We start from the raw sequence: 115,343 nt of genomic DNA on the forward strand, positions 1-115,343 counted from the left end.
TTGCACTATTATGGCTATTAGCTAACCATCGTTAACTAATTATCCTAAGTGTGCTGTGCTAAGCTGGTTGGGTTCTGATTTTGATAGTATCAATAGTGAACAGCACCTATTTAACCAGCTATTTCTCACAGCTGTACTTTAGCAATGATTGATTTAAAAAATCTTTGGGTAGATTGACTTATTCAAGATAATCGTCATCTTTATACCTCTCGTTATTTTATATAACTCTTATTTATTGCGCATGACGCAATCCATCTTTTAAGGACAACGACACCATGACCAACCAACTTAGTTTCGATGAACTACTCGATTATTTAGACAACGAAGAAAGCGCATTTGTACTTGATAGTGTGGCGACTCATGGTTTTTTGACTGCGACGGTTATTGGGCGTCCACTGCCTAATTGGTTAGAAGCACTGTTTGAAGATAATGTGGGCGAGATTCCAGCAAACGTGATTGATGGTATTCAGCGCTGGCGCGAGTCGATCATCGCTGAGCTAAAAAACGAGACGCCTATTGAGCTACCGTTTGGTGAAGATGCGGGCAATGAAGAAGTGGCGGTCGATTTTTCTGATGATTCAGATATTGTTGCTTGGTCGATTGGCTTTGTGGATGCAATGTATGGTGATGAAGCCAGTGATTGGATGGAAAACGAAGAGACCGCAGAAGATGTGGCCGTTTTGACCTTGCCGATGATTGTGCTGAGTGGTATCGATGATGAAGACCCTGAGCTTGCTGAGATGCGTAAAGACCAAGATAAAATGGTACAAATGGTAAACAGCATCGAAGGCAACTTAACTGAGCTGTTTTTGTTGTTCCATACTAACGACTAAAGAGTTTGCTCAATATAAATTATTTGAGCAATGTGCTTTTTAATACGTTTTAAAGTATCGTGCTTTTATCTTGAACGGGCGATACGTTTTTATCACTCTGTAAGTCACTAATTCTGTAGGTTACCAATAAGGCTGTACTATGACTGTCCAACTCTCCAATCTTGAGCACTTGCCCAACTATCAGATTACTGAGCGCTTGGATGTGGTATACGGCAGTACCGTGCGCTCAAAGCATGTTGGTAAAGATTTATTTGCGGGTCTAAAAAACATCGTAGGTGGTGAGCTCACTGCCTATACGGAGCTGTTAGAAGAATCGCGTCAAGAGGCGATTGATCGTATGATCGTCAAAGCTGAGGCGTTGGGCGCTGATGCAGTGGTTGGACTGCGTTTCTCGACCTCTAGTATTGCGCAAGGTGCCTCTGAGCTATTTGTTTACGGTACAGCGGTCAAAGCCGTACGGATGTCACAACAGCCTGTCTATCAATCAACGAATCAACTGCCGAATCAGTCATCAAATCATCATTCTCAATATGAAGAGCCTGTGGCGTCAGTTGCTCAGCCTTCAACAGTAAAGTCACCTGATGATTTACCGCGCTTTAATCCTTTTGGTGAATAAGACTACGCTCAAATACTGACAGGTAGCCTTTTTGATGATAAGAGACGTTCCATGAATCAATCGTTCAGCCAAATGTTGATGAACTATGCGCCGCTGTTGGTCTTATTTATAGTTGGCTGGTTTTTTGGTGCGCGTCATGAGCGTCAGCATTTGGCAAGATTGACGATTGCCGAAGCTGAGTTGAGCCATATTATTGTCTCAAGTGAGCGTTTTTATGTACCAAAACTGGTCTCACAGTCTGAGGGTGAGTTGGTGCTTGGTAGCGTCGTTATTGCGCAAGATTATTTTAAAATGGTCATTGCCAAAGTGCTGAGTTTCTTTGGTAAAAATCTTACTACCTATGAGACCTTGCTTGACCGCGCCCGCCGTGAAGCTCTAGTACGTATGCGCACCCAAGCGCAGGCGAAAGGCTACAATCATATTTATGGTTTGCGTCTTGAAGTCAGTAACATCAATCAATTGGGTAGTATGGTTGAAGCGATCGCTTACGGTACGGCGGTTATGAGTACTGAAAATTCTACTAAAGCGCCCAATAACGCTTTCAGCAATACTCCTGCCAAAACCTCAATCAATATTTCCAAAAAATAAGCGTTTATACCGTCATAGCTATTTAACTAAAAGTATTTAACGCCAATTATCAAAATCCAAATTATCCAAAAGTTCACATTAAACACTCTCATTTAATCTCGTTACAATCCCTTTTACTCCTACTCAATCTCTATATTCTGCATTTGACTGGCGAGTTGTTGAATAAAACAGCTAAACCTAGCTTTTGCCCTATATAATCCCCTTATTAATTCTTAATTATTGTTGATATTTAGCAATAGCATGCTATGAGATATGCTATAAAAGAATTGTTTAAAACGGGTGATGTCCGTTATCTATAAGCATTAGCAGGTAGTGACAAGCGTATTAGCAAGGATTGCTAATCAGGCATCATTTAATCATTATAAATTGACCTAGCAATAGGTCTTATCTACAGGGATGTAGTTATGGAAAGTCTGGCTCTAGTCACCTTAGTAAATAGCGTTGTTATTCCTATTTGCTTGTTTTTAATCATGATGGGTATGGGTTTGACCCTTATTACCAATGATTTTAAACGGGTATTAAAATACCCAAAAGCCGTCGGTATTGGCTTGACCAATCAGCTGATACTGTTGCCAATTATTGGCTTTGCCCTAGCTAATATCATGCCATTACGCCCAGAATACGCCGTCGGAGTTATGCTCCTTGTGCTGTGTCCGGGCGGCACTACCTCAAATCTATTTACCTATTTGGCTAAAGGCGATGTGGCGCTGTCGGTGACGATGACTGCGATTGCCAGCGTTATTACGGTATTTACCATTCCCATTGTACTGAGCTTTTCATTGATTTATTTTATGGGCAGCGGTAGTGAGTTTGAATTACCGGTAGTAAAAACCGTGCTTACCTTAGTGGTGCTGACCATTGTACCTATTAGTATCGGGATGCTGATTAAACGCTACGCCCCAAAAGTCGCCGATCGCTCACAAGTCTATGTGTCTCGATTTGGGGTGATATTTTTAACGTTTTTAGTGTTGTTTTTAAGTTATGTGCAACGCGATATCATTGTCGATGCCTTTATCGCTACTGGCCCTGTATCGGTATTGTTGAACCTCTCGACCATGGCGCTCGGTTATTATAGTAGCAAATGGTTCGGTCTTAACTTAGCGCAAAGGACTTCGGTGACACTAGAAGTCGGTCTACAAAACAGTACCTTGTCGATATTTATGGCATTAACGCTATTATCTAACTACGATATGTCGATGATGCCAGCTATTTATACCTTGGTAATGTTCCTAACGGCAGGCATTTTGGTGCGTATATTTAGCGCTCGGCACAATAAGCTGAGAAAGTCTGAGATAGAAAGTAGTGTGTTGGCAGCGCGTATGCTGTAAATAGGGATGAGTTATTTGTATAATTGTTCGATTATAATTTTTTAGTTATAAAGCTGCATAACCGCTTTCTATATAGTCAGTGCTAAATAAAATAAGTACAAATGTTATAACGGGCTACTGTGGTAAATTTTCCTTACTTGCTGTGTACTTTGCACGCCAGAGGCTGCGTCAAATTTATCCCAGCAGCCCACTACTATTTTTAAATGGAATTATTATAGTTAACGTTGGTTATGGAGTTTTAGCGTTAGATTTAAAAATGCCGTGCTGATTGTCTCTAGTAAGGTCCACGGATATTGTTTTTTGCTTCTAACTTATCCTTAGCTGTTTCTTCTTTTACTTTGGCTAATTCAAATAGGAAGGTACGGTTTTTAAGTATCGCGACAAATACCACGCCGCCGATGGTATTGCCGACCAACACCACAGCCAAAAATAGCAAATAACGCCCCAAGCTAACTGTATTGCCATACAACAATGCCGAAAATATCTCGATATTGCCAACGATACTATGATGCAACCCTAAAAAGCCGATACTACCAGTAATAAGGGTTACTAAGACGATGCGGCTAAGGGTATCGCGCGCTGAAGTCACAAGCCAAGCAGTAACGCCCATCATCCAGCCTGCCAATATCGCACTGCCAAATATCACCCACCATCTAAACCCTAAGATATGCTCGGCGTAAATATCAATGTCGCTGACGCTAAATAGCTGCATATTTAAACCTAAACCTATCATTAACGCCGCAAATAAACAGCCACCAACGACGTTACCCGCAATGACGATGCCCCAAAGGCGTAGCAGCTTATTGAGCGGTTCGATTTTATTGAGAACAGGTAGGCTTAGAAGGGAGGTCTGCTCAGTAAATAATAATGACTGACCAATGACGACGATGATAAAGCCAATCGGGTAAAGTAGAGAGGCGAGCACAACGGCATAATGGCTCGGCAGCACACCACTTAAAAGCGCAAAAGCCGATAAAATCATAAAGAAACTAATACCAATCTCAATCCCTGCCGTAAAGGCACTGGTAAATAGTGACCCAAGCGAGCGTTCAAAAGTCTCTTTGGCATCCATCACTTGCTCAACCAAAATGCTGGCGTAGCTTTTTGCTTGACTTACATTGTCATCATTGGCGACCTTCTTGATGGTTTCTCGGTCTTGCTGGCTGATCTCTTCAGAAAAATCTTCGTCTTTTAAAGTCTCATTAGCATCAATGTTGCTGTCTGATATGTTTTGTCGATCGTTCTCGTTATCTGGAAGTCCATCTTTAGCGTTATACGCACGATTGGCAGCATCATTCATGAGCCGTTTGTCCACTATATTATCAGCCTGAGGGTTACTTTTATGCTCGGTATCTTTGGACACGGTCGGCTCGCTGTTTATCAGATAATGATTTTAGGATAAAGACGCCATTTATATGCTAGTGATGTTATAAAATATATCTCATAGCATGACCCATATTTTATAACATCACTAGCACTTATTTTGTTGGAATCTCATTCGATTGGAGACGTTTATGGGCTTTTGCGCTTATTAATGGGGCAATGCCACTCTGCAAGTCTGATAAATTACCTTAGCATCTAACAAAATCTGCCTATCTGCGTTAAAATCACTCTATTCATTATTTTCATAATTTTTATATTCGCTTTAATCACATTCAATCAATAAAAGATAATGCCATTATGAGTAACCACAACCTCACCACATCTATTCAAGCGGCCTTAAGCCAGTTAGAGAATGCGTATAATCCTGCGGAAGTCGAAGCAGGCATGTATCAAGGTTGGGAAGAAAGCGGCTATTTTCAGCCGACTTTTGACAAAGACGAGTCATTTTCTATCGCACTACCACCGCCGAACGTCACTGGCTCGCTGCATATGGGTCATGGTTTCAACAATGCGATTATGGATGCGCTCACCCGTTATCACCGCATGGATGGTGACAATACGCTATGGCAACCGGGTACGGATCATGCGGGTATTGCTACCCAAATGGTTGTTGAGCGTCGCCTAGAAGCACAAGGCATCAAACGTCGTGACATGACGCGCGAAGACTTTATCGATAAAGTGTGGGAATGGAAAGAAGAGTCGGGCGGCAATATCACCAGCCAAATTCGCCGTTTGGGCAGCTCGGTTGATTGGTCACGTGAGCGCTTTACCATGGATGATGGTCTATCTAATGCGGTAAAAGAAGTGTTCGTTCGCCTGTTTGACGATGGTCTTATCTATCGTGGTAAGCGTTTGGTCAACTGGGATCCAAAGTTCCAAACCGCATTATCTGATTTAGAAGTAGAAAACCATGACGAAAAAGGCAGTTTGTGGCATTTCCGCTACCATTTCACGGATGCGGAGTTGCTGACTCAAGAGGGTAAAAACTATCTTGTCGTCGCAACCACACGTCCTGAGACTTTACTAGGTGATACCGCTGTCGCAGTCAATCCTAGCGATGAGCGTTATGCACATTTAGTCGGCAAAACCATTACTTTGCCAATTACGGGTCGTATTGTACCTATCGTCGCTGATGATTATGTCGAAAAAGACTTCGGTACGGGCTGTGTAAAAATCACCCCAGCGCATGATTTCAATGACTATGAATTGGGTCGTCGTCACAGCTTGCCATTGATTAACATCCTTGATGAGCGCGCCAATATTTTGCCAGCGATGGAAGTTTATCCTGACTTGCAGACACGTGAGCCAGAATTAGAGACCACGCCTAGCGAGTATGCAGGGCTTGAGCGTTTTGCCGCTCGTAAGTTCCTTGTTGAGCAAGCAGGTGATCAAGGCTGGCTAGAAGACATCGAGGACTACGCACTCAAAGCTCCGCGTGCTGAGCGTGGTGGTACAATCGTTGAGCCGTGGTTGACCGATCAGTGGTATGTCGCGGTCAAAGAGCTGGCCAAGCCTGCGATTGATGCAGTAGAGGATGGCAGCATCGAGTTCGTCCCTGCGCAGTACAAAAACATGTATATGTCGTGGATGACCGATCTGCAAGATTGGTGCATCAGCCGTCAGTTATGGTGGGGACATCGTATCCCTGCATGGTATGACGATGCAACTGGTGAAGTTTATGTCGCCCGTGACGAAGCCGAAGTTCGTAGTAAATACAGCCTTGGCGATGACGTAATCTTGCGCCAAGATGATGACGTACTCGATACATGGTTCAGCTCTGGTCTATGGACGTTCAGTACGCTTGACTGGGCAGACGTCAACGCCGATCCACGCGTGATGGACACCTTCCACCCGACCAGCGTGCTCGTGACAGGTTTTGACATTATCTTCTTTTGGGTGGCCCGCATGATCATGATGACCATGCATTTCGTGAAAAACGAAGATGGCACGCCGCAAGTACCGTTTAAGACCGTCTATGTGCATGGTCTGGTCCGTGATGGTAATGGTCAAAAAATGTCAAAATCTAAAGGCAATGTCTTAGATCCGATTGACCTCATCGACGGTATTGATCTGGAAGCACTGGTAGAAAAACGCACCAGCAACATGATGAATCCAAAAGACGCAGCCAACATCGAAAAGCAAACGCGTAAAGAGTTCCCAGAAGGCATCCCAGCCTTTGGTACGGATGCACTGCGCTTTACTTTTACCTCGCTTGCCAGTACCGGTCGCGATATCAACTTTGATCTAAAACGTGTCGAGGGCTATCGTAACTTCTGTAATAAAATCTGGAATGCCAGCCGTTTTGTACTTATGAACTGTGTCGATAGCGAAGGCAGTGCCAAGCCTATCGACCAAGCGGCAAACCCTGACGTTTGGGAATTACCAGAAAAATGGATCATGAGTCGTCTGAACTCTACCATTGCCGATATCCATCAGCATTTCGCCCAGTATCGTCTCGATATGGTCAGCCAAGATATCTATGAGTTCATCTGGAACGAGTACTGTGATTGGTATGTTGAGCTTGCCAAAGCCAGTCTAAATGATGACTCGGTATCAGACGATCGTAAAGCGCAAATCCGCTATGTGCTACTGCACGTGCTAGAGACGGCGCTACGCTTTAGCCATCCAATCATGCCGTATCTGACCGAGCAAATCTGGCAGACGGTCGCACCGCTACTGGGCCGTAAAAACACAGACAGCATCGTGGTCGCTGACTATCCAAAAACGGATGAGGCACAAATCAGTGAGCAGGTAGAGGCGGATATGGCGTGGCTACAGGAGCTAATCGCTAGCGTCCGTAACATCCGTGGTGAGATGAAACTGGGCAACGCGGTACGTCTGCCAGTGCTACTACAAAACGTCTCTAGCGATGAAGATGCGCGTCTATCACGTATCAAAAACCAGTTCAAAGCGCTTGCCAAAGTCGAGAGTTTAGAGATCGTAAAAGAGGGCGATGATGTGCCACTATCGTCATCAAGTATGGTCGGTCAGCTACGGGTACTCGTACCGATGAAAGGTCTGATTGATCCAACGGCTGAGCTGGCACGTTTAGGTAAGTCATACGATAAGTTGAAAGGTCAGTCCGAAGGTATCGCTCGTAAGCTAGGCAATGAAGGCTTTGTCAGTAAAGCACCTGCGGAAGTGGTCGATGCTGAGAAAGCGAAACTGGCTGAGCTAGAAGGGCAGTTGACAGCGATGACAGCGCAGATGGAGCAGTTGAAAGCGTTGTAATTAACACGGTAAACATCTGAATTAATAAAGAACGCTGTCACGATTGTGATGGCGTTTTTTCTCTCGATTAGTGTCTAATTTTTCTGTTTTTATGATATAACTACCTACTAGAAAATTAGCTTATAACTCATTGTACTATGCGATCTTATATTAATTAAAAAATATTGATACACGTCTGATTTTTATAAATAATTGAAATTTTTTGGAGATGTCTGCATGGAAAATATCAAAATTAGACCTAATACCAAAATAGGTCAGCTTGATGCAGAAAACGATGCCTCATTCTTAACAGAGTGTTTTATTGATAATGGGCTAGTTGATACTCTTTGTGACAGTATGCAAAGTGAAGCTATAATTTTGGGTCGTACTGGCGCAGGGAAAACTGCTACCTTGATGCATATCAATGAAATTGTCGATAAAGACAATTCAAAGTTGATTGACTTAGAAGATATTTTTCTAAATTATCTTGATAACTCTAATGTAATAAAATTTTTGCGTGAAAGTGAAGTTAATTTGGAGATATTTTACAAGTATTTATGGAGACATATAATTACTGTAGAATTCATCAAGCTAAAATATCCACAGTGGAACAGTAATAATAAACTATCTAATTTCATAAATGAGTTAGCAAATATAATCAAAAAGCCTCAAGAGAGAGTAGCCTTTGATTACCTAAAAAAGTGGTCAGATAAGTATTGGATAGAAACAGATGAAAATATCAAAGAAATAGTTAGAACTTTAACTACAGATATTAAAGCAGGGTTTGAGAGCGAGAATCCAATAGTCAACATTACATTAGAAGGCGCGAAGGAGCTGAGTGAGGAAAAGAAAATTGAAGTTCAAAATAGGGCACAGAAAATAATTAATAGTATTCAGATATCTGACTTGTCTAATGTTATTAAGCTGATGAATGATTATATCTTTAGTGATAATAAAAATACTTATTTTCTTCTTATCGATAAAATGGATGAAAATTGGGCATCTATAGATATTAAGTATGATTTAATTAAAGCATTAATCGAAGAGATAAGACATTTTAGAAATATCAATAATGTAAAGATAATTGTTTCACTAAGAGTAGATCTATATCAGTTAACTTTAGAAAAGACTAGATCTAACGGCTTTCAAGAAGATAAATTACAATCTTTAATCTATAAACTTCGATGGGAAGAAGATGATTTGAAAGAGATTGTAGATAAGAGAATACAGTTTCTGTACCAAAAAAAATATACTAAGGACAGTGTTGTATTTGAAGATATATTTCCAGCAAAGAATAAGAAGGGAGATGCATGGTCATACTTAATACAACGAACTTTCTTGCGTCCAAGAGACATTCTTCAGTTGGTGAACTATTGTTTATCTAACTCAGTAAACAAGGTTTCAGTAGATTGGGGTGCTATTGTTAATGCAGAAAAGGAATACTCGCGTGATAGGCTAAAAGCTTTATATGAAGAATGGTACGATATTTTCCCTTCACTTGAATACCTAGTGCCTATACTTTTGGATATACCAAATGAGCAGATGTCAGCTGATGAGTTAAGAGAACGTATTAATGATGAAGTGATCATAAAAATATACCAAGACTTAGAAAAAAACAACATCAAAGATTCTATATCTTCTTCTTTACAACAGTATTGGGAACAAGATAGTAGCGATATAACTGATTTTAGAAATGAGATTATTAGTTGTTTTTATAGAACTGGACTGATAGGGCTATCTGAGGATTATCCTGATAGTTTTGATTGGTCATTTAAAGATGTCTCATACAAATCAAATATGGATTGTAGAAAAGCAAAGTGGGCTAAAGTACATAAGATGTTTCATCACGCTTTACATATAAAAGAATAGAGAATCACGCTTAGTGTACTAACACAATGTTTTGTACAAATAATTTTCTATAATTGAGTATTCCATGAACCATCTCACCGTCGGACAACGCGCGCCTTTAAGCAACCTTGCTATTGATGATACCGCACTAATCACGCTCAAATTCACACGCCAAAGCCCAATAGAGATGCACATGATCTAGTTTAAACAAGGACGTTCACCATGAAAACAACATCAACTACAAAAGCCCTCACTTTAAGTGCTTTGTTTTTAAGTCTAAGCGCTTGCGTCTCTTTACCTACCAATGAAAACACCTTAACAGATGCTGATCTTATTCGAGCTGCCCAGCAAAAAGAATCAGCGCCAACCGAAGGCGCACAGCAGTGGGTCATTGGCTATCATCATGGTATTGCAGTGATCAAATCATTCCAGTGCTCAGACCTTTGTCCGCAAAATACCTTGCGCGTGATTTATTATGACGTACCTACCGATGCCACTTGTGACAGTATCGGCGGTGTGACCAAATCCATATTAGTACCTATTGCCATTACAGTGATGCCAAAAGAATACTGTTTTCCAAAGGCAATCGCAGACTACTGGGAAAGCTATCCTGCCAAACCATAGTGAATAGTGGCCGATATTTACCTAACTGCTAAACAAGCTACGTATCGGTAGCAAAACCGTGCAAAATCAGTCTTGAACCTAGGTTTCAATTTCTTTATCTTTGATAACTTATATAGGTAGTCCATACCTGATGACCTAATGTCTCACACTGACTGATAAAACTATCATGACTCAATTAAAAAAATCTTTTTATTACCGACCCAAGACCAATCAACATAACAATCCAACGGTGCGTTGGATGTTTTTGATATTTGGTTGGTTGTTTTTTGCCTTGGGTATCATTGGCGTATTATTACCTGTCATGCCGACCGCACCTTTTATCTTACTAGCGGCAGGGTGCTGGGCGCGTAGCTCACGACGCTTTCATTTTTGGCTGATTAATCATAAATATTTTGGTAAATTCGTCCGAGATTGGGAGGATCGCCATGCTGTACCTTTATATGGCAAGTGGCTAGCGACGATAATGATGGCAATTTCAACAACAATGTTATTTTTTAACATTCCTGCTGATATGATGTGGGTAGCTTGGCTGGTAGCCACGGTCTGTACTGGGGTGGCGGTCTATTTGTTCCGTTTGCCAAATGCCTAAAATGCGTTGATTTTAGGACGAAAAACAGTCAAAAAGTGGCTTTGGTTACATGAAATCTAAGATAAGACTTGCGAAAATGGGATCTTGCCCTTATAATACTTCCAAGCTTAAGAGCAGTTCTGCACCAAATCATTACCTCGTAGTATTAGTTATAATCCTTCGTTTTAATATTTATCGTTCAGTAGCTATTTGCAAGCGTTACCGGTCACTAGACCATTAATAAATTTAAAAGTAGGATTATCAATATGTCAGATACTCAAAAAGGTACAGTTAAGTGGTTCAACGAAGCTAAAGGCTTTGGTTTTATCGCTCCAGAAACTGGCGCAGACGTTTTTGCTCATTACAGCGAAATCACTGGTTCAGGCTTCAAAACTTTAGCTGAAGGCCAAGAAGTTGAGTTCACTGTAACTCAAGGTCAAAAAGGCCCACAAGCCCATAACATCGTTGCTATCTAATCTGTCTTTATAGACGCTTAGAGCAAGATGAAAAAAAAGCGAACCTTCGGGTTCGTTTTTTTTCGTCCACGATTTAGTATAAGCTATTTGCAATTAATAGCTTAATATCTATAACGTGCGCTTTATGTTGATTGGCTTTTAAATCAGACAATGAACCAAAAATGCCGATGACTATGCTGGTTGTCGGCATTTTTGATCTATATAACTCATAGCAAGGATGATAACGAACGGATAGGATGTTTGGTAGTTTACTTTAGCCAATCAAGCTAATACCAATATTAATAAATCCACCTCCAACGATCAGCCAAGCAAACATAATTGCCCCTAAGATAAGAGGTTTAACGCCAGCTTGTTTAATAGCGCTCAGATGCGTAGTTAAGCCCAGTGCAAACATTGCCATCGTGAGCAGCACATCATCTAGCATGACCATACTACGCTCAAAGCTTGCGGTCATCGGTACCCAAGTGTGCAGTAAGACGATGGCAATGAATATAAAGGCAAACCAAGGGACTTTGACTTCTTTAATACGGCTCATAAATGAAGCACTTTCACCATTTTCGCTACAGCCTTTGGTCAGAGCAAAAGACAATACCAGTAAGAAAGGGGCGAGCATCATGACCCGAATCATCTTGGTGACAACAGCTGTATCACCCACTCCGGGACTGACTGCGTTACCAGCGACGACGACTTGCGCCACTTCATGAATGGTTGAACCCGTATAAACTCCGTACTGCTGAGCACTTAACCACGGTTGCAACCAACCGAGATGATAAAGAAAGGGGTAGAGCAGCATCGCAATGGTGCCAAATACTACGACCGTTGCAACTGCAATAGTGACTTTATGCGCTTCTGCTTTGACGATTGGGTCGGCGGCGATGACGGCGGCAGCACCGCAAATACTGGCACCTGAGCCTATCAATAGCACGGTTTGTTTATCGACTTTTAATAATTTGGTACCTATCCAATAGGTCAATAAAAAAGTCGATGTTAGCACCAGTGCATCCGTCATAACTGCTGGCATACCTACGCTAGCAACTTGTGTCACTGTTAGTTTAAAACCATAAAACATAATGGCGAGTCGTAAAATCTGCCCTTTAGCAAAACAAACCCCTTCATTTAAACGCTTAGCAAAATTGGTATAGACCGTATTGCCAAGTATCATCCCGATTAAAATCGCCAGCGTCAGTGATGACAGTCCTACGATGCGCCCATTTGTCCATGTGTTTACACTAGTATTGAGCCATAAACAAAATAGACTGCCCATCAGCACGACGATGAGCCCTGCTAGATGGCCGCTGCGTGGAAAATAGTTGTTCACTGATTGGGTCAAGGCGTACATAACTGACTGTCCTATTATCTATAATCGAAATAAGCATAAGCTTATGAATAGACATTATAAGATAGACCAATCTATAATAAAAACAGATTAATTAGATACAAACTATCGATTTAATAGGTTAATGGAAAGTCTTAGAGTTGAAAAAATAGTTTTTTAGATAATAGAGGGTTTTTAAAATAACAGATGGTTTTTAGGTTATATCAATAAGATAGGATGTCCGAGAAATTATGAAAAAAGCCATGCAGGGATTACCAAAGATTACTCTCAAACAATTATCAGTGTTTGTCAGTATTTATCAAACAGGTAGTACCAGTCGTGCCAGTGAAGCGCTGCATTTATCGCAGTCGGCGGTCAGTAGTGCGTTGACAGAATTAGAAGCAAGGCTGCAAATGCCATTGTTTGAGCGCGTTGGGCGTAGGCTCAATCAGCACCCCAATGCCCATCCTATTTATATACAAGCTCAAGCTATCTTAGGGCAGTCGTTGACACTAGAGCATTATCATAAGCACCAAGCAGGGCAGATCCATATTGGTGCTAGTACGACTATTGGCAATTACGTACTGCCGCCGCTGCTTGCTAAGCTCTATGAGGCGCTGCCAGATGCAGATGTTGATATGTATATTGCCAATACTCAAGAGGTAGTAGCAGAAGTTGAGCAACTAAATATTGATATTGCTTTAGTCGAAGGTATGCCGCGCCCAGTAGATATGAAGGTGATTGAGCAGCGCGTGTGGCGCACTGATACATTGATGATTTTTGCTAAGCACAACAGCAAATGGTTGACCGATGTAGGTTATTACAACGATGCAAATGATTGCTATGAGCTGAGTATTGAGCAACTATCAACGCTACCACTATTGGTACGAGAAGCGGGGTCTGGTACGCGGCAGATCATTGATGAGCAATTATTGCAGCATTTGCCCAATGCTGAGGTGATTATGGCAATACAGCAGTCGGAGGCGATTAAGCATATGGTCAGCGCTGATATTGGACTTGGGTGCCTGTCACAGCACGTCATTGAAGCAGAGCTTGCAACAGGGAAGCTGGTACAAGTACAGGTTGCAGGAATTGATTTGTCACGTACATGGTGGCTGGTATGGCATAAAGCGCGCCATCAAAGCCCGATTTGGCAAAGCTTTATTGATATTATTCAAGAGGATCGTGTTTAAAGGTAGCTATAGTCAATTCCGTATTAAAAAATATAGCGAAACTGGAATAAATTTTTTGTAGCCTCTGTCGGCGCAGCCACAGCAAGCAAGAAAAATTTGTACCAGTTTCGCCCTATAATAAAGTGCATTCACCTTATTTAGTATCGACTGTATTAATTCTATGCTTACACTTATTTATTGACCGGCTTATCAAGTCTCACAACTAAGCTGTCACAAGGTACATTTGGCAAGATATTATCTGCCGTTGCGCCGCTAAGCCAAGCTGCGATGCCATGACGTTCATGACGACCAATAACCAATAAATCAACATCATTCTTATGGCAATAGTTGACGATACCTTCACTATTTGAGATGGCAGTTGTCACTTCAGAGTTGACCACATGTAAGTCATTACGATCCAAAAACTGCGCCAGTTTTGCACGCGCTTCTTGGCAACGCTCATCATCAATCTCATCATATAAGCTTGAGGCAGGCACCAGCTCGTAGCCAAAGCCAACCATGGTATCTTTTACGATATGTAATACCGATAATTTGGAGTCAGGACGATTATCAACGATACGCTTGGCTTTTTGAGCAACCAAGTCAGCGTCGGATAGTAAGTCGGTGACCAATAAAATATGTTGGTAACTCATGAGCGGCTCCTTCCTTGTGGCAGATGATTTTAACTATAGCACTACTAATGACTGCTGTTAAGTAGGCTTTGTTAAATCGGGCGCTATCTTTATCCATTATTCTTGATGACTTAGTGTTTTTCTCCACCCACTGTCTTGACTTACTAGCGTATTAGCCCCATCTACTGTCGTTAGGCAAATTCTTTTTAGCTGATAAATGCCATTCAATTCGAAGATGACCTATGAGGCTTTGATAACTTTAATTGTTTATTCAAAGCGATCTTTTTATAAATATAAATTTTACTATTTTAATTGCTGATATCGATTTCATGCCTTGGTTATTGGCTAAGATGATACTGAAGTAATTAATGCATAAGGATAACCATGACTGACACGCTATTTACTGCTGATTTAACCCTGCATCCTGCCTTTGAGCTGATTGAGCACCGCCATATCGATGCATTATCGATGGATGTGCTTATCAGTCAGCATATCAAAACCGGAGCGATGCATTATCACTTGGCGCATCCGAGTGATGAAAATGCCTTTTTGGTTGGCTTTCGTACCCAGCCGATGGATTCAAAAGGTGAGGCGCATATTTTAGAGCACGTCGCATTATGTGGCTCTGAAAAGTTCCCCGTTCGTGATCCGTTCTTTTCGATGATTAAGCGCTCATTAAATACCTTTATGAATGCGATGACCGCTGCCGATTGGACAGCGTATCCGTATGCCACGCAAAATAAAAACGACTACTTTAATTTGCTTGCCGTTTATCTTGATGCGTCATTTTTCCCCAATATTCACCCGCTTGATTTTGCCCAAGAAGGCATCCGTGTTGAGTTAGACGAAAATGACAAGCCGCAATTTAAGGGTATCGTTTTTAATGAAATGAAAGGCGCAATGAGTGGCGAGATTGACCAGTTGTATCATACGGTCGCCCATCATCTGTTCCCAACAACGACCTATCACTATAATTCGGGCGGTGATCCTGCTGATATCCCAGACTTGACTCATAATGAGCTGGTTGAATTCCATCAGAGCCATTATCATCCGTCAAACAGTGTGATTATGAGCTTTGGTAATATTCCAGTCGCTGAAACGCAAGCAAAAATCCATGACGATGCTTTGATTCAGTTTGAAGCAGGTAAAAAACATGTTTCGCGTCCAGAGCAGCGTCTGTCTGCACCGATTAGTGCGGTCGATACTTATACTGCTGACGAAGCCGGTCCTGACCAAACCCATCATGTGGTTGCGTGGTTATTACCATCGATTACTGATCCGAAGCAGCGTTTAGCACTGCGTCTCTTAGAAGGCGTATTGATTGAACATGCTGGCTCGCCGTTACGTGCCTATTTAGATAGCCACCCACTAGGCAAAGCGCCAAGTCCGCTACTAGGTCTGGATGACAGTCATTATGAGATGGTCTTTTATACCGGTCTGCGCGGTTCAAACCCTGAACATGCTGAAGCAGTAGAGCAGGGTATTATTGATTTGCTTAAGGAGGTTGCTAGCAAACCGATTGATGATGAAACCATTGAAACTATCTTGCATCAAATCGAGATTGATCAGCGTCATATCGGCGGCGATAGCATGCCTTATGGTCTAAATCTGATGCTAGAAGGATTTAGTACCGCGATTCATGATGGTAATCCTATCGATGTCTGGGAAGTTGATGAGCATTTGCAGTGGCTACGTGAGCAAGTAAAAGATGCGCAGTGGCTGCCAAATTTAATCAAAATCCATTTGCTTGATAATCAGCATCGTGTGCGCGTGACCATGACGCCTGATAGTGAAAAAACAGCCCGTTTGGCAGCAGCCGAGCAAACCCGTCTTGATACGATTGCGATGGATTTGACCGCTGATGATAAAGCTATCTTAAAGCAACAGGCTTTAGATTTGGCAGCGCGCCAAGCAGCACCTGATGATTTAAGTTTATTGCCAAAAGTTGGCTTAGAAGATGTCCCGACCGATATCAGCTTTAAGCAAGGCACGCAAAAACAAGTGAATTTAAGCGGCAAAGAAAGTACGTTATTTGAATATGAAGCGGGCACTAACGGCTTGTATTATTATCAAATCATCGTACCGTTAACCGATGAGATTGGTAATCAGGATACAAGCGAGCTACCGGTTAATGAAGTGATTAATCATCCATTATTGCCTATTTATTTAAGCTTGTTATCAGAGCTAGGTACAGATTCTCTTAGTGCCCATGAAATGCAGGCCAAACAAGCGGCGCATTCATCAGGTGTGACGGCTCGTATCAGCCAACGTACCAATGTCGATGACAGCCAAGCGATTAGCAGCTACTTTGTGGTGGCAACGCGCGCGCTGAATCGTAAACCTGAAGCGATTGATTTGCTGAAAGAAGTCATGGAACATAGCGTATTCACTGAACATGACCGTATCAAAGAAATCTTGCAGCAGCGTCAAGCAGGTTGGCAATCAAACCTTGCTGGTTCAGGGCATTCTTATGCCATGCAAACGGCTAGTCGCGGCATGAGTCGTCAAGCGCAGTTAGAATATGTACGCAGTGGTCTACCAGCATTGAATGCGCTAAAAGACTTCTTAACCCATGCCAGTAGCGATGATGCACAGTGGGATAAGCTTGCGACGAGTTTGATGGACTTACATCAGCGTTTGATTAGTTTGCCTAAGCACGCGGTTATTATTTGCGAAGCCGAACAAACTGAACGCTTGAGTAATTTAATCGTTGAGAGTTGGAAAGACAGCCAAGCGCCAAAAATTGCAGCGCAGTTAAAAAATGTTGATGCGAGTATCGAAGCCAATATTCCAAGTGAGTTTGCCGAATTGCAACTTGATACAGCGTTAAATGGGGAGAAAGACGCGGTCAAAGCTCTAGAAAGTGATGTGGCGCTCGATGTTGAAGACTTGGCATGGCTGGTTCCAACCAATGTCTATCATAATGCCAGTGCTTATACCGTTCCTACGGCTGATCATCCTGATACGGTAGCCCTGATGGTATTAGCGCCTTACCTGCGCAATGGCTATCTGCATAGCGCCATTCGTGAGCGCGGCGGTGCTTATGGCGGTGGTGCGGGCTACGATGCCAATGCTTGTGCCTTTAAGTTCTTTAGCTATCGCGATCCACAGTGTGCTGAAACTTTTGCCCATTTCGATGCCAGTATCGAATGGCTGTTGAATGAACCGCAAACCGATGAGCAGTTAGAAGAAGCTATCTTAGGTATTATCTCAGGAATGGATAAGCCAGGCTCTCCAGCAGGTGAGGCAATTAAAGCCTGCTTCGCTGATTTGCATCATCGCGGTGTTGACTGGCAACGTAAAATGCGTGCAGCAATTTTGGCTGTAACAGTAGCTGACTTGCAACGTGTTGCTAAGCAATACCTGCAAGGGCAAAAGCATGTCCGCGCGGTATTAGCGCCTTATGATAAAGAAGCAGCAGTACAAGAGCTTGGCTTTAAAGTCTGTAAAATTAAAAGCTAGCTTTTAACTTGTAAAAAATCAGTATCTATATAAAAAACCGCCGCTTTCACTAAAATGAAAGCGGCGGTTTTTATCTTTAGGCATTATTTTTAAAAGGCTTACTTTTTAATTAAGTAATTAGCGACTGCTTTATAGGCAGGTAGCGAAGTTGGGTCGATTTTACCATTACTGGCTTCAGGGTATGAGGAAAAGCGAACGATGACCATATCGGCTGCTGGATCAACATAGACCGTTTGACCGTGGACGCCACGTGCTGCATAAATAGGCGTGGGATTATTAAACAGCCACCACATACTTTTATAGCTGCCATTATTGAGCTGTTTATAGCCCGCTTTTGCAAATGCGCCTTTATCACCGCCAGCTTCGATATTATCGACTACCGCTGTTGGGAATAAGCGCTCACCATTCATCTCGCCTTTATTGAGCATCAAGCTGCCAATACGTGCCATATCATGCAAACCTGCACTGATGCCGCCGCCAGCAAACGGCGTACCCTTAGCATCGACCGTCATATACGCGCTTTGTTCGGCACCGATTTTTTGCCAGATACGTTCAGAGAGCAGGTCATCGATTGCCTTGCCAGTGGTGCGTGAAATAATCCAGCCGAGTGCATCACTATTGATGGTTCGATAGTTAAACTCTACACCGTGCTCGCCCTTTTTAGGTACCGTTTGCAGATATTCAAAATAGCCATTGGGTCCGCTATAGCCTTTGGGTTTTGGTAACGGGCTTGCCGCTTCTGAATACTTCCAGATGTCTGCGTCAGGATCGGCATAGTCTTCACTATAATCGAGCGCCGTGGTCATATCCATCACTTGGCGTACGGTGGCATCGCCAAAGCCACTTTTTGCCAGCTCAGGAATAATAGAGGCAACCAATGCCTTATCATCAAGCTTACCTTCGGTGACGAGGATTTCTGCTAATAATCCTGTCATTGACTTGGTCATCGACATTGCGGCGTGATTACCCAGCTCATTGAGGCAACCATTTTGACGCTCATAGACGACCTTGCCATGATGCATGATCATAATGCCGTCTGTATAGTTGGCATCAAGTGACTGCCGCCATGTCATAGGGCGTTTGCTATTGGTTGGGGTAAAGGTAATGGCATCAATATTTTTATCGAGTGCATAGTCAAGTTTGGATGGTGCACCGATACCGCGACTGACTTCGGTAGTGGGCATTAGCTCTCGAATATGACAGACTGTCCAACGCAGTTTGGGAAAGCTAAAAAAGTCCGACTGTGGTTGAGTGATTAGCTTGTCTTTTGGAGGCGGGAAACCTTGCATCCAGCCGAGCGTTTGCGGGTCTGATTCCTTAGCGGTTAAAGGGGTGCTTTCAGCATGACCGCTTACACTCGTCAGCCCTAGGGCTAAAGTTAGCGGTAATAGGGCAAAAGAGTGTTGTAGTGTCAGCATGGTATCCTCGCGACTTAGCTTAAGCGGTTAACATTAGGCAATAAAAAACCATTGATAAGATTTGAGCTTAATTCTTATCAACGGTCTTTACTACTTGCTTTTGTAAGTCAGCTTTTTAGCGAGCTTCGTTATTAATAGCGCTTAATGGCTTGGTCTTTACCAATGATCTCTTGATGAATTGGGAATTGATCATAACTGTCGTAATGTTGACGGTCTGCAAAATAGCTTTTTAGGGTACGGCGTACCGCTTCAAACGCAAGCTTATCCCAAGGAATGTCTTCTTCTGTGAATAACGCACAATCAAGACTTTCAGAGCCGATACCATAAGCACCGTCTTTTAGTTCGGTGATATAGATGCTATAGATTTGACCAATATCTGGAATGTCATACAAGCAATATAAATGTGGATTGATCACGACCGCGTCAGCCTCTTCAAAGCTCTCACGCGCGGCACCTTCGGCCATGGTTTCGCCGTTTTCCATAAAGCCTGCAGGTAACGTCCATAAGCCATACTGCGGCTCGATTGCGCGTCGACAGAGCAGCACCCGATGTTTATGGACGACCAGTGAACCACAGATTATCTTTGGGTTTTCATAATGAATATAATGACAGTTTGGGCATACCAAACGCGGTATATTATCCGTAGCTGGTATTTTGCGTTCTGCTTCACAACCGCATTGTAGACAATAGCGCATATTGACTGCCTTATATAATGAAATGAGAGAGATAAGGTTACTTTAAGACGTATAACTTTAAGATTTATAATTATTGTTGTATCAGATACTAGGGCTATCGAATATCAGATTATTATCTGACAATCGCCCTTTATATTAAGATAGCACAAATCTTCCTCATACTGGCAATGATAATAATAACAGCGTATTTTGTGAGTTGAATCACCGTTGGAATTCCTTGTGTGCTAACAGAATAGACCAAGCCTATCAGTCACACAAAAGGTATGCAGTTATTATCAGATTGCGCTAGGCTATAAGGGACTCTACTTTAAATTGACTATGTTACCAATAGCGCGGGTAGTGTCTGCCACGACCAATGTTGTTGTAAATGAGCGCTACCACTACTAAGGCAAGGGCACCTACTAGCGTCGGAGTGAGCAAAAAATGCCACTTTACGCCGCCGAGCATCACAATCAATGGATTGGAGCCTGCAGGTGGATGCGGTACGCGCAGCAGTAACATGAGAGCAATTGCCGTACCAACGGCAAGGGACAAGCTCCACCACTCAACCCCAAATAAAGACATAAAAGCTAAGCCAGTAAAGGTAGTAATAAGATGACCACCGACAATGTTTCTTGGCTGAGCAAAAGGGCTTTCTGGATAAGCAAAAATAAGCAGGCAGCTGGCGCCAAATGAGCCCAAAATCATCGCGATATTTTGCCAATTTCCCAGTAATGCCAATACAGCAGTGGCAAATGTTCCGCCAGCCCAAGCAATGGCAATGATGACTAATGGCAATCTTTGCGGGCAATCATCAGTTTTGCCCTGCATTTTATGTAATGAAAAAATCTTATCCACGAGCATTTCCTAAATAATATATGAATGACACCCTTGATCCATGAGGACCAATTGCAGTCGTACAATGATAAAAGATCATGTCTATCTGACGGTTGTCGCAATCTGCTTGCTGCAACCATTCAACGTTTTGATGGCTAATACTGATAAAAATACAGGGCAATTATAATGCTAAATCCCTCACAGTCCGTACGTTTTGATGAAATGACAGTCGCTGTACCAGATTTTATACGTTATCCCACGATCAGGAAGTTGGCTGAACGGGTGCAGCACGAGACCTTAAAGGCTATTGCTAGTCCCGCACTTTATGACTCTCACGACCATTCGCGCAGTGCCCGTATTTTAAATAGTCTTTATCAAACCCCAATCGCCGATGCCTCTATCTTGGTCGCTATCACTCATGAGCGCCATCCTAAGCTGCTGCTGACTCGCCGCGCTGCTCATATGAATAGTCATGCTGGCGAGGTATCCTGTGCTGGTGGCAAACATGAAGTAGGTGATGGTAACAATGTCGTTACCGCCCTACGTGAGGCTTGCGAGGAAACTGCGCTACCGCCTAATAAAGTTCAGCTGCTTGGTCAACTGCCTATCCAAACCTCTAAAAGTGGTATGAGTGTACGTCCTATTGTGGCGCTGATTGCGCCAGATCTGCTTTTGGTGCCAGAGCTTGGGGAGATATCACGCATTTTTTGGGCAGATTTTGAGACTTTATTAACTCAGCCGACAGTCGAATATTCTATAGAATATACATTGCAAGATCAGGCAGCAACGCTACTGACACCGAGCTGGCAAGTAGATGGCGAAACAGTGTGGGGTCTGACGGGACGAGTCATTGCCAGTTTATTAGAAACAGGCTTTGATCGGCAGCTAGAGTGGTATTACCGCATACAAGACACTCGATCATAGAAATGTTAGACACTCGCTAATAATCATGTTTTTGGCGAAGGAAGATAGTTATTATAAACGTTAGTGATAATGAATGAATGCATTCTATTTATAATACTCATCATTTTTCTTTAACCACCAGTTCATATTGTCTTGGCGTTTAGCACGAAATGCTTCTAGCTTGTTGGCGACTCTACTATTGTGTTGACGGGCAGTATCGAGGGCAAATAGAATCGGCACGGAAGACAATACGCCAAAGCGTATTTTTGATTTTGGTAGGTTTAGCCCATCGCCAATATCATCACCAACCAAGGTACGGGTCACGCTGGCATTGACCATCTCAACAAAACGCCCACGGCGATTGTCCTCACCCATCAGCTGACGTGGCAAATCATGCAGGGCTTTTGCCAGTGGTCGTCCCATTTTAAAATCAAGCTGCTGAATCGACAAATAGGTATAGAGCCATTCCCAATAGGCGGCTTCATCCTTTGGCAGTCGCTGCAAATCAACTCCCATCCAATAACTGGCAAGATTCCATAAATGCAAAATGCCTTCTGCTTCCTCAGTGCTAATACGGGCGCCAAGTAATCTTAATCCGCGCATAATCAACAGTGAAAACTGCAAATGAGTAGCAATCATATCGGTTTGATTGATAGGAATACCCCAATATGCAGTATTCCAGCTGCCATCTGGGTTGTGATGTTGGTTGGCATCTGGTATGACGCCTTTAGCAGCATTGCCTTTACCTTTGAGCAAGTTCTGTCGTACTGAGGTATGTATTTGACGTACTTTAATGGATTGCTGCCAACCTTCAGAGCCGATAGCCAATACTCGTTCAATATTAGGTTTTCTATGCTCTGAATCTAAATGCAATTGAGGGTGCTCAGAGACCGCCAAGATATAGGCGTAGGTACGCATCAATCTTGGTAAAGCGTCATGCATCAGTGCGCCAGTCTGAATCAGCGGTAGCGATAAGGCAGGGATACTATAGCCTGCCATGAGGGCCACATTACGCAACAACCAAATCAGCATCAGTGGATAACGGCGATAGGCAACCGCGCCGATTTGGGCAAGCTTAGGATCAAACCAATCGGGATGGCGACTAAATTGTTCAGTTAATGCGTTGAATGAGGAATTATTCTTGAGGTTAGAGTCCGCTTTCTTATCAAGAATAAACTGCTGTAATGGCTTGGCAAAACGAATGCCATCAGAGGCTAGATCATCTGCTATTGGATCGCCAATATCGTAGCCTGCAACTATTTCCTCTAACAAATTTTGCGATATGACAAAGTCTTTTGGCAGTAGATAGCGCTTAATGCGTTTTAATACTTGCAGATCACTATGGTCATCAATGGCAGTGGTGCGTCCATGACGCTGATAAGAAACAGGCGCTTGATGACAGCCTGCACCTCGCCGAGCACTGGCGGTACTTGTTTTAGCGATTTTTTTAGAGATGTCGATGGAATCCATATTTATAAGCAACTCTGTATCAACTGCTTTTTATTAAGTTGATTGAGCTATTTTGGAATAAAGTAGCTCAATCTTTTATTAAGAATGGCGCGTCAAGTCTACAGAGGTTACATTAACCTCATCTTTTAAAGTGGCTTTGAGCATCATATAACCTGCGATACCAGAGACGATTGAACCCATAATGATACCCAAACGCTCATCAAATAATGGTGTCTCACCGGCAAATGCAAGCCCACCGATAAACAAACTCATGGTAAAGCCCACACCACATAACAATGCTGCGCCGTAGATTTGCTTAAAGTTCATGCCTTTTGGCATAGTAGAAATGCCCAGTTTAAAGATTAACCAGCACATCAGCATGACGCCTACTTGTTTACCGATGAACAGTCCGGCGGCAATACCAAGCGGCACAGAATGAAACAGCTCACCAAACCCTGCGCCCTTAAGCGAAATGCCCGCATTGGCAAAAGCAAACAATGGCAGGATACCGTAAGAAACGGTGTTTTGTAGGTCGTGCTCAAGCTCTTCAAGCGGGGAATGCTCAGGGTCAGTGCGATCAAATAAAGGAATAAATAGCGCCAATACAACCCCAGCTAATGTTGCATGGATACCGGATTTGAGTACGGCAACCCACATGATAACGCCAATTAGCAAATAAGGAGTTATGCTAGTAACGTTACGGCGATTAAGCAGATATAAAAACGGCAGACATAAGCCCGCGATAGCCAGTGAACCAAGCGATAAATCATTGGTATAAAATAAAGCAATGATAATAATCGCGCCGATATCATCAAAGATAGCAATTGAGACTAAGAATACTTTTAATGAGTTAGGTACGCGATTACCAAGTAAGCTCAAAATACCAAGAGCAAAGGCGATATCGGTTGCGGCAGGAATCGCCCAACCTCGCCAAAACTCAGGTTCATTATAGTTAAAAAACAGATAGACGATGGCTGGCATGATCATGCCGCCAAGAGCCGCCCCTGCTGGCAAGATAATTTGCTTTACATTGGACAGCTCGCCGATTAACACTTCACGCTTAAGCTCAAGTCCCACTAAAAAGAAGAACACTGCCATCAAGCCATCATTAATCCAATGATGCGCATCTTTGGCGATTGAGAAGCTGCCAATTTGAATAGCGACAGGTGCGTGAATAAAGGATTCGTACCACGTATTTAGAGAAGTATTAGCAATAATCATTGCTGCGATAGCTGCCAGCGCTAGGACGATACCGCCCGAAGCCTCGAGATTAAAAAACGCTCTGATTTTATGTATTGCCATATTGTCCTCATTAACCAAATAAAACGTGCGAAAGTATTCAAAAGCTCAAGTATTCTTGTATGTCTGTAATGGCTCCGCCTTAAGTACGCGACCACATATGGGGACGAGTCTTTGTTAGCACTGATGTTTATAATACCAGTGTAATAGATGTATATCCCTAGTTTCTCATATTCTTATTCATATAAACAAATGAAATAGGTTACCGGTTTTACCTTTTAACTTGAAAGCTTCATGACGAAAAAAGCTGTTTTTAAAGTACCTTGTGCGATAAATCTAGCAGACTTTGCTAGGGTTATGGCTTTTTTCGCAGTTTTATCTTTATAATAAGCCGCTTTACGTAACGGTTAGCATCGGATTTGACTCTTATAGCATTAGCCGTTATCAAAATAATATACACATTATCTATCCATATTTTTTGCCTGATATTCATCCAACTACTTTTAAATGAGCGTTTTTAAACAAATACTATCAAAAAGTATTGCTAAAAAAATGCTGCTAAGAAGTAGCATTGGTTGAATGTTTTAAGGCTTGTGTCTCTTATATCATAAATTTTGCAGGTCAGTGTCATGGACGTATCCCTTTCTATTGAAGTTATTTTAATGTTGACCGCTGTAGCCGCGTTGGCAGGTTTTATCGATGCTATTGCTGGTGGCGGTGGTTTGTTGACTATTCCTGCCATGCTACTTGCCAATATTCCGCCTGTATTGACATTGGGTACCAATAAGCTACAAGCAGCATCAGGGGCACTAGCGGCGTCTATTACGATGATTAGAAAGGGTGTGGTCAAACCCAAGAATATTAAAACAGCGATTATTGCGGCTTTTATTGGCTCTATCTTTGGCTCAATCGCGGTGCAGTTATCGCCACCTGACTTGTTAGAAAAGCTGATTCCATTTTTGATTGCAGCCATTGGTATCTATACTTTGTTTGCCCCCAAACTTGGTGAAGTGGAAGCTGCCCCTCGTATCTCAGAAGGTACTTGGCAAAAAATTGCCGCCCCTTTAATTGGTTTTTATGACGGCTATATGGGACCTGGGACGGGTATGTTTTTTGCGCTTGGCAATGTGGCATTACGTGGTCGAAAAATTATCGAAGCAACTGGTGCGGCAAAGGTACTGAATTTATCGACCAATATTGGCTCATTAATCTTCTTTATATTGGGCGGTAATGTATTGTGGACAGTAGGGCTGGCGATGATGGTAGGGCAAACTATAGGGGCGTATTTTGGCTCGCATATGGTAGTAAAAGGCGGCAGTAGACTCATTCGTCCCATGATTGTATTGGTTTGTCTTGTGATGGTGACTAAATATGTACTCGGTTAGTGGAGGGTAGATTGATCAAGAAGAATGCAACTCTTGGTCTAAAAACGCACTTGCTGCATAAAAAAACCTCAGACCAATCGGCTGAGGTTTTTTTATGACTTATTTATAGGCAATCACTGATCACGATTAGCCGCGCTTAACATCGTCATACTCGCTGCCCATAATGCCATCGCTAAAGACTTCAGAGAATTCGCGTTCGCTGTTCTCATCGATATGACCGTCAAAGACATCTTTTGAGCCAGCATCAGGATCGTTATAAATCGCTAAATCCATTTTACCTTCTGATTTTGCGACGATAGCGGTCACCGCAGCATCTCCGCCGACATTGACTGCTGTACGTAACATATCAAGGATACGGTCGACCCCTAAAATAAGACCAATACCTTCAATCGGTAGACCGACTTGGGCAAATACCATTGACAGCATGATTAGACCAACACCCGGAACACCTGCCGTACCGACAGAGGCGAGCACTGACATCAAAATAACGGTCAAATACTCAGTTATACCCAAGTCAATACCATAAATATTGGCAATAAAAATGGTCGCTGTGCCTTGCATGATGGCTGTACCATCCATGTTGATCGTCGCGCCAAAAGGGATAGTGAATGAAGCAACTGAGTTATTAACACCCATGCGCTTGGTGACCGTACGCAAGGTAATTGGAATCGTTGCATTCGAGCTTGAAGTACTAAAAGCAAAAATCTGTACTTCGCGCATTTTTGCCAAAAACGTTCTGACTGACAAGCCTGAAGACAGCTTGAGGACAATCATCATGGTCACAAAGAAATGGAATGCCAGTGAGCCAACCAGTACCGCAACATAACCAAGTAATGACCAAATCAGGTCTAAGCCAAGCTCTGCCATGGCTTTGGTCAATAGCGCAAAGACACCATATGGTGCAAGATTCATAATGATAGTCACCATTTTTAAGATGACTTCATTGATTAGCTCTAAACTTTGAACCAAGCCTTTAGCGGGTTTTCCTACCATCAAAATACTAATACCAATCAAAACGGCAAAGAAGATAATCGATAGCATGTCGCCGTTTGCCATCGCACTGATGGGGTTAGAGGGAATAATATTGGAAAATACATCGAGTAGTGGTGGCGCTTTCTCAGCTTCAAACGCCGCCTCTGTTGCTATATTCATGCCTTTTCCGATACCAAACAGCACGCCAAGCCCAATAGCAGTTGCAATCGCCAGGGCGGTCGTCACCATATAGATGAAAAAGGTTTTGGTACCAATACGTCCTAATAGACGAATATCACCGATACCGCATACGCCGCAGATCAGTGAAATCAAGACCAGTGGTACGACGAGCATTTTTAGCGAGTTAACAAACAGCTTACCGACAATGGCAAGAAAACCGTTGGTGACATAATTATTAACAAAGCTGCCTTCCGTGTTCAAGCCAGAGTAGTTTATAAATAGACCCAGTATAATACCGAGCACCATGGCAACAATAATTTTGCCGGTCAAACCCATATTTTTCCACATAAACGCTATCCTTGGTGTCCGTTACGCACAGCAATAGACACAATAGCGCGCTCAATATGAGGGCAAGATTGCTGTCATGACTGTTGCTGTGACGTCTATAAATATATGAACTGACCTTTAAGTCAGATTTTGGGGGACAATATAAAAGAATAGTTAGGGAGACTGCAAGATTTTTTTATGACTTAAATAACGTGACATTACAATATTAGTATGTTCGGATTTTTCATCTGTCAAAAATTCATATGAATTTGACTGAATGAAGCGTTGTTGAAGGAGCATAAAAAAATAATATGAGCGGTAAAATAAAAAAGCGAGATGACTCTGATGAGACCATCTCACTTGCTTCAATCAATATAGATAAATGGCGATAGGTAGATCAATCCTAGTTAGACATTGTCGTTTTCGTCACGGCGCAAACCATCTTTCCATGTAGGGTCACTGGTTTCTGTTTGCTGCTCGTGATTGTCTTGCTCGCTACTTGTGCTAGCAAATTTATCTTTGTTTAATCTATGGTTATAACTCATACGTTCATTTAGATGCGATGCTGCATCACGGTGACGCGAGCCAAGGGCTTCTATTTCAGGATGTGAATCCTGAAAATCAGTCTGTGCATTAATTTCCTTGGCGGTATCTTGTTCATTGACCATTTTTACATCGCCATCACTCTCATAGCCATGATCAGGGTTAGCATCTCCTGTTGGTTGGTTATTGTCTGGCATTGAATCAATTGATGCGATATTTTCAGAGGTCTGCTGCAGATTATCAGGGTTCAATACCTGATTTAACTGAGCATTGTTTTTTAACTGAGCATCGCTTTTTAGTTCAGCATAGTCAGTTAGCCTATGTACAGCGTTCTCTAAACTGTGTGGGTTAGCACGTTCTTGCACTTTTGATAAATGCTTATCAAATGTATCGGTCAATAAGGAATCATAGCGTATAGAATTATAGGTTATTAACTGTTCAGCTTCTTCTTCAGTAATGTCGCCATTTTGACTGGCATAGACCACATGATCTTCAAAAGTTAAACCTTCAAAACTGTCTTTATGTTCTGCTTTTTTAAATTTCTGCCATAAGGGTTCGACTTCGAGCAGTATTTGATAAGCATGCTCCATACGCCCTGTGACATCATCCGGCTCAGTATTATAATAAACCATGGTTTTAAGATAGTCGCGGAAGGGATTTGCTTCAAAATCATCCATAAACGTATCACCCAGTTGGCGTTTTAATTCATCACTCACTGGGGCAAAGATACGACCACTGGGAAAAGTCACAAAGCTCACTAATTTGGCTGCAAACTGATTTGGAAAATTGGCAAATAAAGATAGGAATGCTTCTTGGATAGTATAAAGGCTATTTTTTAACGCCACTTCAGCATGCAAGCGCTCAGCGACTGATTTGCTGCCATATTCATAAAACTGCAAAATAGCTGTACAGATAAATAGATGAGAGTGGATGTCTGCTAAGCGCCCAGATAGCATCTCTTTGCGTTTTAAATCACCAGCCAATAACCCTAAAGACATGTCAGCAGTTAAAGCAAAGCCTGCGCTTAAGCGGTTAATGTCTTTGTAATAGGGACGGGTAAAATTATCCGCAAAATTTGGCGCATCATTGCTGCCACCAACATAGCCTGCGACGAACGCCTTCGCACCGCGATTAAAGGTATAGCCCAAATGCTTAAAGAATAAATTGTCGAACTGCTTGAGCGCGCCTTCTTTATCTTCGCTTTGTAGTAGTTGCAACTCATCGAATAGATAAGGGTGACAGCGCATCGCCCCTTGACCAAAAATCATCAACGAGCGCGTCAATATGTTGGCGCCCTCAACGGTGATTGATACTGGGATCGCTTGATAAGGAATGGCTAAAAAGTTACGCGGTCCCATTTGTACTGCGCGACCACCAACGACATCCATACCATCATTAATTACTGAACGCATGGTCTCAGTGGCATAGTATTTTGCCATTGCTGTCATCACTGATGGCGTACCACCTTGGTTTAGACCACAAGTCACCAGATGCCTAAAAGCTTCTAACATATAAGTATTACTGGCAATGCGGCTGGTGGCATCTTGCACGCCTTCAAATTTTCCGACGGAGATTTTAAATTGCTCACGAACCTTTGCAAAGGCACCAACCGACAAATAGCTCATTTCACTGGCTGAGGTTGAGAGGGCAGGTAATGAGATCCCGCGACCGACGCCCAAGCATTCCATCAGCATACGCCAGCCACGTCCTGCATTTTCCACTCCACCAATAATATAATCTAGCGGTATAAAGACATCTTGACCATCGACTGTCCCATTCATAAATGGCGAACCGATTGGATTGTGGCGTGGACCGATAATGACCCCTTGGTGGCTGGCAGGCACCAGCGCACAAGTAATACCATAATCGGTTTTTTCAAGATCACCAAGTAAGCCTTCGGGGTCATGCATTTTAAATGCCAAACCTACTACTGTGGCGATAGGGGCTAAAGTAATCCAACGCTTAGAGAAATTCATGCGCAGGCCCAGCACTTGCTCGCCTTCATGCATGCCATAACAAACCACACCAGTATCCGGAATCGCACCTGCATCAGAGCCCGCTTCTGGACCTGTTAAGCCAAAGCACGGAACCTCTTCACCTTTCGCTAGACCCGGTAGCCAGCGCTGCTTTTGCTCATCGGTACCGTAATGCATCAATAGCTCACCAGGACCAAGCGAGTTCGGTACCATACAAGTCACTGCGGCAGTCGGCGAGCGTGAGGCAATCTTACTCATCACGCGACTTTGGGCATATGAGCTAAAGTCTAATCCACCATATTCTTTGGGAATAATTAAACCCAAAAAGCCATTGGCTTTGATAAATCGCCACGCCTCTGGTGACAGCTCTTTATCTTCATGATGAATTTGCCACTCATCAAGCATTGCACAGAGCACTTCTACTTCATTATCTATAAAGCTTTGCTCTTCTTCTGACAATTCTGGATAGGGGTATTTTGCAAACGTATCCCAATCAGGCGCGCCCATAAACAGCTCTTTTTCCCACCAGCTAGTACCAGCATCAAGTGCTTCACGCTCGGTGTCACTCATGCTTGGCATGGCACCGCCCAAGGCTTTATAAACAGGCTTGGTGATCATGCTTTGACGAATAGGGGTGATCAGCAACATCAGGCAAAGTAGCGCAATGGGTAGACCTAGGATAAGCGACCATGGACTGATGAAAGCAGTAACGAGGACAGTGATTAAAGCAACGATGCTGCCTGTGATACGCGATAATGACAACAAAAAGATGGCCAAGACCATGGCTAATTGAATGATGACTGCCAAAATAAATAAGCCAATGGCCATAACTGCCTCCTTTGCAACGCTTGATAAAAAAGCGTCAAAATATAAGTGAATAAGAAAGTTTGAAATAACTATGATTGTTGTTTTATATTCCAAGCTTCCTTTTTTATAGTGAAAAATAGTTTTAGTTTTTTGACATTAATGATTTCAAATAGAGCTGATATAAAATAAAAACTTCGCATCGGGAATAAAGGCTCTCCCAAAAATGAAGTTAACTACCAATATGAAACAGTTGTTTATAACTATCAAGAGCGAAAACGCTACGCTGTGTCGATAATATGTATCAAGATTTGTGTATATAACCAAATTCGAGTCATTAAACGTTAGTTAAAAGGCGCTAAACCGTTTTCAGCATAAGATAAAGTCTCATTGCGCCCAACGATGACATGGTCAATCAAAGACAAATCTATTAGGTCACAAGCTTTTTTGAGCTCATAGGTTAACAAGTTATCCGCCGTTGATGGCTTAGCATCGGTATGCGGATGGTTGTGAGCAATAATGAGCTGGCTTGCAGCATGGCTTAACGCATGACGTAGCACATGCTTTATACAGACGGAGCAAGAAGAGATGCCGCCTGTAAACAATATCTCAAAATTGATTAGATTCAAGGCATTGTCCAAACATAGCACGGCGAACACTTCTCGCGGCTCACCGCGCAACTGAGTGCTGATATAGTCTTTGACCATTTGCGAGCGTCCAAGTCCTTGACCCGTTTTAAGCTGACTGTCCAAATAGCGTCTGCCCATCTCAAGTGAGGCGAGTATCTGCGCGTATTTGGCAGGACCGATGCCGTGACAAGCAAGGACAGTTTCTTGTGGCGCGGCTAACAGCTCTGCTAGGCTACCAAATTGCTCGATCAGATGGCGAGCCAGCTCAATGGCTGACTGCGACTGTGTGCCCGTGCGCAGAAATATCGCCAATATCTCAGCGTCGGATAAGTGCGCGGCGCCAAATTTTAATAGCTTCTCACGCGGTCTATCATCCTCATGCCAGTCTTTGATTGCCATGCTTATTCCTTAAGATGCACTTGCGACGAGATAAATTTAGAAAACTTTCCCTAACTTATCGCATAATTGCTACTATAAGCGCAATTTTATCTTTCAATTTTTTGCTGATGCCACGCTTATGTCAAATATCTTGCTTGCTATCACTGGCGGTATTGCCGCTTATAAATCTGCTGTATTCGCCCGTCTATTAATCAAGGCAGGCTTTGAGGTGCGCGTCGTTATGACGTCAGGTGCACAGGCTTTTATCACTCCACTAACCCTACAAGCTTTGACGGGTAATGAGGTGCATATCTCGTTACTCGATGAAAAAGCGGAAGCGGGCATGGGTCATATCGAGCTTGCAAAATGGGCAGACCTTATGGTCATCGCGCCGGCATCTGCCAATACGTTAGCGCGGCTGGCAATGGGTATGGCAGATGATTTACTGACCACGGTCTGTCTTGCAACGACAGCGCCAGTCATTATCGCGCCTGCGATGAATCAACAGATGTGGGCGCATCCTGCCGTTAACTTAAACGTGCAAACCTTGCGTGATATGAATTATCAAATCATTGCGCCTGCTAGTGGTGAGCAAGCTTGTGGTGATGTGGGTGCAGGACGCTTACCTGAGCCTGAACAGTTATTAGAAGAAATTTTACTGTTTCAAGCAATGCAGACGACGCCTCAGTTATTGGCAGGTAAAAGAGTCGTGATTACCGCAGGACCGACCGTTGAAGCCATTGACCCGGTGCGTTATTTGTCTAATCATTCTACGGGGAAAATGGGTTTTGCTTTGGCGCGTGCCTGTGTTGCTGCTGGTGCAGACGTTATCTTGATTGCTGGTGGCAAAGTTGCTTTGCCAACACCGCTCAATGTCACACGCATTGATGTATTGTCAGCTAAAGAGATGTTGACGGTCGCGCAGCAGTGTGTGACAGGCACGCATAGTGCACTACAGTATATGGTTGAAGATGAACATGATCATTCTCACGATCATATGCACGAGCACAGCCATGACCATGGCGATTGTGATTGCGATGATGAGCATACTGATGCTATCGATGACGGTAGCATGAAAATGGCTGATATCTTTATCGCCACCGCTGCGGTGGCTGACTATCGAACGGAAGAGGCGGCACCACAAAAAATTAAAAAAACCCAAGATTCGATGACGCTGAGCTTGGTCAAAAACCCTGATATCTTAGCGACGATTTCGCTTGCTCATCCTGAGTTGTTTGTCGTTGGCTTTGCAGCAGAAACTCAAGATGTTGAACGTTATGCTCGTGGTAAGCTGCTTTCTAAAGATTTAGATTTGATTGCTTGCAATGACGTCTCACGTGCTGATATTGGCTTTGCCAGTGATGACAATGCAATGGAGGTTTTTTTCTCCACACATTATGAGCACGATAGCATCATACTTGATAAAGCGAGTAAGGATAAAATTGCTGAGCAGCTAACGACGATTATTGGTGAGGCGATTTGGCAACGTCACAGTATTTAGTAATGTTTATTAGTGCTCAGTGCTGCTCATTACAGTACGCATTGTAGTGACGATTAGTATGATTACTTGTTGCATAAGCATAATACATATCGAAAAAGATATGAAGTTTTGACTATTGACTAGTAGGGCTAACATGATAGATGGCGATAGTACTCAAACGTTATTGCTCATTGCGATTTTTGCTCTGGCATCCTTACTACACGGTATTAGTGGCCTAGGTATCACCTTGGTGACTACTACCGCGCTTGCCAGTATGTATCCATTACCACATGCTATTGTATTAGTCATTTTTCCATCGTTATTACTCAATGCGATGACTTGGCTGGCAGGTGGTGGTCGCACGATTTGGCAAAATTTCATCTATTACGGCAGGCGCTATTGGTTACTGGCATTGACCAGCTTACTCGGTAGTATTCTAGGCGCGAAGCTCTTACTATGGGTCGATAGCGCATATATTTTATTGTTATTGGCAGCAGTTATTGGTTTTTACGTCGTAAGCAGCTTGCTTGGTAAGCAACTTCGTCTACCTGCTACCAAGCCTGTGTTAATCATCGTTGGCTTTAGTGCAGGCGTGATTGGCGGCGCGACCAATGCTATGTCGACCATATTGATGATGTATTTATTGTCTGCAAGCAACGATAAGCATACTATCGCTAAAGTCGGCAATATGTGCTATTTCTTGGGTAAAATTGCCCAAATCATTGTATTACGTGAGCCTATCATGGCACTAAGCAGTGGTGAATGGCAACTGATTGCTTTACTTAGTGTCATGTCAATCACCGCGCTCTTAGTCGGCATCCGCTTGCGACGTTATCTACCACAAGCACGCTTTCGTCAGCTTATCTTAGTGATCCTCACAGTACTTGGTATACGTATCGGCTGGCAGGGGATTATGTGGTTTATGGCTTAGCAGAAGCGAGAATAGAATTATGCTAAATTTTAGTCAGTCGCCTTATCAAAGAATATCTGCTGCGCCAGTCGAAAGGTATTGCAATGCGCTTCAACTACATCATTAATATCCTCTGAATAACCGCCGCCCATGACGATAGCGATTGGAATATTGGTAGTTTTGGCTTGGCGTAGGACAAACTCATCACGCGCCTTGCAGCCTTCTATGGTTAAACCTAGCTTGCCTAATTTATCCGTCGCTAGTACATCAACCGCCGACTGATAAAAAATCATATCAGGTGCAAAATCCGTTATCAGTTCTGGCAAGGTCTGCGCTAAAATCTGTAAATATTGCTCATCACTAGTATCGTTATCTAGCTCAATATCTAAGTCTGATACTTGTTTACGAAACGGATAGTTCTTTGCGCCATGCATACTAAAGATAAAAACGCGTGGCTCATCTGCCATGATACTGGCATTGCCATTGCCTTGATGGACGTCTAAATCAACGACCAATATCCTTTGTGCTTGTCCGCGATTTAATAGCAAATTGCTCGCGACACAGACATCATTAAAGACGCAAAATCCCTCACCATGATCGGCAAAGGCATGATGGGTACCACCCGCGACATTCATCGCGACGCCGTATTGCTGTGCAAAAAGTGCGCATTCATAAGTCGCGTGAGCAATATAGCGCCCACGCTCTACTAACTCAGGCGTCATCTCAAAGCCGATCGCTCGTGCTTCTTTTCTTGGTAGCGTTTGGGTCTTAAGTTGATACCAATAGTCAGCAGTATGCGTCGTTAAGATTTCATCTTCGCTTAAGCGTGTGGGCGCAAAAAAGTTATTTGCACTAATAGTCTTTTCCGCTAATAAGCGCTCAGGAATCATGCTGTATTTTTGCATCGGAAAGCGATGTTTTTCGGGTACTGAATAACGAAAAATATCGGAGTAGGCAATTTTTAACATAGTATTTTTAATATCGTATTAAAGCTTTTCTGAGTAGAGGATTGTCTAACATAGTAAGTTTGAGCTGATGGTTTCACTGGAAAAACAATCCAGCCTCACTGTACAAATTGAGTAGGCAAAAAGAAGGTTCTTGAATCGGATTGTTGGCGTAGCTGCAAGAGTAGATCGGGTAATTCTTCAGCAGGGTATTGGTTATTGACCAAATCACTGAATATCTCATGAGCAACCGTCGTCATGGCAATGATACTTTGCAATAAATGCTCAAGGATATCGTCGTCAAGTCCGACCGCTTCAACATCAATGGCATTTTTATAGCGTATTTCACCATCATTGATATCCATCTCTAAATTGCCAATCATCATGTCATAGTTGATTTGAGTAATGAGTAGCATAGCGGCACTTTGATGACTCTCCGGTATCAAAAATGGCAAAATACCATAGATTGCCAGCAGTTTATTTCTTTCTTGTACTCGAAACAGATAACCACAATCAAGCTGCTTATTGCGCATTCTTAAAGACAAATAATGGGATTTTTGGCTGTCTCTTGCTTTAGGCTGATAATGATTATAATGCCACCCTTTATCGTCGAAGTATTGCTTTAGATAATCGACAATGGATAAATCGCTCTCACTTTTTTGCTCTGCACTATTTTCGAAATCTTTGCCAATAGCTGTATCAATATCGGTTTCAACATCGATAGGTTTATTCATAGTATCGATGTTATCGGTGACATTTGCGTCTGTGCTAGGGGCATTTTTGTCGCTGACAGTGCTGTCAATATTGTTAGAGTCAGTTTCTTCATGATTAGTATCAACATTATCTGTACTAACATTACCCGTACTAATATTGTCAGTAGCTACTTGTGAAGCCCTCACCTGACTATCAATCTCATCATCAAAGTCAGCGCTTGTCAAATCCTTCGACGATTTAATATGATCAATAACAGAGCGCACAGTGGATGTGGTTAGCAACTGCTTCATTTTTTGCCATAAGCTGAGTTTATTACGTTTACTCATAAATAGTGTGCTAACCAACAAATGAAATATAAAGATTAAGAACAAGTACAGATAAAGAAGCAGGCAAAAATAGATTACTGGTTGCTGAAACTCAAACTGTCTTTGATATTGGGCTGGCTATAAAACGCTTGTAGCATTTCACGCAGATGCGCGGTCAACCATTCGCTTTCAAACGCATCATTGATGATAGGCATTAGGGTAGTGGACAGCTGCATCATTGCTGCCTCATTAATATGTAAGCTTTCTGCCACCTGTGCTATGGTATCGGATTGATGGTTGCGATACCAAGTATCGATGCTCGCTGCTACAAGGCCATGTAAATAAGGGGAGATGCGTAAGCGGTTGTAACTCTGCTGAATACTGGCTTCAATATGATCGATACTGCTATTATCAGGCTCATCACGTAAATAGGTTTGGAGATGGCTAATCGGCTGCGCTTTAATGCGCGCCCAACCAGTGACCAATAATCGCGCCACCTCTTCATTGGATAAATGTTCTTGGGCATTGGCTTCTGCGCGATGCGCCAAATCTTTAATATTACGATGCAGGTAAGTCTGCAATTTTTCATCAAGATTTCTGTTAGTTGCCTTTTCAAATGAGCTGCGCCCAAGCTTCATCAGTTTGCCAACACCGCCCGCTTTTTCTAGCGTATTTTCCATAAAGTCGTTGATGGCGTGGTATAGCGTTTGGGTCAACAAATCTGCAAATGTATCGTTGCCAACCAAGGTATGAATCAAGATATTACGCTGCTGCTCATGGCTGCCGACATAGCTCGCTAGTGTTTCAACTTGTGTATCATCGATAAGCTCTGATAACGGCACATTTTCATTGGCTGGATGATAAATAATGCTATGCAAGATATCACGGATATCGGCACGCATCACCTCGCTTAAAGGATGGTCTAGTAGCCAATCATTAAGTAGGCGCTGTAAATCATCGCTACTGATATATTTGTCCAATGGCTGCGAACCAAACCACTGCCAAGCTTCCATGCTCAGCGGTTCAGCTTGCTTACGTAACCATTGCTGCATAAACGTGACTTGTGCATCAATTAAGCTGTTTATCGTTAGCATAGGCGTATTTGGGGTTTGAATATCTTTTGAAGTCTGCATAGGTTTTGAGGTCATAGTAATCGACAATTTGTTATACTGTATGGTTATGGGGCATAAAGTATTATGCCACGAACATCGTCTTGGTTTGTGATGAATATTGACTGTGGGTCAATAAATAATGAGAGGTTGTAATGACGGCTCTGAATACCGCCTTACTTGCGCTTGATGAGCTGACCGTTCAGCGTGGTGAAATCCCTCTATGTGAAGGGGTGTCACTCAATTTGTCTGCAGGCAGCATTTGCCATCTAATTGGTGCCAATGGTACCGGCAAGACCACGTTACTTATGCAACTGGCTGGATTATTGCCGGTGCTAACAGGTGAGATTTATTATCAAGGGGCAGTTCGTTTACCGATTCAGCCTTTGTATGTATCGCACCAATTGGGCATTCATCCCAATCTCACCGTTGCTCAAAACCTCACCTTTTTGCTGAATTTATATGGTATCACACCAAGCGCTGCTGATATTGATGACGCCCTCACTTGGGTAGGATTACAAGGGTTTGAAACCATAAGCTCAAGTCATTTATCCGCGGGTCAAACTCGAAGAATTACCCTTGCGCGGTTATATTTACTGACGCCTGAAGTGACGCCATTATGGTTACTTGATGAGCCATTCACCGCACTCGATGTTGATATGGTAGTCCGCATGGAAGATCGATTGCGCGATTTTGCTCATGAAGGCGGGGCGATATTAATGACCAGTCACCAAGCAGTCGGCGTTGCCAATCAAGTGCTCGATTTGTCCGATTACATGGTATAACGCTATCAGTATCATTGTCAGTATAAATGCGATAGGCATCAGTGGAAGAGCAAATAAATGATAGAGTCAGATACTCGAAAACAAACCGTAAATTCCAGTTTAAATGCTCATATGGCTGATGTGCGTAGTATCAGTTTTATGCAGCTGTGGCGCCGCGAATGGCAGGTCAAGCAGCAAGGGGCAGTGCAGTGGTTATATCCTTTGGTGCTATTTTTAGTAATCATTACCTTGTTTCCGCTAGCGGTTGGAAGCGAGCCTGCACTATTACAGCGCCTTGGGGTGTCGGCGGTGTGGATTGCTGCTTTATTGTCATTAGTGATGGGCGTTGATGGTTTGTTTAAGCCGGCGCTTGATAATGGTACATTGGCGCAATTGGTTGTCGCCAAAGCCTCGCTGCCGTTATGGGTGCTTATCCGTTTAGTGATTCACTGGATTTTTAGCAGTGGTATTGTGGCCGCATTAAGTTTGCTTGCTGTGCCTTTATTTCAGCTGAGTTGGTTTGAGGCATGGATATTGATGGCATCAATTGTTACGGGTAGTCCGATGCTGTTAATGCTGTCAGCGGTTGCTAGTAGTTTAACGTTATCATTGAAGAATGGCGCTGTGCTAGTGCCTTTAATCGCTTTGCCGATGCAGTTGCCGGTATTGATTTTTGCCACTGGTGCGGTTGATTTATTTGCTACGGGTCTTAACGGTCTGCCTATTTTGGCGTTGTTGCTGGCAGGTAGTATTATCTCAGTGCTAGTGATGCCATGGGTGATTGCTATGACGTTAAAAATGTCGTGGTTGAACTAAAGTTTACACTGGCATGGTGTTCCTTCTCTTATTAAAGCCTTTTATATTAACAACATGATGAAAACTGGCAACTTTGCTATAATAGTCTATTAAACACACACTCACGTGTAGATTCTATCCAGCGTTTAACGCCAGCAGGTTAGCGGATAACTGTATGAATCATGCGTTTAACTTGATAATCACTAGCTGCGTAATAGGTTTATTTCCATGGCCAACCTAAATAATGTCTCATCTCCTAGCCTGTGGCAACGCATTTGGCAAGTTTTCCTGACCACGGTGGGTACCAAGGAATTCTTTCGCATCTTTTCGCCTTGGGTCAAGTGGCTGGCGATACTAGCAAGTCTTTGCCTGCTCATCGGCAGTATCTGGGGGCTGGCTTTTGCGCCGCCTGATTACTTACAAGGCAATAGCTATCGTATTATCTTTATTCACGTACCGGCAGCAAGCCTTGCTATTTCAATTTATTTTTCCTTAGCGGTACTTGGGGTAATTTACTTAGTTTGGAAAATTAAGACCGCTAGCCTTGTGGCGCAGGCACTTGCTCCTCTGGGGTTTTTATTGTGTGTGATTAGTTTGCTGACGGGTTCTATTTGGGCAAAACCTACGTGGGGAACCTACTGGGTTTGGGATGCGCGCTTGACATCGATGCTGATTTTGGCATTTCTATATGCAGGTGTCATGGCATTGTTTGCCGCCTTTGAACATACGGCGAATCGCGGTAAAGCTGCCGCTATTTTGTCTATCGTTGGCGCAGTGAATCTGCCGATTATCAAGTATTCAGTAGAGTGGTGGAATACTTTACATCAAGGCTCGACCTTTACCTTGACTGCGGCACCTAAGATGTCAGCAGATATGTGGCTGCCGTTATTATTGATGATTATTGGTAGTTACCTGTTGGTCGCAACCTTAGCGATTTACCGTACCAACACTTTAATCTTGCATCGTGACCAAGGTAAAGCATGGGTCAAAGAATACATCCGTGGACACGCCAAATGATTGTAATGACTGTCGACCAACTAAATAACGGCTAGGAAAATATGATGCAGCCTTACTTTTATAGTTTTTCTGAGTTTATTGCAATGGGTAAGCATGGCGTTTTTGTCTGGTCATGCTGGGCGATTACCGTTGGCATGATGCTGGCTTTTGTATTTTATAGCCGTCGTCAAAGACAAGCCCTTATCAAGCAGCTGGCGATTCAACAAGCCCGTCAGGCACAGCGCACGACCAAAACGCCAACACCGGTGACTAAAAATACTCACTAGAAATCATTTTATCTCATACCCTTAATATCTGGATTTGATACATTGCGCTGATACATAAATGAGCAGATAAAGGATTTCTATAAAGGTGGGTAACCTTATTGAGTTATTCATAAAATGCTACCATATAGTTATTAGAAGAGTACGATTAGAAAGACATTTTTAGGACGTTTTTCTAATGGTAGTTTCTTTAATATTTTCTGTTTTATAGATGGATAATGTCTAAAACAGCGACTCATCAATGAGGTAGTAGTATGAACGCAGTTCGTCGTAAAAAACTGATGTGGGTTATGTTTACGCTTGCAGGGGCAGCCATAGCCGTAGTGTTGGTGATTTATGCTATAGGGCAACAGACCGACTACTACTTTGACGCGACCGCCATTGCGCAAGGTGAAGCGCCACAAGACAAACGTATTCGTGCTGGTGGTATGGTGGTTGCTGGTAGTGTACAGCGTGCGCCAAACGACCCATTGAGCGTTGAATTTGCCATCACAGACTTTCAATCGACCGTCCCCGTTACTTATCAAGGTATTTTGCCAGATTTGTTTGCTGAGAACTCAGGTGTTGTCGCGACGGGTAAAATGCAAGGTGATACCTTTGTCGCAGGTGAAGTCCTGGCAAAACACGATGAGAACTATATGCCGCCAGAAGTTGCTAAATCGATGAAAGAAAATAATCGTAATGGTGCAGTTCCTTCTTCTGAGCAATACAATCCTGCTGAAAAAATTCATGAGACCAAGACTTTACAGCAGTAATTGCGCTGGTAACAACAAACGATAGTTATCGTAAAAAGCGTTAAACATAAAAATCCAGTGACCTTTATCACTGGATTTTTTTTGGCGAACCTAATACTTAAATAAGTATGAGTTATTTATTAATCATCCCATTCTGGCGAATAATCTGGATGCTTAATTTTACGCCCGTCGCTACGCGCTAAGCTGCCGATTTTCTCAAGTTCATCCGCACTCAACTCTACTTTGATGGCATCTAAGTTGCCTTGTAAGTGCTCAGGATTAGACGTTTTTGGAATCGCAATACGGTGCTTATCGGCTAGAATCCAAGCCAGCGACACTTGTGCGGCGGTGATACCGCGTTTATCAGCGATGTCTTTAATGATTTTATTATCAAAAACATCTCCGCGGGCAAGCGGCGAATACGCTTCCAATAAAATATGGTGATTGTTTAAAAAGGTCTGCAACGTTTTTTGCTTAATAAAAGGATGAAACTCGACTTGGTTCACTACAATCGGCACGTCAGCATATCGCTTGGCTTCAATGATATTGGCAATATTAAAGTTAGACACACCAATATTGCGAGTCAAACCTTGTTTTTGGAGCTCACAAAGCGCAGAAATGGTTTCAGATAAGGGCACGCGATCATCAGGCCAATGTAGCAGCAGTAAATCAACGTAATCGGTATCTAGATTTTCCAATGAGCGCTTAGCAGCGGCAACGAGTTTCTCTGGCTCAAACTTCATGTCATCAGGGAATATTTTGGTCGTTAAAAAGAACTTATCGCGAGCGACACCTGATTGCTTAATACCTTTACCAACCTCGACTTCATTGCCATATGCTTGGGCCGTATCAATGTGTTCATAGCCCATTTTTAGACCTTGGCTGACGACATCGATACAGTCTTGACCGGTTGATTGCCAAGTACCCAGTCCTAGTACCGGAATGTTTGCTTGTCCAGCGGTGCGAATATTATAAGTTTTAGCACGCATATTATTGTCCTTGTTATTCATGTATTTATTAATAGCCCGTGTATATATTAATAGAGGGTTTAATCAGAAATATAGTGTTCTCAATCTCTATTAAGCCTCAATCTCTATCAAGCTTAACCACTATAGAAAGAAATGGCGGTAAGTGAAAGGGCAGGTGACGCTTTCCTACAAACGACAAACAGGCTGTAACGTCATTTAAATGATTTTTTGCTTATCATTACTAAAATACAGATCAAAAAAAGCCCATTATTTATCAATAATGGACTTTTTGTTATTACTTAAAACGGAATCATTTGAATAGATGAGTCGTATTAAATCTATTAACTATTCATGACTGTTTTCACTATTTAGCAGCTTCTACAGGTGCGGTACTTGTAGTGTCAGTACCCCAAATCTTTGGATATTTATAGCCAGGGAAGCTATCGTGAGCATATTTTTTAAAGGCATCTGAGTTATAAGCGTTAGTAACGTCTTTTACCCATTTCTTATCTTTATCCGCAGTTTTGATAGCAGACCAGTTTACATAAGCAAAGCTTGGCTCTTGGAATAGCGCTTCAGTCAGCTTGATACCTGAATCGGTCGCGTAGTTACCGTTAATAATGGCAAAGTCTACTTCGTCACGCGCACGAGGCAACTGCGCCGCTTCTAGCTCAACGATTTTTATGTCGTATTTGCTATTATCAGCGATATCAGTTTTTGAGGCAGTCAATGGATCGATATTGTCTTTTAGCGTAATCCAGCCAAGCTCATTCATCATGACTAATGCGCGAGCAAAGTTACTTGGGTCATTAGGCGCAGAAACGCTCATACCTTTATAAACGTCTTCGATTTTGGTTTTTTTACCAGCGTAAATACCTAATGGAGCAGTAGGAACTTGGAAGACTTCTACCAAATCAAGGTTGTTTTCTTTTTTGAAGGTATCTAGATAAGGCTTATGTTGAAAAATGTTGATGTCTAAGTCGCCATCTGCTAACGCAACGTTTGGACGGACATAATCAGTAAAGGTTACCAGTTCAACTTCATAGCCTTGTGCTTCTAATGAACCTTTTACTTGATTACGAACCATATCTGCAAAGTCACCTTCGGTCGTACCGATGACGATTTTGCTGTGTTCAGGATCAATATCACTGGTAGCAGTGGTTTCTGTATTGGTAGTTTCGGTTGCGCCTTCAGTAACTGGCTCTTTGGTGGCTTCTGGTGCTGATGAATTATTGCAACCGACCAACACTAGGCCTGATACGCCAACAGCAGCAAATGCAGTCGCTACTTGACGGCTGATATCTGTTAATTTCATGGAACTTCCTTAATAAGGGTAGGAGTCAAGGGATAAAATACTGAGATTAAAAATAGAATTAAAAAACCGCATTAAAAAAGCAACATTATGAATAGTAATGCTGCTAAGTTAACGAGTGTTAAGATAGTATCAAAATTAAAGGGAATCAGTTACAAAGTCAAGCATTTGCTTAGGATGAATCAGCATTAGACCCTGCAAACTATTCATATCAAGCATCACTCAGTCATTAATATCTAGTTTCAATGAGCTAAATGATCAAGGGTTTTTAACGCTTATCCAATCGAGTCGCAACCCAATTTCCTAAGGCTTGAATACCGATGACCATGATTGACAGCATAATGACAATGAATACCATTACCTCAGTCTGATAACGATAGTAACCATATCGAATTGCCAAATCACCCAAACCGCCGCCGCCAATCATACCAGCCGCTGCTGAAAAAGAGAGCAAGCTGATACAAAGGATGGTCACGGACAAGACCAAGCCAGAGCGTGCTTCATTAAGCAGTACTTTGATGATGGTAAAGGGACGGGCGCCCATCGATTCAGTTGCTTCAATAATACCGCGCGGCACCTCACGTAAGTTTTGCTCAACCAAGCGCGCAAAGTAAAATGAGCCAGCAATCGCAAGCACCAATGATGCGGCGATAGGACCAATACCAGTACCGACGATAGCTTTGGTAAAGGGACTCATGGCAATCATCAAAATGACGAATGGAAAGGCACGCATAAAGTTTGTGATGCCACCAAGTACAGCATAGAGCGTTTTATTTTGTAAAAACTGCCGATCACTGGATAAAAATAAGAAGACGCCAAACAGACCGCCGATAAGAATGGCAACTGTCGTTGAGATACCAAGCATAATAAAAGTATCTAAAAATGCCTGCCAAATCTCTTTACGCAGGGCGAGTAGCTTGTCTATCGAGGCGGATAATTCTGCACCAGTTATCATGTTTATTTCTCCTGCCTCATTAGTCTTCGTGGACTAAGCCTTTGCCAATTGGGGTGGTGGCCTGAATGAGACCATCGCGGATGTCTGCTACTTCGAGCAATTGTCCTTGATGTAACAAGGCTGCACGGTCACATAGTCTACGAATGACGCTCATCTCATGAGTTACAATGACGATAGTGACGCCAAGCTGCTCATTGATATCACGCAAGCAAGTCAACAAACTGCGCGTAGTGGCAGGGTCGAGCGCACTGGTTGGCTCATCAGCAAGGAGTACTTTTGGGCTTGGCGCAATCGCACGGGCGATACCAACACGCTGTTTTTGTCCGCCTGACAACTGCGCAGGATAGTGGCTAGCGCGGTCGGTTAAATCAACGATGTCTAAACAATCCATGACACGCTTATGAATATCAGCGCGAGGGTAGCCTGCAACCGTTAAGTTAAAAGCAACATTGTCAAAGACGGTGCGATTAGACATCAGATTAAATTGCTGAAAAATCATACCGATATTGTGACGGGCGATACGCAAGTCACTGGCAGACAAAGAAGTCAGGTCTGTACCATCGATAATCACTTGACCTGAATCAGGACGTTCAAGCAAATTAATCAGGCGTAAAAGTGTTGATTTACCCGCACCTGAATAGCCCATCAAGCCAAAAATCTCACCTTGCTGGACGGTTAGTGACGTCGGCTCGACAGCAGTAAACCAATGCGGCTTGCCGTTTTTATCTTTTATAGACCGGTCACTCAAAAAACTCTTGGTCACATCGTTTAAGACAATCATGTTACTCATGGAAGGCTCAAAATTCAATAAATGTTTTAGTGGTTATAAAGTGGTCGTCGTCTCTCTGACTGCTGAGCAGTTGAGTTAAAACCACATTCGATAACCCCATAATAAGGGGCGCTAATATAGCATATTATGCAAGGTTTTTGATACAGGCATTGGTGATTGACTTTGAACTTAGCTTAGTCAATATCAAGATATATAGAATGAAATAGGTAGGATGTCATTATGGTATGTTTTTCTGACTTATTGATCGCTATGCATGCTAAAGGCCTGTAGTTCTTATCCTATAGCACTTCTGAGATTTTATTTATGATATGAATGAATAAAATCAGTCACGATTGTCATGATGATGGTAATGCGGATCGAGTTTAACAGGCAATACCACCAAAAATCGCGTGTGACCATTGATAGTGTCAGTAGTGATTCTTCCTTGATGGGCGGTGACAATTTGTGATACTAAGGACAAGCCAAGACCTGAGCCTTTATTTTTTTGCTGCAAACGCACAAAGGGACTAAAAACTTCTTCACGTTTATTTTCAGGGATGCCATCACCCTCATCAATCACTGCCAATACCACATACTTCGGAAGCGGACGTGTTGGCTCCGGTTTAGATTTTTTGAGATGTTTGCTAAATAGGCTTTCTTTACGGGTGGTATTTGACGTTTCAGGACTTTCTTTATCAATTGCTTTATCACTTTCTTTTATAGCCACATCACCATTTTTATTCACTTTATTGGCATCTTCTTTATTGCTATTGATAGCATTTTTACCAGAGATGTCATCAATAGCATGGTCAGGATCTTCAGAAGACCGTTGCTTCTCAGGCACGGCACGCCACATTACTTTCTTTAGCTTATCGGTCAAATCTGATGTAAAACTATGATAATTATCAAACAATGAAGAATTACCAACCTTTTCAAGTGTCTCGCTCGTATTGGTAAGATCTACTTGCTCTAAGATAGTACTATCGCTATCGTGATTCACAGTATTATCAGATTCATTGTCAGTACTAGTATGAGCATCATTCACCAAATTTTCACCATTTTGATAAATAGGCGGTGCTGGTAATATAAGTACAGACTCACTATTTGCTGCTTTTGGCTTTGGAAGCGCTGCGCTAATAGAATTATTCGGCTCTGATACGGTATCTTGCTGATGAGCAAGCGGATTTGTACTATAAGATGACTCATCAGAATAAAAGTCTGAGCTGTTATAGTCTATAAAGCTACTGCACAATACTGTCTGCAATAAAAAATCAGGGATATTTTCAGCTTCTTCAAGGGTTTGTACCCCATACAGCAGCACAGTGACGGGTGGTTTTCCATGCAGCATGGCATTGGTTAATAGATTGCGAATTAGATGGGTGAGCATTGATGATTGACCGTCAATTACAATGTGCTCACCAATTAACGTTGCTTCAGGATAGTGTTGGCGTTCTTGATTCACCAAATCATATAAATCTAAATTTTCAACTTGCTGTAAGGCGTGACCAGCATCCAAACGGCTCACTAATAGAATGCTTTCAACCAAATCATTGAGACCTGAGAGGTCGCGATTAATGGCTTGAGCGCGCTTATCAAACTTGGCTTTGTTGTCACTTGGCAATGGATCTGTCAGCATGTCCATCATCTCAATCTGTAGGCGAATACGTGTTATGGGTGTACGCAGCTCATGAGAGGCATGTGCCAGTAATAAATTATTGGCATCAATAAGGTGTTCAATCTTTTGTGCTGCTTGATTAAATCCACGTGCCAGTGAGGCGATTTCATCATTGCCGCGTGCATTTACCCGTACGGTAAAGTCACCATCGCCAAGCTGAGCCATCTGTAGACTCATCTGATTAATACGCCAAGTAATGGTCCGGGCAATCCACCAAAGGACGCCTGCCATAATGAGTAGCAATAAGAGCGTGCCAGTAAATAAGTTAAGCGCCGCAGAGAGAACCGGCTTTTTGGGTGGCAAGCGTGACTCATATAATAGCGTATAGCCAGTACTGCTATAAACCTGTGCTTGCTTGGTTGGTGACGTTTCTGCAAAAGAGGGGAAAACACGTGAGAACAAAGAAGGCGTAGCAGGAAGCTCTAGCGGCAAATCGCTATTATCTGTTTGCATCAGCAGATGACCTTCACTGTCATATAAGCCCATTTTTGCCTGCAATGACTCATCAAAGATATCGAAGCTTTTTTTGACTACGGCTAGCATAAAACGCGATTGTAGGCGATTTTCCTTACTAACTGCGATATTTAGCTCATGCAAAAAAGGATCGATCTGTCCTAAAATTTGCGTTGCCAATACCTCTGAGCGAATGCCCGCATCTTTATCATGTACCAGCTGTGTCAATAATACCATCGCAACAGCAAACAAGATAAGCGCCAGCATGACACTGGCAAATAGCTTGGCAAACACGGAACGAAAACCCAATTGCTGCATTAAATGATCTCTATTATCAAAAACTTATGCCACTTTGTATGGTCAAACATAAAAGGGGTTATCATACATATGATACCCCTTTTAATGAACTATTTTAAAGCTGTTTGACTGTTTATTTACCAACAGTTTACTACTGACTACACTTGGTCAGTGGCAAACTGATAACCGACGCCGCGCACTGTAATAATACGCTTTGGTTGACGTGGATTGTCTTCAATCAACGCACGAAGACGCGAGATATGTACGTCAATGGCGCGATCAATATTGTCTGAGCTGTCATCATTTGGCATAGCTTGCCACAATTGCTCGCGGTTTAGTACTTTGCCTGAATGAGTGGCAAAATAATGCAGCAATTGAAACTGATGCGTTGTCAAACGTACAGGTAAATCATCGATAGTCACTTCATGACTGTCAGGGAACACGCTCAAACGACCAAAAGTTAAGCTATCTGACTGACTGTCCGCTTGGTTTGGCTGCTCATGGCGGCGAATAACCGCACGAATACGAGCTAACAGTTCACGCGGCTCAAACGGTTTGGCAATATAGTCATCAGCGCCCATCTCAAGACCCAATACGCGGTCGGTGGTATCACCTTTTGCTGTCAACATAATGATCGGCACTTTATTGGTCATATTGTTTTTATTGCCACGGATTTTTTGGCAAACTTGCATACCATCCATGTCGGGTAGCATGAGGTCAAGTACTACCAAGTCAATATCACGCTCTTTGGTGTCTAATAAATCCAGACCTTCTTGACCAAGACCTGCATGATGCACATCATAATAATTCATGGTCAGATAATCACTGATTAATTCTGCTAAATCTGGATCATCTTCAATTAACAAAATCTGCTTACTCATAATGTTTCCTCTAGTTGTTGTTATAATTTGTCTTAATGCACTTTTACAATTTATAAAAGTGGCGTCTGCCCTTAGTTTTCAATTATCCCAAATGCTCATATGATAAATATGTAAATCAAAAGTAGCTATCCATACAAGAGATACAAGCCATGCTTTAATGCTATGCAATAAAAGTATGTAATCCGTACTATCCATAATACGCTATATTGCCTAAACAGGATGTTATTAAACAAGGCGTGCTTTGTTAATGTTTCTACACAATGTAACTGCATGGCTCTGTGCTTAAGAAACCACCACTTTTTTGCCTTTAGATTCAATGGGTAAGTTCGCCAAACAAATCAAACTGTCACTACTGATACCTGCGATTAAATATTGTTTGGTTAGTGGATCGTACTCAATTACTTCAATAGGCTGGCGGGTTAAGCGCTGGTCTTGTCCTATAATCCAGATATTGGCAGTCAAAGAACGCAGCGGTTTGTAAGGCGGCACCTGTATTTGTGTCAAGTCAACATTATGTAGGGCAATTTTAGGCACAATAGTACCCACTTCTATCTGCCCGTAGTCAACTCTGCCAGTGACTTGCATATCAGGCGCTAGCTGATTACGACTGACTTCATTGTTGATCACATTTACATAGACCAAAAGCTGCATCGGTTGTTTTACCGCCTGCACTTTACTGACCTGACCGGTAAATTTATCTACTCTATCTTCGGCAGTAAAGTTGACGGTTTGACCGACAGAAATTTGCGATTCAGCTTCAATCGGCAACGTTGAGATAAAATGCAATTCCGTTTCGTCACTGAGCTTCAATAACACTGTTTGAGCTTCTATCTTTTGTCCAGCTTGCACCGACAGATTCTCTACGCGTCCTGAAAAGCGTGCCCGCAAGGTTATCAATTCAGAGGTCTTTTTGGCCGTCGTACTGTCTTTGCTATTGTCAGCGACATCATCACTGTTAGAAGCTTCAGAAGTGCTGGTACTCTCAGCATTGCTAATAGTGGTCTTTCCCTCTGCTTCTATATTGGGTTTAGTATCAGCTGAATCTGTTGGTTTATTCAAAACTTGCTGACGTCGAACTGTGAGTAGTGGCGTACCTTTTTTCACCCATTGGTTGTCACTGACTAATACTTGCTCTACCGTCAGAGGCTGCGCCGCCATAAGGTTGATTTGCTTGATAGGTTCGATACGACCTTGTAAGCCAAGGCTGGGCTGATAACGGGTAGGTTTGATACTTAAAATATGATCAGGTGTGATAGTGACACTATCGGCACTAATGAGTGGTATATCAACTGGCTCATTATTGTCGCTACTTAATGCTTCGGTAGGAGATGTTGGCTGGCAGGCGATAAGAAATAGGGCGCTCAATATATAGACGCTCTTTTTTAACGGCGCAGTCTGTAAGCATATAAAACGCATGTAATGCAGCGAGCGCATAAAAAATGTCATACCAATCACCATCATAAACGACTTTTTATTATATAGGGAATTACAAGTATGGGAAATGGTTCTATCAGATTGTATTTAACTGGTTTTTTTAAGCAATAGATGAGACGCTGTAGAATGCCGTTTTTATATAGAGAATAGTCGTTAAGTGGCTAAATTTAGAACATAATTTCACTAATTACTGGATAATGGCTGGTAACTGTGCTAAAACGAACATATCAAAATATATTGATACATTTTTATCACAAAGGTAAATTATTCAGTAAGATAAGTACTGGTTCTATATAATGGCTACGATTGGAAAGACGATATTTAACAACGAGGCTATTCACTTGCGACTTGGTTGGTTTTTTCGGTTTTCAATATAGTAGATTTTTGATGAGACTAGATATTCAACTGTTTCTATAGCAAGCAATATTGAATAAGAGATACTCGTTTATTGACAGAGGATTTGATTACATTATTCATTAAATTTGCCTGCGATAATTAATGGTTGCAGAGTATGAGTAATCATTGAATTTATGGCTATAATAACGCTGTAAGAAATTTAGCATAACGCCCAACATACTAAGATAATTCATTGTGAGTAAACAGTACTACGCGTGAGTAGTACTGTGACCATATCGCATAATGAATAAACAGTCGTTAATAGGACAATAAGAATGGAAAATAATTTTGATGGTTTAAAAGTAATGGTTATTGATGATTCAAAAACCATTCGCCGTACCGCAGAAACCTTGCTGCAAAAAGCGGGTTGTGAAGTTGTCACTGCCATTGATGGATTTGATGCCTTGGCTAAGATTGTCGACCACAATCCAGATATTATTTTTGTGGATATCATGATGCCACGTTTGGACGGTTATCAAACTTGCGCCTTGATTAAAAATAACCCTGACTATGCCAGTAAACCTGTGATTATGCTGTCATCTAAAGATGGTTTATTTGATAAAGCCCGTGGGCGTATTGTAGGTTCTGATGAATATCTGACCAAACCGTTTAGTAAGGATGAGCTTTTTGAGGCAATTAATCAGTATCGTTAATCACTAAAATGATCATAAGAAATGGTCAAGAGTTTTCATATAATGATCAATTATTGTTGTCATAATCAGTAATATATATTCAGTTCAGCATAAAATATTACTCTAAACGGTTTTTTTTAACATTCTATATCTAATGGATATCATCGAAAATAAAGGAAATAACTATGACTACTGTATTAGTCATTGACGATTCACCATCTGAGATGGCGAAATTTCGCGACATGCTTTCTAAAAATAACTATCAAGTATTGGAAGCGACCAATGGTGAACAAGGCTGCCAGATGGCCATTGCTCATCTACCAGACGTCATTTTGATGGATGTGGTCATGCCTGAAATGAATGGTTTTCAGGCAACTCGTAAAATCACTCGTGACAAGGCAACAGCACATATTCCTATCATCATGATCAGTACCAAAAATCAAGAAACCGATCGTGTATGGGGCAAGCGTCAAGGTGCAAAAGAGTATCTTACCAAGCCTATTGATGAAAGCGGTCTGGTCCAGATCATTCGTAAAGTAATGGAGTAGCTTGTGGCATCGAGAGGATTTATTGAGCTTCTGCGTATAGCAGATATGGCACGTTCGCGTAAAAGCGGACGCCGCGGCGGACAAGAATTTGACTGGCAAGGGGTAGTATTTGAGATTGGCGGTCAACGCTTGGTTGCGCCAATGGGTCAAGTAGCAGAAGTATTATCCATGCCAGAATATACCAGCGTGCCCTTAGTAAAGCCTTGGATGCTTGGTATTGCTAATATTCGTGGGCGTTTACTGCCATTGACCGATTTGTCTCGATTTTTACAAGTGCCGAGTCGGTTAGCGCAAATGAGTCAACGTAAAGTCATGGTCATCGACCATGATAATGTGTTTTCAGGGTTACTTGTTGACCAAGTGATCGGTATCGAACAGTTTACTCAAGACCAATATCGTCCAGAAGCCATTGAACCGAATTCGCCATTTGCACCTTATAACCATGGCAAGTTTTTCAAAGATGAACAAGATTGGTATGTGTTTATGCCAAGCTTACTGACACAGGATCTACAGTATACCGATGCTGCAATATAACTGTCTTTAATGACCCGTCAAGTTTGATCATTAGGTGTTCATTAAAACGATGGCAGAAGAATCATAGCTGACATGATCCGGTGGTGTGTCAGCATTCATACAGGCTTTGTTCATCACGGTTGTTTTGATAACACTATGATTTCAGAGTCAGTCACAATAAGACTTTGATGATTGTTTGAAAGGAATAAGTGCGATGAGTGATGTTATAAATAACCCTGTAAGCGGTGTAAATAAAGCCGCGACAAATGCAAACAGTCAATGGAAGCTATTACTAGGCGGTTGTGCTCTAGTGGCTATGGGTGCTCTATTGGCGCTGATCAATGCCATATCCTCGGTCAGTGAGTATTTAACCGATTTTAATCAGGCTGTCATAATACCGGTAGTTGTCTTTGTGCTCAGTGTACTGGGTATCTTTTTCGCTTTTTATAAGTTGCTACAGCAGCGCGGTGGCTCAGAACGTCTCCTTATCGAAAAAGAGACCTTACGTCGTCGTCAAGAAGCGGAAGCTGAGTCTGAACGTGCGCGCCAAATCCAAGAAGAAAACGAGCGTAACCAGATTGCTATTTTGCGCCTACTTGATGAGTTGGGTGATTTGGCAGACGGTGATTTGACGGTTAATGCAACAGTATCAGAAGATTTCACGGGTGCAATTGCCGATTCTGTTAACTTTGCTATTGACCAACTACGCCAATTGGTACTGGTTATTAACAGTACGGCAGATCGCGTTTCGCAGTCATCAGAGCAAACACAGATGAATGCAGTCGAGCTTGCGGCAGCCTCTGAGCATCAAGCACAAGAAATCGCTGGTGTGTCTGCGGCTATTAATGAGATGACGGTGTCCATTGACCAAGTTTCGAATAACGCTGCAGAATCTGCAACGGTTGCTCAGCGTTCGGTTGCCATCTCTTACAATGGAGCAGAAGTAGTACAGCGCTCTATTGAAGGTATGAACGTTATCCGTGATCAGATTCAAGAAACCTCAAAACGTATTAAACGTCTTGGTGAGTCTTCGCAGGAAATTGGTGATATCGTTGGTTTGATTAATGATATTGCAGACCAAACTAACGTTTTGGCATTAAACGCAGCGATTCAGGCATCGATGGCAGGTGAAGCAGGACGAGGCTTTGCGGTTGTTGCTGATGAGGTTCAGCGTCTTGCTGAGCGTTCGGCAAATGCAACTAAGCAGATTGAGACGTTGGTAAAAACCATTCAGGCAGATACCAGTGAAGCGGTCATGTCGATGGAATCAACGACGTCTGAAGTCGTACGTGGTGCGCGGTTGGCAAAAGATGCGGGTGAAGCACTAGAAGAGGTGCAAACCGTTTCTAATACTTTGGCGGATCTCATTCAGAATATTTCAAATGCTGCTCTGCAACAGGCAGAGTCGGCAGGTCATATTTCTCATACTATGAACATTATTCAAGATATTACCTCTCAAACGTCTTCTGGTACGATGGCGACTGCACGTTCTATTGGTGAGCTAAGCGAAATGGCTGCAGCACTACAAGAATCAGTCACCGGCTTTAAAATATCAAATGATGATGAGCAGTTGAATCATGAAAGCATGGATCATGAATATCTCGATATGGATGAGAGAGTCTCAGCCAGTATGTAATAACTGTCGATAATAGCTATGATTTTTCCTATGGAAATGTTAACCAAATTGCTGCTCTAAACAGACATTATAAAATTTGGAGCAGCAACATTAATAGCAGGTCGCATGAATCATCATATTCAAAAAGGCAGTATTCATATAATTGAAGCTACATCAATAGACAGCCTCATGCAAGATAATGTGAAAATGATACGGCATGACGATTATTTTGATACTAGACAGTGGCAACGCTATATAGAGTGTGAGATTGGTTTTATTTTACCTAATATTCAATGTAATTGGTTGGAAAACGCGGTGATTCACACGGCATTGTTTTATGGATTGACTACCATCCAGTTGTGGCAGCAGTTGCCGTTTAACAATGAGCTACGCCAGCATTTGCTTGATAAAGTATTGATCCATGAAAGCCGATTTTTCCGTCATCTGCCTTCTATCAATTTTGTCACAGAATGTGCAGAGCAGCATCAGCTTCGCAAGCGGATAGATGCTGATACTAGTGAGATGTTTCACATATGGAGTGTGGGCTGCGCGAGCGGACAAGAGACGTGGTCTCTGGCAATGAGTTTGGCTGCAAAGCAATTGAGCAATTACACGATCTTGGGTACAGATGTCAGTCAACAAGTACTAGCAAAGGCGCGATTGGGGCAATATGACACTAAACAGCAATTATTAATCCCGCCATATTGTCAGCAGTTTGTGCAACCATTATCACCAGCAATCATGGCTGACGAAGCGAGTATTGGTAACACTTATCTAAATAAAACCACGGCAAGTAGTAGCTATTGCTACTGGCAGGTCGCAGCAACGTTAAAATCGCAGGTCCGTTTTGCTTTACACAATATTATGGATGAAAAACCGCCTACCGCACATCTACAACAGGTGATTGTTTGTCAAAATATGCTGCTATATTTTCGCAAGTTTGATCAGCGTGATATTTTAGCTCGATTATCAAAACAATGCGCCTTAGGTGGTTATATTATATTGGCTCCAGGTGAGGCGCTATTTTGGCGTCCTTCAAATATGCGCCGTATTGCGCACCCACATCTCAATGCGTGGCAAAAAATCAGTACCTAAATTAGCGCCTAAAAGAGTCAGGATGAATCTATGAAAAACCAGCCCAATGACATGGTAACGCTTGAGTGGTTATTGCCACTGTTTAATCAGCAATTAACACAGGTAGCTGATGGCTGGCAATTAGAGACAGCAGGCACTAATAATGAGCAAATGGAACAGTACTATCATGAAATTGCTGGTGCCCTGATCATGATTAATTTGCCTGCTCTAGCAAGTTTAGCGAATAAGCTTAGCCTATTAGCAAAAGCCAGTGTTTTTGATGGTCTAAACAATGATGATCTAGATAATGACAGCTTAGATATAAATTTGGCTGCTGAGAAACTCAGAATAGGGCAGATTGCTCATAAAGTGTTACAGCGTGAGCTGGAACATTATGTGTGCACAGGTAGATATCATAGTGTTTTAATGAATAAAACGCTGACTGATCTAGCACAAGTCTTATCGCAGTTTGATATAGTCACAGAGCCGCTTGCAGATACGTTATCATTGACGACAGACAGTCATTTGGCTAGCTTATCGGATTATGATGATATTGACATAACTCTACCTGTGAGTAGATCAGTGTCAGATTTAGATAGTCAACAGCATCGGCAATTGCTATTAGTGTGGCGCCAACAGACGCAAAAATTGCTTGCTGCCAATATGAATAAGACTGCTATCCTGACTGTGCTACAAAAGGTCAGCCATTATTTATGGCAAACGGCGCAAGAAGCTGATTTGCAGCGCTTGTGGTATCTGGCTGAGCTGTGGCTACAGGATCTTGGGCAAAATGAAATACCACTACCTAAGCAGTATGCAGGAATATTAAGTCAGCTGGATCAATTGATAGACAGTCATCAAGATCAGATTGAGCCACCTATAAGTGAGATTCAAAGTCTCATTAGTCATATTTATAGCGAATTAAGTAGCCTTATTCATAACAGTGATAATGCTGAATCTTTATTGAATGGCGGTGTACAGATAGACGCTGAAGTAGGTCTCTTACCTCGTATATTGAGTGAGATTGAGACGATTATTTTTGCACTTGATAAGCCTCATACTTTGCTAAAACCTTTAGCGAAAATGCATAACCAGCTTAAAAGTCGTGGCTGGACATTATTTGCCTCACAAATCGATGCTATTGCGACTAATGTAGAGCGTAGCCTCTTATCAGAGCAGGATTTTACGCAAGAACAATGGCAGATTGAACGTCAGCTACAAGAGTTGTATAGCGCTGTCTATAATACAGAACAAATGATTTCTATCAAAATTGGCGATACATCTGTTTCTACTAGCATTGATAATGACTTGCAACCAGCAAACAGTTTAGATGTTGGTTCTGTTAATGTGGATTTACGTGAGTTACGTATTGCGGCTGAAGAAGTTAAGCAAGATTTTCATAACTATATACAACGACAACAGTTAGAGTTATTGCCAGAGCAGGCAAGTCTTGCGAGTCTGAGCCAGACTTTTAATATTATGGGGCTGCCAGCGATTGGTGAAGTAGTCGACAAGATAGCCGATATATTTGTACAGATACGTACTCATAATATTGCCATATTGAGCTGGGACGTTATCGAAGCGTTGGCAGAGAGTTTGAGTGCCATTGAGTTATTATTGGATTATCTTGCGCAACAGTTTGTTGATCAAACACTACTAGAAAAAGCAAATGCTTATATTGATACGGCAGCCAAGCTACTTAATGCATATATCGATGCGCCTGAAGCAGTCAACGATACTTTCCTCACCCAAAAACCAGCCGCCAATGATGTATTGCGCTATGACGACAGCGGTGAGATTGCGCCTAGCACTGAACCGTCTTTTAATGCTGAGACGTTGACTGACTCACTATTAGACTATAAACAGTCTATAGAGACAGGGGCAAGCGAAGCTTTATTGAAAATGCGCCAACAGCTAAATCCTGATACCTTCGATATCGATGAAGACATTCGAGAAATATTCATTGAAGAAGTTGAAGAAGTGATTGGTGATCTAGAAGACTTTTTACCAATATGGCAGGAAGATGCGCAAGATTTAACACCATTAACGGAACTACGTCGTGGTTTCCACACCTTAAAGGGCTCGGGACGTATGGTTGGTGCTGTTAGCATCAGTGAGATGGCATGGTCTATCGAAAATCTACTCAACCGTTTATTGGATAAAACCTTATCCGTAACGGACGATGTGGTAACGTTGATAACAGAAACCACTAAACGCCTACCCGTTATGTTATTTGACTTTGCAGCACAGCAGCCACCAAGCTTTGACCCTGCTATTACTCTTTTGCAAAGTCATAATTTGATGACTCAGCAACCACTAAATGCAGGTTTACCAGTAGCTGCGCCTACGTCATTAACAGCTGATATTGAAGAATCGGACTTTGCATCAGATCATCATATACTTGACCATAATTTACACGCGCAAGCCATAAGCTCAGTCTCAGAGCCAGCTAACACTTTGGATGCATTGTCAGATTTAGAGCTCCCTTTGGTATTGCAGCCATTTATTTTGGAAGCAGAGTCGCTAGTGACAGATGCAAACGATGCTGATCCTGATATTAAAGAGATATTTATAGAAGAGGCTAATGAAGTCTTGGATGAAATCATCCCTTTATATGAACATTGGCAGCTTTCACCTACTGATTTGACTGAACTGAAAGACATACGCCGTGGCTTTCACACTCTGAAGGGCTCTGGTCGGATGGTCGGTGCTCATTACAGTGCTGAATTAGCATGGTCTATAGAAAACATGCTAAACCGCATTTTAGATAAGAGCATAACTGCCTCAGCGGATATACAGCAGCTGATTGGTGATGTATTGACCGTATATCCTGAGTTACTAAGCACTTTCGAGCGTGAAAGCCAAGATTATCCTACTATGATGCCATTGTGGGTTGCCTGTGCTAATGCTTATAGCAAACAATTAGGTGATGAATTCAGTTACTGTGCATTATACAATCAATGGTTACAGCCTGCTAAGCATACGCCAAGTCACATTGATTTAGACAGTCGTATTCAAGATTTGGAAAATGATGAAGCCATTGATCGCACCTTGCAGACGATTTATTCGGTCAATGAAAAAATGGCAGAAGCACCAGTTATTGTGATGCCTCAAAGTGAAGAAGAACAGGCGTTCTTTGACATCTTTATTGAAGAGGCAGAAGAGTTGTTAGAAGGCGTTAATGACTTTGTACGTCATCATAAAAATGAGCCATATGTCGAGGTAAGTGACGAGATTGTGCGCGCATTCCATACTTTGAGAGCAGCTTCTGGCTCTAGTGCATTGACTGCCATTAGCGACGTGAGTGCGACGATAGAGCAAAGCTTAGAGCTTCTACAGCAGCAGGATATACCGATGAATGCAAGCCATTTAACTGCACTGGCCCAATCTGTCACGCTTATTGATGGTTATCTCCATAACTATAAACAACATGCAAACCAGCAAGATATGTCGGCAGAGCATATGCAAAGCGAGCAGGATATCGCCTCGTTACAGGCGATGCTTGAGGAGCAAGATGACGATAGTGAGGCAAGCACTGAGGATAAACCAACGATTAATGACTTGTTAGATGGCAATATTGATGAATTATTAGATGCCGAGTGGCAATTAGATGAAGTGCTTAACAGTGCTGATATTGAGCAAATCCAAGCCTATATCGCTGAGCAAATTTTACAAATTAAATATTTAACTGACAAAGCACAAGCCTTTCCAAAATTCGTCTCTATTCTTGATGCTTTACAAGATGCTTATCATTATTTGAGCCAGTATCCAAAAGAAGCGGCAGATATTGATATCCAAGAAATCCTACTTGCAGGTCATGCGCAGTTAGTTGGTTTATTTGATGCTTTAGCAGGCAGTACGTCATTAAAAATTGATGAGCAAGTACTAGAGCAGTTAGAAAGTATCAAGCAATACAACACCGTGCAAGTTAGTATCGTGCAAGACAATATTGTGCAAGGCAATATCGTGCAAGATAAGAATGAAGATATAACCGATGAAGAACAGGCTACTGTACAAAGTATTGCCGCACCTGAGCTAGAGCTTGAAACTATCGATACGGATATTGAGCTACTAGAAATCTTCTTAGAAGAAGCGCAAGAGCTTGATGATGCGCTGGTCGATAGTTTTAGTAAATGGCGTGCAGACATCACCCATATTAATACCTTAAAGGTACTCCAACGCCATCTGCATACCATCAAAGGTGGCGCACGTATGGCTGGTATCCGCAGTATTGGCGACTTGACTCATGAAGCAGAAAGCGTTTATGAGGCGTTTGTAGAATCTAAACGTGAGCCAACCGCACAGTGGCTTGAGATTATGCAAGTGGTGCAAGATACCTTATCGCTGCAGGTAGCACACATTGTACGTTATCAAAAATCATTTTTTGCGCCTGAGCTCATGGCTCAATTACAGCAGTTTTTAAAGGCACAAGCATTGCCAGAAACGGTACAGCTTATTATTCCTATGCCGAATAACCATGTGGCAGCTGAGCCTCAAATCTTTGCCAATCAAGATACCCAACAGGTAGCAAATGAGGCAGATGCGTTAAGTTTAGATAAAATCATTCAGCAATCGTGGGCGCATGGTTTACCTGATGCCGATATTTTAGAAGTGTTCTTAGAAGAGGCCACAGCGCTCACCAATCGTAATGAATATCTACAGTTGTTCTTAAATGATGCAGGTGACATGGTTGCGCTGCAAGCATTACAGCGCGACTTGCATACCTTAAAAGGTGGTGCACGTATGGTTACTGCTACTGGTATTGCTGATTTAGCTCATGAAATGGAATCAGTTTATCAAGACTTTGTTGCTCAGCGCCGCCCTGCAACCACGAAAGTGCTGGAGTTGCTGGCTGCTTGTTATGACTGGCTAGCAGATGCTGTTTTTATCCTATCGCAGCAAGTGAATCCGCCAACACCTAGTTTACTAATTGAGGCATTACAGCAATTTAGTAAAAATCCTAATAGCTTAAAACAGATACCAACAGAAACCCTGCAAGCTCAGCGTGAAACGATTTTAATTGCCAAAGAAAATCAAGAAACAACCTATATCCAAGAAGATATCAGTGCCATGCCGCTGATGGTTAACGATGCGACTGAACAAGAGCAAAATGCCAATAATAATGAGATGATTCGTATCTCAGGCAGTCTGATTGAGCATATGATTAACCTGTCAGGTGAGTCTGCGATTAACCGTGCTCGTATCGACATGGGTATCAGTAGCTTGACCAACAGTATTGAAGAGATGGGTACTACCGTACAGCGTCTAGCGGATCAGTTGCGCCGTATGGAAATTGAGCTTGAGGCGCAGATTTTATCGCAGATTGATGAAGAGCTGGTCAATCATGAAGGTTTTGACCCGCTGGAGATGGATCAATACTCTTCTTTAAATCAGCTGTCAAAATCTTTGTCAGAGTCGGCATCGGATTTGGTCGAAATTAACCATACTTTATTAGAAAAAACGCGTGATAGTGAAAGTTTATTGCTCCAGTTATCTCGGACGCAGACTGAATTACAAGATGGTTTGATGAACTCACGTATGGTTCCTTTTACGCGATTAACACCAAGGCTTGAGCGTATTGTCCGCCAAACGGCTAATGAGCTGAATAAGTCGGTTGAGCTAAAAATTATCAATGCTGATGATGAGATGGATAGAACCATTCTAGAGCGCATCACCTCACCGCTTGAGCATATGTTGCGTAACGCAGTCGATCATGGCATCGAAAATGTGGCAGCAAGGCTGGCAGCAGGTAAAGATCGCAGTGGTCAAATCACGCTAGAAGTACTACGTGAAGGAAGTGAAATTGTCATTTTGCTCAATGACGATGGACAAGGGATTGATGTAGAAGCAGTACGTGAAAAAGCCATCTCTCAGGGTTTGATCGACGCCAAAGATAGGAATCTTAGCGATCTTGATATCATGCAATATATATTTAATGCCGGTCTTAGTACCAGCAAACAGGTCACGCAGATATCAGGGCGCGGCGTTGGTATGGACGTTGTTATTAGTGAAATTCGTCAGCTAGGTGGTGCTGTATCCGTGGTATCAGAGCTTGGCAAAGGATCGAGCTTTACCATCCGTGTACCATTAACGGTAGCTGTGTCTGATGCTTTGGTGGTTCGAGCAGCCGATCGTTACTATGCCATACCTTTGGTGCAGATTGAACGCGTTGTACGTATCAATCCAGAAAAAGTTTATGACTATTATCAATCGGGTGAGGCGACTCTCAATTTTGAAGACACTGACTATCGTGTCCGCTATTTAAATGAGATTTTATCTGGTAATAAGCTCAATGAGCTGGTCGTTAATACCAATACCAGCGTGCCGCTTATTATCATCAAAAACCGCAGTGGTCAGAATATGGCCCTACAAGTCGATCAAATAGCAGGCTCACGTATTGAAGTAGTGGTAAAACCTTTGGGGCAACAGTTCTCAAATTTATCTGGTATCTCAGCAGCTACCATTATGGGCGATGGCTCAGTGATGCTCATTCTAGACTTGATAGCCTTGATGCGTAACGCGGCTTTAGTCAAAGACGTCACGCATTCTAAAGCTACTGAACAAAGAAATATGGATTCCAATACCACGATTCTGGTCGTTGATGATTCAGTCACAGTCAGAAAAGTAACCTCACGATTCTTAGAGCGTCAAGGGTTCAATGTGGTACTTGCCAAAGATGGTATCGATGCGCTTGAGATACTACAAGAGATGACGCCTGACTTAATGCTGCTTGATATTGAAATGCCGCGCATGGACGGTTTTGAAGTTGCTACCCAAGTCAGACATAATGGACGCTTGCAGCATCTGCCTATTATTATGATTACCTCACGAACCGGTGAGAAGCATCGTGAACGTGCCCTTGAGATTGGGGTAAATGACTATATGGGCAAACCTTTCCAAGAAAACCAGCTGCTTGATAAAATCCAAAGTTTATTGGATGAAAAGGTCCGCCTAACTCATCATGGGTAACATACGTGCCTTGGCGTTAAAAGATAAAAATGAGATTAAAGTACTGGTGGTGGCAGAAGACCATCAGCAGCGGATGGCGTTCTCTGATACAGTGCGGAGCTGTGGCTTTCATCTGGTGGATTGCGTTACACCATCGCAGTTGAAGGATAAGTTTGATGGTTATGAAAGCGCTATTGATATCTGGTTGATAGACAGTGATTACGATGAGCATCTAGCGACCATGACAGCTGCTTCCAATCCTGTAGCGATGTTGGTCGGGTTTAGTCAAGCGCCTTATCTTAATGAGGCGCAGCAGTACGCTAAATGGCAACGTAAATTCAAACGTAAGCTTGCGCAACTGCTGGATTTGCCAAATCTTATCGATAATTCTGTCTATAAGGATGATATTAGTGATTGGCGTTATGTGGTGTTCTTAGGGGCATCTATGGGTGGTCCTAGTGCGGTTAAAGAGTTCTTAGATCACCTATCGCCAACACTGCCGATAAGTATTTTACTAGCGCATCATTTTAATCAAACCATGATTAGTACCTTGCCACGTATATTAAATCGCCATAATGACTGGCACTGCCAGATGATTACTTCCTCGCAGCGCATGCGTACAGGTCAATGTCTGATCGTACCTATCGATCAACAGATTGTCTGTGACTCAACTGGTCGCATTATCTTATTAGATCAGGCTTGGGTAGGGGATTATAAACCTGCTATTGGTCAGATTCTCAAAAACACCAGCGATGTTTATGGTAGCGAACTGATAAACATTATCTTTTCAGGTATGGGCAATGATGGCACGCAGTATTTAGATTTGATACAAGATAATGACAGTCAATTATGGGCACAAGACCCAAGTTTGAGTACTTGTCCCAGTCAGCCACAGGCTATCATTGACTCAGGATATTGTACCTTTATCGGCAGTCCTCAAGCATTGGCAGAAAAGCTGACCAACTATATTGCTAATAAAGCGACAAACGACACTCCACATTCATTTATTGTGAGCGAATTATGAGACAGATGTTAAAACATTCATTTGAGGCAGTAAGCTTACTGACCACCACTAATGGTATGCTCGATGTGACGATCATTCCAGCGCTTGATCAGCCGGATTGGCTTGTTCCTAGTGGTTTGGTTTTGAGTATAGATGAGTACAGCGAATATACACAATTTTATGAGTGGCAACAGCAACAAATCGCTGTGTTCCATATGTTACCGAGCCATCAAACGCCAGATAAGATGGTTATATTGGAAGGAAATACATCAGCGCATCGTATTGCTTTGCAAACTTCAGGTGAGGTGCGTCAACTACAGGCGCGTATCTCTGATGTGAAAGATGTTGAGCTACCTGAGCATTTTATCAAGTCAAATAGCAATATCGATACCGTTCATGAACGTGTACAAGAAGAGGTTGTGCTATCCTATCTTTTTCAGACGGTCATGATTGATAATATGCTGTATTTGGTGCCAGATTTGGATAAAATTGCGCATCAATTGGTAGATTTAGGCGGCTAGTTTGCTCATTAGATAGTCACTATCTATATCTATGCCTAAGCGCTTATTAAGCAATCAGTAGCGACAGAGGTGACACAGTAAATTTATGAATACTACTCATTCCAACCTAACAAAATGGTCCTTTGCCAGTCGATTTTTTCACTGGATTAGCGCGATTTTATTGCTGATTACATGGACCATGATTTTTTTATATGACAACCTAGATAGCAATCTCTATATTGGGCTACATAAAGCCTTTGGGGTTAGCCTGTTATTTTGGATGATAGCACGAGTCATTAATCGCATCTTTACCAAAGCGCCACCAGCAGTATTGATGCCGAAATGGCAAATGCTGCTTTCCCAATTGTCGCATTTTGTACTTTATGCTCTGTTGATTGCGATGCCAATAGCAGGGTTAATGATGTCTTTGTATGGTGGCCGTCCGGTTGATATATTTGGTATATTTCAGATACCTGTACTAGTAACCCCAGATAGAGGGTTGGCTCGACTCTTTAATGACTGGCATGTAGATATCATTTGGCCAATGATTATCACCTTTACTGTGCTTCATATCGGGGCGGCTTTGTATCATCAGTTTGTGAAAAAAGACAACCTCATAGCACGTATCAAGTAATAGACTTTTAATATCGTTACGACATATCAAAAATGCTGCTTATAGCACTTTTGTATTAAGAAATGGCATCTATTTCGTAGTTTCCACAGTGTAAAATATACCCGTAAAAAAGCCCTGCGTATCATACACAGGGCTTTTTTTGATGATCAAAATAAATATGAGCTAACTATAAATTTACTTTTTATGCTCAGGTAAATTAATATTCATCTCAAGCACGTCCAAGCTATCTTCAGAACGATGATTGATATTGACATCATCAATCTGTACGCCATTGACATATTTATTGACCACTTCTAATATCTCACGTTTCATTTTTTCGATACGGTCTGCGGTCAAGCGATTGTTTAAGCGATTTTCACTTGCGACAATAACCTTTAAGCGCTCAGTTGCCATATTGGCACTGCCTGCATTGCTGTCGTCAGTGCCAAATAAGCTACTCCAAAATCCTTTTTTCTTACTCATTATTAACCCCCAAACCAGCGCTGTAATAGACTCTTTTTCTTCACGTCAATATGACGTAATGGACGTTCTTCCCCTAGGAAGCGAGCGACAATATCATCATAACATTGACCAGCAATAGAGTCGGTATAATGAATCACGGGCTCACCGTGGTTAGAAGCTTCCAGCACGGAATGGCTCTCAGGAACAACGCCCAGTAATGGAACTTTTAAGATGTCATTTGAGATGGTTTCAATATCCATCATCTCATTGGCTGCTGCGCGCTCTGCATTATAGCGTGTGATAATCAGATGCTCACGTACAGAACCTTGATTTTCAGCCACTTTTTTCGTCTGGCTTTGCAAGATACCAATGATGCGATCTGAGTCACGTACTGATGAGATCTCAGGGTTGGTAACGATGATAGCTTCATCCGCATGATACATGGCGAGCTGCGCGCCGCGTTCGATACCTGCAGGTGAGTCGCAAATAATGTAATCGAATTGCTTAGAAAGCTCTTCCATAATCTCTGCCACACCGTCATCTGTTAACGCATCTTTATCGCGCGTTTGACTGGCAGGTAGAATGTAAAGATTTTCCAATTGCTTATCTTTGACAAGCGCTTGTGATAGGCGTGCATTGCCATTGATTACATCGACAAAGTCATAAACAATTCGATTTTCGCAGCCCATAATCAAGTCTAGATTACGCAAGCCTACATCAAAATCGATAACAACTGTCTTATAGCCACGTAATGCTAAACCGGCGGCAAAAGAAGCACTGGTCGTGGTTTTACCCACACCGCCTTTACCCGAAGTGATTACAACAATCTTCGCCACAATGGCACACTCCTATAAATTGATGAATTGATGAGATATTTATTATATAAAACAGCATATATATATTATAAAGCATTATGCTTTCTGGTCGTCCATACGCTGTATATATACTCTCTGCGAGCGTAAGCCTAGCATAAATCTAGCAGAACTTATAGCAAGTCTCTATTAAAGCATACAAACGGCTAAGATATAAAATTAAGCGATTACCTAACTGACATATAAGGACGTAGGTGTGGTAAATAGTGGCAGAGCTAAAAATTCATCATAGCGCAGTTTTGTTAAATAAACTTACTACAATATGAATTAAAAGGGTTTTTGACATATTTACTTTTTAAACTTAAAAATATCTATAAAAATCATTAGGGTTTGACGCCTTTATTAATCTGAGATTCATCAATGATCGTAAATACCAAACCTTGACCTTCTAAAAACCGCACTTCGACCGATTTATCAATCACATGCTCAGGCAGATTGTCGCGTAAGCAATAAGTACCTGCGACTGACACCAGAGAGGGGTTAAAAACTTGGCAAAAAATGCGTGCGTCTTTATCGCCCGTAGCCCCTGCGACCAAGCGACCTTGAGCACGACCATAAACGTGCAAGTTATTATCAGTAATAGCTTCAGCACCACTATTGACACTGTTGGTCAAAATCAAATCGCCACCGACATGATTGAGACTTTGTCCTGAACGCAGCATTTGATCATAGATAAGACTGGTAATATGCTCAGTACTGATAAGGGTTTCTGCTGTTTCTACAGATAAATCAGCTTGCATTTCCACGCTTGTTTGTAGCGCTTGCTGAGCACTCACGTTATCCGTCTTAGACTCACTATTATCAGTAGCAGCCGTTGTAGGAGCAGCAACTTGGCTTAGTTGCGTTACTGCTTTCTTACTGGGTAAAATGCGCTCAATACGCTTGCCATCTGCTGGAAATATTGCCAAGCGTAGCTCACGTGCTTGCGCGTCAAGTAGCCCCGTCACGACGCCGATAGGCTGTAAACCCCAAGACCATAGCAACTCGACCAGTGCTGATAGATCTTGCTCAACCTCGCTATCAATCAGCACAGGAATATGACTGCTCTTATTGCTCAACGTGCTTTGTAATTGAGCAGTAATCGCCACAAAGTCATCGGTACTAAACTGTACCCGTGAAAAGGTCAGCATTTTGCCATAAAAGGCTAAAGCAGGCGTGGCTGACGAAGTGTCGGTATAGTTGTCGGCAATGGTCATAATCTACATCCTCAAAAGGTAATCGTAATGCTATATTCGTGGTGATATTTTTCTTATCAAATCATTATTTTAAAGCTTTAAAGATTCTATAATTTAAGCAAGTCTTGATGCTTCCACTGTTGAACTTTTATTTGCGCTTCAAATTCTGTCAGACCATCATCGATAATGCTAGCAATGAGATGGTCTAATGCCGGATTGTCTGTATCGATTTGAGCGATACCACTAGCGATAGCGACCATCAATGCGTCAAGGCGTTCGGCGTCAAGCAGACGCTCGTTGAGCGCATAAACCACATTTTCACCAATATTTTGCCCCACATGTTGTAGCTGTGATTCAATCAAGCTACCCGCAATAGGTATCATACGCAGATAGCGGCGCAATTCTGGCGTATTGGCAAGCCCATCTTGGATCGCATTGCCCACTTCACTAGCGATAATAGCGCCGCCACCTGCTGACTCAGTTAGAGCTTGTAGTTTTGGTGTCATCTCTTTACGCAGTAGTGACAATATAGCGGCTTCAATCTCATCACGATTGCGCGAGATGGTAGAGTCGATAAACGATTTTTGCCTCTTCGGATCAGTAAGCTCTTGCCGAAAGGTCTGAATGGTCGTTAAAATAACGCGGTCAGACAACTCCTCTAATACTACATCGATATAGAAGTTGATTCTATTGATCCATGGCTGAGGCAATACTTGATAGCCTAGTTGATATAGGCGTCGTCCGATAATAACAACGCGAAATAATCGCAGCGCACGCAATTGCGGAAAACAGCCTAATACCTCGTACCAATGCACAAAAGGAAAAAAGAACCAGCGGTAATAGATTTTTTCTTTGATGGCAATCGCCCAGCGTAATAGCAGCTCTGCAATCAAAAACAAGGTAAAAAAGCCGCCCACGGTACGTAATGAGTCATGGATATTACTTTGATACCAGATTAATTGATTGGAAATTCCAAGCCAGTTTGCCGCGTCACTACTAAAACTACTCATCAAAATAGCATCAGTACTGATAACCAATAAATCAATACTGATGGCGATAATCATCACGATATCATAAGTAAGCTTTAAACGATTTGGTTTAGGACGATTTGGTCTTGAAGGCGGAGTCTCTGGTGACCCTGCTAAGGACTGATTGAGCGTGGACGTTGACTCTATGGACGGGCGAATAGTGGAAGAGGCGGGCACAGTCAGTCCTTATAAGTAATAAATGGCAGCAGTCATGAGAAGTATTACACCAATCACAACAAAATCAACACAGCGTTCTAACGGTCATTCACATTATCAATGAATAACGCCAAAAAACAAGCCATCAACCATTATAATTTGGTATTTTGCCATTTATATTCTTTCAAAGAATCCTGTCATTTAATTGCTCGAATTGTCAACCTTAGGATTGGTTTCAAACTCAGCCAACATAGTGGTGATACGCTGATCTTTTTGTTGCCAAACATGCTCTACCCAATCAAACATTTGTGCTTTTATATCCTCATCGTTTTCATAGCCACCTTCTTTGATTCCAGAAAATAAATCATCAGGTATTTCAAGATAGCGCACATCAACGCCTAAGCGCTTGATATTGCCTTTCCACAAATCCCCGTAAGTTGGTACCCCATCAGGATAGACAATGGTCATATCTAAGATACCATCGATGTGTTCACCTAAAGCACTAATCGCCAGCGATAAACCGCCAGCTCTTGGTTTTAGCAGATGGGTATAAGGCGAGTTTTGCTTATTATGCTTTTCTTTGGTAAAGCGTGTGCCTTCTAAATAGTTCAGCAAGGTAAAAGGTTTGTCTTTTAATAACGCGCAAGCACGCTTTGCTTCTTCGATATCTTTACCTTTTAAAGCAGGGTTTTTGGCAACCGCTTCTTTAGAGTGACGACGCATCATCGGAAAATCTAAGAAATAAAAAGCCTGACCGACAATCGGGATATAAATCAGCTCAAATTTCGTAAAAAATCGCGTGAGGGGTAAGCGTTTTTCGCTAATGTATTGCACAATACTGGTATCAACCCAAGATTGATGGTTGCTGACGAGCAGATATTTGCCATGCACATGTACATCATCAGGTAGCGTGATACGCCAATCTTTTCTTGGTAAGAGGTTTTTTATTAAGGCATTGTTACTACTAATCCAGTGATTGGTAATTTTAATCACTGTTTGATCTGCAATAGGTGCGCCAGTGATAATTTTGCCCATACCCATCAACCACAAGGGAATACTACCACCAAAGCTATTGGCAGCAATGACACCCGTTGCCGTTGCTAGCGAAACCGCTTTGCCCAATTTAGGGGCACGCTGATGGAGTTTTTGCATGGTGGCGTTTAAGCGCATGACCCATTCCTCTCTGTTAATTTTACAAATATATCAATAGTATGTTTTAAGTATTTCTAACACTACATAGCCTCAAAGACTTAGCTTGCAGGCAATAGGACAACACATATAAGTTTTATTTTTATGCATTTTGACTTTGCTAGACTCTTGATAGTATAGTCATATTCACTTAGCCTACAGATACTTCTAACATTAATAGTTAACGGCAGCCTTTTATAGATGAGGCTTTGATAAGTAAAGAGTCTTCTATGTAGAGTGATTTCATATTTAGATTTTCGCACTGGCTGTTAATAAAAGAGCGTTTAAGTGATAAGACCCTTACTTTTATTCTTGTAATGTTGCTGAGTGATTTTAGCAGAAAAAAATAGAGTGTACGGCTGTAAACGTGACTTGCGATAGCAAATTATGCATTTAACAAAGTCGTATTTATCAACACTTATGCACTTCTCATACATAGATGTGACAAAATATTACACAGAATTAGAATGAGATTGCCATAATACTTTTAGTGTCGATAAACACCCAAACAATATAGTTAATGGCTAATTTGTCGTTAGCGTCTTTTATAAAAGTACGATTATTTTTTCAACTTAAGAGGACATATTATGCGTAATACATTAATGGTTGCAGCAATCGCTTCAGGTTTGGCTCTTACTGGCTGTGTCACTGATCCTAACACTGGACAACAACGTCTTAACAAGTCTGCTATCGGCGCTCTAGCTGGTGCTGCAGGTGGTGCGACTATCTCAAAAGCGACTGGTGGTGATAAAACTGGTCGTGATGCTGCTATTGGTGCTGCATTAGGTGCTGGCGTTGGTTACTATATGGAGCGTCAAGCTCGTCAGCTTGAGCAACAAATGGCTGGTACTGGCGTAACGGTTAAGCCAAACGCTAACGGTAACATTGATCTGGTTATGCCAGGTAGCATCACTTTCTCGTTTGATGATGCGACTTTGAACAACTCATTTAAGCCAACGCTTGATAAACTTGCTGCGACAATGAATGAGTATAACCAAAACACCATCACTATTGCTGGTCATACAGACAGCAAAGGTACTGATGCTTATAACATGAAGTTATCACGTGACCGTGCTTATGCAGTAGCAAACTACTTAAGTGCCCGTGGCGTAGCATCTAACCGTATCAATGTTGTTGCTTATGGTGAGTCACGTCCTGTTGCTGATAACAATAGCGAATTTGGTCGTCAACAGAACCGCCGTGTTGAGCTGACAGTTAATGCACCACAAAGCGTTCGTTAATTTTAAATGATTAGCTAATAGTTAATATCGAAAAAAGGTCAGCATAAAGCTGGCCTTTTTTTTGGCTTGAATTTTGTCTTTCATTAAGAAATTATATTTGATAATAGTTATCAATAACATTATAATTCCCATGCATTTATTTTGCGGATAGCTATTTTTCAGTTTTTAATAGCAAACTGATAATTGCTATTATCTATATTCAAGCTGTTTCAATGCCCGATACAGTGCTGGTTTCGCCTATTTTTATTACTAGTATCGATGTAAAAGATTTATCTTATCTCTTATTTATTTTGTAGCCCATCAAGGACATCTATGAATATCACGACAGTGACAAGCCGTAAAATCTTACCGACTACTTTAGCTGCTGCACTGACAGGGATATTGATGGTATCAGGTTGTAGCAAACAGTCTGATGAAAAAGCGACCACAGATGCACCAGTTGAAACCGCAGAGAAGACAGCTAGCAAAACTTCATCAGCTGCTGATAAAGCTCATATGGATCGCTTGCTTATCAGTTATGCGGATATGGCACATGCTGCATACAAAGATTCGTTAGAGATGGCAAAGCTTTTACAGAGCGCCGTCAATACTTATGTAGAAACACCAACGCAAGCAAATTTGGATGCTGCAAAAGCCGCTTATAAAGCCGCGCGCCAGCCATACTCACAGACTGAAGTATTTAGATTCGATGAAGGTTTTGTGACTGCCAACGACAATCGTAATATTGGTAGTACGGACAGCTGGGAGGGGCAGGTGAATGCTTGGCCTTTAGATGAAGCCTTGATTGATTACGTAAGCGCTGACTATGAAGGCGAGTACAGTAGTAAAGACAACATCATTAATAGCGATAGCATTAGCGTTGGTAGCCTCAAGCAAGATACCAGTAGCATCACGCCTAAGCTGCTCGCAGAGATGAATGAGATTGGCGGTAGTGAATCCAATGTGACCACAGGCTACCATGCTATTGAGTTTATGCTATGGGGTCAAGATACCAATGGCGTCGCTGAAGGTGCTGGCAACCGCCCGTTCAGTGATTATCTAACGACTGATGGTCAATGCACTAGCGGCGAGAATGTCAATCCTGACGCTAGTATCTGTGAGCGCCGCGGACAGTATCTAAAAGCAGCAACTCAACTACTGGTTGATGATTTGACCGCGATGGAAGCGCAGTGGCAACCTGACAGTGAAAACACCTTGCGTAGCGATATGATGGCACGTAGGGATAGCAATAGTTTGCGCCAAATTATGTATCAAATGGGCAGCTTAGCACTTGGGGAGCTTGCCTCTCAGCGCATCCAAGTAGCGTTCGTCACTGGCTCTACTGAAGATGAGCATGAGTGTTTTAGTGACTTGACACACTTAAGCTATGCCAATAACGCTCGCGGTATCCAAAATGTCTTTAATGGTAGCTACAAAACAGTCGCGGGCAAAACCGTAGGTGGTTATGGACTGAAAAACTATCTTGTCGATACTGGCAATACCGAAGCTGCTGATAAATTGGCTGCTGATTTTGCAAAAGTAGAAGCCGCCTTTAATGTCATTGTTGAAAAAGGTGAAAAAGAAAATATCAAGATTGATCAGATGATTGCCACTGTAGGACAGGCGAGTAAACATGGTGTTTCTGCTGAAGAACAAAACAAGCGTCGCGGTTGGATTGAAACCAGTATCATAAGTCTGCAAGAGCTGACAGCTGGTATTGAAAATGCCGCAAAAGCCGTCGGTATTGACAATTTAGATGCAGATGCAGGTTCGCAGTTTTAATTGCTCACTAATCTACTGTCTTAACAGCAAGCATAGCAGTGATTGACATAGCATTGATCGATAATGCCTAATGAGTCGCTAACAGTGAATGAGACTTATTTTCATAAGAAAACAATATAGGTATAATAAACACGTTGTCAATTTTGCTTGGCAACGTGTTTTTTCATAGCGTATTAAAATAGCCAGATAAATCAGCGTGCCGCTGCCACTTATCGACTAGCAATAAAAAATTTTATAGCATGCGATTTTAATGGTTCTATACCAGAACTAAGGTACTCTATGCACATCAAAAAAGGTGTTATCAGCAAACCACGCCCCATACTCCACTCTTCTCTTATATCTCAGTTTAAAACTGCCTCTGTCGGCATGTCTGCGCCATTTACCTTATCACTGGCATTAGTGGGTGTCTTATCACTCAGTGCTTGTCAGCCAGTCAAAGATGCTAATGATAACGCAGCCAACAAAGACCAGCTAAATTCGGAAGGCGTTGAATTGCTGGGCTCTGAGCGTATTCAGACGATTGAGGCGCTGGCTGGCGTACCTATGCAGCAGCTTGCAAGCTTTGATCCGCAAGAAATCAAGCAAGGCGGTGATACTGGGATTGCTATTAGCAGTAGTGAGAGCTACTCTAAACCTTCATCGAACATTACCGCATCTCGCAAAGGCTCGTTCTTTATTGGTAATGCGTTTTTCCGTCAGCCGTGGGTAATTGCGCCTGCCAGTACGGATAGCCGTGATGGTCTTGGTGCGTTATTTAACGTCGCTGCCTGCCAGTCATGCCATGTCAAAGACGGTCGTGGTCATGCTCCTATGACTGCTGAGGACGATGCCGATAGTTTCCTGATTCGTTTGGCGATGCCAGCGACCACGGATAAACAGCGTCAGCAGTTAAAAGATTCACTTATTGAGAAAGTTGCTCATCCTATGTATGGTGGTCAATTGCAAGATCGCGGTATTCAAGGCGTGCCAGCAGAAGCAAGAATTGCCGTGCAGTGGACAGATAAACCGGTTACCTTTGCCGATGGACATATCGAAACCTTGCGCGCACCAACCTTTAATTTGACCAATCCAGGGTATGGTGCGTTTGATGATGAGATGATGGTATCGCCACGTGTTGCTTTACCTATGATTGGGCTTGGGCTACTCGAACAAATACCTGATGCGGATATTAAAAAACAAGCGGCTAGCAATCATAAAAACAGTAATGATATTAAGGGTAAATTTAACTGGGTCATGGATCCACAAACGGGTAAAGTTGCCTTAGGTCGCTTTGGCTGGAAAGCAGGGCAAACCAAGCTGATTACTCAAAATCAAAGCGCCTTTAATGAAGACATGGGTTTAACTTCAAATATCCGCCCACATGAATCCTGCATGCCAACACAAACCGCTTGTAAGAATGCGATAACGGGCGCAGATGAGCAAGGCAATGGTAAGCCTGCGGTTGAAGTCAATGATGAGGTGGCAAAATTTGTAGAATTTTATACGCGCAATTTGGCAGTACCGCACCGCCGTAATGCAGAGGATAAATTGGTATTAGCAGGTAAAAAACGCTTTTATGATATGGGTTGTCAAAGCTGCCATACACCAAGATATCAGCTGCCAAAAACCGCTGATGACCATCTTGAGCAGCATGGACAGGTGATTTACCCTTATACAGATATGTTGCTACACGATATGGGTGATGAGCTTGCGGATCGCACCATTGCTGGCAAGCTGCCACCAAAAAACTTGCAGGTTGAGTTTTTAGCCAACTCTTATGAGTGGCGTACGCCCGCTTTATGGGGAGTTGGACTTGCCCAGACGGTTGATCCGCAAGCGACGTTTTTACATGATGGCCGTGCCCGCACGCTGATGGAAGCGGTACTATGGCATGGCGGCGAAGCCAAAAAACAGCAGCAAAAAGTGCTGATGCTTGATAAACAAGGACGTACTGAATTGAGTGCGTTTTTACAATCACTATAAGCGTCTGACTGTGTATTTTTTAATCTTTAAATGACAGATAGATAAGGTTATCCGCCTGACTGCTCTTTCACTACGATACTGATGCTCTACAATAACGATTGATAATATTACTGAGAACTCTATGAAAATAAACCATGCGTTAGCAATGGCGCTATCGGCATTAAGCGCTGGCATACTCATTAGCTGCGTCAAACCTGCTGATGACAATAAAGCTGCTGAAGTAGATAGCCAAGTTGCCCAAGACAGCGCTGTGCCGAACACTGGCGAAAATGCAGCGGTTAATGGCAGTACAGATAATAACGCTGAAAAAATAGTCGCGGTCGATATCAGTGCTGATACCGAAAAAACCTATTTAACCCATGTGGCTAATGAGATTGTCATACCCGCTTATGCTGACGCGGCGAAACAAAGTGATTTATTGTATGATTTGGCACAAAAACATTGTCAAAAATCGCCAGTCAGCGGTAATGAATTGCAAGCGCTACGTGACCAGTGGCTAGTATTGGCGCAAGCATGGGCAAGTGCTGAGATGGTTAATTTTGGTCCTGCGACTGCCAGTATGAGCAATCTATATGTCAACTATTATCCTGACGAGCGCGGCTTGGTACATAGCGGGGTGGCGGATCTTATCGCTGCCAATCCAAAACTGACGGCTGAGCAACTTGCTAACGAAAGCGCTGTTGTCCAAGGTGTGCCCGGTTTAGAAGAGGTGCTTTATGCTAATGATAGCTTGGATGCTGGTCAGTGCGCTTACGTTATAAGTGCGAGTAGTGCACTTAGCACACGCTTAAAAGCTATCGAGAAAAACTGGCAACAAAACGCCACTAAGCTGTTGGCAATTGATAAAACTGCTGAGAGCGACCAAGGCTTGAACCAATGGATTAACTCTCTACTGTCATTGGTTGAGACAATGAAGTCTAACGCCATTGAGCAGCCATTAGGCTTGAGCGGTAAAGCCAAAGGTCATCTACCTGCTGCGACCGCAGAGCAAAGCCGCGCGATTATCAACGCAAAATTAGCGACTTTAAATAAAGCCATGACCGATCCGGTACTGACTGCTATCTTGGGCAGCAACAGTGAAAATAACGTGGCTGACAATCTATCGACTGCGCTCGCTGATACCACTACGTTATTGGCACAAATGCCAGAAGATTTAGCCACTGCCGATAAAGCCACCCAGCAAGAGCTGTATGATCATCTTACTAGCGTTACGCGCTTAATTAAGCGTCAATTGATTCCGGCACTTGGTCTCCGTGTCGGCTTTAACAGTAACGACGGTGATTAAATAATGGCTATTATCAAAGCGAGTCAAAAGGTCTCAGTGAATAAAAATCATATGCAGTCGGATGCGCTAAAAGCAAAACCGTTTAGCCATGAGCTGCTGACAACCTCATTATTGACAGCGCTTGGTACGGCAACATTCGTCGGTATTCATCATCTTTATCGTAAGCAACGCTTAGCTGATGCTCGCCTGCAAGATTATGTGAGTGGTATTTATGCTCAATTGAATGCTGTGCAATCAGCTGCTACTGGTTCCAAGTCAACGCTTAGACGTTTGCGCTACGCCTGCCAGCAGGCAGCGTCAACGTGGCAACAAGCGTATCGCCTGCCAATGGATGATAACCAGCCTAATTGCCGTGATTTGTCTGCGAATGATTTTAAGTCAATGCATACCACTACTATGCTGACTCGCCCTGTATACTGGGTCAGTGGCGTGGCTTCTATGCCAAAAGACATCTCACTGCTAAGTGAGAGTGATGAAAACGATTTTGGTGTAGTCGGTATTGATGCCGATAGACAAATCGTTTGGCAAACGACCATGCCTGAACGTGTCCATGATATTGTCGTCCAACCTGCCTTTGATTCTCAAAACACCTTTGTTAATCACAACAAAAATCGTGACGTTGTGGTCATGGGTCGTCGTCCTAGTGAAAAATTCTGGGTGCTTGATATTGCGACAGGACAAGTAAAATTTTTGATCAACGCTGCAAACAACCGTCATTTTTATGGTCATGCTTGCTATAGCTCAGATGGCTCAAAGTTATACGTGACTGAAAATGATACGCTAATTTTAGACGGTAAAATCGGTGTTTATGATGTTAAAAATGGTTATCAAAAAATAGCAGAATTTGAATCGTATGGTATCGGTCCACATGAGCTCATTATGCATCCAGACGGTAAAACGTTGGTAATTGCTAATGGCGGTATCAAGACCGAGAGAGCATCGCGTGAAGAGCTTAATCTCGATACTATGCACCCATCATTGGTGTACTTAAACCGCCATAATGGCGATTTACTTGAACAAATTATGCCTGAGCATAATCAAATGAGTGTGCGTCACCTAGCCATGCACGATGATGGCACAGTGATGATAGGCATTCAGTTCCAAGGTGAAAAGCATATCAATGTGCCATTAGTATTGACGCACAAGCGCGGTGATGCTGATTTTAAACCCCTTATTATGCCAAATAACCAATGGCAACGCTTCCACCAATATATCGCTAGCGTTGCGGTTGATAGTAAACGCAATTTACTATGTGTAACCACGCCAATGGGTGGCTGTGCAGCAATATTTGATTTAACGACTCGAGCTTTAATCAACTCTGTCAGTTTGCCAGATTGTGCAGGTGCTTCCGTTTATAGCCGTAATATATGCAGTGGTAACGATGTTGTTAAGACTAATATAGAGCAACAATCCGGTTTTATCGTTAGTGATGGGCAAGGTCAATTAACCAGATTAACGGTCAATGATTTAACAATATTAGACTCAGAACTAAAATCAGACGCTATCGCCAAAAATGACAATATCGGCACAGATAGCAGACGCCATACAATGTCTTTTGATAATCATTTGCAAGCACTATGATATGAATGTGACACTTGAGTACCATAGTCCTTTGTTGCAAAACACTATTCAATGTTTGTCAGAGGCAGGCATTGAATTACAAATAAGCAAAAAGCGGGTTAAAAATATTAATTTTCGTTTAAAGCCACATAAGCTAATGGTGTCTGTACCATCGTTTATTAGCTCAGCACAAGTCGCACAGGCTATAGCGAAGCGTGTACCATGGGCGATAGAAAACCACCCGCAAGTCTTAGAACAATATAAGCGCCAACAATTTCCTTCAAAGGAATCTTCAACGGCTGACAGCACCTTGCTATTGTGGGGGATAAAGCAACCATTCACCTTAAACCACGATAAAAAAATTGCCTATTATCGGCAACATCTTTCTGAAGCAATGCCTGCATTATTTGCAAAGTGGCAACCGATTGTCGGTGCGACAGCCAATGAGATACGCCTAAAAAAGATGCATACGCGCTGGGGCAGCTGTAACACTCGCGCACGCCGTATTTGGCTATCCATCTATTTGCCTGCTTATCCTATTGAGTGCACCGAATACGTCATCGTCCATGAGCTGTGTCATCTACATCATCCCAATCATAGTGCAGATTTTTGGCAAACGGTGGCGACTGCCATGCCTGACTATCAGCGTTGGCACGATATGTTGGCGGGTAAAGGTGGTCAGCTCGATTAGAGATAATACTTAGGTAGTTTCAGTAATGTCGATAAGCCTGATATGATAGCTAATAACGATACAAAATGTGTTGTTTAATAAGTGTATTACATAAACCGTGTTGAATAAGAAAATTAGAGAGACAAGGATGTTTTATGGAAAATGTCAATCAAGCGCAGTTTTGGCAGCAGCGTTATGAAGAGGATAGTATCGGCTGGGATATGGGACAGGTGTCACCACCGCTCAAAGCTTATATTGACCAGTTGCCTGAATCTGCTAAAAGTCAGGCTGTTTTAGTGCCGGGAGCAGGTAACGCTTACGAGGTCGGTTATCTGCATGAGCAAGGGTTTACCAATGTCACCTTGGTTGATTTTGCCCTTGCGCCGATTGCAGCGTTTGCTGAGCGTTATCCTGATTTTTCAGCTAAGCATCTAATCTGTGCCGACTTTTTTGAGTTATCGCCTGAGCAATATCAGTTTGATTGGGTGCTTGAGCAGACGTTTTTTTGTGCGATAAATCCATCACGCCGTGACGAGTATGTGCAGCAGATGGCAGCATTACTGAAACCGAATGGTAAGCTGATTGGGTTGCTATTTGACAAAGATTTTGGGCGAGATGAGCCACCGTTTGGCGGTACAAAAGATGAATATCAGCAGCGTTTTGCGACTCATTTTGACATTGATATTATGGAGCCGAGTTACAATTCACACCCAGCACGGCAAGGCAGTGAGCTTTTTATCAAGATGCACGTAAAAGAGTGATTTCACGCTTGATATTGTCTCGAGCTTGTACTTCGAACTGGTTATGATAATACGCTGTCAAATAAAGTACTGGGTGTGCGAGTAATTTCTGCAAGACTGTAATACGCCCAGTACGATAATCCTCGTTTGCTATATGGCAGTACTCTTGACGCACCGCTTGTGCGTAGACCTCATATTCAGACCAAGGCGTACCCAAAATACTTAAATCCATATCTAAGAGATAAGCCGCATCACTGACAGTATCTTTATCTAGACATTCATGCAGCTCATGAGTGGCTGTCATCATAATCAGTGCGTAGATATGTTGGCATTGCTCAGCACTCAGATAGCATCTTAATGCCTCTACCATATACTCTGCACTTTTTAGTTCATTATCTGAGCGCCTTGGATCATAAATGACATCGTGATAATAGAGCGCCAAAGCGATGATATGCGGCTCATGCAGCTGATGCTTAATCTGTTCGAACTGCGAAAATAATTGCTGAATATGCTGCAAGCTATGATAAGCACGCTGGGTTGCGTTATAGCGTACGGCGATATCTTGCCAAAGCGCATTAACTTTCGCGGGCTTGATAGCATTATTGATAGCTGTTAAATGCCACTCAAAAACCTTACCAAGCTCAGTCTCTATTTGTGACAATCCGTCCATATTCAACCTTCGTTTGATGATTGTCTATCATTTAGAAATTGTTACTTACTTCTTATTGGCAGCGTCTTCAAATGCCTGCTTAAACACTTTGCCAAGCAAATTGACATCATCGACACGGGCATAATTTAGACGGGTGACAAAGGCAATATGACGATGAGGGCCTTGCTCAGCTAGTGGTATCGCGACTGCATTTTGGTTTTGCAGATGCAGCTGGTCTAACGCCATTTCTGGCACTAACGTCGTACCCATATTAGCAAGTGCCATTTGAATAAGTGTGTTTAAGCTGGCATCTGAAAAGCTGGATTTCATCTGCGCACGGTCAAAATGGCAGACAGATAGCGTTTGGTCAGTCAAGCAATGCCCTTCGCCAAGTAACATGAGATTTGCCGTTGCCAGCTCATCAGCGTTGATCGTTTTGAGCTTGGCATGTACATCATTTTTTGGAAAGACGGCAAAGAAGTCTTCGCTCCAAAACTCAAAACTATGTAAACCATCTACCGCATAAGGTAGTGCAATAATAGCGGTATCAATATGTCCATAACGCACTTGCTCAAGCAAGCGTTCTGTTTGTTGCTCGACGATAGTCATACGAAATTCTGGATAGTGCTCACGCAGCGCAGGCAACACTTTTGGTAGCAGATAAGGTGCAATCGTTGGAATAATACCAACGGTCATAGGGTAGGCAAGGGGCGATTGATGGCTATGCGCGCGGGTGGTCAAGTCGTTGACTTCAGAAAACACCCGCTGCGCCCGCACCAAGATATCTTCACCGATAGGGGTGATCAAGACTTGTTTATTATTTCGCTCAAAAATCTGTGTATCAAGCTGTTTTTCCAACTCAGCGATACCCAAGCTCAGCGCCGATTGCGAGATATTGCAATCTTCTGCTGCACGTTTAAAATGACGGTGTTTGGCAACGGCTAAGGCGAACTCAAGTTGACGTAAAGTAATCATAAAACCTCTCTAATAATGAGTTTTTCATGTAATTTGTTTTACTTATTTATCTTGTGTACACTATCAATGTTCACTGATGTATAGATATAAAAAGTAGAGAGAATAGTTTAACAAGTTTAATAAAACAAAACATCACATTAAAAACTTTTAACTGGATTAACCATAGAATTCGCGTATAGTTTGTCAGGTAGCCCCGATAGTGTAAGGGTTAATAGATGCAAATCTATAAATAAATTTAAATTAATGAAACTTTAATCAATCAAAAAAAGGAGCCACTCATGGCGTCTATTATCAATCAAGAAATCCCAGAATTTTCAGCAGATGCGTTTGTAAATGGTGAATTTAAAACCATTACTTCAGAAGACGTAAAAGGCAGCTGGGCAATTTTCCTATTTTACCCAGCCGATTTTACCTTTGTTTGCCCAACTGAACTTGAAGACATGGCAGGCCATTACGACGAGTTAAAAGGTTTAGGCGTAGAAGTGTACTCAGTATCGACGGATACACATTTCACCCATAAAGCATGGCATGATTCTTCAGAAGCAATCGGTAAAGTAACTTACCCAATGATTGGTGATCCTACTGGCCGTATCACTCGTGGCTTTAACGTCATGATTGAAGAAGCAGGTTTAGCTGAGCGCGGTACATTCTTAGTAGATCCAGACGGCTTAATTCAAGTTGCTGAGATCCATGCAGGCGGCATTGGCCGTAGTGCAAAAGATATGCTACGTAAAGTAAAAGCGGCACAATATGTTCGTGAAAACGACGGCGAAGTTTGCCCAGCCGCTTGGGAAGCCGGTCAAGAAACGCTAAAACCAAGCCTTGATTTAGTTGGTAAAATCTAAGTACCTATTGCTTGGATAGTGTGAAATAAGGCAGTATCTGCTTATTCATCATACTAAATGAAGTATAAAGAAACCCCATTAACTTATGCTAATGGGGTTTTTTCTTATCTAAATTTTATAATTTTTCATGATAGCTAATGGTCTAAATAGCTATTAGTTAGGCATGAGATCCTAATTTATTTTTATCGATTATTTTATAAATCTCATCTTTTAGATGCAGCTTGCGACGCTTCATCTGCTCGATTTCTTCTTCACGGCTAGCGTGCGTGACCATATCTTTATCAAGCTGATTGATTTGCTGGTCTAGCTGGGTATGCTCATCAAAGATAGTCGCAAAGTGACTGTCTTTTTGTTTAAGCTCAGCAATAATATCTTTGTTATCTTGCCATGTATCTGTCTTTCTCATCTTGTCATCCTTGTTATGAAGCGCAAGCTTGTATAAGCATCCGCGCATGGTCTTAAGATTGTTTTGATGAATTACTATAATTATGAGACTTAGATTTTATGGAACCGAACCGTTATTTAACTGAATAACGATGAGGCTTAATGCCAGCGAATCTACTTTTAAAAAGTATGTTTGATAAACAGATTTATCGAATACTTATAAAAGTAAATCTGCCATAACACGCATAGAATTCTTCTATCCGCTTCACTCGATTGTAGCGAAAAAAATACTTAGATACTATAGTTAGTATTGATTATCATTTAGAAGTAATTTTGAAATTAAATAAAAATATTGATTTATGATAGGTTTTATAAAACATAAGGTTTGAGTTTATCCGCTTGCTCAAAACTCTCAAACCTTTGATAATAGACGTATCAAAGGTTATATGCCGCATATAAATAGCAGTATTGGCATATGACTCTTACTCATTTAAACGCGCAGCACTGATGCTGACGTTACATATTCGATAATAACAAGGAACAATTATGATAGACCAAAGCTTATTAGATGCCGTAAAGAGCTATAGCGTAAATATGACCCGCCCAATCAGCTTTGTCTTAGGTAGTGGCGAGCATAGCAAGCGTGCTGAGTTGATTGATTTTTTGAGCAAAATCGCTGGTACGACAGATAAGATTAATTTTGACGCACAAGCTAACGATGACAGTTTGCCAAGCCCAATCAGTTTTAAAGTAATCAGTCACATTGATGGTGCTTTGACGGATACAGGTATTGTCTTTAGTGGTATTCCTGGTGGTCATGAATTTACTTCATTGATATTGGCGATTTTGCAAGCGGGTGGTCATACGTTAAAACTCGATGAAGGCATTCAAAAGCTGATTAAACGCTTTAATAAGCCACTACAGTTTCAAACTTACGTGTCGCTTTCTTGCCACAGCTGCCCAGAAGTTGTGCAAGCGCTAAACCAATTCGCGCTGCTAAACGATGACATCAGTAATGAGATGATTGATGGTGCACTATTCCAAGAGCAAGTAGAAGCGAATAATATCCAAGGCGTACCAGCAGTATTCTTAAACGGCAAGCCGTTTGCTAATGGTCTGATCGACACGGCTAAATTGATTGAGAAGTTACAAGAGCAATTCCCTGATTTGTTAGCAGAAGCTGAAGATGATGCTGAACAATTAGAGCAACAAGATGTGACGATTATTGGTGCGGGTCCAGCTGGGGTTGCTGCTGCGATTTATACCGCGCGTAAAGGCTTAAAAGTCACCATGGTGGCTGACCGTATCGGTGGGCAAGTAAAAGATACGCAAGATATTGAAAACTTAATCTCAGTACCTTTAACCACAGGTGGTGAGCTATCGGTGAACTTCGAAAAGCATTTGCGTGAATATAATATTACGCTTAAAGAGCACGTCAGCGTCAAAGAGATTAGTGAGACAGCTGATGAAAACTATCGCATTCATCTAAATACTGGTGAGACCTTTGAGACGCGTAGTATTATCTTGGCGACTGGTGCTCAGTGGCGTAAGCTTGGGGTCGCTGGCGAAGAAGAAAACATCGGTAAAGGCGTGGCTTTCTGTGCGCACTGTGATGGTCCATTCTTCAAAGGTAAAGATATTGCCGTCGTCGGTGGTGGTAACTCTGGTATCGAAGCGGCATTAGACCTTGCTGGTATCGTGAAGCATGTGACCGTGCTTGAGTTTGCTGATGATTTGAAAGCGGATCAGGTATTGATTAATAAAGCCAAAGAAAAGGCGAATATCGATATCATTACCAGTGCAGCGACCCAAGAAATTAAAGCGACTGATGGTAAAGTATCGTCTATCGTATATCAAGATCGCAATAGCAGCGAGAATAAAGAGCTTGATGTTGCAGGGGTGTTTGTACAGATCGGCTTGATACCAAATACTGGGTTCGTTAAAGGCTTCGTCGATTTAAACCGCTTTGGTGAGATTGAAATTGATGAGCGCTGCCGTACGGATCGCAAAGGTATCTTTGCTTGTGGTGATGTTACGACTGTACCCTTTAAGCAGATTAATATTGCAATGGGTGAAGGTAGTAAAGCAGCATTATCAGCGTTTGAATATTTGGTTATGCAGTAAGCCAGTCTTTAATATCTTCTAAAATAAAAAGCTCCGATATCTTAATAAGTATCGGAGCTTTGTTACTTATAGACGTTAAGCAAATGCTATTTAGCCAATATCCCTTCTACAGATAGTATCTTACCTGCTTCATCTTCTTCAATGATGCGAGTTTCTTTAAGTGCTGACTTTTGCCATGCTTGGACATGGGGATTGTCTAGAAGAGTCTGGCAATATTGTTCAGTAAGCGGTGTTAAGATGATTCCTGAAGCCTTGGCATAGGTTTGCAACCGTAAAACAACAGGAGCAAAAAACGCATCAGCGGCAGTAAAATCACCAAACAAATAGCTATCTGACGATCTGTTGGTCAAACATTCTACAAAGATATGCTCAATACGGGCAATATCAGCTAAGCAAGCAGCGCTCGGACGTATTTTAGCAATCGCTCGAATGTTCATCGGCATCTCACTACGGATACCTATTAGCCCTGAATGCATCTCAGCAATGATACTTTGACAATAAGCACTATTTATTCTGTTGCTAGTATTGCTCTCAGTATTAGACTTACTCAATCCTGTCCAAATATCTAAGTCTGTCAGATAATCATTGGCATGAATGGCAATCGCTAAAGTATCCCATATCGTAACTTTTTCATCGCCTTGACCATAGATCAAAACCGGCACTTTTCTTGTTGGCGCATGTTCATTGAGAATGGGTGTCGCTGATGGATGAAACAGCTCAATCAGTTGCTCATCGAAGTCAATATTGAAAGCCTTGAGTAGTAGCCAAGCTCGCAATGACCATGATGAATAATTCTTATTACCGATGATGAGTAGCGGTTTTTTCATAATCATACTCTATAGTTTTTTGAAAAGTAGCACTTATATGCTACTTGAATTAAACGATTTTGTTATTTAGGTATTTCATTGTGCAAATGCCCATCCGATATAGACGGGCATAGCTTATAGTCTCATTAAGGCTTACTTATTCAATCAGTTTTTATTCCTAATCAGGAAAATAATCGGCAGTGCAATCACATACATTAGTACGCCATATAAGGCAGCAGGTAGGGCAATAACTGGCAATGTACTCACGCCCATAATAATAGGGGCTAAGGTAATCGCGGTCGTACTGTTTTGAATACTGGTTTCTATAGCGATGGTTTTGGTATCAAACCAGCTTAGCTGTAACGCCTTTGCCGTCAAAATACTGATGATAAATAAGGTGACAATAATCAGCACAAGCTCAAGTCCAATAGAAGCCAATTGCTCCTGTAATAGCTGCCAATTAGTAGCAATAGCAGCAAGGACGATTAAGACAAAAAAGACACTGGCTAAGCCATTTAAGATGCCGCTTCTACGCACCATAAAATCAGTGAATTTATAACGGGCGAGCATACCTATTGTCACTGGCAAGGTGGTCAATAAAAACATTACAACGCCGATTTTTACTGCACTGATAGAGCCTGCTTGGTCTTTCATAAAGTGATTGAAAGCCAAGGTGATTAAGATAGGCAGGGTCACCACTGATAATAGACTGACTACGCCTGTGAGGGCTACTGATAATGCTACGTTACCCTTGGCGTAGTAGGTGAGCATATTACTGGTCACACCGCCGGGACAAAAGCTAATCAGCATTATACCAAAGGCAATGGCAGGTGGTGGCGACATCAGTAAGACGACCGCTAAAGCCACGAGTGGTACAAAGACAACTTGGTTAATCAACCCTATAAAGAATGCTTTGGGATGAATTGCGATAACCTTAAAGTCACTAGGTTTAAGCCCTGTTCCTAAGGTAAACATAATATAAGCAAGGGCTAATGGCAGCAGAGCTAATGCGGTATTACTCATGGAACATTCCTTGTAAAGTTAACGGTTATACTTGCATTATATTTATAACGCCCACTCCTTGTGGCGATATATTGCTTTACAGCATCTAAAATATAGTCTTAAATATTATAAAAGCCCATATGTTTATATGGGCTTCTTGGTTTATTGCTTTAAATTATTGATTATGATATCAGTCGTCTAGCAAATCCATACGCTTAGCGGCTTCATAAATGCCAGTTGAGCGATTGCCCGTACGGCAGAATATCAGCATTGGTTGCTCAGCTTGATTAAAAAAGTCAGCAAACTCTTCAACATGGTTCTGATTCAGCTCACTACCAGCAAAGGACACTTCTTTATAAGCAAGTCCTGCTTTTTCGGCGGCAGCAGCAATCTCAGCACTGGTTGGCTGGTTCGGCTCTTCACCATCCGGACGATTGTTAATAATGGTTTTAAAACCATTTTCTGCAATCATTGGAATTTGGTCAGGGGTGATTTGTCCGGTGATACTTACTTGATGGCTCATAAGAGCTCCTTTTATTTTTTATATTAAAATTAAATGGATAGTACGAGAATACAAAGCCTAAGCGCAATGGATAATTTTCTAAAGATAAAGTATGTAAGCTTTATTGCCTTTTTATATCAACGCTTATAGCAGCCCTTGCATCAATGCGCTTTGGTACAACAGTTTGGCACGTGCGCCTGTACCACAAAACATCAATATGGGTTTTGGCATCGTACGATAAAAAGCAGCAAACTGCTCCACAGTCGCCATACTCAAGCGCTCATCATCAAAGGGTAAATGCTGATAATTCAAATTGGCTTTCGCCGTTGCACTGCTAAAGTCACAGCTATTAGGCTGCGAATCAACCTCAGCGTCAGGACGAATATTGAGCACAGAGCGGTAGCCAAGCTCTGCAATTTTGATACATTGGCTTGGGTAAATTTGTTTATAAATAGTTAAGTCATCGGTCATAAGTAATATCAATAAAGGTTATAAAAAAAGTAGAGGATATAATGAGTTCAAAAAAAGCGCTACAGGCTAGTGGTTTTTTTAATAGTCCTAATAATTTAGCATAACACAGCTTTTATCATATCTATATGTTATAGATAGCCATTAATTATTCTTAGCCTAATAAACAGTACAAATGACATTAATGAGTGTCTTTTAAACCATTAACTGCATCCATAGTGCTTAAATAAACGTGTCCCGATAAATCAGTAATCACCGGTGTGTGCTCAATGATGTCCATGACAGGTCCTTTAATAAAGCTAAAGCTCAAATGCTTATTTTGATTTAATAGCTCTTGATTTAAGCTGATCAGCATCTCTTGTCCGGTCAAATCGATATGATTAACTGCCGACATAATAAGAATAATCTCGCTTGCCTCTGGATATTGACGCGTGGCTTGTACCACGTGACGATGCACTGATTCGCTATTACCAAAAAACAAGCTCTCATCAATACGCAGCATCAATAGATTATGAAAGGTCACTACGTCATGACGATTGATATTACGAAAATGACCTGTCCCTGCGAGCTGCCCAACGATAGCGACATGCGGTTTGCTTGACTGCCAAATTAAGCTAGCAAATGACACCATAAGTCCAATCACGAGCCCCGTGTTTAGCCCAAATATCAATACGCCGACAAACGCGGCGATAAAACTTGCTGCATCTAAGCGGTCGCGGTGCCATGCCGACTTTAGCGTCGCTATGTCAATAAGACCTATGATAGCTGCCATGATGGTTGCGCCCAAAATTGCATAGGGCAGCGGGGCAAGCAGATACCCAAATGCTATCAAGGCAGCTATCATAACTAACACTGTGACCAAGCTCGCTAAAGGCGTTTTGGCACCTGAATCGACATTGATAGCCGTACGCGAAAATCCGCCAGCGATAGGAAAGCTTTGAAAAAAGCTACCGGCAACATTAGCCAGTCCAAGCCCTGTCAGCTCGCGATTGGCATCAAATAGCTCACCGCGCAAACGTGCATAAGTACTAGCAACAGAGCTGCTTGATACAAATGCAATAAGCGCCATCAGTCCTGCGGTCGGTAATAAATTGAGCGCTTCATGAAAGTCTGGCAGATATGGCGCTGTAAAGCTTGGCAGTCCTTGCGGTACATTACCAATCGTTGCCACACCGCTTGTCGTCCAATGTAAAACGATACTGAGAGCGATTGCAGCGGTCAGCAATATAAGAGGGAACAGGCGCTCTGCCCATTTCGCATAAGAGGCGGATAACCAAGACTGCCAAACCCATTTTTTACCATAGCGATTAAGAAGCATGAGTGCAAAGGCGCTGATACCAATTACTAGCGTCAACGGATGCAGCTGATTGGCATACATCTGCATGCTCGATAAATAACCGATTAAGCCATCGCCTGAAATAGGTATGCCAGTTAGATATTTAAGCTGGCTTATAAAGATAAGCACAGCGGCACCACTGATAAATCCAGCAGAGACGCCGCGGCTGATAAACTGCATAATCCAGCCCAATTTCAGCTGTCCTGCCAGCCACAAAATTGCACCCATCATGAGTGCTAGTAGGGCTGCCATCAATACATACTGCTCAGCGCCCTTATCCGCATAAGGATGCAGCGCGCTTGCAGTCATAATGGCGGTCACAGCAGCAGGTCCGACGGCTTGTACATTACTAGAGCCGAGCCACGCATATACCGCCACAGGCACGATAGCCGCGTATAAGCCATAGACTGGAGGCAAGCCTGCCAAGACCGCATAGCCCAAGCTTTGCGGAATAACGAGCACGCCAACGACTATCCCTGCAATGATATCGGTTGGCAAGGCAGACAGCTGGTATTGACGTAACCAAACAGGTATCAGTCGAGTGGTAATAGAGGGCATGGCAGTACGTCCTCACAATAAAAAATGTTCATGAACACCAGAATTTAATCAATGAGATTTAGCCAATCATCTATGCCTCAGCAGGGGCACAAAAACGCTGATACAACAGCTCTAGTACGGCTAATGCATCATCACTAGCGATACTATAGTAAATCTGCTTGCCTTCACGGCGTGTCGTCACTAGCTCATCTTTACGCAAAATACCGAGCTGCTGCGATAAGCTTGGCTGCCCAACGCCAACTAAGCTTTCAAGCTCGCTGACGCAGTACTCTCCTTGAGTTAGCTGACAGAGGAGGAGCAAGCGATCAGGATGCGAGAGTGACTTAAGCAGTTGGCTGGCTTGCATTGATGCTTGCTGCATTTTTTCAGCAAGGTCTTTTGGCGCAAAGCCGTCATTGCTGTCACCATTGGTATCAAATGTGCTCAGTACTGAAGTAGAAGTGATCAGAGCGAGCTCCTTAGATAAGAGATAAAAATATAAATGGAAAAATTGTATATAACTGTATAGGGTCAATTATCAATCATATCGCCATTTATAGCAAGTTATCATTATTTACATTATATAAATTGATATATTATAAAATAATTGCTATATTGATGCTCATAGCCAATTAATAGACTTATTTTAAATACGATAGATATCGTCCTATTATACGTAACAATTCATCGAAAATTAAAACATTCATATAAAAATGGAGAGTAGCCATGCAAGTTCATTCATTCTTACATAGCGATACAGAAACCTATACCCATGTGCTCGCCGACATTGAGCAGCAAGTGTGTGCGATTATTGATCCCGTATTGGATTTTGATGTCAAGTCAGGACGTACGAATACAACGAGCGTCGATGAAGTGGTTGAATTTGTCAAAGAGCATGGTTGGGAGCTGATCTATATTATCGAAACTCACGCCCATGCTGATCATGTATCGGCAGCTATTCATGTCAAAGAGATACTTGGCGGGCAGTTAGTGATCGGTCAGCACATCACGGAAGTACAAAAAATATTTAAGCAGATTTTTAACTTTGATAGCAGTTTTCGCACCGATGCCGGTCAGTTTGATGTTTTGACCGATGATGGCGACACTTTAGCACTAGGCGGCATTACTATTACTGCTATGTATGTCCCCGGTCATACACGTGCTGACATGGCTTATCTTGCCACTGACGACGAAAAAACCGTGGTGTTTGTCGGTGATACTTTATTTGCCCCTGATGTGGGTACGGCGCGCTGTGACTTCCCAGGTGGGGATGCGAAAACTCTATACCAATCGATTACAAAATTGCTCAAACTGCCCGAAGATACGATCATCTATCTTTGCCATGACTATCCTAGTAAGGGTCGTAAACATTGTCCAACCACGACGGTCGCTGCGCAAAAATTAGGCAATATTCATGTAAAAGATGGTATCAACGAAGCAGAGTTTGTAGAGATGCGTGAGCGCCGTGATGCCAATCTTGAGATGCCAAGGCTTATTATTCCAGCAGTACAAGTCAATATCGATGCTGGTCATTTTCCAAAACATGAGAATAATGGTACACGTTATCTAAAAGTACCTATCAATGTCCTTGGGGAATAAACACCGTGTTAGTACAGTGCTGTTTCATCCAACTCATCCATGTCTTTTTATGATAATTTCATATTTATGATAATTTAACGGAGTCTTATTATGAGTGAAAAAAATGCTCATGTAGTATGCCCACATTGCCAAGCAACGAATCGTGTACCAGATTCCAAACTCAGTGCTGCACCAAACTGCGGTAAATGTGCGAAGCCTTTACTGACTGCAACGCCGCATGAGTTAAATGCCCAAACGGTGAGTAAAGTCATTCAAAAAAATGAAGTGCTGACCATCGTAGACTTCTGGGCCAGTTGGTGTCAACCTTGTCTTATGATGGCACCGGAGTTCAAGATAGCTGCCAGCCAGTTGCCACAAATCGTGTTTGCTAAAATACAAACCGATAAATATGAGCAAGCAGCGGCGCCTTATAATATTCGCAGCTTACCAACGATGGTAGCATTTAAAAATGGTAAAGAGATAGCACGGCAGTCGGGAGCGTTACCAAGCCATCAAATCGTGCAATGGGTACAAAGCTTAAAGTAGTTGTTATTGCAATAAATGCTGTCTCATAAGTCTGACTTTATTGAATTCAACAAAAAGCCAATACGTGTATCGCGTATTGGCTTTTTTATTATGCTGGATGAATTAGAGCAGTTTTAGCCTACTCACCATAAATCTTGATGCCATTAGCAAAGCTACAGCGTTGAATACGTGCTGACTGGATAATCGCATCACGTTCGCCGTATAGACGCGATAACTTGGCATCACGAGCTTTATTATTGTTGCTTTGACCAACCCCAAAACTGATATTAGGAGAGATGCCCCAGCGCCCTGCAGATATCCCAACACCCACACCTGTCGATGCTAAGGTTGATTGCTCGTTACGGGCAGCATTCACATAACTATTAACACGGATATATTCTTGATTTAATGCTTGGCAGTCATAGCTCTGATAGGTGCTTGGCGGGATATATTGCGGCGTAATATTACCCGTAGAAGCACAGCCTGAGAGACCAAAAATGCCAGCGGTTGCTAGTAATGCTGTTACAGTAAGAGTTTTCATAGCGGCTCCAGTAAGCTAATATTGCGTTTTTATTTATTTAAGATAGCAAAAATAATCTCATTAAGATATTGAAAATACATAGAATATTTCGTCATTTTCATTGCAGGAGTATTTGTGCTTATCTAAGTGCTTATCAGAATAAGTTACCCGGTTTGGTAAAGGCAAGTATCACAATACCCACATATGCTGCCCCAGCAATGAGAATACCGGTTTTTCTTTGGCTCGGTGTTGCAGTATTATTAAAGGCTTTTATACTGGCGCTGATAGCAGCCACAAGCAAGATGATTTTGGCAAATACCCATTGTACAGGTGCATTGGCGCTCATCAATTGCATCAGCATACCAACGCCCGAAAGAATTATAACAGCGTAGAGGACATGCGACGATATCTTGACCACACGTGGTGCTTGCTTATTTGCGCTTAATACCAGATAGCTTTGATATAAAAACAGCACAATCAGCAGCACGGCCATGAGCATATGTAGATGTTTCATTAAATATGGTTCCCTTTAAAATTATATTTTTCATCGATAGCATTTGATTATTTACTTGAAAAAATAAATAGCATTTAGCCTTTATTTTTTCCAGCACATAACGGGCTATCAGGGTTTTGACCTTGCCACTCTGTCGGTGTATAGGCATGAATCGCTAAGGCGTGGATTTGACCACCTTTTGAGGTTAATAATGCATCTGCCAAATGATAAACCATTTGGTGACGGGCAACCAAGCGCTTGCCTGTAAACGCTTCGCTGACCATAATAAGTTTAAAATGACTTTCTTTACCGTCAAAGTAACCGGCATGATTCATTGATTCGTTAACGAGTTGCATATGCAGCGGTTGTAATTCTTGCAACTGCTGACTAAGTGCGTCGGCAGTAGGGGTGCTACTGGTGGTAGAGGTAATGGTAGTCATAACAATCCTTTATTCTATTAAGCTTCATTGTCATTAGACAATATATCGTCACCATTATAGCAGACGCCGATATCGAGTCTGCATGGTATTGATGGAATGCATTCTATGAGTAACAGGTATAAAAAAGCAGAGCGCCACATGATGATATGGGCTCTGCTTGTCATGACTTATAAGTGTCTACTTTAAAAATTCTGCTTAAAAAACACTATTAACGACGTGCTCTTTGATAGAGCGGCATTACTTTTGGCATCAGTGACTGCAACTCAGCGATACGATTGCTACTGGTTGGGTGAGTGCTTAAGAATTGTGGTGGCTCGCCTTGGCTGGCGCGCTGCATTTTTTGCCACAAGGTAATAGCGGCTTGTGGGTTGTAGCCTGCGCGTGCCATTAGCTCAAGACCGATTTGATCCGCCTCAGCTTCTTGAGTGCGACTATGCGGACGGCTCAAACCTAGGTCACCAGCGACGTTTGCAAGCTGAGCTTGACCTTGTGATAGACCAAAAATACTGGCTGCGACACCGATACCGGTCTGAGTTGCATATTGACGCGATAGACGCTCACGTGAATGCTCACGTAAGGCATGAGACATCTCATGACCCATAATAGCAGCGATTTCATCATCACTTAAGTTCAGACGATCGATAATGCCTGTGTAAAACATGATTTTACCGCCCGGCAGCACAAAAGCATTCAAGTCATTAGATTTAATCGTATGCACTTCCCATGGCCATTTTGCCGCATCAGGGCGATAGACGCCAACTTGATTGACCAAACGGTTAGAGATATTCTTCAAGCGATTCAGCTGGGCAGTGTTGGTATCAAGCAAACGTTTTGATCGTGCTTCTTGTATCGTCTTATTATAACTCTGAGCGGATAGTTGCAATACTTGCTCACTTGATACGAGTAGCAACTGCTGACGATCAACGCCAACGGCACCTGTACTGGTCGTGCTAGTACAACCTGTTAATGCCAGTGCTGATAATGAAGCCGCCATGACTGTCGTGGTAAGTAGTTTTTTCATAGTAAACGTCCTCGCTATAAATAAGAAAATTAAAGTAAATAACAGCAATGTTGATGCAGTAGAGGTAAGGGAAGCTTATTATTGACGTTCTACTCCCTTCTCTCAATCTACTAAAACAGTAAAATTCTACCTGAACCGTCCTTGTGCATAAGTATAATTATGTTAACTGTTGAAAACCAATAGAGCAAAAGTAACAATACAAGGTAGGATTGTAAGTGGCATTCATGTATAACTCGCGGATAAATCTGCTTGAATAATCAAAAAATATGTTAAAGAGAACATTTGAGCAATTATTTATAAAAATAATTGGATATCGATGGTTAGAAAAATAAACCATAAAATCAATTGTATATGAGAATTATCGTCCTAATAAACACCTAAAAGTTGTGATATCTATAAGAAAGTTAAAAAAACCTGTTGACACGCTCAGAATATTTGCTAAAATAGCCAGCCTATCGAGACGTAGCTGTTAGCAATAACGCTATAGATTGATATTAAGCGGGAATAGCTCAGTGGTAGAGCATAACCTTGCCAAGGTTGGGGTCGAGAGTTCGAATCTCTTTTCCCGCTCCAAATATGGCTTGTAAAAGCACTAAAGCCTCACTTCTTATAAGAAGTGAGGCTTTTTTTATGTCTGAAATTTGAGTTAGCAATCAGTTAGCAGCATCCACAGCCAATGGCAATGCCTATAGTGGCATGATACTCAGTCAAATATAAATCATTACAAAAACTGCGTGAACTTAGCACATTAGAACAAGCTATCCCACGCATAATTATTTCTAGTCAGCGCTTCGATCACAATCGCGTTGAAATAGTCGTATTGGCAACTGCTTATTCTTAAGATTAATGCAGGTATTAGCCGCACGCTTTCAATAGCTATGCATTTAATAGTGCTGTAAACGAGCTGAGTACATCTATATTGGGGAATCATTATGCAAGAATTTCAACATAAAGCATTTAACGAACTATTCGATTTGTCAGGTAAAGTTGCCATTGTGACGGGCGGCGCAAATGGTATTGGTAAAGCCACAGCGCTACGTTTGGCAGAAGCGGGTGCTAACATTGCCATTGCTGATTTAAAACTTGAAGATGCACAAGCAGCAGTAAAAGATATTGAGGCGCTTGGGGTAAAAGCGCTTGCCGTAGAATGTAATATTCTAAAAGACGATGATTTGGTCGCTATGGTCGATACAGTAGTCGCTGAGTTTGGGACTGTTAATGTCTTAATCAACAATGCGGGCGGCGGTGGTGGCGGTCGTGAAAACCCAACCACAGCATCGATCGATGACATTCGCCGTGATTTTGAGTTAAACGTCTTTAGTGGCTGGCGCTTAAGTCAACTGTGCGCGCCGCATATGAAAAAATCAGGGTATGGCTCGATTGTATTTACTACCTCGATGTCAAGTGTTAATAAAAGCCCGAATATGAGCGGCTATGCAGGCTCAAAAGCGGCTGTCAATCACATGGTAGCAAACTTGGCGCATGACTTTGGTCCTGAAGTACGCGTCAATGCGGTAGGTCCAGGGGCTACGCGTACCGATGCTTTGAAGACGGTACTAACGCCAGAGATTGAGAAGAAAATGCTAGCAAATACGCCTATTAAGCGTTTGGGTGAGGCTGATGATATCGCTGGTGCTATGTTGTATTTTGCTGCGCCAATATCGACTTGGGTCAGTGGTCAAACCATATTTGTGAATGGTGGTGGTGTACAGACTTTGGATTAATAGACAGTAGTTTTTATGATATAGGTGATCCACTTTTAAAAGAGTACAGAACTACTGGGTTTAATTATTCGCAGCCTCTGTCTGCGTAGGCACAGCAAGCAAGAAAAATTAACCCCAGTAGTGCTTTATAAAATTTGTATTTCTTTTATTTAGGACTGACTATAGGAACGGCACTTAATAAGAGATTGGGTGCCGTTTCTTTATTGTATAGTCGTTTCCATTTAAAAATAATATCGACTCTCATTATCTGATTTAGCTATGATTCACTAGCTCGCTTACGTCCCATTAAGCTATTTGCAACCCATGCCGGACCAATCAACAAGAATTGTAAATCTTCAAAAAAAGAAGGTTTTTTACCTTCAAGCTTATGACCGATAAACTGCCCAATCCATGCCACCACAAAGACAGCCGCCCAAACTTTAAAACCCCAAGGGAATAGAGTCATTACTGAAAGACAAATAAGAATAAAAATACCCATTGCCATAAATAGTGGCGTTGATAAGCGCATATAAAATAACAATACCAAGGCACTCATTATTAAGGTAAACCAAACGGATAGCGACATCCCCATCCCAAGTAGACTGACAAAAATAGCCGGAACACAGAGCCAATGGATTTTTTTATTGATAAGATTTTGATGACTGACTGAATACTCACTGAGCCATTGCTCAAGCGTGCGCTTGGACATTCGTTTTTTCTGAGTGACAGACATACCAACCTCCTTGTTAGTAAATGAATGACTGATTAATAGATAAATAAAGTTACTTACGACTACCAGTTGTAGCACTAATCTGAGTAATTCGCCATTTTATCTGTTAGACCGTAGAGTCAAATACTCTAATCTAAGATCCTTTCATCTACTCAAGCTGAAGTGCCACATTAATTTTCATATAGAATCTGCCTGTTGGTCTTTATTTTCTGATGTGTGTTGGTGTCTCGACCGATTCTTGCTCGCTGCGGTACCATTCATAGAGCCCGACAAACGAGTTTACTTGATAGACCATGGTCTGAATGGCAAAGATGTAATTGCCAGACATCAAGTTTACGGTCAACCAAACGAAGTTGGATAAAATCCATAACCACCAGTTAAACGAATAGCGCAGAATCATCGCTGCCTGAGCGGTAATAGACAGTACGAAGGCAATGACGTTAATCCAAAAGAAAGAGATAAGGCCTAAAAATTTACTATTATCATCTTCAACGACCGCATAACCATAGCTTGCTAGTAAATTATTTACCGTTGGGAATAAGGCAAGTCCAATCACCATAAAGCTAATGGTCAGTAGCCAAATCCATTTGCTCGCAGATTTGGGCACCATATCACCATCAGCATCAGTATGCTTTGACCAATAAAAAATACCATAGACGTGGGTAAAGAAATTGAACAAAGGCGCAAGCATCAGACCAACAGCGCCAGAGGTCGCTTGTACGACCACTTCACCGGCTGTCGCGCCCATACCAAAACCATTACCTAAGATGTTTTTACGAAAGGATAATGAAACCACGCATACCAGTCCGATAAAAGACACGCCTAAGTAAAACCAATCGAGCGTGGTATGTTCGGTGGTCAGCCAAAACCCTATAGATAAGGCAAGCACACCGCAAATAAACCAGATGACAATCCATTGTATGGCCCATTTCCCAGTAATATTGTCTAGTAGCTGAATACGCATGGCGTTATATTCCTAAAATAAATAATAGTGTCAGTGATGCTTTTTTAATTTGGGTTATCTTTTACGGCTTTTGACCATAAATATACTGGTCGATAAATAACAATGCTTGCTGATAGCGCGCCTCATAATCTGGTTGATCAATCATGTGCGGCTTAATATCATGACGGGCGAAAATATCCAATAGACGCGCCTCAAAACGACCACGTGCCTCAGGTGTACCCAAAGAGCGCATACCATCATCAATCCAAGGCACATTGTTATCGAGCATAATTGTATGGTCTAAGCGAAACTCATCGATACAAGCAGCCACAAAAGGATGGGTGCGACCCTCGTACTCTTCACAAAACGCTTGGGTCGTGACAAAATCGGTATCAATTATCGTCACTGGCACCGTGGCTATACTTGTTGCATCACGAATCGCTTGCGCATGGTGCAAGGCAATCGGTCCATAATCGCTATATTGTAATCCAATTTCGGTGCCGCCCAAATCTGTACCGACATAGACCCGTCCCATCTCAAGCGCAAAGCTAGCACCATAATAATTGGCAAGCTTATGCACCAATGTCGTCTTACCTGAGCTTTCGCCGCCGACAATAGCAACCGTCTTAGTATAGTCACTGCGTGCTTGCGGATGTAGTGCTAACCAATATGCAACCGGATTTCGTGCAATGGCATAAGAGTCAAAGTCAGGCTGTAACGGTGTTGTGACCACCTGCATGATTAGCTGCTTACAAATATCAGACTGTGCTAAAGGGTGATTCTCTGCGACAAATAATACAGTTTCAGCAGGCAAGTTTAACGCATCTCTCAAATGTTGCAGCTTAGCGTTACTGGCAGTGATATCAATCGTCACATCTGCAAAGCTTTCATGTACTGGTAGCTCAATCTCATCAGTGGTATGAATATGAATAAAAGGTAAATCAGCACAAGCCATCTGTAACCAACGCGCTTTATCTTGCAACGTGATTTTAAAATCTGGATGCGGCGATGGATGCGTCATAATGACAAGATGTAAGTTTTTTGCTTGTCCTGCTGCGTCCAATATACTGCGCATGTGCCCCAAATGTAGCGGCTCAAAATGTCCAATCATCAATCCTGACTCGTACATAGCTGTCCTTATTCACACTTACTGAGTGCAATTTATTTTTATTTGTCTAAAGTTTTTAGTATTTATAAGCATGGTATAAAGGTTCGTGAATACTTACCCGTAGATTATTGTAAATAGTCCCTATTTTATGGTGTATTTATCAATAAAATAATGATTTATCTGCTTATTATGTTTTCGTTTTACTAGATTGTGATTCTAATAAATAAGCGATTATTTTTAGGATAGAATAATAAGGTCTAAGCATTTGGTTTCATTAAAGAATATAGCACATGTAACAAAAGGTGTAATATGCGAGAAACAAAGCCACCTTTGAAACAATTTGAAATAACTATTTAAAATCAGAGGTTTACGGGTGTTAATGAGAGGTTAGAGTAAGCTTAAGTAGCATAAATTCACAAAGCACGTCTACACAGCCAACAGATATAAGAGAAATAATTGCTATACTTATTCATAAGTTTAAAGACAAACTTAAAACGTTTTTACTGTCTTTAAAATAAGATCATAAAGCAGTTCATAAAAGTAATACTAAAATAAATAATAAAAAGAGGTATTTGATTTGGCTAAGCTAGCAAAATTACATCGTTCACAGAATAATCGCATGATAGCGGGCGTGATGGGTGGCATTGCAGAATATGTCGGTTGGTCACCAACTTGGGTAAGAGTACTGTTTTTTATTGTCTCAACTTTGAGTGCCGCAGTACCTGGTATTTTGATTTATATCATATTATGGATCATCATGCCGAAGGCAAATGGTCAGTCTTATCAGTAAAGCATTGATTTATAAGAGTAGTGATAAAGTAAAATAGTTCAATAAGAAATTGCAATACCCCAAAAAACAAAAAGCCTGAACAATCAGGATGCCCAAGACATACCTTTCCTCCTGCCCAAATGCTCACGCATTTGGGTATTTTTTTATCCATACCATTGATTGCTTTTAAAATTAGAATTCACTCATAAATCTACTTATTGATGATCCATACACTGAATATTTCGGCATAGGGTGTAAATTTAGTTCAGGTAAATATAGATAAAATAGTCAATTTTTAGTAAGGTGAGCAGTCAAATAGACTCGTTGCTATATAGGCGATACGAGCGCTATCAATATTTTATTTCATAATACTAATTCCACAGTGGCTTTATTACGATGCCCCAAACTATGACAATCCAAACTATGACATCACAAGCGACAACCTCGATGACACAAGAAAAAGACTCTCAACCGATGACATTTCAAGATTTAATCATGACCTTGCAGAATTATTGGGCGGATAAGGGCTGCGTGATCTTACAGCCTTATGATATGGAAGTCGGCGCAGGTACGTTTCATACCGCAACATTTTTGCGCTCATTAGGTCCTGAGCGCTGGAACGCGGCCTATGTGCAGCCATCACGTCGTCCAACCGATGGTCGCTACGGTGATAACCCAAATCGTTTACAACATTATTATCAGTTTCAAGTGGTGCTTAAGCCCAATCCGCCTAATATCCAAGAGCTGTATTTAGGCTCACTTGAGGCAATTGGTATTGATCCATTGGTGCATGATGTGCGTTTTGTGGAAGACAACTGGGAATCGCCAACGCTAGGTGCATGGGGACTTGGTTGGGAGATTTGGCTAAACGGTATGGAGGTGACCCAGTTTACGTACTTCCAGCAAGTAGGCGGTATTGAATGTTTCCCAGTGACTGGCGAGATTACCTATGGTCTTGAGCGCTTGGCAATGTATGTGCAAGGCGTCGATAGCGTATATGACTTGGTGTGGGCAGATGGTGAGTTTGGTCGCGTTACTTATGGTGATGTTTTCCATCAAAACGAAGTTGAGCAATCTACCTATAACTTTGAACACGCCGATGTGCCAATGATGGGTCAGATGTTCGACTTTTATGAGCAGCAAGCGGATAAATTGGTGGCTGAAGGTTTGCCACTACCAGCCTATGAGATGGTACTAAAAGCCTCACATGCTTTTAACTTATTAGATGCACGTGGGGCGATTTCAGTGACCGAACGTCAGCGCTTTATCCTACGAGTACGTACGCTTGCTCGTAAGGTTGCTATTGGCTATGTTGAAGCACGCGCTAAGCTGGGCTTCCCGTTGGCTGATGAGGCACATCGTCAAGCGGCGCTCGATAAGTATTTGCCAAAAGAAGACACTGACATGGCAATTGAAGAATTAAACACAAACCAATCAACTAACAATAATAAATAGGAGCATCCCATGAGTACTATTCTATTTGAACTGGGGTGTGAAGAGCTGCCTCCAAAAAGTCTAAAACCTTTACGTGATGCGCTACAAGTGAGGGTCACTGAGCAGCTGACTGAAGCTGATATCAGCTTCGATAGTATCAAAGCCTTTGCGGCACCGCGTCGTTTAGCAATACAGATTCAAGGCATTAGCGATAAACAGCCGGATCGTACTGAGGAAAAACGTGGACCTGCGATTAAAGCTGCCTTTGATGCTGATGGTAATCCTACCCGTGCAGCGATGGGCTTTGCAAAAGGTTTGGGTATTGAAGCCAGCGAGTTGACCACTATTAATACCGATAAAGGTGATTACGTCGGTTATGTGCAAACGATTCAGGGTCAAGCAACCACTGAGCTGCTACCTGCTATTTTTCAAACCGCACTTGATAATTTGCCGATTGCTAAACGTATGCGTTCAGGCGCGAGCCGCAATGAGTTCGTGCGTCCCGTACAGTGGGTCGTCTTGATGCAAGATGATGCTGTCATTAATGCGACCATTCAAGGTCATCAGACAGGGACGCAAACTCGTGGTCATCGCTTCCACAGCCCTGATTACCATAACATTGCGCACGCCAATGATTATGAGCAACTACTTGATGGTTTAAAAGTGGTTGCTGATTTTGATAAGCGTCAAATGCTGATTAAAAACCAAGTCAAGGCATTGGCAGACGAGGTTAGTTCTGACGCTATCGTGCCGCAGAGTTTATTAGATGAAGTCACCGCATTGGTTGATTTCCCTATTGCCCTGCGTGCAAGCTTTGAAGCGCGCTTTTTGCAAGTGCCACAAGAAGCGCTTATTTCTACTATGCAAGCGGATCAAAAGTATTTTTGCTTAACCGATAAAGCAGGAAAATTGCAGCCTTACTTTATTTTTATTACCAATATTGAGTCAAAAGACCCGAATCAAATTATTGAAGGTAATGAAAAAGTCGTGCGTCCACGTTTGGCTGATGCAGAGTTTTTCTTCTTACAAGACCAAAAGCAGCCATTATTTGCGCTAACAGAAAGCCTAAAAACTCGCGTCTTCCAAGACAAGCTAGGTACGATTTGGGAAAAATCTGAGCGCATTGCTAAGCTTGCAGCTTTTATTGCCGCTCTGATGCAACAACAAGGTAGTGAGATTAGTATCGATGAAACGGTACGTGCAGGCATTTTGTCCAAAGCGGATTTGGCAAGCTCATTGGTCGGTGAATATCCTGAATTACAAGGTATTGCAGGCACTTATTATGCGCGTTTGAATAATGAGCCAGAAGCAGTTGCGGCAAGTTTAGAAGAACAGTACCTACCTAAGTTTAGCGGTGACGTATTACCACAGACGCCAATAGGCATTTGCTTAGCGCTAGCGGATCGTTTGGATACGCTCGTCGGTATTTTTGCGATTGACCAAGCACCAACGGGTTCAAAAGATCCGTTTAGCTTACGTCGCTCAGCCATTGGTATTTTGCGTATTTTGATTGAGAAGCAGCTACCGATTAACTTGGTAGCGCTGGTTGAGCAAGCCATCAAAGGCTATAGTACGAGCGATGGTAGCAAGATTGCCAAAATGGGCGACACCTTTACTCAAGTAATGGCGTTCTTAAACTCGCGCTATCGTGCAATGTATACCGAGCAAGGTGTTAGCGTCGATACGATTCAGGCAGTACAGGCGATTAACCCGCATATGCCGCTTGATTTTGATCAGCGTATTCGTGCCGTACAAGCATTTAGCGAATTGTCACAAGCGTCGATGTTGGCTGATTCAAACAAGCGTGTTGCCAATATATTAGCCAAGTCAGAAGTGAGCGTCGCTGATAATGTTGATGAAGCGTTGTTGTCTGAACCTGCTGAGCAAAGTCTATATGCGAGTGTGCAGCAAGCACAAACAGCGGTGCAACCATTGCTTGAGCAGGCTGACTATACGCAAGTATTGCAAACGCTAGCCAGTTTAGACGAGCCGTTGGCGCAATTCTTTGACAATGTCATGGTCAATAGCGAAGATACGGCGCTAAAGAACAACCGCTTAGCGCTGCTTAAGCAAGTACGCGCATTGTTTTTAACTGTGGCTGATATCAGTGAGCTACAGTTATAGTTTGGTCCCTGATAGATTAGTCACTATGACGGCTAAATAATGTATTCTATAAAATAAAAACTGGCTCACTGTAGCCAGTTTTTTATATGATTATTCTGAAGCGTTGCGTTTATAATGTATTCAGCCATATTTGAAGGAGCGCTGCCGTGTTAGCTGTTATTATTATCATCATCATTATTTGGGTTTCGATGTGGGGATTTTATAAGTTCATGTACCCGCGTGCGCCCAAAAGCATGATGCCCAAAAAAGGCGATGTTATAACACCACGTCAGTGTGACTTTTGTGGCAATAGCTTGGCTGAATATCGTGGCGTGCTTGAAAGCAATATTAACGCTAAAACGATTGATGTCAGCGCTGATGCTGATGCCAACATGGCGTCAAAGATTATGGATGAACCAACATCTGGTGAGCTTTTCTTTTGCAATTATGAGCACCAAGCAGATTTTCATGCAGGTAAGATTTATCAGCCATAAGTCTAAAAACAGCATTATCTAATGATCATAAAAAACGCTTAGTTTCATAAACTAAGCGTTTGATATATTTATAAGTATCAAGAACTGCATTGGCTTATAAAATAGAATGAGCATCTTGAATAACTTTGTTTAGCAAAGCCATAGACTGCTTATCTTGTTGACCGCGATCTTCTTCACCTCTTTCATGAGTTTGGATTTTTTCATATAAATTTAGGCAGCATAATACCAGTAAGCTTTCTTGGCTAAGACTTGGTGCGTCTCTTTTTAAATTTAAAGCAAAATCGTTTATATAAGATACTGCTGAACGCAACTCTTCTTGTTCATGTACTGGGCAGTAGATAGGATAAGTAATGCCAGCAATCGCAATATCGACTTTCTTGATTTGCGGCTCAGGTGCGCTATTTACTTTAGCAGCGGGGCTGCTTTGCGTATTTGCATTAGTTGATACAGTTTTCTGTGCCTGACTATTTTTTACTTGGTTGGTTTCTACTTGAGCATTCTTTACTGAGCTGTTTTTCTGTTTTTCAGTGATTTTGTTATGGTTGTCGGTCATGATAAATCCTACAATGTCTGGTCAATAGAGGGGAAGAGGGATGTTGTCATCGTGAGCGTTTGTGAGCTTCATTAACGAAAATAGTGATAACTTTTGACTATAAGACACTACTGGCTTTCTGTTTGATCAATACGGGTTAAGCGTTGCAATACTACTTGTGTACGCTCCGCTGCCAATTCATTCTTCTTTTTTAAGTCACTGTTTTGCTGCTTGATATCGCTATACTGCTGCTTTAATTCATTATTATGCTGTTTTAGGTCATGGTTTTGTTGTGCTAGCAGCTCAATCTGCTTATGAAGTTTATCTTGCTCTTCACCGATCATATGGTGCGCTTCAGCCAAGCTTTGGTAGCGTTTATCAAGATCATTAAATTGTTTTTTGGCACCATCGCGTTCTGTATAGCTGCTATCTAACTTGGTTTTTAGGGCGCTAAGCTCTTTTGGGTCGGTTAATGGTTGTTGCTTGAGACTGCTAAGTTCAGCACTGACAAGCTGATACTGTTTTTTGATGTCGAGTATCATTTTTTCTAATATTCTAAGTTGGTCATACATAGTCAGTTTTTATCCTTAACAAATAAGCGTAAATGAATGTTGTTGTCTGCGTTTAATAATGCCATAGGTGACCGCATAATATCTATACCAACAAAGTAATTACCAGCATTGGGCTTGATCTCTTTATTTTTTATGAATCACTGCCTCATCGATAACATTGTACTGATTTTATTTTACAAGCAATCATTAACCATCAATTATTAGGACATCTATTATGAATGACAATATCTCTGGCTGGAATACGTGGCTAAAGGCTTTTGACGACTGGACTGATGTGTCTATCAGTGAGGTACATGGTCTAATGACGGGGCTGATGACTGCTTGTGACGCGCCTGATGAACAGGTATGGGCCAAGGTATTTGAAGAACTGAGTTTTGCAACATTACCTGACGAAGCGTTAACCTTGTTAACTGAAGAAGCCGAAGACACCGTATTTCAGCTAAAAGACAAGGACGATGCTTATTCCTATACGCCGCTTGTGCCAGATGATGAACATGACCTATACGAGCGCGTAATGGCATTGAAACAGTGGGCAAATGGTTTTATGACCGGCTTTGGTATCACTGATTGTCGTCTGAGCAGTGAAGAAAACGAGATGCTTACTGATTTGGCAAAAATTGGTGGCATTCGTTTAGAAGATGATGAAGATTTTGAAGGCGGCGAAGAGTCTTATTTGTACATTTATGAATTTGCCCGTATGGTACCAGTGAGCTTTGCCACTCGTCAGCGTAAGCCTGTGAAAGACATTGCGCTAATTGCGGGACTGGCTATCGATGCCAAAACCACTAAAGAGTTACAATCAGAAGGTAAGGCTTCTAATACTAGGCCAAAACCGATGCCACCTGTCATTGATGTGATGAATCAGAATCATCCATCGTAAGTCAGATCCGTCATAAAGGGTTTGGTAAGATATGGAGTAATATAAAGCCTAATAAAGGACTGTAATTTGCTATAAGGTAATAAAAGGGAGATTGAGATGATAACTGGGAATGATGATAAAGCAGATGATATGATTCATTTGCGCCGCTCTATTGAGCTTGCTACCGAAGCCTTAGAGGCAGGTGATGAGCCATTTGGGAGTGTGTTGGTCGCTGGTGATGGTCAAGTGTTGCACGAAGACCGTAACCGCGCCAATAGCGTCGATGCTACTTATCACCCTGAGATTGCTGTTGCCCAATGGGCAGCAAAGCATATGACGGCTGAAGCGCGTGCGCAAGCAGTGGTTTATACTTCCGGTGAGCATTGTGCTATGTGCTCCGCCGCTCATGCGTGGTCAGGGCTGGGTCGCATTGTTTATGTTAGCTCCTCAAAACAGTTGGATGAATGGATGCAGGAGATGGGTGTAAAATCTTCATCACCAATCAATTCATTAAGTATTCAAGAGGTAGCACCAAATGTGCCAGTTGAAGGTCCGATTGCTGGATTAGATGCAGAAGTAAAAATGCTGCAACAACGTGCATTTCAAAGACGCTAAGCTCTTTTTATCTTTATCGTATTAAGGATTTTTTATGACTGTATCAACTCGTACTGATGGCTTATCTCACGCTGTAATGGAGACTGATTATCCATCGAATAGCATTGACTGGCTTACAAGGCTGATTGCTTTTGATACGGTCAGTCGCCATTCAAATTTGGCATTGATTGAATACGTACAACGCTATTGTGAGCAATTAGGCTTAAGCGTAGATTTGACCTTTAATGATGCCAAAAATAAAGCGAATTTATTTGTCACCGTAGCAGCAGGTGGCAATGCTAATAACAGTGCTGATATCATCAATCATGGTTTGGTGCTATCAGGGCATACTGATGTTGTACCAGTTGATGGTCAAGCATGGACATCAGAGCCGTTTATTGCGACGATTCGTGGTGACAAGCTATATGGACGCGGTGCTTGCGATATGAAAGGCTTTATTGCGTGTGCGCTAACTTTATTACCAAAAGCGGTGGAGTTATCGAATAGTGGTCAGCTGAGTCGTCCTCTTCATTTGGCATTGTCATTTGATGAAGAGGTTGGCTGTCTAGGTGCGCCATTAATTTTGGCAGACTTAAAAGCTCGCGGTATCACTCCTGATTATTGTATCGTCGGTGAGCCCACCAATATGGCGATGGTCGTGGCGCATAAAGGTATTGCTGTTTATCGCTGCCGCGTCCACGGTAAATCTGCGCACTCATCATTGACAGCAACAGGTGTGAACGCCATCAGTTATGCCAGTCGTTTGATTGGCTATGTTGATACCTTGGCAGAAGAAATAAGCCATCGTGACGATAATGATGCACTGTTCGATGTCCCTTATTCGACATTGTCTGTGGGCACCATACAAGGTGGTACAGCGACCAATATTGTGCCCAATCTGTGTGAGTTCACCTTTGATTATCGCAACCTGCCACACATGACACAGGACGACATTCTGCTACCGATCCAAGCAAAAGTCGCAGAACTAAGTGCACAGATGCAAATGCGCGCTGCCGATACCGGCATTGAGCTTATGCAAGAAGAAAGCGTACCGGCAATGACAGATAATGACAGTGCCGAGCTACAAGCGTTGATAGCGGCACTGACAGGTGACACTCAACGCCATAAAGTTGCTTACGCTACCGAAGGCGGACAGTTTACTAATAGCGGTATCCCAACGATTATCTGTGGTCCCGGCAGTATTGAGCAGGCGCATAAAGCCGATGAATATGTTAAGTTAAATGAGATTGAGCGCTGTGATAGCTTCTTACAGCGTCTATTAGAAAGTTGTACTATGGATAAATAAACCGCAAGGTTTAGGTCGTGGTTGGTATAATAAACACCGTCTTTATGGCGGTGTTTATTTTTTCGTTTAGTCAGTTTAAAATAAAACAGTAGGGGTTGGTTGATGTCTTGGCATCTGTTTGCGGTATTTTTTGCAAGTACGTTTTTTATCTCAGCGACACCGGGCCCGAATATGCTACTGGCATTTCAGTATGGGATTAATTACGGGGTCAAGCGGACATTATGGACGCTGGCAGGTCTCAGCCTTGGGCTCTTTATCCTGTTGCTCTCGACGCTACTAGGCTTGGATGTCATTAGCCGTCAGTCGCCATGGTTATTGACGGTCATTAAGACAGTCGGTGCCATTTACCTTATTTATTTAGGTGTTGCTTCATGGCGTGATAGTGGCAGCAATAGTAGCTTAATGGATGACGCCAATGCCATGAGCGAAGAAATTAGCGCAGAGTTAACAACAAGCTCAAATCGCCCTGATAGCATTCATAAATCTGAGACACTCAAGCCGCGCTCGCTCTCTAGTGCTGCGGTCAAGATGGCACCTAGTAATGCTATGCTATTTCGCACAGGGATGTGGGTCTCACTTTCTAACCCAAAAGCAATTTTATTTTTTGCAGCCTTCTTTCCTAAATTCATTAATTTTGGTGCGCCACTATGGCCGCAATATATTGTGCTTACCTTAGGACTGTTTCTCAGTGAGACGATTTGGCAGATAATATATACATTAGGCGGTAAAAAGCTGGCAGGGTGGTTAGATGTTGGTAAGCGTTTAGCTTGGCTCAATCGTGGTTGCGGCATTATATTTATATTAATTGCTGCCGCTTTATTGGCTGATGTGTTCAATAGTTTTATGATTTAAAAGTCGCTATTAGTTATAGTCAGTCCTAAATAAAATAAGTACAAATATTATAACGCGCTACTGGTATAAATTTTTCTTGCTTGCTATGCCTGCGCAGACAGAGGCAGCGCAAAACTTATACCAGTAGCACTGTGTTTGATTTATAGTGGCTTGACTATAGTCATAAAAAAGCCGTTTACTATTGAATAGTGAACGGCTTTTTCGATATTTTATTTGAAACAATGATTAAGCTAAAACTGCTTCAATCTCGCCTTTTACCATGTGTGGACTCACAAAATCAGTAATGCGTACGGTCACAATTTTACCCAACATCTCATCCATTTTATCTATCGCATAAGGGAACATTACGGTACGGGTATTGTCTGCTGTACCAATTAGACAATCAGGATGACGATTGGCGACTTGCTCGACCAAGACGCGAGTCGTGGTGCCGACCATCTCATGAGTTTTAGCAAGCGTTGAGTCGATAATAACTTTTTGGAATTCTGCCAAGCGCTCTTTCTTAGTTTTGAAGCTCACATCGTCCGGTAGTTCTGCTGCTGGCGTACCTGGACGCTTAGAATAGATAAAGCTATAAGAGTGATCGAAGTTTAACTCTTTGGCTAGATTTAAAGTATCTTGGAAGTCTTGCTCTGTTTCACCTGGGAAGCCAATGATAAAGTCGCTAGATAAGTGAATATCAGGACGTATGGCTTTGAGCTTATTAATCTGATTGATATAAACATCAATAGTATGGTTACGCTTCATTGCCGCCAAGATAGCATTTGAGCCGCTTTGTACAGGCAGATGCAAGTGTGATACTAGCTCTGGCAGTTGCGCATAGGCGTCAATGATATCATCAGTGAACTCTAGTGGATGGCTGGTTGTATAGCGAATACGCTCAACACCATCGACGTGTGACACATAGTGCAGGAGCTCTGCGAAACGACAAATACTGCCATCGTCTTTTTCGCCGCGATAGCCATTAACGTTTTGACCGAGTAGATTGATTTCACGTACACCTTGTGCCGCTAAGCTGTCAATTTCAGCCAATACATCGTCCAGTGGACGTGACAATTCTTCACCACGTGTATAAGGCACGACGCAGAATGAGCAATACTTAGAGCAGCCTTCCATTATTGATACAAAGGCTTTAAATCCTTCTACTCTTGGTTCTGGTAAAAAATCAAACTTTTCGATACTTGGAAAAGATACATCCACCGTACCAATACGGTTCTTAGGCGCAATCTCACGTTGCTCGTGCGATTGGTCATACAGCTCTGGCAAACGGTGCAACGTTTGCGGACCGAATACCATATCGACATAAGGCGCGCGCTTTTGAATGTTATCGCCTTCTTGCGAAGCCACACAACCACCAACACCAATAACAAGATCAGGGCGTTTTTCTTTCAATTTGCGCCAGCGACCCAATTCTGAAAAGACTTTTTCTTGGGCTTTTTCGCGAATGGAGCAAGTATTCATCAGCAGTACATCGGCTTCGTCGATATTATGCGTCACTTCCATGCCATGTGAGTCACCAAGCACATCAAGCATTTTGCCCGAGTCATAGACATTCATCTGACAGCCTTGGGTGGTGACAAACACCTTTTTGGTAGCTGCTTTTTCGACAGGAGCTTGTGCTGAACTTAGTTCATTGAGTGCGGTGATCACAGGCGTGACAGCGGTAATGTCAGAGGCAGCAGCGTCATCGATGCGGGGATTGAATACAGTAACACTCATAAGGATAAGTCCATGATTGACCAAAAATATAGCGGGCTAGCCGATTAACAGGTGACGTATTTTATCACAACCCCGCGCTAATGTGAAAAGTTAGCGTCTGCTCATTATTATAAGTAGATTGGATTATTTATAATAGTATCAATTGCTTATCGATGATTATTTGGTTATAACTAAGATACATAATGATTGATGCCGATTTGTACGCAATACCACCTTCGTGTTACGCGGTGCTATCCAATTTATTAATGAAAAGTAAAGCTTATAGTTGAAAGTGCAACGAGTATAGTATGATGAATGTCATCCTATTAGCGTCATTGAATAAATCCTGATTTCTATCTGTCTAAAATATCGATTTAGGAATGTATTTTTTAAACCTGTATTTTAGAATCATTTGATTAGAGTCACTTTTTTAAAAGCCTTTTTAAAATATTATCTAAGACCCATTATATAAGACCCACTATAAAAGAGAGTCAGTATGAAAAAGCCGCAGGTTGCTCCTGATATGATTGATAAAAATATATATCAAAATGATACGCATAAGAGTTCTAAAAAAATGACGCTTAAAAAAAGTGCGCTGAGCTTGGCAGCGGCAGTCGGTGCTTTGGGCTTTTCGCAAGTAGCCTGTGCAGAATTGACATGGGGTGAGAGCGGCAGTTCTGAGCAACAAGGCAAATATCAAGTAGAGCGCTATCAGCCTGATGGCTATCAACAAAACACTTCTCAACAAAACACTTCTCAACAAAACAGTGCTTATCAACCAGATAATGGCGTGGGTTCATTCACCGCAGCAGCCATTGCGGCAGAGCGCGGCGATGTCAATGCGCTTTATGATTATGAGCAAGCTATGAGCGGTGGCTTATTTGCCATGTATCCCACTTACTGGCGGATGAATGTAGATTTGAATTCGCAAAGCCCTGCGGCAGTGTCGCAGTTTGTGCGCCAATATCCAGATACGGTCATGGCAGAAAAACTGGCCGCTGATTTTGCTGAAACCAAAGCGGGTTCAAATGATTATGCTGCCGTGCGCCAAGTGGCAAATCTGATCACCAATGCTGATGACAGTGAGAAGTGTGCCGTTGCGCTTGGGTTTAATAATGGCGGCGATACCATGCGTGCTATGGCAGCGAAGTCTGATGTCTGGTTGACCACCAAAAAACAGCCAGCTCTATGTGATCAGCTAGCGCTTGAGATGAATAATAACGCCTTAATTAGCAATCCAGAGAGAGTTTCTCGCCTCAAACGTATGCTGCGTAAAGGCAAAACCGGTGATATCATGGCGTTATCTTCGCGCTTAGGTATGCCCATTCCTTATGCATCACTGAGTGACATCCAGCTTAATCCATCATCGTTCTTTAGTCGTTTCGCCCGCGAACCTGCCAGCCAAACCAATCAATATTTGTACCTTTATGCGATGGGACGTGTTGCCGAAAAGTCTTATCGTGAGGCGGCGTTGCAGTTAGAGTTTGATATAAAGCAAGACAATCAGCGTTCAGCCAAACTGTTAACCGATGATACTCGCCGCGCAGCTTATCGTACTCTTGGTGTGCAACGCATGAATCACAATACCGATGATGGTTTTAACGTTGAAGCCGTCGACTGGTTCCGTAACAGCTTAGACAATGACTTTAGTTTTGAAGAAGCAGAATATTATGCCATGGCAGCGATTCGTTTTAGTCGCTGGGATGATGTGGTCGAAGCCATCTCAAGAATGGATGCCGAAACCCAAAAAGCCAATCAATGGCAGTATTGGTTGGCACGCGCTTATGAGCAGTCAAATGATGGCAGCAAGCGCAATACTGCTAAGAAAATGTATCAAAATCTCGCTAAGAGTAACGAATATTATGGTTTGATGGCAAAGGAAAAAGTTGGTCAACGTTTTGATGCCAGCCGTTTGGGTGGTAGTAATTTACCTAATGTCAGTAGCGCGGATCGTGCGCGCGTCATGCAAAATCCACATTTTGCCCGTGCATTTGCGTTATATAACGCTGATGCCAGCCGAGCTTATGCCAATCGTGAGTGGAACTGGGCGGTCAAAAAAGCACGTGATAACCGTGATGAAAAATTAATCATTGCAGCAGCGCGTCAAGCCTATGATATGGGCTGGCTAGACCGTGCGATATATGCCATTGACAATACTGACAACGTCAATAGCGTTTCGATATCGCATCCGATGCCGCACCAAGATGCTGTAGTACGCTATAGTCAGTCAGCTGGTATCGATCCCGCTTGGGCATATGGCATCATGCGTCAAGAGAGCCGATTTGTAGCCTCTGCGCGCTCAAATGTCGGGGCAAGTGGACTGATGCAAGTCATGCCGGATACTGCAAAATATATTGCTCGTAATTTGGGCGAGACATATAGCGCAAGTCGTGCCAATAGCGGTGATACCAATATCCGTTATGGTACATGGTATATGGGTGATATCTTTGGGAAGCTAAACAGTCAGCCTGTATTGGCAACGGCGGGCTACAATGCTGGTCCAAACAATGCCAAGCGTTGGCAGCCAACCTATGGCTCACTGGCAGCGGATCAGTACGTTGAGTCTATTGCTTTTCCTGAAACACGGAATTATGTCAAACACGTGATGGAAAATGCCACCATCTATAGCAGCTTATTAGGTAATGGTCAGCCAATCACTCAGCGTATGGGTACCGTACCTGCCGCATTTTAATTTGAGTAATAGCAAAAAACCATTAACGATAAAAGGTTAATGGTTTTTTTACAGCTGCAATTTGTTAGCTTAGCAATCGTATTTTGACGACCAAATTTTTTCAATAATGACAATGGTCAACATAGATGATTCATCTATCATGCATGTTTACGTTTTTGCTATAGATTAAAAGAGAGTTTTTGCTACCATTGCTGTCATTATGAGTGATTTTTTCACAAGGTGTTTTTGAGGTACTCAATCGATGCTTGGAGCTTAATTAGCCAATTTGAATAATACTACCCGAATCTAGAAGCTATTTTGCAAAAGCTGATCCTTATCATTACTCAATACTTTACCTTTATATAATAAAAAACGCCTCAATCCGCCTATATCGTTGCACGCTAGGCATCGGTGAACTCTTTAAACCAAACTGGGCTTGATGCCAAAAAACAGTGATATCAGAGTACGTAAGTGACAATATGACAAGTAAACAGTATAACTATAGCGGTTGGACAGCTTTTAGTATCGCCACTTTGCTACTGTTGCAAGGGACAATGGCTATGTCTGCCCAAGCGGCTAACGCGAGTAAAAGTGGTCATCGCGTGCTGATGATTGAGATGACACCAGCATTATGTAACTTGCAACCAACGCGTTCGCGTATGCGTCAGTGTCTAGAAGGCTATTCCTTGACTGTGTCAGGTTTAGACATGGGTTATGGAGAACGCTGCGGACGTGGTAGTGAGCCGCGTATTACACCGCTACAGTTAAAAGTCGTCAACCGTATTATGCCTGATACCACAGTGCGTACCCAAGCGTGGCAACGTTATGGCGCTTGTAGTCCATTAAGCTCCAGTAATTACTTCCGCCAAATCACTAACTATGCGGGCGCTCTCAAGCTGCCAAATGAGCTAAACACGGGCAATAGTTATACGGTATTAAAATCTCGTTTTATCGGTCAAATGACCAGCTTAAATAGTGGTATGACTCCTGCTAGTGTCGATCTGATTTGTCAGTCAGGTACGCAACGTCAAATGATATTGACGGATGTACATGTCTGTTATGAAGGCAGTGAATTTGGCAACTGTCATAATGTCGTGGACAATTGTGGCAGTAAATTCGTTATTTCAGGCGGTAAATAATCCGTCTTTATCTGGTTTTATTATCTCTTCTTTTACATCGCACATCTTACGCTTAACCTATTTCTATCCTGCTATATAAATTGCCAATATATCATCGTATAAAATGTAACAATATAGTTAGGGATAGGTTTCTTGCTTTATCTAGACGCTTAATAGACTGAAGTGCTACACTAGCTCTCGGTTTATGACTACTATATTAATCGAGTAAGCATTCAGCGAGTAAATCGCTATCTAAATCGATAATCACCAATTAGAATCGTGAATATCTAATCAATAATTAGGGAGTATTCAATGTCAATGAAACAGCCTGTACGCGTTGCCGTGACTGGTGCCGCTGGTAATATCAGCTATGCTATGTTATTTCGTATTGCTTCTGGCGAGATGCTAGGCAAAGATCAGCCAGTGATTCTGCAATTACTTGAAATCGCTCCAGCACTCGACGCCCTAAAGGGTGTGGTCATGGAATTAGAAGACTGTGCATTCCCATTATTGGCTGGTGTCGTCCAAACTGATGATGCGACCGTGGCTTTTAAAGATGTCGATTATGCGTTACTCGTAGGCTCACGCCCTCGTGGTCCTGGTATGGAACGTAAGGATTTGCTAGAAGCCAATGCTGCGATTTTCTCAGCGCAAGGTAAAGCATTGAATGATGTTGCAAGCCGTGATGTTAAAGTATTAGTAGTAGGTAATCCTGCTAACACCAACGCTGTCATCGCTCAGCGTAACGCACCGGATTTAGATCCACGTAACTTCACTGCCATGACTCGCCTAGATCATAACCGTGCAATGGCACAGTTAGCTGGTAAGACTGACAGTACGGTTAATGACGTGAAGAAAATGATCATCTGGGGTAACCATTCATCAACTCAGTATCCTGATTTGACGGCGAGCACTGTAAATGGCAAACCGGCGTTAGACTTGGTTGATCGCGCATGGTATGAAGGTACTTATATCCCAGAAGTACAACAACGTGGCGCTGCAATCATCAAAGCACGCGGTGCATCATCTGCTGCTTCTGCTGCCAACGCGGCTATCGCACACGTACGTACGTGGGTAATGGGTACTGATGAGAATGATTGGGTATCTATGGGTGTCTATTCAAACGGCGAGTACGGTATTGCCAAAGGTTTGATTTACTCATTCCCAGTAACTTGTGCTAACGGCGATTGGTCTATCGTAGATGGCGTTGATGTCTCATCAGATTTCTCAAAAGAGAAAATGGCAGCCACTGAGCAAGAGCTGAGCGAAGAGCGTGATGCAGTAGCACACTTATTACCGTAAGCTTTTAGGCTATTGTCATATTAGGGCTGTTTATATTCAGCACTAAGTAAAAGGCCCTCATTTATCATGAGGGCTTTTTTTGTTTGAATTTTAGCGTGCTGTCAGCGTTATTTATATTTCATCGATAAATAGCCTACCTATGATGCCTATTTCCGCATAATGCTTAAAGGTTAATACAATTGATAACGTTAGATAAACGTTGATTAACAGCTATTACTATAAAGCTTGCTACAATAATCAGGTTCATTTAAATAATAAGCATAAGTAAATTTTGCCATTTAAGGAGAAAATGTATGTTAGGCGAACCTGAATATAATATGAGTGAGTTATTCGCTCAGTTGGGTCTTGATAGCTCTGATGAGGCGATTGATCATTTTATTGAAAACAATCAATTAGCAAAAGAAGAAAAATTGACAGAAGCCAGTATCTGGAATGACAATCAACGTATGTTCCTACAAGAAGAATGGGAAAAAGATGCAGCGTGGGTAGAAGTGATTGATGAATTGAATGTCCGTTTGCACCCACAGGCGTAAGTTATCAGCTAGGCAATAAAAAATAGCCTGATAATAAACCAGTCATTAAAAAACCCACAACTTTAAAGGTTGTGGGTTTTTATTTATCAATGATTTGCTTAAAAGGGTCACTACTTAACCACCCGTTTGCTTGTCTCGCCATTCAATCAATTCTTGTACATCATGATGAATACCTTCTTTTAGCGCATCTAAACTTTCGTAATGACGTTCTCCATGCAAATAATGCAAAAAACGCACCTGCAAGGTTAAACCATATAAGTCGGCTTGTAGTTGTGGAAAGTGTACTTCCAAACGCCAATCATGGGTTTTGTCGACGGAAGGTCTAGTGCCGATATTAGCAGTACCAAACAAACTGTGTGCCTGCAAACCTGCTATGCCTTTATGACCCTCATCTGCACGTTTGACTAAATCGCTTGGTATAACATTGCCATCATTATCTAGGCTAACCACATCGACCGCAAAAATACCATGTAAGGCAGGCTTGATACGTTTTAGGTCAATATTAGCGGTCGGGAAGTCCATGGTGCGACCAATTTTATCACCACCAACGACCGTGCCAGTAATAGCGTAATCTCGACCAAGTAATGCATTAGCCGCATTGATATCACCTGCCAATAAGAGATCCCGAATACGAGTGGAGCTGATGCGTGCTGCTTTATGATTATCGTCAGTAATCGTATCTAGATTGGTCACATGCAAACCATAATCGCGTAAAAACTGACTGTCACCAGTACGATCATGCCCAAATTTAAAATCATCACCCAATACCAAGGCTTGTACATTTAAACGCTGTGCTAAAATATCTGCAAATGCCTGCGCTGATAATGAGCGAAATTCGTTGTCGAAGCCTGCCACAATCAAGGTTTCAACGCCATATTCTGCTAGCAACGCTTGCTTTTCAGCAAGATTGGTTAAACGGGCTGGGGCAGCAGCAGGGGCAAAGAACTCTCTTGGCTGTGGCTCAAATATCATCACGGCAGAGCCAAGATTACGCGCCTTTGCAAGTTCGCGCACTTGAGTAAGCATCGCTTGATGTCCCAAATGCACGCCATCAAAATTGCCAATAGTGAGCACACAGGGCGCTAAAGCTACTGGGTTGGTATTGGTAGGCGAAGCGTCTGAAGACGCCAGCAGTTGCTCAAGAAAATAGGTATTCATAAATGTTCAGCTATGATAGATGAAACCAGATAAAAAATGAAAAACACATTTGGATATAAAGTCGATGTGTTTAAAATCAGCCATTATAAAGTAAAATAGCCAGACTAACATCCTATAGTCTGCTGATAATGGCAGAACGATATTGTCCGTTTTATATCATAGTTATTTTACTGACTGAAGCTTGTTTGACTACCTAGAGATCGCTTTATAGGATGATCAAACTATTAACGATGAATAACCCATTACGGAGGTGCTATGTCTGCAATAACAGCTAACCCACATTCTAAACCTATTTTTGATCGAACTAATTTGCCTATATTGACGAATAAGTTTGGCGATACATTTATGGTGCAGTATGCGACTGCAGATGATTTATCTGAAGTTTTAGCCATTTATAATCAAAGTATTGCTGGTAAGCAGGCAACAGCCAATCTAGAACCAGTGACTTATGAAGAGCGGGCAGCTTGGTTTGTAGAACATATCGAGAGTGCAACACGACCTATCTATATCGTTAGAATGATAGATGTAGCTGTGGAAGACGATATGCATAAAAAACGCCCGTCAATTGTCGCATGGGGCAGCTTTAGTGATTTGTATGCGCGTCCGGCTTATCATATTAGTAGCGAGATCAGCATTTATATTCACAACAACTATCATAGTCGAGGTCTAGGCAGTTTATTGCTTCGCTGGATGTTGCAGCAAGCGCCAAGCCTCGGTATTCGTAATGTTGCAGCGCTTATTTTTGCCCATAACCAGCCAAGCTTGGGGTTATTTCGTAAGCTTGGCTTTGAGCAATGGGGGTTGATGCCACAAGTCTGTGATATGGATGGATTTATCGCTGATGTGGTGATGCTGGGTAAACGGGTGCTAGATAATGACAATGATATTTAAGATAACTATGGTGACATTCCTGCTTTAAACAAGCATTTTTTACCCCAATATTTTCCATTCACCATTGATTTTTTGCAGCTCATAAGCCAAAGGCGCAGGCTCACTTTGACCTTTTAATCTTAGCTCACCTGTGACCGTGGCTTTTGTTTTATCGCTATTGTACTTGGTATCAATAATAGTGACCGCTTCAACCGTCTGCTTAAAGGCAAACTGGGTGTTTTTTAACTCTTCAGCGAAATTCTCCATATCGACTTTATAGTATGACGCCGCTTTCTTAA

100 protein-coding genes, 1 tRNA gene and 1 pseudogene (1 of these 102 only partly in view) are annotated in these 115,343 nt (G+C 42.2%); 55 read left to right on the plus strand and 47 right to left on the minus strand.

Annotated features, from left to right (window positions below; all coding sequences use genetic code 11):
* The first annotated feature begins 275 nt into the window (after positions 1-275).
* From H0262_RS02910 to H0262_RS02925, 4 genes are all read left to right on the plus strand, one after another.
* Positions 276-833 (plus strand): UPF0149 family protein, encoded by a 558-nt coding sequence (locus H0262_RS02910; protein WP_181209632.1) that lies wholly within the window; start codon positions 276-278, stop codon positions 831-833.
* A 139-nt stretch (positions 834-972) separates the two neighbouring features.
* A complete protein-coding gene (locus H0262_RS02915; protein WP_181209633.1) occupies positions 973-1,449 on the plus strand; it encodes a YbjQ family protein in 477 nt (158 codons plus the stop codon).
* A 51-nt stretch (positions 1,450-1,500) separates the two neighbouring features.
* A complete protein-coding gene (locus tag H0262_RS02920) occupies positions 1,501-2,037 on the plus strand; it encodes a YbjQ family protein (protein ID WP_181209634.1) in 537 nt (178 codons plus the stop codon).
* 404 nt (positions 2,038-2,441) lie between these two features.
* Complete coding sequence (locus tag H0262_RS02925; protein WP_181209635.1) at positions 2,442-3,365, plus strand: bile acid:sodium symporter family protein; 924 nt, start codon at positions 2,442-2,444, stop codon at positions 3,363-3,365.
* A 274-nt stretch (positions 3,366-3,639) separates the two neighbouring features.
* On the opposite strand, the gene H0262_RS02930 is transcribed toward H0262_RS02925, so the two are convergent.
* Complete coding sequence (locus tag H0262_RS02930; RefSeq protein WP_181209636.1) at positions 3,640-4,728, minus strand: formate/nitrite transporter family protein; 1,089 nt, start codon at positions 4,726-4,728, stop codon at positions 3,640-3,642.
* A gap of 317 nt (positions 4,729-5,045) precedes the next feature.
* Between H0262_RS02930 and H0262_RS02935 the strand changes: the two genes are divergently transcribed.
* The 5 genes from H0262_RS02935 to H0262_RS02955 all read left to right on the plus strand — a co-directional run bounded on the left by H0262_RS02935 (position 5,046) and on the right by H0262_RS02955 (position 11,474).
* Positions 5,046-7,979, plus strand: coding sequence for a valine--tRNA ligase (locus H0262_RS02935; protein ID WP_181209637.1), 2,934 nt, complete (start codon positions 5,046-5,048; stop codon positions 7,977-7,979).
* Between the two features lie 216 nt (positions 7,980-8,195).
* Positions 8,196-9,827, plus strand: coding sequence for a P-loop ATPase, Sll1717 family (locus H0262_RS02940; RefSeq protein ID WP_181209638.1), 1,632 nt, complete (start codon positions 8,196-8,198; stop codon positions 9,825-9,827).
* 201 nt (positions 9,828-10,028) lie between these two features.
* Entirely contained in the window at positions 10,029-10,430 is a 402-nt protein-coding gene (locus H0262_RS02945) for a hypothetical protein (RefSeq protein ID WP_181209639.1), read from the plus strand.
* 166 nt (positions 10,431-10,596) lie between these two features.
* The gene (locus H0262_RS02950) at positions 10,597-11,019 is read left to right on the plus strand and encodes a YbaN family protein (protein WP_011514448.1); all 423 of its coding nucleotides are present in this window, start codon (positions 10,597-10,599) and stop codon (positions 11,017-11,019) included.
* Between the two features lie 245 nt (positions 11,020-11,264).
* Complete coding sequence (locus H0262_RS02955; RefSeq protein WP_010201661.1) at positions 11,265-11,474, plus strand: cold-shock protein; 210 nt, start codon at positions 11,265-11,267, stop codon at positions 11,472-11,474.
* 253 nt (positions 11,475-11,727) lie between these two features.
* On the opposite strand, the gene H0262_RS02960 is transcribed toward H0262_RS02955, so the two are convergent.
* Positions 11,728-12,813 (minus strand): YeiH family protein, encoded by a 1,086-nt coding sequence (locus H0262_RS02960; protein ID WP_181209640.1) that lies wholly within the window; start codon positions 12,811-12,813, stop codon positions 11,728-11,730.
* A 227-nt stretch (positions 12,814-13,040) separates the two neighbouring features.
* Between H0262_RS02960 and H0262_RS02965 the strand changes: the two genes are divergently transcribed.
* Complete coding sequence (locus tag H0262_RS02965) at positions 13,041-13,982, plus strand: LysR substrate-binding domain-containing protein (RefSeq protein ID WP_181209641.1); 942 nt, start codon at positions 13,041-13,043, stop codon at positions 13,980-13,982.
* A 170-nt stretch (positions 13,983-14,152) separates the two neighbouring features.
* Here H0262_RS02965 and H0262_RS02970 read toward each other — a convergent pair whose 3' ends face one another.
* A complete protein-coding gene (locus tag H0262_RS02970; protein ID WP_011514445.1) occupies positions 14,153-14,614 on the minus strand; it encodes a universal stress protein in 462 nt (153 codons plus the stop codon).
* A gap of 363 nt (positions 14,615-14,977) precedes the next feature.
* Here H0262_RS02970 and H0262_RS02975 point away from each other — a divergent pair, with 363 nt between their 5' ends.
* Positions 14,978-18,055 carry an insulinase family protein gene (locus H0262_RS02975; protein WP_181209642.1) on the plus strand — a complete coding sequence of 1,026 codons (3,078 nt, stop codon included), beginning with the start codon at positions 14,978-14,980 and terminating at the stop codon, positions 18,053-18,055.
* Between the two features lie 98 nt (positions 18,056-18,153).
* Here H0262_RS02975 and H0262_RS02980 read toward each other — a convergent pair whose 3' ends face one another.
* The 3 genes from H0262_RS02980 to H0262_RS02990 all read right to left on the minus strand — a co-directional run bounded on the left by H0262_RS02980 (position 18,154) and on the right by H0262_RS02990 (position 21,011).
* The gene (locus tag H0262_RS02980) at positions 18,154-19,473 is read right to left on the minus strand and encodes a serine hydrolase (protein WP_181209643.1); all 1,320 of its coding nucleotides are present in this window, start codon (positions 19,471-19,473) and stop codon (positions 18,154-18,156) included.
* Positions 19,474-19,604: 131 nt separating this feature from the next.
* Positions 19,605-20,168: an NUDIX hydrolase gene (locus tag H0262_RS02985; protein ID WP_011514442.1), complete on the minus strand. Its 564-nt coding sequence runs from the start codon at positions 20,166-20,168 to the stop codon at positions 19,605-19,607.
* Positions 20,169-20,489: 321 nt separating this feature from the next.
* A complete protein-coding gene (locus H0262_RS02990) occupies positions 20,490-21,011 on the minus strand; it encodes an HPP family protein (RefSeq protein WP_133104776.1) in 522 nt (173 codons plus the stop codon).
* Between the two features lie 159 nt (positions 21,012-21,170).
* Here H0262_RS02990 and H0262_RS02995 point away from each other — a divergent pair, with 159 nt between their 5' ends.
* On the plus strand, positions 21,171-21,908 hold the full coding sequence (locus H0262_RS02995; RefSeq protein WP_020444274.1) for a CoA pyrophosphatase: 738 nt from the start codon (positions 21,171-21,173) through the stop codon (positions 21,906-21,908).
* A gap of 84 nt (positions 21,909-21,992) precedes the next feature.
* On the opposite strand, the gene H0262_RS03000 is transcribed toward H0262_RS02995, so the two are convergent.
* Together H0262_RS03000 and nhaA are read right to left on the minus strand one after the other, a co-directional pair.
* Positions 21,993-23,357, minus strand: a complete 1,365-nt coding sequence (locus tag H0262_RS03000; RefSeq protein ID WP_181209644.1) for an oxygenase MpaB family protein — start codon at positions 23,355-23,357, stop codon at positions 21,993-21,995.
* Between the two features lie 78 nt (positions 23,358-23,435).
* Positions 23,436-24,638, minus strand: coding sequence for a Na+/H+ antiporter NhaA (gene nhaA, locus H0262_RS03005; protein ID WP_011514438.1), 1,203 nt, complete (start codon positions 24,636-24,638; stop codon positions 23,436-23,438).
* Positions 24,639-25,204: 566 nt separating this feature from the next.
* Here nhaA and H0262_RS03010 point away from each other — a divergent pair.
* The gene (locus tag H0262_RS03010; protein ID WP_181209645.1) at positions 25,205-25,960 is read left to right on the plus strand and encodes a TSUP family transporter; all 756 of its coding nucleotides are present in this window, start codon (positions 25,205-25,207) and stop codon (positions 25,958-25,960) included.
* Between the two features lie 126 nt (positions 25,961-26,086).
* Here H0262_RS03010 and H0262_RS03015 read toward each other — a convergent pair whose 3' ends face one another.
* From H0262_RS03015 to radC, 3 genes are all read right to left on the minus strand, one after another.
* Positions 26,087-27,460, minus strand: a complete 1,374-nt coding sequence (locus tag H0262_RS03015) for a dicarboxylate/amino acid:cation symporter (protein WP_011514436.1) — start codon at positions 27,458-27,460, stop codon at positions 26,087-26,089.
* A gap of 386 nt (positions 27,461-27,846) precedes the next feature.
* Complete coding sequence (locus H0262_RS03020) at positions 27,847-30,786, minus strand: acyl-CoA dehydrogenase (protein ID WP_181209646.1); 2,940 nt, start codon at positions 30,784-30,786, stop codon at positions 27,847-27,849.
* 320 nt (positions 30,787-31,106) lie between these two features.
* Positions 31,107-31,790 carry a RadC family protein gene (gene radC, locus H0262_RS03025; RefSeq protein WP_020444268.1) on the minus strand — a complete coding sequence of 228 codons (684 nt, stop codon included), beginning with the start codon at positions 31,788-31,790 and terminating at the stop codon, positions 31,107-31,109.
* 118 nt (positions 31,791-31,908) lie between these two features.
* On the opposite strand from radC, the gene coaBC reads away from it, so the two are divergent.
* Positions 31,909-33,270: a bifunctional phosphopantothenoylcysteine decarboxylase/phosphopantothenate--cysteine ligase CoaBC gene (gene coaBC / locus H0262_RS03030; protein ID WP_181209647.1), complete on the plus strand. Its 1,362-nt coding sequence runs from the start codon at positions 31,909-31,911 to the stop codon at positions 33,268-33,270.
* Between the two features lie 133 nt (positions 33,271-33,403).
* Positions 33,404-34,180 (plus strand): sulfite exporter TauE/SafE family protein, encoded by a 777-nt coding sequence (locus H0262_RS03035; RefSeq protein ID WP_181209648.1) that lies wholly within the window; start codon positions 33,404-33,406, stop codon positions 34,178-34,180.
* Between the two features lie 29 nt (positions 34,181-34,209).
* Here the strand turns inward: H0262_RS03035 and H0262_RS03040 are convergent, their stop codons facing one another.
* The 3 genes from H0262_RS03040 to H0262_RS03050 form a co-directional block, all read right to left on the minus strand.
* Positions 34,210-35,127, minus strand: a complete 918-nt coding sequence (locus tag H0262_RS03040) for a histone deacetylase (RefSeq protein WP_181209649.1) — start codon at positions 35,125-35,127, stop codon at positions 34,210-34,212.
* 95 nt (positions 35,128-35,222) lie between these two features.
* Positions 35,223-36,143, minus strand: coding sequence for a YbjN domain-containing protein (locus H0262_RS03045; protein WP_181209650.1), 921 nt, complete (start codon positions 36,141-36,143; stop codon positions 35,223-35,225).
* 74 nt (positions 36,144-36,217) lie between these two features.
* Positions 36,218-37,255, minus strand: a complete 1,038-nt coding sequence (locus tag H0262_RS03050) for a hypothetical protein (RefSeq protein ID WP_259275386.1) — start codon at positions 37,253-37,255, stop codon at positions 36,218-36,220.
* 131 nt (positions 37,256-37,386) lie between these two features.
* Between H0262_RS03050 and ccmA the strand changes: the two genes are divergently transcribed.
* The 5 genes from ccmA to ccmE all read left to right on the plus strand — a co-directional run bounded on the left by ccmA (position 37,387) and on the right by ccmE (position 40,825).
* Positions 37,387-38,016 (plus strand): heme ABC exporter ATP-binding protein CcmA, encoded by a 630-nt coding sequence (gene ccmA / locus H0262_RS03055; protein WP_149409367.1) that lies wholly within the window; start codon positions 37,387-37,389, stop codon positions 38,014-38,016.
* A gap of 111 nt (positions 38,017-38,127) precedes the next feature.
* Positions 38,128-38,811, plus strand: a complete 684-nt coding sequence (locus H0262_RS03060) for a heme exporter protein CcmB (RefSeq protein WP_181209859.1) — start codon at positions 38,128-38,130, stop codon at positions 38,809-38,811.
* 207 nt (positions 38,812-39,018) lie between these two features.
* Positions 39,019-39,807, plus strand: coding sequence for a heme ABC transporter permease CcmC (ccmC, locus tag H0262_RS03065; protein WP_181209652.1), 789 nt, complete (start codon positions 39,019-39,021; stop codon positions 39,805-39,807).
* Between the two features lie 44 nt (positions 39,808-39,851).
* Complete coding sequence (gene ccmD, locus H0262_RS03070; protein ID WP_011514425.1) at positions 39,852-40,073, plus strand: heme exporter protein CcmD; 222 nt, start codon at positions 39,852-39,854, stop codon at positions 40,071-40,073.
* A gap of 251 nt (positions 40,074-40,324) precedes the next feature.
* On the plus strand, positions 40,325-40,825 hold the full coding sequence (gene ccmE / locus H0262_RS03075) for a cytochrome c maturation protein CcmE (RefSeq protein WP_133104766.1): 501 nt from the start codon (positions 40,325-40,327) through the stop codon (positions 40,823-40,825).
* 119 nt (positions 40,826-40,944) lie between these two features.
* Here the strand turns inward: ccmE and H0262_RS03080 are convergent, their stop codons facing one another.
* The 7 genes from H0262_RS03080 to H0262_RS03110 form a co-directional block, all read right to left on the minus strand.
* Positions 40,945-41,793 carry an aldo/keto reductase gene (locus H0262_RS03080; RefSeq protein WP_181209653.1) on the minus strand — a complete coding sequence of 283 codons (849 nt, stop codon included), beginning with the start codon at positions 41,791-41,793 and terminating at the stop codon, positions 40,945-40,947.
* A gap of 343 nt (positions 41,794-42,136) precedes the next feature.
* Positions 42,137-43,087, minus strand: a complete 951-nt coding sequence (locus H0262_RS03085; RefSeq protein WP_181209654.1) for a MetQ/NlpA family ABC transporter substrate-binding protein — start codon at positions 43,085-43,087, stop codon at positions 42,137-42,139.
* A gap of 265 nt (positions 43,088-43,352) precedes the next feature.
* Positions 43,353-44,039, minus strand: a complete 687-nt coding sequence (locus H0262_RS03090) for a methionine ABC transporter permease (RefSeq protein WP_011514421.1) — start codon at positions 44,037-44,039, stop codon at positions 43,353-43,355.
* 19 nt (positions 44,040-44,058) lie between these two features.
* Positions 44,059-44,829, minus strand: a complete 771-nt coding sequence (locus H0262_RS03095) for a methionine ABC transporter ATP-binding protein (RefSeq protein WP_181209655.1) — start codon at positions 44,827-44,829, stop codon at positions 44,059-44,061.
* Positions 44,830-45,151: 322 nt separating this feature from the next.
* Entirely contained in the window at positions 45,152-47,254 is a 2,103-nt protein-coding gene (locus tag H0262_RS03100) for an ATP-binding protein (RefSeq protein WP_181209656.1), read from the minus strand.
* Between the two features lie 137 nt (positions 47,255-47,391).
* Positions 47,392-48,114: a response regulator transcription factor gene (locus H0262_RS03105; RefSeq protein WP_011514418.1), complete on the minus strand. Its 723-nt coding sequence runs from the start codon at positions 48,112-48,114 to the stop codon at positions 47,392-47,394.
* A gap of 282 nt (positions 48,115-48,396) precedes the next feature.
* Positions 48,397-49,560 (minus strand): efflux RND transporter periplasmic adaptor subunit, encoded by a 1,164-nt coding sequence (locus H0262_RS03110; protein WP_181209657.1) that lies wholly within the window; start codon positions 49,558-49,560, stop codon positions 48,397-48,399.
* 659 nt (positions 49,561-50,219) lie between these two features.
* On the opposite strand from H0262_RS03110, the gene pilG reads away from it, so the two are divergent.
* The 9 genes and pseudogenes from pilG to H0262_RS03155 all read left to right on the plus strand — a co-directional run bounded on the left by pilG (position 50,220) and on the right by H0262_RS03155 (position 63,411).
* Positions 50,220-50,597 carry a twitching motility response regulator PilG gene (pilG, locus tag H0262_RS03115; protein ID WP_011514416.1) on the plus strand — a complete coding sequence of 126 codons (378 nt, stop codon included), beginning with the start codon at positions 50,220-50,222 and terminating at the stop codon, positions 50,595-50,597.
* 164 nt (positions 50,598-50,761) lie between these two features.
* Positions 50,762-51,124: a PleD family two-component system response regulator gene (locus tag H0262_RS03120; protein WP_011514415.1), complete on the plus strand. Its 363-nt coding sequence runs from the start codon at positions 50,762-50,764 to the stop codon at positions 51,122-51,124.
* 3 nt (positions 51,125-51,127) lie between these two features.
* A complete protein-coding gene (locus H0262_RS03125) occupies positions 51,128-51,658 on the plus strand; it encodes a chemotaxis protein CheW (RefSeq protein ID WP_020444252.1) in 531 nt (176 codons plus the stop codon).
* Between the two features lie 526 nt (positions 51,659-52,184).
* Positions 52,185-53,189, plus strand: a pseudogene (locus H0262_RS03130) (methyl-accepting chemotaxis protein); the annotation flags it as partial.
* A gap of 189 nt (positions 53,190-53,378) precedes the next feature.
* The gene (locus tag H0262_RS03135; protein ID WP_181209658.1) at positions 53,379-54,347 is read left to right on the plus strand and encodes a protein-glutamate O-methyltransferase CheR; all 969 of its coding nucleotides are present in this window, start codon (positions 53,379-53,381) and stop codon (positions 54,345-54,347) included.
* A 30-nt stretch (positions 54,348-54,377) separates the two neighbouring features.
* Complete coding sequence (locus tag H0262_RS03140; protein ID WP_181209659.1) at positions 54,378-61,295, plus strand: Hpt domain-containing protein; 6,918 nt, start codon at positions 54,378-54,380, stop codon at positions 61,293-61,295.
* Entirely contained in the window at positions 61,288-62,298 is a 1,011-nt protein-coding gene (locus H0262_RS03145) for a chemotaxis protein CheB (protein ID WP_181209660.1), read from the plus strand. Before H0262_RS03140 ends, H0262_RS03145 begins: the two co-directional genes overlap by 8 nt.
* Positions 62,295-62,798, plus strand: coding sequence for a hypothetical protein (locus H0262_RS03150; RefSeq protein ID WP_181209661.1), 504 nt, complete (start codon positions 62,295-62,297; stop codon positions 62,796-62,798). Before H0262_RS03145 ends, H0262_RS03150 begins: the two co-directional genes overlap by 4 nt.
* An 85-nt stretch (positions 62,799-62,883) precedes the next feature.
* Positions 62,884-63,411 carry a cytochrome b gene (locus tag H0262_RS03155; RefSeq protein WP_181209662.1) on the plus strand — a complete coding sequence of 176 codons (528 nt, stop codon included), beginning with the start codon at positions 62,884-62,886 and terminating at the stop codon, positions 63,409-63,411.
* Between the two features lie 174 nt (positions 63,412-63,585).
* On the opposite strand, the gene minE is transcribed toward H0262_RS03155, so the two are convergent.
* From minE to H0262_RS03180, 5 genes are all read right to left on the minus strand, one after another.
* Complete coding sequence (gene minE, locus H0262_RS03160) at positions 63,586-63,873, minus strand: cell division topological specificity factor MinE (RefSeq protein ID WP_011514407.1); 288 nt, start codon at positions 63,871-63,873, stop codon at positions 63,586-63,588.
* Positions 63,874-63,875: 2 nt separating this feature from the next.
* Entirely contained in the window at positions 63,876-64,688 is an 813-nt protein-coding gene (gene minD, locus H0262_RS03165) for a septum site-determining protein MinD (RefSeq protein ID WP_011514406.1), read from the minus strand.
* Between the two features lie 359 nt (positions 64,689-65,047).
* Entirely contained in the window at positions 65,048-65,920 is an 873-nt protein-coding gene (gene minC / locus H0262_RS03170) for a septum site-determining protein MinC (RefSeq protein WP_181209663.1), read from the minus strand.
* An 86-nt stretch (positions 65,921-66,006) separates the two neighbouring features.
* A complete protein-coding gene (locus tag H0262_RS03175) occupies positions 66,007-67,104 on the minus strand; it encodes a hypothetical protein (RefSeq protein WP_181209664.1) in 1,098 nt (365 codons plus the stop codon).
* 180 nt (positions 67,105-67,284) lie between these two features.
* Positions 67,285-68,253, minus strand: a complete 969-nt coding sequence (locus H0262_RS03180; protein ID WP_181209665.1) for an acyltransferase — start codon at positions 68,251-68,253, stop codon at positions 67,285-67,287.
* A gap of 605 nt (positions 68,254-68,858) precedes the next feature.
* On the opposite strand from H0262_RS03180, the gene H0262_RS13230 reads away from it, so the two are divergent.
* The 7 genes from H0262_RS13230 to H0262_RS03215 all read left to right on the plus strand — a co-directional run bounded on the left by H0262_RS13230 (position 68,859) and on the right by H0262_RS03215 (position 77,511).
* On the plus strand, positions 68,859-69,512 hold the full coding sequence (locus H0262_RS13230) for an OmpA family protein (RefSeq protein WP_011514402.1): 654 nt from the start codon (positions 68,859-68,861) through the stop codon (positions 69,510-69,512).
* 312 nt (positions 69,513-69,824) lie between these two features.
* Positions 69,825-71,273, plus strand: a complete 1,449-nt coding sequence (locus tag H0262_RS03190; protein WP_181209666.1) for an imelysin family protein — start codon at positions 69,825-69,827, stop codon at positions 71,271-71,273.
* A 279-nt stretch (positions 71,274-71,552) separates the two neighbouring features.
* A complete protein-coding gene (locus H0262_RS03195) occupies positions 71,553-73,235 on the plus strand; it encodes a di-heme oxidoredictase family protein (protein ID WP_181209667.1) in 1,683 nt (560 codons plus the stop codon).
* 121 nt (positions 73,236-73,356) lie between these two features.
* A complete protein-coding gene (locus tag H0262_RS03200) occupies positions 73,357-74,520 on the plus strand; it encodes an imelysin family protein (RefSeq protein ID WP_181209668.1) in 1,164 nt (387 codons plus the stop codon).
* Positions 74,521-74,523: 3 nt separating this feature from the next.
* Positions 74,524-76,101: a DUF1513 domain-containing protein gene (locus tag H0262_RS03205; protein ID WP_181209669.1), complete on the plus strand. Its 1,578-nt coding sequence runs from the start codon at positions 74,524-74,526 to the stop codon at positions 76,099-76,101.
* Position 76,102: 1 nt separating this feature from the next.
* Entirely contained in the window at positions 76,103-76,771 is a 669-nt protein-coding gene (locus H0262_RS03210) for a M48 family metallopeptidase (RefSeq protein ID WP_181209670.1), read from the plus strand.
* 134 nt (positions 76,772-76,905) lie between these two features.
* Positions 76,906-77,511, plus strand: a complete 606-nt coding sequence (locus tag H0262_RS03215) for a methyltransferase domain-containing protein (RefSeq protein WP_181209671.1) — start codon at positions 76,906-76,908, stop codon at positions 77,509-77,511.
* Here the strand turns inward: H0262_RS03215 and H0262_RS03220 are convergent.
* The gene (locus H0262_RS03220; RefSeq protein ID WP_181209672.1) at positions 77,489-78,160 is read right to left on the minus strand and encodes a hypothetical protein; all 672 of its coding nucleotides are present in this window, start codon (positions 78,158-78,160) and stop codon (positions 77,489-77,491) included. The two genes, H0262_RS03215 and H0262_RS03220, sit on opposite strands and share 23 nt — an antisense overlap.
* 45 nt (positions 78,161-78,205) lie before the next feature.
* Entirely contained in the window at positions 78,206-79,114 is a 909-nt protein-coding gene (locus H0262_RS03225) for a hydrogen peroxide-inducible genes activator (protein WP_133104746.1), read from the minus strand.
* A gap of 278 nt (positions 79,115-79,392) precedes the next feature.
* Here H0262_RS03225 and ahpC point away from each other — a divergent pair, with 278 nt between their 5' ends.
* Positions 79,393-79,959 carry an alkyl hydroperoxide reductase subunit C gene (gene ahpC, locus H0262_RS03230; protein WP_011514393.1) on the plus strand — a complete coding sequence of 189 codons (567 nt, stop codon included), beginning with the start codon at positions 79,393-79,395 and terminating at the stop codon, positions 79,957-79,959.
* 157 nt (positions 79,960-80,116) lie between these two features.
* On the opposite strand, the gene H0262_RS03235 is transcribed toward ahpC, so the two are convergent.
* Positions 80,117-80,365 carry a YdcH family protein gene (locus H0262_RS03235; protein ID WP_011514392.1) on the minus strand — a complete coding sequence of 83 codons (249 nt, stop codon included), beginning with the start codon at positions 80,363-80,365 and terminating at the stop codon, positions 80,117-80,119.
* Positions 80,366-80,889: 524 nt separating this feature from the next.
* Between H0262_RS03235 and ahpF the strand changes: the two genes are divergently transcribed.
* Positions 80,890-82,467 (plus strand): alkyl hydroperoxide reductase subunit F, encoded by a 1,578-nt coding sequence (gene ahpF, locus H0262_RS03240; RefSeq protein WP_181209673.1) that lies wholly within the window; start codon positions 80,890-80,892, stop codon positions 82,465-82,467.
* Positions 82,468-82,553: 86 nt separating this feature from the next.
* On the opposite strand, the gene H0262_RS03245 is transcribed toward ahpF, so the two are convergent.
* The 6 genes from H0262_RS03245 to H0262_RS03270 form a co-directional block, all read right to left on the minus strand.
* Entirely contained in the window at positions 82,554-83,294 is a 741-nt protein-coding gene (locus tag H0262_RS03245; RefSeq protein ID WP_259275387.1) for a glutathione S-transferase family protein, read from the minus strand.
* 144 nt (positions 83,295-83,438) lie between these two features.
* On the minus strand, positions 83,439-84,296 hold the full coding sequence (locus H0262_RS03250) for a bile acid:sodium symporter family protein (RefSeq protein ID WP_181209675.1): 858 nt from the start codon (positions 84,294-84,296) through the stop codon (positions 83,439-83,441).
* Positions 84,297-84,465: 169 nt separating this feature from the next.
* On the minus strand, positions 84,466-84,798 hold the full coding sequence (locus H0262_RS03255; protein WP_181209676.1) for a TIGR01244 family sulfur transferase: 333 nt from the start codon (positions 84,796-84,798) through the stop codon (positions 84,466-84,468).
* Between the two features lie 123 nt (positions 84,799-84,921).
* The gene (locus H0262_RS03260) at positions 84,922-85,248 is read right to left on the minus strand and encodes a beta-lactamase hydrolase domain-containing protein (RefSeq protein WP_020444227.1); all 327 of its coding nucleotides are present in this window, start codon (positions 85,246-85,248) and stop codon (positions 84,922-84,924) included.
* Between the two features lie 178 nt (positions 85,249-85,426).
* A complete protein-coding gene (locus tag H0262_RS03265; RefSeq protein ID WP_181209677.1) occupies positions 85,427-87,139 on the minus strand; it encodes a SulP family inorganic anion transporter in 1,713 nt (570 codons plus the stop codon).
* Positions 87,140-87,209: 70 nt separating this feature from the next.
* Complete coding sequence (locus tag H0262_RS03270) at positions 87,210-87,653, minus strand: metalloregulator ArsR/SmtB family transcription factor (RefSeq protein WP_310502978.1); 444 nt, start codon at positions 87,651-87,653, stop codon at positions 87,210-87,212.
* A gap of 191 nt (positions 87,654-87,844) precedes the next feature.
* Here H0262_RS03270 and H0262_RS03275 point away from each other — a divergent pair, with 191 nt between their 5' ends.
* On the plus strand, positions 87,845-88,717 hold the full coding sequence (locus tag H0262_RS03275; RefSeq protein ID WP_181209678.1) for an MBL fold metallo-hydrolase: 873 nt from the start codon (positions 87,845-87,847) through the stop codon (positions 88,715-88,717).
* A gap of 90 nt (positions 88,718-88,807) precedes the next feature.
* Entirely contained in the window at positions 88,808-89,242 is a 435-nt protein-coding gene (gene trxA / locus H0262_RS03280; protein ID WP_011514383.1) for a thioredoxin, read from the plus strand.
* A 118-nt stretch (positions 89,243-89,360) separates the two neighbouring features.
* Here the strand turns inward: trxA and H0262_RS03285 are convergent, their stop codons facing one another.
* The 4 genes from H0262_RS03285 to H0262_RS03300 all read right to left on the minus strand — a co-directional run bounded on the left by H0262_RS03285 (position 89,361) and on the right by H0262_RS03300 (position 91,695).
* A complete protein-coding gene (locus H0262_RS03285; protein WP_011514382.1) occupies positions 89,361-89,762 on the minus strand; it encodes a hypothetical protein in 402 nt (133 codons plus the stop codon).
* A gap of 133 nt (positions 89,763-89,895) precedes the next feature.
* A complete protein-coding gene (locus H0262_RS03290; RefSeq protein WP_181209679.1) occupies positions 89,896-90,255 on the minus strand; it encodes a SirB2 family protein in 360 nt (119 codons plus the stop codon).
* Between the two features lie 74 nt (positions 90,256-90,329).
* Positions 90,330-90,674 carry a BolA family transcriptional regulator gene (locus tag H0262_RS03295; RefSeq protein ID WP_181209680.1) on the minus strand — a complete coding sequence of 115 codons (345 nt, stop codon included), beginning with the start codon at positions 90,672-90,674 and terminating at the stop codon, positions 90,330-90,332.
* Between the two features lie 208 nt (positions 90,675-90,882).
* Entirely contained in the window at positions 90,883-91,695 is an 813-nt protein-coding gene (locus tag H0262_RS03300; RefSeq protein WP_011514379.1) for a M48 family metallopeptidase, read from the minus strand.
* A 498-nt stretch (positions 91,696-92,193) separates the two neighbouring features.
* Here H0262_RS03300 and H0262_RS03305 point away from each other — a divergent pair.
* Both H0262_RS03305 and H0262_RS03310 read left to right on the plus strand, forming a co-directional pair.
* Positions 92,194-92,268: transfer RNA gene (locus H0262_RS03305), tRNA-Gly, on the plus strand.
* 359 nt (positions 92,269-92,627) lie between these two features.
* Positions 92,628-93,419: a glucose 1-dehydrogenase gene (locus H0262_RS03310; protein WP_181209681.1), complete on the plus strand. Its 792-nt coding sequence runs from the start codon at positions 92,628-92,630 to the stop codon at positions 93,417-93,419.
* Positions 93,420-93,675: 256 nt separating this feature from the next.
* On the opposite strand, the gene H0262_RS03315 is transcribed toward H0262_RS03310, so the two are convergent.
* The 3 genes from H0262_RS03315 to nadR all read right to left on the minus strand — a co-directional run bounded on the left by H0262_RS03315 (position 93,676) and on the right by nadR (position 96,200).
* Complete coding sequence (locus tag H0262_RS03315; RefSeq protein WP_011514377.1) at positions 93,676-94,131, minus strand: DUF962 domain-containing protein; 456 nt, start codon at positions 94,129-94,131, stop codon at positions 93,676-93,678.
* 199 nt (positions 94,132-94,330) lie between these two features.
* On the minus strand, positions 94,331-95,092 hold the full coding sequence (gene pnuC, locus H0262_RS03320) for a nicotinamide riboside transporter PnuC (RefSeq protein ID WP_181209682.1): 762 nt from the start codon (positions 95,090-95,092) through the stop codon (positions 94,331-94,333).
* A gap of 61 nt (positions 95,093-95,153) precedes the next feature.
* The gene (gene nadR, locus H0262_RS03325) at positions 95,154-96,200 is read right to left on the minus strand and encodes a multifunctional transcriptional regulator/nicotinamide-nucleotide adenylyltransferase/ribosylnicotinamide kinase NadR (RefSeq protein WP_181209683.1); all 1,047 of its coding nucleotides are present in this window, start codon (positions 96,198-96,200) and stop codon (positions 95,154-95,156) included.
* A gap of 556 nt (positions 96,201-96,756) precedes the next feature.
* Between nadR and H0262_RS03330 the strand changes: the two genes are divergently transcribed.
* From H0262_RS03330 to H0262_RS03345, 4 genes are all read left to right on the plus strand, one after another.
* Positions 96,757-96,969 carry a PspC domain-containing protein gene (locus tag H0262_RS03330; RefSeq protein WP_020444217.1) on the plus strand — a complete coding sequence of 71 codons (213 nt, stop codon included), beginning with the start codon at positions 96,757-96,759 and terminating at the stop codon, positions 96,967-96,969.
* A gap of 453 nt (positions 96,970-97,422) precedes the next feature.
* Positions 97,423-98,403: a glycine--tRNA ligase subunit alpha gene (gene glyQ, locus H0262_RS03335; protein ID WP_181209860.1), complete on the plus strand. Its 981-nt coding sequence runs from the start codon at positions 97,423-97,425 to the stop codon at positions 98,401-98,403.
* Between the two features lie 9 nt (positions 98,404-98,412).
* Positions 98,413-100,506, plus strand: a complete 2,094-nt coding sequence (gene glyS, locus H0262_RS03340) for a glycine--tRNA ligase subunit beta (protein WP_181209684.1) — start codon at positions 98,413-98,415, stop codon at positions 100,504-100,506.
* A gap of 146 nt (positions 100,507-100,652) precedes the next feature.
* The gene (locus H0262_RS03345) at positions 100,653-100,979 is read left to right on the plus strand and encodes a hypothetical protein (protein WP_409033816.1); all 327 of its coding nucleotides are present in this window, start codon (positions 100,653-100,655) and stop codon (positions 100,977-100,979) included.
* Positions 100,980-101,073: 94 nt separating this feature from the next.
* On the opposite strand, the gene H0262_RS03350 is transcribed toward H0262_RS03345, so the two are convergent.
* Together H0262_RS03350 and H0262_RS03355 are read right to left on the minus strand one after the other, a co-directional pair.
* Complete coding sequence (locus H0262_RS03350; RefSeq protein ID WP_181209685.1) at positions 101,074-101,532, minus strand: cell division protein ZapA; 459 nt, start codon at positions 101,530-101,532, stop codon at positions 101,074-101,076.
* A 107-nt stretch (positions 101,533-101,639) separates the two neighbouring features.
* Positions 101,640-102,083, minus strand: coding sequence for a hypothetical protein (locus tag H0262_RS03355; protein ID WP_011514369.1), 444 nt, complete (start codon positions 102,081-102,083; stop codon positions 101,640-101,642).
* A gap of 214 nt (positions 102,084-102,297) precedes the next feature.
* On the opposite strand from H0262_RS03355, the gene H0262_RS03360 reads away from it, so the two are divergent.
* The 4 genes from H0262_RS03360 to H0262_RS03375 all read left to right on the plus strand — a co-directional run bounded on the left by H0262_RS03360 (position 102,298) and on the right by H0262_RS03375 (position 105,694).
* Positions 102,298-102,963 carry a UPF0149 family protein gene (locus tag H0262_RS03360; RefSeq protein WP_181209686.1) on the plus strand — a complete coding sequence of 222 codons (666 nt, stop codon included), beginning with the start codon at positions 102,298-102,300 and terminating at the stop codon, positions 102,961-102,963.
* A gap of 96 nt (positions 102,964-103,059) precedes the next feature.
* Positions 103,060-103,557: a nucleoside deaminase gene (locus H0262_RS03365; protein WP_020444211.1), complete on the plus strand. Its 498-nt coding sequence runs from the start codon at positions 103,060-103,062 to the stop codon at positions 103,555-103,557.
* Positions 103,558-103,591: 34 nt separating this feature from the next.
* Positions 103,592-104,842 (plus strand): acetylornithine deacetylase, encoded by a 1,251-nt coding sequence (argE, locus tag H0262_RS03370; protein WP_181209687.1) that lies wholly within the window; start codon positions 103,592-103,594, stop codon positions 104,840-104,842.
* Positions 104,843-104,944: 102 nt separating this feature from the next.
* Positions 104,945-105,694 (plus strand): LysE family translocator, encoded by a 750-nt coding sequence (locus H0262_RS03375; protein ID WP_181209688.1) that lies wholly within the window; start codon positions 104,945-104,947, stop codon positions 105,692-105,694.
* Positions 105,695-105,919: 225 nt separating this feature from the next.
* On the opposite strand, the gene miaB is transcribed toward H0262_RS03375, so the two are convergent.
* Positions 105,920-107,413 (minus strand): tRNA (N6-isopentenyl adenosine(37)-C2)-methylthiotransferase MiaB, encoded by a 1,494-nt coding sequence (gene miaB / locus H0262_RS03380; RefSeq protein ID WP_181209689.1) that lies wholly within the window; start codon positions 107,411-107,413, stop codon positions 105,920-105,922.
* A 475-nt stretch (positions 107,414-107,888) separates the two neighbouring features.
* Here miaB and H0262_RS03385 point away from each other — a divergent pair, with 475 nt between their 5' ends.
* The 4 genes from H0262_RS03385 (at position 107,889) to H0262_RS03400 (ending at position 113,016) form a co-directional block, all read left to right on the plus strand.
* On the plus strand, positions 107,889-110,084 hold the full coding sequence (locus H0262_RS03385; protein ID WP_181209690.1) for a lytic transglycosylase domain-containing protein: 2,196 nt from the start codon (positions 107,889-107,891) through the stop codon (positions 110,082-110,084).
* A 458-nt stretch (positions 110,085-110,542) separates the two neighbouring features.
* Complete coding sequence (locus H0262_RS03390) at positions 110,543-111,202, plus strand: ribonuclease T2 (RefSeq protein ID WP_133104726.1); 660 nt, start codon at positions 110,543-110,545, stop codon at positions 111,200-111,202.
* Positions 111,203-111,499: 297 nt separating this feature from the next.
* Positions 111,500-112,483, plus strand: a complete 984-nt coding sequence (locus tag H0262_RS03395) for a malate dehydrogenase (protein ID WP_041753599.1) — start codon at positions 111,500-111,502, stop codon at positions 112,481-112,483.
* 293 nt (positions 112,484-112,776) lie between these two features.
* Complete coding sequence (locus tag H0262_RS03400) at positions 112,777-113,016, plus strand: DUF2789 domain-containing protein (RefSeq protein ID WP_149409328.1); 240 nt, start codon at positions 112,777-112,779, stop codon at positions 113,014-113,016.
* Positions 113,017-113,130: 114 nt separating this feature from the next.
* On the opposite strand, the gene ribF is transcribed toward H0262_RS03400, so the two are convergent.
* Positions 113,131-114,174, minus strand: a complete 1,044-nt coding sequence (ribF, locus tag H0262_RS03405; RefSeq protein ID WP_181209691.1) for a bifunctional riboflavin kinase/FAD synthetase — start codon at positions 114,172-114,174, stop codon at positions 113,131-113,133.
* A 255-nt stretch (positions 114,175-114,429) separates the two neighbouring features.
* On the opposite strand from ribF, the gene H0262_RS03410 reads away from it, so the two are divergent.
* A complete protein-coding gene (locus H0262_RS03410) occupies positions 114,430-115,065 on the plus strand; it encodes a GNAT family N-acetyltransferase (RefSeq protein WP_181209692.1) in 636 nt (211 codons plus the stop codon).
* Positions 115,066-115,104: 39 nt separating this feature from the next.
* On the opposite strand, the gene H0262_RS03415 is transcribed toward H0262_RS03410, so the two are convergent.
* Positions 115,105-115,343, minus strand: the end of a protein-coding gene (locus H0262_RS03415) for a hypothetical protein (RefSeq protein ID WP_181209693.1). The gene runs 376 nt beyond the window's last position; 239 of the gene's 615 nt are visible here — the last part of the coding sequence; its start codon lies beyond the right edge, outside the window — the gene reads right to left on this strand; its stop codon occupies positions 115,105-115,107.

This window comes from Psychrobacter sp. D2, assembly GCF_013608135.1.
GTDB classification, from domain to species: domain Bacteria; phylum Pseudomonadota; class Gammaproteobacteria; order Pseudomonadales; family Moraxellaceae; genus Psychrobacter; species Psychrobacter cryohalolentis.

Coding starts and splice junctions, on each gene's coding strand:
- H0262_RS02910 (WP_181209632.1), top strand. CDS start 276: ATGACCAACCAACTTAGTTTCGATGAACTACTCGATTATTTAGACAAC.
- H0262_RS02915 (WP_181209633.1), top strand. CDS start 973: ATGACTGTCCAACTCTCCAATCTTGAGCACTTGCCCAACTATCAGATT.
- H0262_RS02920 (WP_181209634.1), top strand. CDS start 1,501: ATGAATCAATCGTTCAGCCAAATGTTGATGAACTATGCGCCGCTGTTG.
- H0262_RS02925 (WP_181209635.1), top strand. CDS start 2,442: ATGGAAAGTCTGGCTCTAGTCACCTTAGTAAATAGCGTTGTTATTCCT.
- H0262_RS02935 (WP_181209637.1), top strand. CDS start 5,046: ATGAGTAACCACAACCTCACCACATCTATTCAAGCGGCCTTAAGCCAG.
- H0262_RS02940 (WP_181209638.1), top strand. CDS start 8,196: ATGGAAAATATCAAAATTAGACCTAATACCAAAATAGGTCAGCTTGAT.
- H0262_RS02945 (WP_181209639.1), top strand. CDS start 10,029: ATGAAAACAACATCAACTACAAAAGCCCTCACTTTAAGTGCTTTGTTT.
- H0262_RS02950 (WP_011514448.1), top strand. CDS start 10,597: ATGACTCAATTAAAAAAATCTTTTTATTACCGACCCAAGACCAATCAA.
- H0262_RS02955 (WP_010201661.1), top strand. CDS start 11,265: ATGTCAGATACTCAAAAAGGTACAGTTAAGTGGTTCAACGAAGCTAAA.
- H0262_RS02960 (WP_181209640.1), bottom strand. CDS start 12,813: ATGTACGCCTTGACCCAATCAGTGAACAACTATTTTCCACGCAGCGGC.
- H0262_RS02965 (WP_181209641.1), top strand. CDS start 13,041: ATGAAAAAAGCCATGCAGGGATTACCAAAGATTACTCTCAAACAATTA.
- H0262_RS02970 (WP_011514445.1), bottom strand. CDS start 14,614: ATGAGTTACCAACATATTTTATTGGTCACCGACTTACTATCCGACGCT.
- H0262_RS02975 (WP_181209642.1), top strand. CDS start 14,978: ATGACTGACACGCTATTTACTGCTGATTTAACCCTGCATCCTGCCTTT.
- H0262_RS02980 (WP_181209643.1), bottom strand. CDS start 19,473: ATGCTGACACTACAACACTCTTTTGCCCTATTACCGCTAACTTTAGCC.
- H0262_RS02985 (WP_011514442.1), bottom strand. CDS start 20,168: ATGCGCTATTGTCTACAATGCGGTTGTGAAGCAGAACGCAAAATACCA.
- H0262_RS02990 (WP_133104776.1), bottom strand. CDS start 21,011: ATGCTCGTGGATAAGATTTTTTCATTACATAAAATGCAGGGCAAAACT.
- H0262_RS02995 (WP_020444274.1), top strand. CDS start 21,171: ATGCTAAATCCCTCACAGTCCGTACGTTTTGATGAAATGACAGTCGCT.
- H0262_RS03000 (WP_181209644.1), bottom strand. CDS start 23,357: ATGGATTCCATCGACATCTCTAAAAAAATCGCTAAAACAAGTACCGCC.
- nhaA (WP_011514438.1), bottom strand. CDS start 24,638: ATGGCAATACATAAAATCAGAGCGTTTTTTAATCTCGAGGCTTCGGGC.
- H0262_RS03010 (WP_181209645.1), top strand. CDS start 25,205: ATGGACGTATCCCTTTCTATTGAAGTTATTTTAATGTTGACCGCTGTA.
- H0262_RS03015 (WP_011514436.1), bottom strand. CDS start 27,460: ATGTGGAAAAATATGGGTTTGACCGGCAAAATTATTGTTGCCATGGTG.
- H0262_RS03020 (WP_181209646.1), bottom strand. CDS start 30,786: ATGGCCATTGGCTTATTTATTTTGGCAGTCATCATTCAATTAGCCATG.
- radC (WP_020444268.1), bottom strand. CDS start 31,790: ATGGCAATCAAAGACTGGCATGAGGATGATAGACCGCGTGAGAAGCTA.
- coaBC (WP_181209647.1), top strand. CDS start 31,909: ATGTCAAATATCTTGCTTGCTATCACTGGCGGTATTGCCGCTTATAAA.
- H0262_RS03035 (WP_181209648.1), top strand. CDS start 33,404: ATGATAGATGGCGATAGTACTCAAACGTTATTGCTCATTGCGATTTTT.
- H0262_RS03040 (WP_181209649.1), bottom strand. CDS start 35,127: ATGTTAAAAATTGCCTACTCCGATATTTTTCGTTATTCAGTACCCGAA.
- H0262_RS03045 (WP_181209650.1), bottom strand. CDS start 36,143: ATGAGTAAACGTAATAAACTCAGCTTATGGCAAAAAATGAAGCAGTTG.
- H0262_RS03050 (WP_259275386.1), bottom strand. CDS start 37,255: ATGCAGACTTCAAAAGATATTCAAACCCCAAATACGCCTATGCTAACG.
- ccmA (WP_149409367.1), top strand. CDS start 37,387: ATGACGGCTCTGAATACCGCCTTACTTGCGCTTGATGAGCTGACCGTT.
- H0262_RS03060 (WP_181209859.1), top strand. CDS start 38,128: ATGGCTGATGTGCGTAGTATCAGTTTTATGCAGCTGTGGCGCCGCGAA.
- ccmC (WP_181209652.1), top strand. CDS start 39,019: ATGGCCAACCTAAATAATGTCTCATCTCCTAGCCTGTGGCAACGCATT.
- ccmD (WP_011514425.1), top strand. CDS start 39,852: ATGCAGCCTTACTTTTATAGTTTTTCTGAGTTTATTGCAATGGGTAAG.
- ccmE (WP_133104766.1), top strand. CDS start 40,325: ATGAACGCAGTTCGTCGTAAAAAACTGATGTGGGTTATGTTTACGCTT.
- H0262_RS03080 (WP_181209653.1), bottom strand. CDS start 41,793: ATGCGTGCTAAAACTTATAATATTCGCACCGCTGGACAAGCAAACATT.
- H0262_RS03085 (WP_181209654.1), bottom strand. CDS start 43,087: ATGAAATTAACAGATATCAGCCGTCAAGTAGCGACTGCATTTGCTGCT.
- H0262_RS03090 (WP_011514421.1), bottom strand. CDS start 44,039: ATGATAACTGGTGCAGAATTATCCGCCTCGATAGACAAGCTACTCGCC.
- H0262_RS03095 (WP_181209655.1), bottom strand. CDS start 44,829: ATGAGTAACATGATTGTCTTAAACGATGTGACCAAGAGTTTTTTGAGT.
- H0262_RS03100 (WP_181209656.1), bottom strand. CDS start 47,254: ATGCAGCAATTGGGTTTTCGTTCCGTGTTTGCCAAGCTATTTGCCAGT.
- H0262_RS03105 (WP_011514418.1), bottom strand. CDS start 48,114: ATGAGTAAGCAGATTTTGTTAATTGAAGATGATCCAGATTTAGCAGAA.
- H0262_RS03110 (WP_181209657.1), bottom strand. CDS start 49,560: ATGACATTTTTTATGCGCTCGCTGCATTACATGCGTTTTATATGCTTA.
- pilG (WP_011514416.1), top strand. CDS start 50,220: ATGGAAAATAATTTTGATGGTTTAAAAGTAATGGTTATTGATGATTCA.
- H0262_RS03120 (WP_011514415.1), top strand. CDS start 50,762: ATGACTACTGTATTAGTCATTGACGATTCACCATCTGAGATGGCGAAA.
- H0262_RS03135 (WP_181209658.1), top strand. CDS start 53,379: ATGAATCATCATATTCAAAAAGGCAGTATTCATATAATTGAAGCTACA.
- H0262_RS03140 (WP_181209659.1), top strand. CDS start 54,378: ATGAAAAACCAGCCCAATGACATGGTAACGCTTGAGTGGTTATTGCCA.
- H0262_RS03145 (WP_181209660.1), top strand. CDS start 61,288: ATGGGTAACATACGTGCCTTGGCGTTAAAAGATAAAAATGAGATTAAA.
- H0262_RS03150 (WP_181209661.1), top strand. CDS start 62,295: ATGAGACAGATGTTAAAACATTCATTTGAGGCAGTAAGCTTACTGACC.
- H0262_RS03155 (WP_181209662.1), top strand. CDS start 62,884: ATGAATACTACTCATTCCAACCTAACAAAATGGTCCTTTGCCAGTCGA.
- minE (WP_011514407.1), bottom strand. CDS start 63,873: ATGAGTAAGAAAAAAGGATTTTGGAGTAGCTTATTTGGCACTGACGAC.
- minC (WP_181209663.1), bottom strand. CDS start 65,920: ATGACCATTGCCGACAACTATACCGACACTTCGTCAGCCACGCCTGCT.
- H0262_RS03180 (WP_181209665.1), bottom strand. CDS start 68,253: ATGCGCTTAAACGCCACCATGCAAAAACTCCATCAGCGTGCCCCTAAA.
- H0262_RS13230 (WP_011514402.1), top strand. CDS start 68,859: ATGCGTAATACATTAATGGTTGCAGCAATCGCTTCAGGTTTGGCTCTT.
- H0262_RS03190 (WP_181209666.1), top strand. CDS start 69,825: ATGAATATCACGACAGTGACAAGCCGTAAAATCTTACCGACTACTTTA.
- H0262_RS03195 (WP_181209667.1), top strand. CDS start 71,553: ATGCACATCAAAAAAGGTGTTATCAGCAAACCACGCCCCATACTCCAC.
- H0262_RS03200 (WP_181209668.1), top strand. CDS start 73,357: ATGAAAATAAACCATGCGTTAGCAATGGCGCTATCGGCATTAAGCGCT.
- H0262_RS03205 (WP_181209669.1), top strand. CDS start 74,524: ATGGCTATTATCAAAGCGAGTCAAAAGGTCTCAGTGAATAAAAATCAT.
- H0262_RS03210 (WP_181209670.1), top strand. CDS start 76,103: ATGAATGTGACACTTGAGTACCATAGTCCTTTGTTGCAAAACACTATT.
- H0262_RS03215 (WP_181209671.1), top strand. CDS start 76,906: ATGGAAAATGTCAATCAAGCGCAGTTTTGGCAGCAGCGTTATGAAGAG.
- H0262_RS03220 (WP_181209672.1), bottom strand. CDS start 78,160: ATGGACGGATTGTCACAAATAGAGACTGAGCTTGGTAAGGTTTTTGAG.
- H0262_RS03225 (WP_133104746.1), bottom strand. CDS start 79,114: ATGATTACTTTACGTCAACTTGAGTTCGCCTTAGCCGTTGCCAAACAC.
- ahpC (WP_011514393.1), top strand. CDS start 79,393: ATGGCGTCTATTATCAATCAAGAAATCCCAGAATTTTCAGCAGATGCG.
- H0262_RS03235 (WP_011514392.1), bottom strand. CDS start 80,365: ATGAGAAAGACAGATACATGGCAAGATAACAAAGATATTATTGCTGAG.
- ahpF (WP_181209673.1), top strand. CDS start 80,890: ATGATAGACCAAAGCTTATTAGATGCCGTAAAGAGCTATAGCGTAAAT.
- H0262_RS03245 (WP_259275387.1), bottom strand. CDS start 83,294: ATGAAAAAACCGCTACTCATCATCGGTAATAAGAATTATTCATCATGG.
- H0262_RS03250 (WP_181209675.1), bottom strand. CDS start 84,296: ATGAGTAATACCGCATTAGCTCTGCTGCCATTAGCCCTTGCTTATATT.
- H0262_RS03255 (WP_181209676.1), bottom strand. CDS start 84,798: ATGAGCCATCAAGTAAGTATCACCGGACAAATCACCCCTGACCAAATT.
- H0262_RS03260 (WP_020444227.1), bottom strand. CDS start 85,248: ATGACCGATGACTTAACTATTTATAAACAAATTTACCCAAGCCAATGT.
- H0262_RS03265 (WP_181209677.1), bottom strand. CDS start 87,139: ATGCCCTCTATTACCACTCGACTGATACCTGTTTGGTTACGTCAATAC.
- H0262_RS03275 (WP_181209678.1), top strand. CDS start 87,845: ATGCAAGTTCATTCATTCTTACATAGCGATACAGAAACCTATACCCAT.
- trxA (WP_011514383.1), top strand. CDS start 88,808: ATGAGTGAAAAAAATGCTCATGTAGTATGCCCACATTGCCAAGCAACG.
- H0262_RS03285 (WP_011514382.1), bottom strand. CDS start 89,762: ATGAAAACTCTTACTGTAACAGCATTACTAGCAACCGCTGGCATTTTT.
- H0262_RS03290 (WP_181209679.1), bottom strand. CDS start 90,255: ATGAAACATCTACATATGCTCATGGCCGTGCTGCTGATTGTGCTGTTT.
- H0262_RS03295 (WP_181209680.1), bottom strand. CDS start 90,674: ATGACTACCATTACCTCTACCACCAGTAGCACCCCTACTGCCGACGCA.
- H0262_RS03300 (WP_011514379.1), bottom strand. CDS start 91,695: ATGAAAAAACTACTTACCACGACAGTCATGGCGGCTTCATTATCAGCA.
- H0262_RS03310 (WP_181209681.1), top strand. CDS start 92,628: ATGCAAGAATTTCAACATAAAGCATTTAACGAACTATTCGATTTGTCA.
- H0262_RS03315 (WP_011514377.1), bottom strand. CDS start 94,131: ATGTCTGTCACTCAGAAAAAACGAATGTCCAAGCGCACGCTTGAGCAA.
- pnuC (WP_181209682.1), bottom strand. CDS start 95,092: ATGCGTATTCAGCTACTAGACAATATTACTGGGAAATGGGCCATACAA.
- nadR (WP_181209683.1), bottom strand. CDS start 96,200: ATGTACGAGTCAGGATTGATGATTGGACATTTTGAGCCGCTACATTTG.
- glyQ (WP_181209860.1), top strand. CDS start 97,423: ATGACATTTCAAGATTTAATCATGACCTTGCAGAATTATTGGGCGGAT.
- glyS (WP_181209684.1), top strand. CDS start 98,413: ATGAGTACTATTCTATTTGAACTGGGGTGTGAAGAGCTGCCTCCAAAA.
- H0262_RS03350 (WP_181209685.1), bottom strand. CDS start 101,532: ATGACCGACAACCATAACAAAATCACTGAAAAACAGAAAAACAGCTCA.
- H0262_RS03355 (WP_011514369.1), bottom strand. CDS start 102,083: ATGTATGACCAACTTAGAATATTAGAAAAAATGATACTCGACATCAAA.
- H0262_RS03360 (WP_181209686.1), top strand. CDS start 102,298: ATGAATGACAATATCTCTGGCTGGAATACGTGGCTAAAGGCTTTTGAC.
- H0262_RS03365 (WP_020444211.1), top strand. CDS start 103,060: ATGATAACTGGGAATGATGATAAAGCAGATGATATGATTCATTTGCGC.
- argE (WP_181209687.1), top strand. CDS start 103,592: ATGACTGTATCAACTCGTACTGATGGCTTATCTCACGCTGTAATGGAG.
- H0262_RS03375 (WP_181209688.1), top strand. CDS start 104,945: ATGTCTTGGCATCTGTTTGCGGTATTTTTTGCAAGTACGTTTTTTATC.
- miaB (WP_181209689.1), bottom strand. CDS start 107,413: ATGAGTGTTACTGTATTCAATCCCCGCATCGATGACGCTGCTGCCTCT.
- H0262_RS03385 (WP_181209690.1), top strand. CDS start 107,889: ATGAAAAAGCCGCAGGTTGCTCCTGATATGATTGATAAAAATATATAT.
- H0262_RS03390 (WP_133104726.1), top strand. CDS start 110,543: ATGACAAGTAAACAGTATAACTATAGCGGTTGGACAGCTTTTAGTATC.
- H0262_RS03395 (WP_041753599.1), top strand. CDS start 111,500: ATGAAACAGCCTGTACGCGTTGCCGTGACTGGTGCCGCTGGTAATATC.
- H0262_RS03400 (WP_149409328.1), top strand. CDS start 112,777: ATGTTAGGCGAACCTGAATATAATATGAGTGAGTTATTCGCTCAGTTG.
- ribF (WP_181209691.1), bottom strand. CDS start 114,174: ATGAATACCTATTTTCTTGAGCAACTGCTGGCGTCTTCAGACGCTTCG.
- H0262_RS03410 (WP_181209692.1), top strand. CDS start 114,430: ATGTCTGCAATAACAGCTAACCCACATTCTAAACCTATTTTTGATCGA.